Consider the following 86,515-nt stretch of genomic DNA (forward strand, 5'->3'; position numbering starts at 1 on the left):
TTCCTTGCCAACTATCTACAAATTGCCATCCTATATTATTATCTTTTTTAAGTTCATCTATTATCTCATTTCCTACATTTGCCTCTTTACCATTTACCACAGCGCCCTTGTCATTATTGACAACGGCAACTGGTAAATTTCCTGTATTAACATAAGGATCCCAACATGCTTTAATGTTAATCCATGCGTAAAGAGATGGTATTATACATAATCCAATGACTATTGCTAAAGCCGCTGGATTTTTTCTTATATTTCTTAAATCTCTTCTAAAGATTTTAAAAATTTTCTTCATATTTCACCTCTTAAAATACAGCTTATTCTGCTATTCCAGATTCCTCAAACATATCTTCAAACTTTCTAACTCTAGGATTTAAAGGTCCTTTTAATAAGTATCCTAGAAGTATAAATGCTAATCCCATTAAAGATAAAACAGCGAAATCTAGAATCACAGTACTTACTAAAGGCCCAGCAATAGCTTCTCTATACCCTGATATAGCATAGGTAAATGGGAATGCTGGTTGAACTATTCTAAAGAATAATGGGTCAACTTGTATAGGATATGATCCACCACTTCCTGCTAATTGTAAAACCATAAGTATAATAGCTAAGGCTTTACCTAAGTTTCCGAATACTGACATAAGAGTAAAGACTATTATAGTAAATATAGCTGATGCAAACATTGATATAAAAATCAATAATGCTGTATTAACACTTTGAACTCCTAAAAGGAATTTATCTCCAAAGGCTACTATAAATCCTTGTATTATACCTAAACTCACGAAAGTCATCATCTTTCCGAAATGTTTTTCTCTTAAATTAATCTTTTCACTACCTTCAAACTCAGCAGATTCTGTTTTTAATAGAGATATTAATATTAATGAACCAACCCATAGAGCTAGAACTGAATATATAGGAGCCATACCTGATCCGTAGTTTGCAACCTTATATATTGCATCAACTTTTATATTGAATGGGTTCGCAATAAAATCTCCCATAAATGCTGGGTTACTTTGAAGAATGCTTACTATTTTCCCTAATTCATCATCGCTAACATTTTGAAGCTTAGAACTTAACTCACTTATGACACCTGAGAATTCATCTAAACTATCTTTAAGCTTCTCTGATGTTGAATTTGCAAGCTGAGCGCCTTGATTGGCTGTACTTAGTAAATTATTTATTTGATCAACTAATCCATTAGCTTTATTTAATAAATCTGATGCTCCTTGAGTAGCCTTAACAAGTCCATCTGCCATTGTATTTAAAGCTGGTCTTGTATCATTATCAAATCTATTTATTGCATTTCCTACTTGGTCTTCTATTTGCTTAGTTAAGTCATTTATTGAATTAACTAATCCTTTATCTACACTTTGACCATTATTAACTTTATTTTGTAAGTCATTAAGTTTATTTTTTTCTTCATTTAATGAAGTTTGAACTCCTTTTAAAGAAGTTATCATACTAGATATCTTATCATTAGGATTTGTTTTATTAATGGCCTCTAAGAAATTAATTACAGCTGTAACACTATTATCAACCTTGTTAACTTCACTAATAGCTCTGTTTATTGTAGCACTAATTTTAGCAGAACCAGCATCACTTGCCATCGATGATAGCTCATCTAAACTATTTTGAACCTTATCTAAAGAAGTTTTTGATTCTGTTAAATTTAACCTGATATTATCAAAGGTATTATTTAAAGACTCTTTAGAGCTATTTATTAAATTCCCTGTATTCTCTGCCCCTTGTGATATATTATTTAAACCACTTGTTATTGAAGGCATTGTTTGTTGAACTTGTTGTAAATATGTGCTTAAATTTGCTGAGTTACTATTTATATTATTAAGCATATTTTTAATAGAGCTCATATTTTTATCTATAGCTATTATAGAATTTTTCAATTGAATTATATTTTCTTTATTTTTATCAATGTCGTATCCTACTCCATTTAATGAAGAGAATATAGTTTCATTAACAGTTGTTATAAAATTAGATGTTATCTCATTTACAAGAGTACTCTCTGCAACCTCAGTTATTTTTCCTGCAACAGGATTTGCTTTTGTATTAACCTTATATATTATTTCTGGTTTCTTTGGATTTTCAGACATAACACTAGTTAAATCTTCTGAAAAATCCTCAGGAATTTCTATCATTGCATAGTAAGTACCATCTATTAGTCCCATATCTGCCTGTTTAGCATTAACAATTTTCCATCCAATGTCATGGTTATTTTTAAGTTCATCAATGACATCATCTCCTACATTCATTTCTTTGCCATTGAATGAAGCTCCCTTATCATTATTTACTACAGCAATTGGGACTGTACTTGTATTTTCATAAGGATCCCAACATGCTGCTATATTTATCCATGCATAAAGTGATGGTATAAAGCATATTCCACCTATTATTAAAAGTGCTATTGGATTTTTTATTATTGCTTTAATATCTCTCTTAAACACTTTTAAAATATTACTCCACTTCATTTACACACCTCCATTTAATAAAACTAAAATAACTAAGTCCCCTTATATTCTATCTTAAATCATAAATTTAAAGAGATTCTTAAAAACTCTTAATTACTATAGTATCAAAAATTAGTTTACAAATAAACCTTTTTAAAGTGATTTTATAGATTTTTATTAGTTTATCGTTTTCAAATTAAAGTATTTTAATTAATTCAACAAATCATTGTATTATATATAAATACGTCTAATTGATTCTTTTCCTTAATATTATTTATTATTTTATTGAAATTATTATTTATATATAAATTTTTGCTTTAAATCACATAAAATATTTAATATTATTTATATTATAAATTTACAAATAGAAAATAAGTTTTGGGAGATGTTTATTATGAAAAAATTTGTTTGTAATGATTGTGGATATATTTATGATCCAGCTGTAGGTGATCCAGATAACGGAGTTGCTCCAGGAACAGCTTTCGAAAATCTTCCTAGCGATTGGGTTTGCCCACTTTGCGGTGCTGAAAAAAGTGAATTTTCTGAAGCTGAATAATCTTTAGAATATATACCTAATAAATATAAATTTATATTTACTAGGTATATATTTTTGCTCTATTGTTTTAAACTTATAAAAAATACTTAAAATTATAATATAACTAAAAAACAAAAAGGAACATAATATTATTATGTTCCTTTTAATTAATTATATTTTTTTAACAAACTCTGATTTTAAACTCATAGCTCCAAATCCATCTATTTTACAGTCTATATTGTGATCACCTTCAACTAGACGTATGTTCTTAACTTTTGTACCCTTCTTTAAAGCTGATGAAGCTCCTTTTACTTTAAGGTCTTTTATTATAGTTACAGTATCTCCATCTTGAAGTATATTTCCGTTTGAGTCTTTAACTACTAATACATCCTCATCTGCGTTTTCACTTCCTGGAGTCCACTCGTAAGCACACTCTGGGCAAACTAAAAGATTTCCATCTTCGTAAGTGTATTCAGAATTACATTTAGGGCAATTTGGTAATTTATCCATTCTACATATCCTCCGTTCATTAGTTTCAATTCCCTTAGTATAAACAAGCTTAATTCTTTTATACATATAGGGATTTACTTATAGGCTTATATAATATCATAGTCTAGCAATAATGACAAATTTTAAGCTTTTTTAAGATAAATTACTATAATCTTCTAAAATCTTAATTAATAATAAAATTTATTCTAATTTACTAAAATTCTAGGTAATTCTATCCTCAATATAAGATTTTTATCTTTTAAATTTATATTAAACTCTCCCCCCATTTGTTCTGTTAATTTTTTTGCTATGAATAATCCTAAACCATTATTTTTATTGCTTCTAGATTTATCAGCTGTAAAAAATCTGTTATGTAAAAGCTCTACGTCATCTTTATTTAAATCAAGAGCTTTATTTTTAAACTCTACAAATACCCACTTTTCATTGCAATATAAATTTATTGATACCTCATTTTCTGCATGCTTTAATACATTTTGAATTAAATTTACAAAAATTCTTTTTAAAGCCTTTTTATCTGCCAATGCCAATATATTTTCTTCAAGAATAGAAACCTTAGGTTCTATTTGTTTCAAATTAAAATCCTCATAAAAACTAAGTATAATATCAGTAAGTATGCTATTCACATTTACTTTTTCTATTTCTATTAGGTACTTTTTTTCTTCTATATTTGATAACTCAAAAAAGCTATCAAGTAATTCTTGAAGTACTATTGCTTTTTCATTTACTATATTCAAATAATTTTTTATTTCTTCTGTATCCATAGATCTATTATTAACATACTGAATATATCCTTTTATTGAGGTTAACGGAGTTCTTAAATCATGAGATATATTAGTTATCATTTCTTTTATATTTTTATTATTCTTTTCATAATAAATCCTATTTTCATCTTTCTCATCTAATATAGAGTTTATCTCATTGATTAACCCAATAATTTGTTTGTCCATAGATACGCTTGTTATTCTCTTATTTGTATTATTGTTCTTTATAATGTTCAAATTATCATTTATGTTTTTTATATCTTTCTTAAATGAGAATATTTTTATCATAGCTAGTACAAATGCACATAAAAGAATTCCTATAAATATGTTTCCCATTTCACTCATCCTAAACCTACTCTTATTTAAAATCTGTTTAATAAAAAAATTCTACTTAATATCCATCCTATTTATTTTAGTTAAGCCAATAAACATTGTTACTACTAATATTACTAATCCAATTGCTATAAAAATTAAATTATCACTAAATGTATTAGAACCTATATGTGCCACCTTATCTAAGTTACTTATTGGTTCATATTGCATTATGTTAGAAATTTTATCTCCTAAAGCTATAAATATAGTTTCTGCAACAAATTGATATAATAAATAAACTGTTATTACAACTGTCTTGTTTTGAGTTAATACTCCAATCATAAAGGCAGTTGAGATTATGCCTATATATATTGGCATTTGTATAACTATAACCTTTAATGTGTTTAATATTAAATTTAAATCTAAGTTTCCATCGTATCCATTTTTTATTGTAACCATTAAAAATGCCACAATTACATAAAACAAAACTATAAATATACATGTAATACTGCAAACTACTAATTTACTTAAATAAATTTTACTTCTAGAATATCCTGATATTATATTGTTTTTTACAGTTCCTGCTGAAAAATCTGTCATAAGCACAGATGAAATTATAGGTAAAAATAATAATATTAAAATATCTCCTGACTTTAATATCTCAACAGTAATATTAGATCCACTATTAAAATTAACTCTATTAGTACCTAAAATATTTTTTAATCCTATGACTATATAATCATGTGCAAATTTAGACATAATAAAAAATAGTAGAACTATGAGTAATAAAACAATATAAACATTTTTTTCTTTTTTTAACTTAAAAAACTCAGATCTAATTAAATTCATCATTATATATCACCTCTTTTTTCATCAGCAATCAGGCTTATAAAATAATCTTCTAAATTTAATCCTACCTCTTTAATAGAATTAACTCTTACTCCATTGCTGTTTAATTGAAATGATACTTCAGATGGATTGTCTAAATAGTCATATAATCTTATTTCACGATCATTAATTACAGTAAAATTATTTGTATTTAAATTTTCTTCTATTATTACAATAGCTTTTTCCACATTATCAACTACAATCGAAATACTCTTATTACATTCATCATTAAGTTCATCAATTGTTATTTCTTTTAATAAACATCCATTGTCAATAAACCTAAACTTAGTGGCAACTTGTGCTAATTCACTTAATATATGACTTGATAAAATAATCGTTATGTTTTGCTCCTCATTTAACTTTTTAATCATCTCTCTTAATTCTGCTATTCCCATAGGATCAAGTCCATTTAAAGGTTCATCTAAAATCAAGAAATCTGGATTATTCATAATAGCTAGAGCTATTCCAAGCCTTTGTTTCATTCCTAAAGAAAAATTTTTAAACTTCTTTTTTCCTGTATCATCTAAGTTTACCTTCTCTAGAACTTCATTGATTATGTTTTTATCCACTATTCCTTTTTGTATTCTATAAAATTCTAAATTCTCTTTAGCTGATAGATTAGGATAAAATACTGGATTTTCAATAACAGCTCCAATTCTACTCTTTGTTAGCATATCACTCTTTTCTATATTCTCTCCAAATATCATAACCTCTCCACTACTTGGAAATATTAAAGATGTTATTAATCTTAAGGTTGTAGTCTTTCCAGAACCATTTTTTCCTATGAACCCATATATATCTCCCTTTTTTATTGTCATATTAAGATTATTTACTGAACATACATTCCCAAAGTTCTTAGTAAGGTTATTGGTTTTTAAAACTAATTCTTCCATAATGTCCTCCTTGTCCATATCTTATATATTAATCTTAAAATTTACTTTTTAAGATTATTTAAAGAAAAACCTTAAGAAAGTATTAAGTTTAATCTTCCATCTTAAAACCAATTCCCCAGACAGTTCTTATATAATTTTCCTCACTATTTATTTTATTTAATTTACTCCTTAAATTACTGACATGAACATTTACAGTATTCTCATCTCCAAAAAAATTATCTTTCCAAATGCTTTCAAATATATTACTCTTAGAAAATACCTTCTTAGGATTAGTGAGAAGCAACTCTAATATATCAAATTCTTTAGTCGTTAATTGAACTTCCTCTTCCCCAACAAAAACTTTTCTACTTAAACTATTTAATTCTATATCTTTATAAAAAAATGTTCTTTTTTCATCTTCTTTATTATTGAGTGTTCTTCTTAAAACAACCTCTATTCTTGCTAAAACCTCTCTTTCATCAAAAGGCTTAGTTATATAATCATCAGCTCCCATTTTTAAAACACTTATTTTACTATCAATATCACTTTTCGCTGATATAACAATTATTGAACTTTTATATTTTTCTCTTATTTCTTCTATTAAATTTTCTCCTGAAACCCCAGGCAACATTAAATCTAATAAAATAACCTGATATTCTTCTTCTTTAAGGCAGAATTTAGCCTCAGTTCCTGAAAAAGCTTGAGTAACTTTATATTTTTCATCTCTTAATATATTTGCTAATAAGTCATTTATAGCATTGTCATCTTCAACTACTAAAATCTTCATCATTTTTTCTACTCCTAAGCTTAAGACCCTGATAAAACACTTCCATCAGAACCAACTACAAAAAGTTCTGAATTATTGATATCACCATTCTTTTTCACAATTACCTGATAGACTTTTGCACCATGTATATCTGTGTATTCTTGAAAGTTTTCATAAACATTATTAGGGTTATCTCCTATTTCTTTCTTTACAAATTCAACAGCTTGTTCAAAAGTAAAATTACCATTCAGATTATTCTCTTCCTCTGGTGTAACTTTCGAACTTGCTTTTTCGTATATTTCATTAGCTCTAGCTTCTTGATTAGGTGACATAGCATTTCCTCTAGTTAACTTACTCATAAATATTTTTGCCTCAAGATATTTACCTGAAGCATAAAGTTTTTGTCCTTCCTCTATCTGGTCATTTACCTGTTTTGCAAAATAAAATCTATCTTTCTCAAGTTCAACCTTTGCTAAAGCATCTCTATTAGTTATAGTTTCATATAATCTTATAGCCTCATCAAAATCTTCTCTATCGTAGGCATCACGAGCTTTATAAAAAATCTCATATCCCTCCATTATATCTTGTTCCTTAGGCTTTATATTTTCATCACCTTGCTTTTCCTTCTTGTTAGAGTTATCTTGGTCACTATTTTCTTGAGCTATTTCCACTTGTTCTTCTTTATTAGATTCCTCTTGTTTATCGTCCACTTTCTCTTCCATATTAACTACTTCTTTACTTTCTTCTTCTTTACTACTAGTAGCCTTTTCATTTTCACTAATACTCTCTTTCTTAGCTTCAGAATAATTATTATTCAAGGCTATAGCAGCCGTGGTTCCTCCAACAAGTATAGTCCCTACTATAGCCACAATAATTAACCTCTTTTTCATATCTTATCCCCCTAAAAATTAATTTAACATTACAAATTATTACTTTTAATTATACTATTGGAAATATTAAAAAACCATAAAAACACCTGATATTTAATTGATAAAAAATAGAGGATTACTAAAAAGTAATCCTCTATTTTTAAGCCTTAACAGCGACTATTAAATTTCTATTTATTGATTGGTCTACTCTATGTAAATAATTGTGGTAAGGTGCTTCATCAAGAACCTTAAAGCCATTTTTCTCTAAAACCACAGCTACATCATCATACTTCATAGTAAATTCGTTATATGATAAAACAAGACTTCCTTTAGTTTTTAATGCATTGTGCCATGCTGGAATTGCTTCTTTTAAAAGACCTAGTGGACTTCTCTCCATTAAAGAATCTCTATCATTTTTACTTCCATGTTGAACTCCATAAGGTAAATCAGATATTATAATATCACATGATTTTTTCTTAATAAGAAAATCTGCTTTTCTAGTATCTGAGTTAAATAATTGGAATGATTGTACCTCTCCTGAGTTAAAAGCATCCTTCTCTGAGGCTGCAGTTAAAGTAAATACATTAGCAATCTTTTTACCTTTAGCATCAGATTGTTTTGATTTCTGTGTTTTATGCTTATATTTTCCTTCTTTTAAGAATCTAACAATATATGTTTGAATTTCTTGAGTCCATTGCTCATTTATCTCAATTCCTTTAACATCAAACCCTCTTATAAAACCTTCATATAAGGTTGTCCCTTTACCACACATAGGGTCAAATAAAGTTATCTTTTTACTTCCAGTTTTACATGCACTTAAAGCAAGATTTACCATAAGCCTAGTAAATTGCTCATTAGTCTTTCCATTGTATTTTAATATTTGAACCATACTCTCTGGGAATGTATGAAAATCAGGTACACTAATAGGTCTTAATAGATTTCCTTCTACTATTTCAAATAAAGCATAGTAAATTGACGAAAAACCTAATGCTTTAAAATCCTCTTCCTTAAGCTCTCTATTTGTGCTGAAACATATTGAAGCTGGAAGCCCTAAATTTCCTTCCTCAATCTCACTAATCTCCATATCATAAGCTTCTGCAATTGCTTCTAATTCTGAGACTGCAATCTTAAGCGCTGTATCAAAATAGATACGATTATGTCCTGGATTTGCAAGTATCGCATATCTGCTCATATAAAAACATCCTCATTTCTTCTTATCTTGTACTTCTATTTTTTTATCCATAATATTATAACATCACATAGATTAAATATTAATATAAAAAAACAGAGTACTTTTTACCAAAAATACTCTGTTTTTTATATTTTATTTAAATGATTTGTTTAAGATAGATACAACATCTTCATCAGTTATTACAATTGGATCTACTTGAAATAATCCACCCATAGTTTCTCTTGCATTCCTAGCATACTTCTCCATATCTTCTTTTTTAATTTCCCAATCAGACATCTTTAAATTGTCAACTCCACAGCCTTTCATTAAGTCTTTTAAAGCTACAACAAAATCCATAGCTTTGTTAGCATCTTTTTTACCTAGAGCTTTAGCCATGTCTATCATTCTATCATCGTATTTTCCACTTTGAGCAATATGAGTATAATAAGCCTCACTTATCATTATTAATCCAGCTCCATGAGTAAGTTCAGGATGATATGCGCTTAATGCATGTTCAATTGAATGTTCTGATGTACACCCTGAAGTTGATTCAACAAGACCTGATAATGTGTTAGCTAAAGCAACATCCGATCTTGCCTCTTCGTCATTTCCATCTTCAACAGCTTTAGCTAATGACTTACCTATTAACTCAATAGCTTTAATAGCATACATATCACTTATAGCATAAGCAGTATTATTTAAATATCCCTCTGTGCTATGGAATAAAGCATCAAATCCTTGAAATGCTGTTAGCATTGGAGGCACTGTCATCATTAATTCTGGATCAACTATTGATAAAGTAGGAAATGTTTTTTCATAACCAAAGCCTATTTTTTCATTAGTATCTTCATTTGTTATTACAGTCCATGGATCAGCCTCTGTTCCAGTGCCTGCTGTAGTCGTAATAGCTACTATAGGAAGTGGATTGTTTTTAACTTCAAATCCTTTTCCTGTTCCTCCATCGATATAATCCCAATAATCACCTTCATTTGTAGCTATTACAGCTATGCTCTTAGCCGTATCAATACTGCTTCCGCCTCCTAGTCCTATAACAAAGTCACATTCATTATCTTTTGCTATTTTAGCACCCTCCATAACATGTGATTTTATTGGATTTGGAAGAATCTTATCAAATAAAATATATTCAATATTAGCTAATTCTAGTTGTTCTTCTAGCCTTCTCAAATATCCAAATTTCTTTGTTGATTTTCCTGAAGATATTATTATCAAAGCTTTCTTTCCTGGTAACTTCTCCTTATGAAGATTATTTAATTGTCCTTTTCCGAATAAAAGTCTTGTTGGCATGTAATAATTAAAATTCATATTCCCATCTCCTTTTAGAATACCTTTTATTTATATCTTTATCATAACTCTTAGAGTAAACTCCAAGTCAAGATATTATAATTCCTTCTAACATTTATATTCTAAAAATCAGAATTTAATATAAAAAAAGGAATGACTAATCATTCCTTTTTTTATGACAACAAATCCTATACTATTTTATTTCCTCTAAAAACTTATTCATAATTTCACTATTTTCACTTGTTAAAACCAATGTATCACTAGGTTTAATAATAGTAAATCCTTTTGGAATAACAACCTTATTCTCTCTTTTTATCATAACAATTAAAATTTCATCTGGAATTTCTGAATCCATTATAGCTTTATTTACAATCTTATTGTTCTCTCCAACTTTGACTTCAAATATATAGTCTTTTATCCTATTTTTAAGCTTCTTTTTATTCTCACTTTCATCATTTTCATGACATATTAGATCTAATTTCTTTGCAAACCAAGGTATTAATGTTCCCTGAATTGCTACTGAGAATAATGCAATAAAGAATATAATATGAAAAATATCATTTTCAATTGCTGAAGTCCTAGTTATTGCATATATAGCAAAAACTAATGAAGCTGCTCCTCTAAGACCAACCCAAGATATGAATACTTGCTCCTTTATAGGAACTTTAAACCAACTTAATATTGAGAATACAGCTATTGGTCTTCCTACCAATATCAAAAATATTGAAATAGCTATTCCCTCAAATGCAACGCTTGGAAGTTGTGATGGAAATGCTAAAAGTCCTAACATAAAAAATAGCATTATCTGCATTATCCATGATAACCCATCAAAAAACTGATTTAAACTCTTCTTGTGAGGTATTTTAGAGTTTCCCATTACTATACCAGCAATAAAGACACTTAAGTATCCATTTCCACCTAAAAATTCACTGATTGAATAAGCCAAAATAGCCACTGTTATAGTGAATATAGGATATAATCCCTCAATTTCAAACTCTACTTTTCTTAATATAAAAACTGCAAGCTTTGATAAAAGAAAACCAACTGCTACACCAAAAACCACTTGTTTAAATATCATACCAACAAGTCCGATACCTATTGATTCATTGCTTGTAATAAAAATTAACATAACACTTGTTAGCATATATGCAGTTGGATCGTTACTTCCACTTTCAAACTCTACTAATGTATCAATATTATTTTTTAGCTTTAAATTTCTTGAACGTAAAATGGACATAACTGAAGCTGCATCTGTAGAAGCAACAATACATCCTAATAATAATCCTTCAAATATGCTTGTTTTCAATACAAAATAACAAAATAGACCTGTAAGTCCTGCGGTTATTACAACACCTAAGGTAGACAACATAATTGCAGGCACAGATATAGTCTTTGCCTTTTTCCACTCAGTGCAAAAACCACCATAAAACATTATAAATACCAAGGCTATTGATGATAAAGAATAGGTAATATTATAGTTATCAAAATATATTCCACCAATACCATCAGATCCAAATAGCATCCCTATTATAATAAATACTAAAAGTACAGGCACCCCCCACTTATAAAAAATCTTACTAGATATTATGCATGTAAGTAGTACTAGTCCACTTAGTATCATTAAATTCACCATATTAAAGTACCCCCTTAAATTTATTTGCAAATACCTCTTTATTTTTTCCTCGACTTTTAAATTTGATTTCCCCAATTATACTTTTTATATTAAATTATAATTTTTAAGATTTTATGTGCTTAAAATTAAAAATATAAAAAAAATAAAAAAACTGCTGTTAACTTAGTTATCAGCAGTTAATAAATTATAATTTTTAATACTCTCAATTTTGTTATATAAATCTTTAAAATTACATAACTTTAGTAGGAATTACTGCATCTATAATTCCAATAACTAAAGCGGCTAATAACGCACCTATAATAGATACACTCATGCTTGGAACTAAGAATTGTGTTACGTATATTATTATTGCAGCAATTATAAATCCTTTTATTCCTTTACCAAAAGGTGATGCATCAACACCCATAAATAATTCTACTAAATAATCTAGTACTGATATTATAACAGCAGCTATTAAAAATGGCCAAAATCCCTTTATTGAAAAACCTGGAGTTACAAATGATGTTACTAATAAAACTATTGCAACTAATATGAATCTTCCTATCCATTTTAATATGCTACCTTCACCTTTTTTATTATTTTCGTTTCCCATAAGATTTCCTCCTTTGATAAAATTATGTTTTTTACAAAACACCTTTTAAATTATTATTTTAACTTAATCCATAAAACTATATCTAATTTCCAAGTATTGATTGAATAATTAGATATTAATTGTAAAATAAGTAATACATGTTTATATAATTACTTATTTTATTTACACTTATATGTTGACCACTATATGAAATAATATTCTCTATAATGTTTTTAAGATTAAAATTTTCTATAAAAACTTACTTTATAATATAAATATTAATACTACTGATATCTTTAAAATTTGTAATGATAAAATTAACTCTTACTTCTTCTTTCAATTTTATCCTATGTATAATCATGACGACTATAAGTCTACTAATCAATGAGCGTATCATTGTGGTCAAATCACCTTAACTCAAGCTAATACATATGATAATTAATAATCAATATTCTTTAAAAATTATAAAAGTGAGTTTAGATAAATATACAAACTCACTTCTAAAATAAAAAAGATATAAAAGTAGGTTTAACCTTCTACTTTTATATCCGTTTATTATATATTTTATTTTCTAGGTACTTAATCCTCCTGTATTAGACTCTTCTTTCACTTGAATTTCTCCAGACATTTTAAATGCTTGCTTAGCTAAAAATACTGCTATAATCTCATTTATAACTGCCGCCGCTGCAATAGTACCTTGTATCATCATGGCGTACTCTGGCTCAAATGGAAATAATGCATCAACTGCAATTCCTGTAAATATAAGAGATACTCCTGAGTGAGGTAAAAGAGATAAACCCAAATATTTACATACCTTATCATCAGCTTTTACCAACTTACCACTTGTGTAAGCACCTAATATCTTACCAATTCCACGAGATACTATATATATTACAGTAAGTAATCCTGCACCAAATATTAAATTATAATCTAGTGGTGCTCCTAAATTTACTACCATTACAACTAAACCTATGCCTATTATAGGATTAAAAAGTTCCATTATCTCATTTAATCTTTCTTTTTCAACTTTATTTACAATAATAGCGAAGAAAGATATACCAGAAAGTAATAAGTTTATTGATAGTATATTATCATTTACATATCTTCCAATAATAACTGTAATGCCTATAAGGAATGAGAGCTTTAATAAAATTTCTAACTTTGAATTTTTATTAGGTAAAACTTTATTTTCTGTTTCATCTGAGTCATCTACGTCTTTACATTTTTTATTTTGTAATATTTTAGCTCCTATAATACCTGTAAATGCTCCAATACCTAATGGCAATATTATCATCATTAATATAGAAATAATATTTACCGATTCTCCAGTCATACTTCCTGAAACTACACCTATAACTAAGAAGAATACAATTAGTGCTAACACATCATCTAATGCAGCAAGAGGTATTAAAGTCTTTGAAACCGGCCCCTTAGCATTATACTCCTTAACTATTGACAAAGATGGTGCTGGTGCTGTTGCTAAGGCAATTGCTCCAAATATTAAAGCTATAGAAATTGGAACATCTGCAAATATTAAAAATGCCACTGTAACAACTATAAATGCCGTCATACCTTCAAAAAGGCATATAGTCAATATTTGTTTTCCCGACTTCTTAAGCTCTTCTAATATTAACTCAGCACCTATTAGCATACCTACTAAAACTTCTCCAACATTACTTATAATATGAAACCAACTTGTATCCATTATGCTACTATTCATCCAATTTAGTGCATGTGGACCTATTATCATGCCAGTTAATAACCATCCAAGTATAGATGGTAAATTAAGCTTTGAAACTAATTTTCCGACCATTAATGCTATAATTGTAAATACTGCTAATAATATAATTCCTTTTATCATTTAGATAACCTCCCTTATATTCATCAATACCCTTAAATAATATTTATATTATTATTCTTACGTAGTAATACCTCTATTTTAAATTTTTCTTTATTTATAACATCAACAAAAGGTTAATAAGGTATTAATAAAGTGTTATCTTTGGATTTTATTATTTTTTATGGAATTTCATATACTCTTTTTTGTATATTTTATAAATATTTACAATAAAACAACTAAAAAATATAAAGAAATACCTTTTTAAGATATTTCTTTATATTCTTATTACACTTTTATTCTATAAATTTATTTTATCCTAATTAATAAAGATATAAGCTTCTAAATTAATATAACTTAATTCATTTAATTAATGTTTATAAAATTATATATAATTCATTTTTTTAAAGGCATATATTAAAAATTCCTCTGCTAAACTTTCACTTTTAATATTCTCTAGTGCATCTTTAAAAGTAAACCATTGTGCTTTATCAATTTCCTCATTAACTTGATTTAAATCTTCACTGTCTACTGTACAAATAAAATTGCACATTAGTGTATTAGTTCTTTCAAAATATCTACTCTTCATATATTGATAATCCTTAACATTAAGACCTGTTTCTTCTTTTATTTCTCTTACTAAAGTCTGTTCTGCATCTTCACCTTTATTGATATATCCTGCTACAAGTATATTATCTACTCGTCCATACTGTTGTATAAGCAATACTTTATTTTTATCAGGATTTAAAATAATCGCACTTATGGCTGAACTAAAGGTAGGAAAACGAAATACTTCACATTTACTGCAATATGGAATTTCTCCTTCATTATTACATGGCTTATTTATTAACTTAGTTCCACATTGAAAACAATAACTCATATTATTACTCCTTTTACATCTATATGGTCTATAAATTATAATACTATATTACCATTCAGTTATAAAGTAAATAGAAAAAAGAACCTCATTCATATAGATTCGGTTCTTCTTTATTATTTTGCTCTGGTATTAACTCATTTAAACATCTAATTGCATTTAATCATCTATAATGTCTTTAGTCGCTGGACTTCCTATTAATCGTCCCTTATAATCAAATCTTGATCCATGACATGGACAATCCCATGTTAATTCATCTGCATTCCAACTAAGTTGGCATCCTAAGTGAGCACATTTTGTTGATACAATAAATTCTTTTCCCTCTTTATTTTTATAAACACCGACCTTCTCTCCATTATACTCAACAATTCCAGCATGACCATTTTGGATATGTTCTATATCACTACTTGGAATATATATCTTTTGTGCAATAAAGTTCTTAGCTGTTGTAATTAAATCATTAGCAATATTATTTATTGATGATGATAGCTCAAACCTTTTTGGAGAAAATATTTCTGAAAAATCATTTTCTTTTTCTAATATCATATCTGATATTATCATGGCTGACACCATAGAACTTGTCATTCCCCATTTATTAAATCCTGTGGCAACGTATATATTAGGTGTTTCATCAGAATATTTCCCTATGTAAGGTATTCCATCCACAGTCATACAGTCTTGAGCTGACCAATGATACCTTTCTTTTGACTTTGGATACAATTCTTTTGCAACCCTTCTTAACTCATCATAGCTTCCACCCTCTTCATTTTCTCCTGTTCTTTGCTTTATACCGCCTAACAATAATAAATCTTTATACATTCTAAAGGAGTATCCGCTTTTATCAACATCTATATACATACCATCAATATCTTTTACATTTTCTAAAGCTATAACATATGATCTTTCTTGATGCATTTTCATAAAATAATACCCTGGTGCATTCATTATTGGATAATGTGTTGCTACCACTATATTATTTGCAGTTATATTTCCACCCTTTGTAACTACTAAATTTTCTTTAATTTCTAATGCTTTAGTATTTTCATAGATAATTAAATCCTTTGAAATATCATTTAAAAATTTAAGTGGATTAAATTGTGCCTGATTATTAAATTTAACGGCTCCATTAATTTCAAAAGGAAGATTAGAAGTTTCTACAAATTCAGCATTAATACCGACTTTATTAGCTGCTTCTACCTCTTCTTTAAGACTATCTATTTCATTTAAAGAATAGACATATGCTGCTTTCTCTTCAAAGTCACAATCTATTCCCCTTTCTTCAATAATTTCTTTATATTTTTTTATAGCAAGTTCATTTGCTTTCGCATATTGTCTAGCCTTTTCTTCTCCAAATTCTGATATTAATTTATTATAAATTAAGTCATGTTGAGATGTTATCTTTGCAGTAGTATTTTTAGTATTTCCACTTGCTATTTCAGCTGCATCAATTAAAACTACATCCTTACCATTTTGCTTTAACATGTATGCTGTTAATATCCCTGCTATTCCAGCACCGATAATTACAGTATCTATTTTTATATCTTTATTCAAACTATTTCTTTTTCTTAGTTTACAACTTTCACTCCATACTGATTTCACAAAATCACCTCATTTTAGTATTCTATTTTTAAAATTATATACATAAGATATATTTTGCAAACTTTCACAAATATATGTAAAATCTCATAGAATAATTACTGTTATAAATCTTTTAGGAGAATTAAATGAATCCATATCATGATAATGATATAAACATTGAAAATTTACCTAAAAACTTTCCACCTCAACATCAAATGCTTCAACCTGGAATTGAATCAATAATGGATCCCCTACCTATATTTGATAACCCTAATTATAAAGGTAGTGGTAAATTAAAGAATAAATCTGTATTAATCACTGGAGGAGATAGTGGAATTGGTAGAGCCATCTCAGTAGCTTTTGCAAAAGAAGGAGCAAATATTGTAATTTCCTACCTTTATGAACATGATGATGCTGAGACTACTAAAAAATATGTTGAAAAATATGGTGGTAAATGTTATCTAATACCTGGTGATATAATGCATAAAGAGTTTTGCAAAAAGCTAGTTCAATTTACCGTTGATACTCTTGGAGGTATAGATATTTTAATAAATAATGCAGGTGTTCAATTCCCACAAGATAGCATAGAATGTATTTCAGAATCTCAATTAGAGCTAACATTTAAAATAAATATTTTTCCTATGTTCTATCTTACACAAGAAGCTCTAAAACATATGAAAAGAGGAAGTAAAATAGTAAATACCACCTCTATTACAGCCTATCAAGGTAAAAAAAATCTTATAGATTATTCATCAACTAAAGGAGCAGTTGTAACATTCACAAGATCTCTATCTCAATCCTTAGTTAAAGACGGAATAAGAGTTAATGCAGTTGCACCTGGTCCCATTTGGACACCACTTATAGTTTCAAGCTTTTCAGCTGAAGAGGTAGCTAAATTTGGATCCGATGTACCTATGAAGCGTGCGGGACAACCTTTTGAACTTGCTCCTGCTTATGTCTACTTAGCATCTGATGATTCCTCCTACGTAACAGGACAAGTTATTCATGTAAATGGTGGTGCAATGGTTGAAAGCTAAATGAATTAAGTAAATAAAAATATGTGCTTATAAACTTAAGCACATATTTTTATTAATTAATTTCTAAATTGACTTATACTAATACAAAATAAGTATTAATATATGCTATCACTTTGTTTTTTTATTTTATACTTAGTAAAAACCTCATTTACTTGTGATACGGTTCTCCGTATCATATTTAAGTGATATTTTTTATAATAAGAAATTATCCTTTTAAATCTAATTACTATCATTATTTTCTATTTTACTTTTTTGTTGATAATACTCTTTAATCATTTTTTCCAATTCATTATCATCATCAAATATTGAACTTTTTACTTTTTCCTTATTTATAAAACTCTCCTTAAATACTTTTATAATCTCTATATCTTTATTCTTTTCAAAATTAAAAAGTGCATAATTTACATATCTATTATCTTTTACAGATTTATATGCTACTCCATTATATCCAATTTGCTCACATATCATTTGAATTATATTAGTAATTATATACTTTTTCTTTAAACAATTATCATCTACAGAATTATCATTTATGAAGCCATCAAAATCATCAAAAATCAAATCTACTGGAAGTAAATTCATAGGCTTTAATAACCTAAGTACTGCAAAATTATACTCTTCATCTTTATTAGCCTTTATCTCTTTTTTTAATATCTCAATATTATTAGAGCAATATAACACAGACTTACCATGGAAATTATATCTACCTTGATTAGGTTTACCACTTGGTGGATTCCACATTGATTCTTTTGTATATATTTGTCCAGTTTTATTTAATCTTGTTCTAAATAATCTTTTAGAAGAGTATAGTAAAATAATTTGTTTTTTTCTGTAAGTTTCTTCTAATTTTGAATATATAATTTTAAATACTTTATTATTAAAAATAAATATTGGATTTTTCATATATTCATCTCTAAATTTTTCAAGTTCATCTACAGTTATTGTTTCATCAACTAGTTTTAAGTATTTCTTTATTTCTGGATAATCTCCATAAAATTTTTCATCAAATAATTCAATATCTCTTCTAGTATATACCTCTGAATATTTATCAAATTTCTCATAATCCATTGTATCTTTACTATATGCACCTCCACCATTTCCACATTTCGGACATCTAATATTATCTATTATTAAATAATAATATTCTTCATCTATTAAACTATTATCACATATTAACTCTTGTAATTCTGTAGATACATTATATTTATCCCATAACTCCTCATATTCATTATCTTCTTTGAAATAAGTATATAAACTTGCTTGAAAATCTTTCATTCTATTCCCATGTCCACAATTTGAACATGACTTAATATTTTTTTCTATAGCTTTTGCAACTTCATAACACAAATCTTCTTTAATATCATCAACTTCCGAATATTCCTCATCTAAATAATAATCTCCATATAATATATCTTCATTACAACTATTACACTTTAAAATTTTATTTGACTCGTTTTTACTTAATCCATATTTATCAGGATTGAAACTAATTAATAAATTATCTATACTATTTATCAAATTAGAACAATTTAAACATCTCATAAACTATATCTCCTTTTATATTAATTAACATAATTTATACTAATTTCTTCTTTACTTTATATTATAACTTTTTTATTTTAAAGACTAAACACTTATAGTCTTATATTAAAATCCAATATTTTAAATCACTAAATTCAACTTCATTCTACCAAATCTAAAATGTTGCATAAGAAAAGAAGAAGCACCTTTCATAGGCACTTCTTCTTCATTACTTAAATAGTCTATTAAACCATCATTTATTTTTAGTTTTATTGAATCTATTTCTCTATCTTTTCCTATTGTTATTTCTGAAACTATCATATGTAGTAACATCTTTTGTTTTTCTCTACTTGTGCAATTACTCATTATTCTTCCAAAGCTTTGTAGAATTTCTTTTATTACATCATATGAAACTTCTGTTTGATTTTCGTCTGTTACTGTTATTAAAAGTTTTTGTCTTTCTTCTTCTAATGCACTTATATTCTTATCTAGCTCTGATTTCCTTTCAACTAATTCTTCCTTTGTTATTAAGTCATCTTCATATGCTTCTAGTATTTTTGTTTTTCTACTTTTTAGCTTACTTAGTTCTTTATCTATTTTCTCTAACTTTTTCTTGTTTGGTTCTACATTGCTTCTTCTAGTGTTATTTATGTTTTCTATTATTGATTTAACCATCTTTTCATTAGACAGTAGTTCTTCTATCTTTCCAAAGACATATTCATTAGCTTTATCGACTCTTATTGCATTAGAATTACAGACTGCTGTACCTTTATTCTTCCAGTTCCCACAAGCATAGTATGTTATTCTTTTCTTAGTTCCATCTTTTAGTTTATTGGTTGTTCTCATTATGACCATTCCTGCTCCACAAACTGGACATCTAAGTATTCCTGTTAAAGGATATTCACCATCGTATATTCTAGCTGGCTTACCTTTCTTTGATTCTAGTATTTTCTGAACCTTGTCCCACAATTCTTCACTTATTATTGCTTCATGAAGTCCATCAACCATTATTGGATTAGGGTTTATATTCTTTCTTCTCTTTTCTGACCAATCTTGTCTTACATTATATCTAATTTTTCCTATGTAAACTGGATTAGTTAGAATGTCTTTGATTGAACCAACTGAAAAGTTATTTCCCTTTTTAGTTTTATATCCTAGTTTATTTAGCTTATTAGTTATGGCTTTATATCCATTACCATTACTGTATTCATTGAAAATTAGTCTAACTGTTTCAGCTTCTTTTTCATTTATTACTAACTTAGTTTCTTTTCTCTTTTTATTTAGTGAACCTTCAACAGGAACTATATCGTAGCCTAGAACTCTATTTCCACACCACTTACCTTCTCTGGCTCGTGCTAACATTCCCATCTTAACATTCTGCGCTATTGTTCCTCTTTCAAACTCTCCTATTAATGCCATCATCTGAAATTGCATTTTTCCTGCTGGTGTATTGGTTTCAAATGGCTCTGAGTATGATTTAAATGTTACATTATTCTTTTCAAAGAGTTCTACCATTTTTAAAACATCAGCTAGCTTTCTACTTAGACGATTTATCTTCCAAACTAAAACCATATCAAACTTATCTTCTTCCGAATCTTTCAACATTTCTTTTAGTTCTGGTCTATGTTTTATATCTTTACCACTTATCCCTCTATCAGAATAAGTTTTATATACCTCTAAATCATGCTTATCACAGTATTCTCTTAGTAGCCTTTCTTGTTCATCTATACTATATCCTTCTTCTGCTTGTTCAACAGTTGAAACTCTAGCATATATAGCAACTTTTTTCTTATCCATATATATCACTCCTTTAATTAACTAATCCTAATCAAAAAAATAATATATATTTATTCTTTTTCTTCAATTCCTTCTCTATCAGTTACTATTTTCTGTCTTAACTCATCAAAAATCATATCTACAACTAAATCTATTACATCTTTTATATTAAAATTTTCATTCATCTTAATTACCTCTTTCTTTAGAAACTCAACTTTAATTTAAAAATCCCGTTTTCCCGTAGATTTTTAAACATCTCAAAATTTTTAGGCTCTATTTACTAATTTATACAATTAAAAAATTAAAATTTAAGAAAAAAATATTTATGTTTTAAAATTGACGGGGAAACGGGGTTTTCTCCCTTTTCCCCTTATGGATTTTAAGAACTCTTTGTTAATATAGCCGTACATTGATTTAAGCTAACAACTATGTAATCAACAGTTATCCCAAATTCATTTTTTCTACTTCTAGTGTATCTATCCGATTCACAGTTTAAAAATCCACTAGCTTTTAATTCTTTTAGAACAACATTTTTATCTTCAAATCCACCTTCTTTTATCATTCTTTCAAAAGAAATCTTGTCCATTTGGACTTCAATGTTATTGTTATTATTTTTATTTTTAATTAACTTACCAAAAATGTCATTTGATGAATTTGTATTACCTTCTGTTATGAATTTATTTTTGTATTTTTCAACATATTGCTTTATGTAGTCTATTGCACTTTCTTTAAAGTTTCTGTTCTTAATTGATTCTTTTTCAACTTCAATTAACATTTCCTTTATTTCTTCTATTTTTAATTGAACATTCATCATCTCTTCAAACAAGTAAGCTGTTTGTAGAATTATTGCATACTTCTCACATCTTCTATCAATCATATTATCTGAAATTTCCTTTTGCTCTAACTCATCTTTAAAACTATTTTTAACTTCTTTAAATTGATTTATTAATGCTTCTTTTTCCTTTTGCATTACAAACCCAGCAAATTCAAGCCCTATATGACCATAGCTTTCAAGTATAGCTTCTTTTATATTCTCTGCATTTTTAGCGTCCTTAGTCCAAGTAACATTTTCTAACTCTATTACTCTTATTTGAACACCAGCATTTTTATTAGATGATGAAATTAGTGACCTTTCACCATTAGACAAAATTGTCGTTAGCCAAGTTTCTTTTTCTTTAAGTTCAGAGTCTTTATTAAGACGATCTTTATCAGTTCCATTTGCTACACTATAGACAAAATTAGTAAAGTTATTTGTGTGTGACATTGAAATTTCATCTAATGCAAGTGGAACACCTTTTAATCCTGTAAGTTTCTTTAAAATTGCATTGTTTGTTGAGTTATATGTACTGTATAATCCATTTCTTTTTACATCAGGATATCCAAAGCATGAAATTGCTAGTTTTAATGCTGTAGACTTTCCTGTTGTAGAATTTCCTACTAAATGTATCAACAGTGAATCTAGCCCAAGTTCTTCTCCTATGTATCCTAATGTTACTGCTGACAATGATGAAGCTATGACAAATTCTAATTCACATTTCCCAAAGACTTCATTTTTAAGCATTTCTATGTACTTTTCTTTAGAACCTCTTGGTTTAACATCATATTCTCCAACATATTCTGATTTTATGCCTATTGCATTGTAAAGTTTGTAGATTTCATTTCCGTTGTAATTTGAAAATCCTAATTTAGAGTGAACATTCTTTTTAACTGCTTTGTATTCGCATTCTCTTAAATATTCTATTAAATCGTTAACATTACTACTTACAACATCCAAACCTTTATTTTGTAAATCTATTAACTTATTTTTATTTAAGTATATTTCCCTACCAACTGTTATATTAGAAATTCCATTTAAGGTAAGAAACTCTAAGTTTGCTTTAAAAGTTTTATCATCTATATTATTCAGAATTTCTGTTATTTTCATGTATCTACTTAATCTCTTCTTTTCTCCGTTATTTTCGATCCATAAGAATTTTTTATCAGTTGTTATATTTTTAGTCATTTTTAATTACCTCCAAGTTTTGATTTATTTTTAGTTTTGTTCCCCTAGATTTTCTAGGGGAACTCTATTACTTATCAAACTTCTTCTTGGTAATCATCTTCAATGACATTTTCTTCTTCAAAGTAACTTTCTTCTGGACATTCCATTATTTCAAGAATATTAAGGTATTCATTTCTAAAACCAACATTTATTCTAATTTTCAGACCAACAAAATCTTGTTCATTTATCGCAAAATCTATTTGATTTATGTTTTCATCATTAACATCATTGTACCTTAGCTTTAAAAGAGTATCTATCTTTTCATTATCTGATGTTTTTATGTTAAAACTTTTAATAGTACCTTCATGATTTACAACATATAATTTAAGCAATTCAAATCCATTTTTACTAATGTTTACCTCTGCTTTTATTATTTCAACATCGTTTAATCCTACTGTTATTCCTTGTTTTCTAAAAAAATTCATTTGAAATTCCTCCTTATTTCAAGGAGTGTGCACACCCTATTATTAAATATTTTTTCAACTAGCTTGTCTATTATATTAAAATATTTGAAGTTTACCTTCAACTTCCTAAAAACGCGGAATTTCGCGATTAACATTTTTTTCTCTTTACATTTTTTGTTAATTTAGGAGTACGCGGCAACACGCCGTCGGCGCGTCTTCCTCAGACTTTTTTGGCAATTTTTACATAAATATTGTAAAAAAAGATAATATATTCTAATATTTTTTCAATATCTTAGCAACTTATACATAATCTATCTTTTTTGTAAAATAGGAACAGCTCTTGTTTCCTCTTTAATTCTTTAAATTTCGAATTTTACAAAATTTAAATTGTAAAATATAATTTTTCAATTATTACATATTGTATTTTCAGCTATTTTTTATTAAAATTACTAAAAAAAATAGGAATCTAAAATAGAATTCCTATTTAGTAATTAACTTCTCTTTTAACATCATCTACTATTTCACCAGTTACAATTATTGTTTTGTATTTATCATCTATTGCATCTTTCATTGCTTTTCTTGTATTTACCCATATTCTTTCATTAATTTCAAATCTCTCCTTACTTTTCTTTATCACTTGCTTCTGAATTATCACTTATTTCTTTATTATCATTTTCTTCTTCACTTCCACTTAACTTACCAGTTATTAATCCTATTACTGCTAAAATTACTGCTCCTATTAAAATCCACTTTAAAATTTTAAATCCAAAGATTAAAACTCCACTAAATGACTTTAATAAGAACTCTGTTATTGTTGTTCCTATTATGAAACATACTACCCATTCAGTTACAACTGCTCCACATCCAAAGTATGCAACATCAAACATACTATGGTATAGTCTGTTTATTAAAACTGCTAAACCTGTTCCTACTACTAAAACTATTAATCCTAAAAGCATGTCCATTTTATTCTTCTCCTTTGCTAATTATTTTTTTCATTTACAATCTCATCTAGTTCTATTTCAACGCCTAACTCTTTAAACAATCTAAGCATTGTTTTTACAGATGGATTTGTCCTTCCTTTTTCTATATCACATAGATATGAACAAGAAATCTCAGCCTTTTCAGCTAATGTTTTTTGATTTATCTTTTTATTCTTTCTTATATTTTTAATACTTTCTCCTATTTCCATTTAATCCCTCCCTAAGACAATTTTACGTTATTTAAGTATAAAATGCAATATTTTTACGCTAAAAAAGAATATTTTAGCCTTATTTTACAAAAATTATGCTTTATTCTATAATGTATCTAAGTAAAAATACGTTATTTACGTATTGAAAGGAGTAAAATTATGAGTATAGGTGCTAAATTACAAGAAGCTAGAAAGAAAAAAGGATTTAGTTTAAAAACTCTTTCTTCTAAAATTGGAAAGTCAACATCTTTTTTAAGTGACATTGAACATGACAGAAGTAAACCATCTATTGAAACATTAAAAAGTCTTTGTGATGTTTTAAATCTTTCCTTAGATTCTTTATTTGATGAAACTCCTTCTAAAAATCAAACTTTAATTCTTGATTTATCTGAACTGCTTCCCTATCTTGAAGATTTTTCTACATGGAATGACTATGACAAACAAGAATTAATTTGTTATCTTAAAGCAAAAAATTTAGTTAGAAAGCAAAATTAAGAGGACGTTTTTACGCCCTCTTCTTACTTTTAATTATTTTTCAGTTTTAGTTTCTCCTTCATCTAAGATTGTTGCTATTACAGTTAAAACAGTTCCTATTATTTTTATTATTTTATTTAACTCCATTACTTTTCCCCCTTCAAGTAAGTATAGATGTATGAGTAACTATCTCTAACAGGAACTAATTTGATCACATACTTAGCAATTTCTAAATCTATGTAGACTAATGTTTCATTATCATATCCTCTACCATTACAGAACCTTACTACAGTATCAAAGTTATTTATTAAATCAAATTGAATGTAGTTTAATTCTTTCTGTAACTTCTTTAAATCTATTTCCTTTTTATCATTTAACTCAATTATTAAATCTCTAGGATTCCATTGATTAGCAAGTCCTCCATCATAGAAATCAAATCTCATTACCCCAAGTAGTTCCTTAGAACTATACTCAAAAGTCTTTTCTTTACTTAGTTCTTTCATTTTCTTACCTCCTAATATTCTTCTGCTAACATCATAGTTGAGTATTCTTCATCATCTATTACAAATACTTTTAAGGTTTCATTAACCTCTACATCATTTAAAACTAGAACATACTTTTCTTTGTAATTTGGTACTTCTTGACTATGTTCAATTACAATTCCTTCTTCACATTTTCTCACTTTGAAAACTTGCAAGTAGTCTAATTCCTTACCCTCTTCATTTAACTTATCAATCATACTCCAAAGTATAAGTTGTAATCTTAAATCTAACTTTTCATTAGCTCCTCTCGTTATATATCTGCTCTCTTTCTTAAACATATTAATCCTCCTAAAAATAAATAAAGCTACCTAATTACTTTTCTTGTAATTAGGTAGCTATTTTAATTCTTGCTTTAGCATATCTATGAAATCATCTGAAAATACTTTCTCTTTAATGGACTTCTTTATTAATTCCATTAACTCTAATTCAGTTACATCTAAACTTCTTGGAACATAGATATCATCACCTCTTACAGTATCTTTGTAAATAGCGAATCTTATTTCATATCTGTTCATAGATTTGACAAAAATCTTCTCTATGCAATATGTGTAATCCTCATCTTTTAGACTAGCTTGTTTTAGAAGATTACAATATCTAGTGCTTTTTATTATTTCCTCTTCAACCTTTTTAGCCACACTATCACCTCCTTAATCTAGTAGGAACTTAGAAAGTTCTTCATCAGCTATTACTATTACTGAAAAATCACTAGAAAGTAAAAATAGTGAAGAAGTATAATTAACTCCTCCACTACATATAATCTCATCTGTGTATTCTGGTAGTATATCTTTCAACATTCCACTTTTAAGCTCTTTAACATCTTCTATGTTTTCAACTACTAAAACATATCCTCCTAAATCTTTATCTACATTTCTGTTTTCTCCATAGTTTTCATTAAATATATCTATATTTTCAAAAATACTTTTGATTACTTCTACAGGATAATTATTTAACTCTACTAATTGTTTCTTTAAATAAATTTTCTTCATTAACTATTTCTCCTTTCTAAAGTAAAAAAGACCATTACCCATATCTAAAATATAGGTAATAGTCCTCTTAAATTAAACTTCTATAAAATTCTTCTGTTGGATTTTCATTCTCTACTAAAAGCATTAACTTTTCATATGTATTATTGTAAAATCCATTATCTTTAGCATATTTAATTGCTTCTTCATATGTTAACTCAAAAATATTGTCTACTATGTTATAGTAAAAATCATCATTTAACACACCAAAGAAATATTTAACTGCCTCTTCATAAGTCATTCTTGGTTCTTCTTCTAAATCACATTCTTCATCTATATAGTATCCATTTTTATCATTCCATTGAAGAAATTTTGTTATTTTAATTTTCTGACTATTCATAGTAAAATTTACCTCCTGTATATCCTTTCATTATAATAATATATATTTATATATTATTTAAAATACATAAGTTATCCAGTATAATTGCTTTAACGTGAGGTTTTATACTATCATTATTTTTAATTTCTTCTTTACAAAAAAAATTATCCTTTGAATTGAATTTTTTCACCTTTTGAACCTGTTGCATATGTCCATGATAATCCAGTACCAAATCCTCCCTTTGCAGGATTTCCTTTTTTATCTGTACTTATATGTCTTATATATTCATCTATATTATAAACGCCTGATTCTTTTACTTCTAAACTTTTCTTATCTAATTGAAATTTAATTATATATCTTGGAACTCTAATATCATTCTTATCCTTTACTGGACTCATTGTTAATATCCATCTTAATAGCTTTTCTTTATTATGGTCTTTCTCCAATTCTCTTTTTAAAACTTCCTTTTCCTCTACTGAGAAATTTTTTGCACTTGCATCCTTTTGATGTTTTTTCATTAGTCTTTCAACTTCTGTATTTTTTATCCCTGTTTCTTTTAATATTGTATCAACATCATATTCAGCCATAGCAACCTTAGCTACAGTAGTTTGTTTTATACTAATTGGCGTATTGATTATTTGTCCATCTTTTTTATAAATTGTTAATAATACATCTGTTTTTGGATTCCCACCGTTATCTCTTTTAGGAATTTTATCTGTTGCTTCAATTTTTAATATTTCATTAATATTTATCCCTTCTTTTTCAATAATACTTTTAAATATACTCTCGTCTAATTTTGAATTGCTAAGATTTTCAAAGTTACTTATGTAACTTCTGTCACTAAACACACTTACTACAAAACTCTCATAAGCATCTCCTAGCTTATCTCCTATTTCTCCATATGATAAATTTTCTATATTATACTTTGCATATGCTTGCTTTATTTTATTGCACATAAAAATACCCCCTAATATAGTATATATATATATTATATACCATATTAGAGAGTTATTTCTATAAATTTACTTAGTTATTATAACTTCACTTAACGAATTACCATCTATTTTATCTAATGCCATTTTTAACTTTTCAGCTAATGCTTTAACTAATAACACCGGAATTGCATCACCACATTGTTCATATTTGTCTTGAAGTGGATCTGAATGAAATTTAACATAATCTCCTTCAAAAACATACCAATCTGGGAATGATTGTAACCTAGCTGTTTCTCTTGGTGTTAATGCTCTATTACTAATTGGATGAACCATCTCATCTAAACAATGACTTGTTACTGTAAATGAAGGTTCATTTTCTTTTAATCGCCTATTTCTAGCCGCATATAATTTCTTAGGAAAATACATTTCAACAATTTCTTTTCTTCCTTCATCAATTAATCTTTCTGCAGCTTTTTTCATTCCTTCACCTTGATTTATATAGCTTAATCTTTGCACCATTTTTTCTCTATGGTTTACAGCCTTATGATTAGCTATCTCAGTTACATATTGGTTATGATTTATATGACTTGGAATATATCCCTCTTTACCAGAAATGAACTTTATATATTTATAAAATCCTTCATTTATTTCATTATTATTAAATTCCTCTTCATACGAATAATTAATATCTTGAATATCTTCTCCTTCTCCACTATTTAATGATGGTAAATATTTCAATGCTTCTCCTACAGTTATATATGGATATTGTCTACCTTCTCCATGAGTTTTTTCTGGATAATTAAATTTATTTTCCCCATATTTATCATTCATAGCTATTAGAAAAACTCTTTCTCTATTCTGTGGCACTCCATAGTCTGCCGCTAAGCACTTAATTACATTTCTATCTGTACTTGCTAACTTATATCCATGATTATTAAATTCATCAACAATAATATCAAATACATTAATATCATTACTTTTTTTAGTTAACAATCCTGGTACATTCTCAAAGAAGATATACTTACTTTCAGTTGCTTGAGCTATTCTTAACATATTTTCAAACAAGTTGTCTCTTTCATCTCCATCAGCTCTTTTCCCAGCCATTGAAAATGACTCACATGGTGGTCCACCAGCAACTACATCAACACTAGTTACTTTAAATTTCTTATATAAAATTTCCTTTATTATTTCATTATCTACTAATCTAATATCTCCATGTATTAATGCAGTATTATCACTCTCTATATTTAATATAGCTTCCAAACTTCCTTTATTATCAATCAAATCTTGTAATTTATATATTTCTGCATCATGGTTTCTAGCATAAGTTAATACTGTATTATCACTCATTTCAACCGCTATTAATGGTTTAAATCCAGCATTTTTAAATCCTGTACATAATCCCCCTGGCCCTGCAAATAAATCTATATATGTATACATTCTTTTCTCTCCTTGTAACCAATTTAACTTGATGTTTCTTATTCTAAACTAATTTAATAGAGATACCAATATTAATTGATATCTCTAAAAGTTTTATTTATGTATTTGTATTATAGCATATAATTTTTATTTTTATTTATCCAATTTTAGTAAAAACCTCATTTATTTATGGTACGGTTCATTCTTCATTATTCTAAAAGCCCTATAGATTTGTTCTAAAAGCATAACTCTAAATAATTGATGTGGAAAAGTCATTTTAGAAAAACATAGTTTATAGTCTGCTCTTTTTATTACTTCCTGTGATAATCCAAGACTTCCACCTATTACGAAAGTAATATTTGAGTTTCCCATAACACCACAATTCTCTATGTATTTTGAAAACTTCTCTGAAGTTATTTCATTTCCTTTTAAGTCCATTGCAATAACATGCATATTATCTTTTATCTTTGAAAGTATTAACTTTCCCTCTTTTTCTTTTATTTGTAGTTCTTCTTTTTCAGATGCATTATCTGGTGTTTTTTCATCTGGAAGTTCTATTATTTCTAATTTGCAATATCTACTTAATCTCTTTGAATACTCATCAATAGCTTGCTTTAAGTATTTTTCTTTTAACTTCCCTACTGAAATCACTGTTATATTCATCTTTTTCTCCTCCTAGGCATTACTACAAATAATATTACCATAAAACTTTGAACTATTCTAAAAATAAAAGGCCATGTAAATTTAATATTTTACATAACCTTAGTCTTATTTCTATATAATAAATAAATTCAATTTAAATAAAAAAGAGAGTAAAAACTCCCTCTAAAAAATCTAATCCTATAGCATATGCATTGCGGCTCCAGTAAAGAAAGGTATTAACCAAATCACCCAAACTATTATACTAAATTTGTGGAACTTAGCCATCATATTTCTATCTTTCTTAATAAGAACTATAGTTGCCCAGATAGCATGTACTAACATTAATATTAAAGCTGCTGCTCCAGTAATTGTGTGGAAACTTAAATTTATTCCACCAGCTATTTTTTCCATTGCGCCAGTTCCTGTAGTATCACATATTAAACCTAAATAGAAAAATGCTAAATGCCATGGTTTTAAAGTTTTTTGTATCTTCTCAGACCAAACCCCTATACTATAAAATAATAGTGCTAAATTCATAAATACGATTGCTATAATTAATTCTTTTGACATTACTTTTATCTCCTTTTCTGAACTATGTTCATATTATAATACTATTATATTATACTTACAATTCATAAATATTAATTTCTTAATAAAAAGGCCTTATTTATTTTTAAAATTTAATAATTGCAAAGCAATACATTTAATAATAATTATCTGTAAATTATTATTATTTATTAAATTTAGATTTATAATAAAAAAAGTAAGAACACTTTAAAATGTTCTCACTTTTTCTGAAATTAAACTATATATTAAACTAGAGTTGATTTTTAGCTAGATATGAAAGTCTATCTAGCTAAGAATTAACATTTATCTAAAATAATGCCTAAAATTAATATCCTAATTCCTCGTTTAAGAATATTACATGTATTCTATCTGTATTACTTTGACTTCTTATTAAAGTGTATTCTCTACATAATCTTTCTGGACTCTTACAATCCATACAAAATCCTACCTTAGCACAAGGTGTTTTCTTATCTAATCTCTTAGCATTAGCAGGTGCCGAAATCATTCTATTTCTTTTTATTGCTTCATCTAAATCTCCCACAATTTTATTGTATCCCGCTACAATTATAACTTTATCTGGTCCATAAAGCATTGCCGCTACTCTATTTCCATTACCGTCAACGTTATATATCTCTCCATTCTCAGTGATTGCATTTGCACTTGTAAAAAAAACATCAGCTGAGAAAGTTTCTCTGAGTATTTTCTTAGTATCTTCTGGTTTTAATCCTTCTTTGTATCTGTCTAAAAACTCATATCTTCCACTTCTAAGATGCTCTATAACTCCAGCTTCAAATAATGACATAGATCCTCCACAAGCTACTACATCTCCCTCTTTAGTTAATTCATCAATCTTATTTATAAGTTCTTCTTTTGAATTAACTAAGTATCCGTTCATTCTATTTACTTCTAAAGCTTTTATAGTCTTATTAATTCTGCTTTCTCTTAACCATAATACATTCTTATCCATAACATAACCACCTTTGAATAAATACTATCTAAATTATATCACAATAGAATATGTTAAAAATATATGAAAAAATAGGTAGACTAAAGTCTACCTATTTCAAAAAGTGAATTATTTTCCACAACATTTTTTATATTTCTTTCCGCTTCCACATGGGCAAGGATCGTTTCTTCCAACTTTAACTTCTTCATTTCTTACAGTTTTTGAATCTCTGTATTTTAATTGAATTTCTCTTCTCTTTTCTCCTGAGAATATAGCATCCCATTGAGGTAAGTTAAATAAGTAATCTGCTTTTGCATCTAACATATTGTAGAATAAGCTTTCGAAGTCTATATCAAATGCTAACTCTGTATCGCCTTCAACTTTTTCTAAATCATATGGATTTTTTAAACTATCGTTTATTCCATCTATGAATCCCATTACGAATTCTTCTGTTGTATCATATTCTTTTGCTAAGTCAGCAATTGTAGCTTTCTTAACTTCTGTATGATTAGCTAATAAATCTTTATATATTCTAGTTTCTACGTCACTATATTCTTTCCAGAATGCAGCTTCTCCCTTAACCTTAACATATTCTACAACCATATCTGTCCATTGCTTATATAAACTCATACTTCCTTCTCCTTTTTAATCAACTCTATATGAAAATTATAATAATTTATTCAATATTTTTCAATATTTTACTAATTAATATATATACAAATATATATATTTAATATATCTGAAATTATTTGTTTACACTTTTTTACAAAATAACCTATTTATTTATCTTTAAACTAGGTATATCTTCTTTTGAAAAAGGCTTACTAACATCAAAATTACCACCTATTGAATTTATCATCTGGTTATCAACAAGTATATTAATCTTGTTAATACTTGGTATTTGAGTTATTGTTGCTGTTATTCCTTCTAAAGCCGCCTGTTCTTTAGATAAGCTCATACTAACAACAGCTTCCTTACTTAGATTTATAATCGCTATATCATCTTTTATATCAAAAGATAATAACTTTGTATCTTTAGGTAATATAGGTGATAAGCTTCCCTTCTGAGATGGCCCCTGTATAAGTGCTTGAATTAGATATTGTCCAATAATTTCATCACCATCTACAAGAATCTCCTGTTGTTCTATTTTAGGATGTGCTTCATCCTTAGTACCATCGAAATATAAAGATAAATCAATATCACCTATTAAATCATTAGCTATTGTTTTTACCCTCTCATTATTGTTAGCTGCTAATTTGTCTACTTTTATCTTGTCACATCCAACTAACAAAAAAGATGATAGGATTAATAAAATCATCCCTTTTTTCATATAAATTCCCCTTACTTAAAAACTTATATAACTACTTGGCTTATGTCTATCTGCTAACTTAAGCTCTAAATCTTTCCCTATATTAATTTTATGTGCGTTTAACACATTAATAACAGCTTGTTCAGCTAATTCCGGCACATTATTAGTATTGCTTAGATGACCTAATATTATTTTTCTATATTTATCAGTTTTCATGATATCAACGATAGCTTTTCCACAATCTTCGTTAGATAAATGTCCAACTTCACTAAGTACCCTTCTTTTTAAGTCATAAGGATATGGCCCAAACTTAACCATTTGAACATCATGGTTTGATTCTAATAAAATCACTTCAGATTCTCTAATATTTCTTAGTATTTCCTCTGTAAATGTTCCTATATCAGTTGCAATACTTGCACTTTTGCCTTTGTGTTTTATGGTATACCCTGTAGAAGCCACAGAATCATGCGGAGTATTAAATGACGTTATGTCTAAATCATTTAAACTCATTGTACTTCTCTTAGGCATAATTTTTATATTCTCTTCTTTTATTTTTCCTAGGGATTTCTCCATGGCTTTCCAAGTAAGCTCATTTGCATATATAGGTATATCAAATTTTCTTGATAATATACCTGCACCCTTTATATGGTCACTATGTTCATGAGTTATAAAAATACCATCAATCTCATTAGGATTTTGCCCTACTTCTTGTAAGCCTTCTATTATTTTCTTGCCTGATAACCCAGCATCTACTAGTATTTTTGTTTTTTCTGATCCTACTAATATGCTATTACCACTACTTCCGCTATATAGTGAGCAAAAAATCATATATTTCCCCCATTTTTTGTTCTTATTTTCTGATTATATCAGCACCAAGCATTCTAAACTTTTCTTCTATATGAGGATATCCCCTGTCTATATGCTCAATACTTGTTATCTCTGTAACTCCATCAGAAATTAATCCGGCAATAACCATTGCAGCCCCTGCTCTTAAGTCAGTAGCTTTAACAATAGCTCCTGTAAGTTTATCTATTCCATCTATAATAGCTGATCTTCCTTCAACTTTTATAGTAGCTCCCATTTTTTTAAGTTCGTCTACATGCTTATGTCTATTTTCCCATATAGTTTCAACTATTATACTTCTCCCCTTAGCTGTGGCTAATAGTGTACACATTGGTTGTTGTACATCTGTTGGGAATCCTGGATATGGAGCTGTTTTAATATTTACTCCTTTTAATTCTCCATCAACATAAACTCTAACACTATCGTCTCCCTCTTCTACTTTAGCTCCCATTTCTAAAAGCTTAGCTGAAATTGATTCTAAGTGCTTTGGTATAACATTTTGTATTGTTACATCTCCTCTAGTAGCTGCCGCTGCTATCATAAATGTACCAGCCTCTATTTGGTCAGGAACAACGCTATAGTTGCATCCTTTTAATTCTTTAACACCTTTAATTCTTATAACATCTGTTCCAGCACCTTTAACATTAGCACCCATAGCATTTAAGAAGTTTGCTACGTCAACTACGTGTGGTTCTCTCGCTGAGTTTTCTAATATAGTAGTACCTTCTGCTAATGTTGCTGCTATCATAAGATTGATTGTAGCTCCAACACTTACAACATCAAAGAATATATTTGTTCCTACTAATTTTTCAGCCATTATATTTACAGCACCATGCTCGATTGAAACCTTAGCTCCTAATGCTTCAAATCCTTTTATATGTTGATCAATAGGTCTAACTCCTATTGGACATCCACCTGGAAGTTCAACTTTAGCCTCTTTGAAACGTGCTAAAAGTGCACCTATAAAATAATAAGAAGCTCTCATTTTTCTTACATCATTTCCACAAGCATTAACTGTTTTTATATCTTCTGCATTTATTTTTAATGTATTGCTATCTAATTTTTCAACACTACATCCTAATCCTTTAATTATTCTTTCTAAGCAATGTACATCAGCTATGTCTGGTACATTATCAATAACACATTCACCTTTACTAGCTAGTATAGCCGCCGGTAATATAGCTACGGCCGCATTTTTAGCGCCGTTTATATCTATGGCTCCCTTTAAAGCTTTACCACCATTTATAATTAATCTATTCATACAATTCACCCTTGCTAATTTTTTATATGTATACAATTACCATTTTCTTCTTTTTTTATTCTTGTTTAATTAATTTTTTAATTTCATCTAACCACATTTAAACTGGCTAAACAGTGAAATTTAAAGTATTACTCATAATTTTCATTATATCATAATAAGCCAATATTTAAAGATTTTTTTTATTCATTACTTTTAAAATTTAACCAATCCGTATTATCTAAAAATACTTTTTATTCTGAAATTTCTCTCTTATTATTTTTTTTAAAAATTCTATATGTTATAATTTATAACAAAGTTTGTATTTATTTGGAACAAACTAATATTCAAGAGAGGTTTTGTTATGAAATATTATTTAGTAGCATTGTTTGATCAGGAATCTTGTAAATCCCTTGAATCACTTCAAAGAGGCTTATTAAGAAAATACAAGTTACCAAGAAATCATATAGGTTTACACATTCCCCTTGAAACAATTGATAACCCTAATCTAGACAAACTAGATGAAGTGGTTCTTAAATTAATTAAACCTTATAAAAAATTTAAGATAGAGTTAACTGGTAGTGTTGAATTTAATGAAAGTACCAATAAAGCTCTAAACTTACAAATTGAAAACAAAGGTTATATAAAAAAAATGCATAGACTATTTAATGACATGTTAAAGTTACATGGTTTTAATGTTAGAGAACGTATAGATTCACCCCTATATATTCCTATAAATAATACTAACTACAAAGAACATCATAAAAAGAATAATGCACAACCTACTGTTTTTAACTTAAGAGAATCTTCCAAGAAGAACATATTAAAAATTTCTAAAATAGAACTTTGGAGATTTCAAAATAACAAAAGAGAAATCCCTGTAAAATCATACGATCTAAGAAATTACTAAATAATCTATATTATGTATATTTTTATAAGCATTTTTATAGTATATATATAATTACCTTAGGTTAAAATAATTGCAAATTAAACATTTCGTAACTTTTTAGATTTGTATTCGTTTTCTAATCTTTTCAATTGTGAAAAGATTCTGTAAAATTAACTGGTAAGCATTTTTTTGCTTAAGAAGATAGGGGGATATACTCATGGAGTTAAATAATTTTTTTATTCAACAAGATAAGTTTAACAAGGAACTTGTTATCGATAATAATTTAAGTACCTATAAGGTTACTACTAGAATGTACTTAGCTCTTCAAGTTAAGATAAGCGAATTAGCAGATGAAACAAAATGTTTTATTTATTGGAATGATAGTAATAGATCTAGAGTTTCAAAACAATTAATTTTAGAAAAATACGTCGATTGTTTAAAACAAATCCTTACTATAGGCTTAAATAAAAATTATACTTGCTTAAAGACATTAATAGTTAAACCAAATGATTATTGTTTAAGCGATCAATTTTTAACTTTACTTATAGATGTAAATGACTTAATAATATCTCCATCTATTGATCACTATAAAACATTATTTGAAGATTTTATAAGCTTAGGAATAAGCTTAGGCTTTTCAATAAATCAAATAGAAGAAAATTTTTTCAAAAATGATTGTTGTAAGATAGCTCTCTAAAATTTAGAGAGTTATTTTTTTTTATTTTGGAATACTAAGCTTGAGGTGATTATTATGCTTGGTATTATTTTAGCAATTATTTCAGGTGCAGCTATGAGTATCCAAGGAGTTTTTAATACAAGAGTTTCAGAAAAAATAGGAGTTTGGGAAACAAACACCATAGTTCAGGGATCTGCTTTTGTTCTAGCTTTATTAATTATGCTTATGTTAAGAAGTGGAAACTTCTCTGAACTTCGCGCTGTAAACAAAGTATATCTTTTAGGAGGGGCAATTGGTGTTGTTATAACCTATACTGTTATGGCTGCTGTAGGAAGTTTAGGACCAACCTTTGGTATATCTATAATTTTAATATCTCAACTCCTAACAGCAGGGATAATTGATGCTTTCGCTCTTTTTGATACTGAAAAAATCAAATTTGCTGCACATAACTATCTTGGAATTATAATAATGATAATAGGAATTATCATATTTAAATGGAAAAGTTAATACATTGTCAAAATCATACTCCCATTCATATATTATAAAATAATAAATAATATGGGAGTATTTATTATGTTTTCAATAAAAAATAAATTGGATAGCAATCTAAAAATTTATATAAATCGCTCTTATTATACTAAGTATCGAGTTTTAATCAAATGTAAGAAATTTATGAAAGATATGGCAAAGAAAATGCCTCAACTAAAAGGTACTATTGTAAGAGAAATTGAATCACTAAATTTGATTTGCGCTATTCTTACACCAAAAGCCATTAATAGATTAATTGAATATCCTGAAATAGAATTTATTTCTTTTGATGACCATGCTATTCTTTGTGGTCTTAGTATTGGAACAGCAAATAGACTTCCCTCTAATAAGTCTTTTAATTTTACTGGCAAAAATATATCTATAGGATTAGTTGATAGTGGCGTTTATCCTCATCAAGATTTATTGAATCCTAAAAATAAAATAGATATGTTTTTAGATTTACTAAATAACTATTCCTATCCTTATGATGATAATGGGCATGGAACAGCTCTAAGTGGAATTATATGTGGTAGCGGTTATTCCTCTAAGTTCGTTTTTAAAGGTATTGCAGAAAACACTAAAATAGCTTGCATTAAAGCTTTTGATGCTACTGGTAAAGGATATGTATCAGATATACTATTTGCTATTCAGACCCTTATATATCAAGAAGAAAATCCTATAAGAATTTTATGCTTACCATTTGAACTTACTAGCCATAATATTAGAATCTCAGATTATTTTAATGAGATTTTTAAATTAGCTGTTAGCAAAAATATTATTCCTATTGTTCCTTCTGGAAGCATAGAAGGAGATAACACTATTCAGGGCTTAGCATTATCTCCTTGGTGTATAACAGTTGGCGGTATAGATTCTACAAAGACACCAACAACAACTTTTAAATTTTCTTCATCTGGAAATTCTAACTTGAAAAAACCAGATTTTTGTTCTGCTTGCGCTAATATAATGTGCTTAAACTCAGATAAGCAATATATCTCTGAGAGAAATGGCATAAAGCTATACCCTCATAAATTGGATAGTAGCTACACTGTTTTTCAAGGAACTTCTTTAGCCTGTGCCTACATATCTGGAGTATGTGCATTACTTTTAGAGTCTAAGCCAGAACTAAACTATAAAGATTTATGTTCACTATTAAAAATAGCTTCTAACAATAAATATGAACTTCCTTCAGATTCTGTTGGAGAAGGAGTCATTGATTTATCCTTCTTACTAGAAAATGTATAGGACTAATTTATATAATCTACGGGATTAATAGGATTCCCTTTATATCTCAATTCTAAATGTAGGTGAGGCCCAGTACTTCTTCCAGTACTACCGACTTTTGCAATAGTCTCACCTTTTTTCACTTCTTTTCCCGATTCGGTTAATATCTCACTAGCATGTGCATATAAAGTTTCTGTGTTATCATCATGTTTTATTATAACCATATTTCCATATATATCATCATAGCCTACAAAGCTTACTACACCATCGCAAGCTGCTTCTATAGGTGTTCCACTTGGTACAGCAATATCTACGCCTCTATGCCCCCCTCTGCTCTTTTCTCCAAATACAGATGTTACAACTCCACCTCTCGTTGGATGTGATAAGAAGGTCATGTTGGAGTTAATAGGATTCTTTACTCCCTTATAAATCTTAGTACTCTCTGCCTCTTTTAAAATTGATTCAGATATTACTTCACTATTTTCTTCTTTTCCATTTATAAAGGTCATTTTCTTTTTAACCTTTTTTTCTCCCGCTTTTCCATTTTCAACAGTATTATCACCTAAGTACTTATTATCTACTTTTATAATCTCCACGGCTGGATCTATTGGTACAGTCTCTTCTACTTCAGCTTTAACAGTTATTTCTACTAAAGGCTCATCTAGAATCTTATTACTTAACAGAATTTTAGATGAAATTTCATCAACTGAACTGATATCTTGAGATAAAACACTATTTTTTTTCAAATCTACTTTTGTATCAAATTCTACCTCTTTAACTAAAACTCCACTTTCAGAAGCTTTTTTAACATATTTTTCTTTGATTTCATTTAAAACATCCTCTACAGTATCTTGACTATCTATATAACCTACCACATTGTTATTTAAAGATAGCTCATAAGCCTCAACATAAATATTAGCCATACGGCTTACACCCTCAACAACATATTCAAATCCTCCTTTTTCTGCATACAAGGAATTTGCAAATACCTCAGTTTTAACTGTAGAAAATAAAATAATTAAGGTAAAAAGAAAAACTCTACTAAAGTTTCTCCCCTCGCCCTCCGAAATACTCATATTCAAAATTCTCCTTTTAATAAAAATTTTAGTTTAAAATTAAACACGTAAATTAATGTGCCCATTAAAATAAAACTTATTCATTCAAATAAAATATTTTTTATATTTTATAAGAGATTACTTTATTGTTATAGAAAAGACACTTTGATATAATTAAACATAGTCTAAAATTTTAATTTATTATAAATCTTTAATTATTAGACTATTTATACAAAACTAGAAAGGTGGTTATTTTTTGAGTACTTTTATGTTAAAAAACTCAGCCACTAAATTTACTCCTGTTAGTAATGTATTCATAGAAGAATATATGCCTAAAGCTCGTGGGGAATTTATTAAGGTTTATTTGTTAATGATAAAATATAGCTTTACGGGGGAACCTGGAGTTAACTCTTCAATTTTAGCAACAAATTTGAACCTTTTAGAATCAGATATAATGAATGCTCTTAATTATTGGCATGAAGAAGGTGTCATAAAATTAGTTCCTATAGATAAAATGAATAACTTTAAAATAGAGTTTGTAGACTTATCGGAAGGCAATCATTCATCAAATCAAAATTCTGTTGATTTATTGTCAGCACTTGATGAAAATAATACTAAAGATATGCTGAAAGATATAGAAAAACTTATATGTAGACCTTTATCAACAAAGGAAATGACTACCTATCTTTCTTGGCAAACAGAGCTTAATTTTTCCTCTGAGCTTATACTAATATTAATAGAGTATTGTGTATCTAAAGGAAAAAAAGATGTTAGATACATAGAAACAGTGGCTCTTGGTTGGCATAACGCCGGAATAAAATCAATAGAGGAAGCTCAAGCTTACATAACTAAAACAGAAGATAAATGGGTTAAAATAAGAAAAATACTTAAGTATTTAGGAATACAAAATACTGAGATAATGAAGCCTCAAGAAACTATGATGGAAAAATGGCTTCTAACTTATAACTTCTCTGTTGAGTTAATACTTAAAGCTTGTGACATATGCTTTGAAAGACTAAATAGAGCTGACTTTAAATATATAGACGGTATTTTAGCTAAATGGTTTAAAGACGGTATAAAAACTCTTGATGATGTTGCTAAGAAGGATGTTAAGAAGTCATCAAACATCAAAAAACCATTTAATACAAACAATACAGCTCAAATTCAAAAGAAACCAGCTAGAGAAGCAAACTTTACCCAAAGAGATTATGACTATGATTCCTTAGAAAAACAATTGTTAGGATGGGATACTGAATGATTAAAGGTTATAAAAGTCAATTAATGGATATGTACGAAAAAATTCGTCAAAAAGAAAAATCAAATCTAGCTAATAGACAAAAAGAAATAAAAGAAAAAATACCTCAAGTATTTGAATATGAAAGAGAAATAAGTAAGCTTTCTCTAAAACTTTCAATGCTTGCTTTAAGAAAGCATGAAAAAGAAAGTTTTGAAAAACTAAGAAAAGAAATCGAAAATCTTAGAGATGAAAAAGATCAACTGCTTGCTATGAATGGATATTCAAAAGATTATTTAGATATGCATTATAAATGTGAAAAGTGTAAAGATACAGGATATATAGGCGCTGAAAAATGTGTTTGTTACAAAAGAAAACTTGTAGAGATATACTATGAGAATTCTCATATGGCTGATGCCTTAAAATTAAATAACTTTTCAAAATTTGATATAAATGTTTTTTCTTCTATGAGCAAAGGAAATGAAAAGTATTCTCCAAGAGAAAATATGCAAATCATTATAGACAAAATGATTAATGGATATATTCCAAAATTTAATAGCCATAATGAAAATATACTTTTCTATGGAAGTCCTGGTACCGGAAAAACATTTATGACTTATTGTATAGCTAAAGAGTTATTAGATAATGGATTTCTTGTAGTTTATAGAACTTCTGATGAGCTTATTAGAAATCTTAGAGAAATAAGGTTTAATAATGATCGTGAATTAGAAGGATTGCTTATAAATTGTGATTTACTTGTTATTGATGATTTAGGAGCCGAACAAATAACTGATTTCTCAACTACTGAGTTATTTACTCTTCTAAACAAAAAAATATTATTAAATAAAAAAATGATTATATCAACTAATTTAAATTTACCTGAACTCAAACAGGCTTATGCAGAAAGAATAACTTCAAGATTACTTGGAAACTTTATTCTGTTTAAAACCTATGGAGATGACATAAGAATAAAGAAAAATCTTCAAAAAAGAAAGAATATATCTTATCTTACTTAAAAGATAAGATATATTCTTTTGGCATAAATAAATTAAATATCGAAATATTCTTTTGAAGAATAAAAAAGAACTTCAGTTAAACTGAAGTTCTGTGGAGCTGATGATCGGACTTGAACCGATAACCTGCTGATTACAAGTCAGCTGCTCTGCCAATTGAGCCACACCAGCGCATGGCGACTCAGAAGGGGCTCGAACCCTCGACCTCCGGCGTGACAGGCCGGCACTCTAACCAACTGAGCTACTGAGCCATTTAAAGTTTATGGTGGTCGCAACAGGGATCGAACCTGTGACCCCCTGCTTGTAAGGCAGGTGCTCTCCCAGCTGAGCTATGCGACCTTATATGGTGACCCCTAGGGGAATCGAACCCCTGTTACCACCGTGAAAGGGTGGTGTCTTAACCGCTTGACCAAGGGGCCAAAACTGGCGACTCAGAAGGGGCTCGAACCCTCGACCTCCGGCGTGACAGGCCGGCACTCTAACCAACTGAGCTACTGAGCCATTAAAAACTTTAATGGTGGTCGCAACAGGGATCGAACCTGTGACCCCCTGCTTGTAAGGCAGGTGCTCTCCCAGCTGAGCTATGCGACCGTAATATGGTGACCCCTAGGGGAATCGAACCCCTGTTACCACCGTGAAAGGGTGGTGTCTTAACCGCTTGACCAAGGGGCCAAAAATGTGGCGACTCAGAAGGGGCTCGAACCCTCGACCTCCGGCGTGACAGGCCGGCACTCTAACCAACTGAGCTACTGAGCCATTAAAAGTTTTTATGGTGGTCGCAACAGGGATCGAACCTGTGACCCCCTGCTTGTAAGGCAGGTGCTCTCCCAGCTGAGCTATGCGACCGTGATGGTGACCCCTAGGGGAATCGAACCCCTGTTACCACCGTGAAAGGGTGGTGTCTTAACCGCTTGACCAAGGGGCCACATTAACTCTTAAAACCACATCATTTTTGACCAGTTTTAGCTTTAAACTAAATTTGTTTATTTTGTTTTTGTCTTTCGCACTTGGCGACCTGACAAGGAATATAATACCCAAAAAATAATCTTATGTCAACACTTTTTTCAGTCATTTTAGTCTATTTATAGCTATTTAATAAAATTATATTTATTATTCGCTTTTTTACTCAAAATTACTCTCATTTTCTATTTTTTCAACTATTTTTTTATAAATTTCTAATTGTCTTTCTCTCCAAGCTCTCTGCTCTTTTAATTTTTCCATGTTAAAATGACAGATTTCAAGGAATTCTGGCTCTTCTAGGACCTTAATATTGAACTTATAGCTGTCCTCTCTGAAGTTTCTTCCACTAGCTTCGATTTTTATTGGATATTGTCCATTTAAGTATATCAATATATCTTTATCCCAGAATCCTCTTTTATTAGCGCCTTTAGAAAAATCATTTAAAACTTCTAAAGATTTTACCTCTTCAATTGATTCCTCAAGTGAATCAATTATTCCTTTATAAAATAAAGCCGAAATTCCTCTATTTATTTTTATTTTTAATAGATTAAGATTTTTTTTAATAATATCATCAATTTCTCCTTCTGAAATAAGTTCTCCATCTTTCATTTTGAAAGTTTTTATTCCTGACTTATCAGAATAATCTACAACTACTTGATCATAATTCATCCTTCTAATCTTTAATTCTGTATTGTGTCCCTCCATAGTACTATTTGTAATTTTAAATTTCATAATACTCACCTCATTATTTAGTATTGCTCCTAAAAAAAATAATATGACTTATGATTTTTATCATTCTTTAAGTATTTAATAATAAGTAAATATGATACAATACAAACTTAGAAATGTTATCATTAAATAAACAAGACTTTTAGAAAATTATTTTTAGGTTAGTATAAAAATTAAGATATAACGATACGAGAAGGGAGAAATTAAACTTATGATATACCATGACGTAGTTGTTCTAGGCGGTGGAGCTTCTGGTTTAACAGCTGCAATTACAGCAAAAGATTTTGGTTTAGATGTTGCTATAGTCGAAGGAACAGACAGAATAGGAAAAAAGATTCTTACTACAGGTAACGGTAGATGCAATATAACTAATTCATTAATAGGATTTCCATTTTCAAATTTTCACAGTAGTAATGATGGATTTTTTATTAAAACATTAAGCAAGTTCTCTGTTGAGGATACAAAGGCTTTCTTTCTTAATCTAGGATTACCAATAATAGAACTTGAAAAAGGTAAAAGTTATCCTCAATCTTTACAAGCTTCTTCTGTTGTGGATATATTAAAAATATCTTTAGAAGAACGTGAAATTCCTCTTTATAATTCATATAAGATAAAATCTATCCACAAATCAAAAGGAAAATTTGTTTTATCCACAGGAAATGAAGATTCTCCTGTGATTAAGTGCAAAAAGTTAATTATGGCTTGTGGAGGAAAATCTGCCCCTAAAACTGGTTCTGATGGTTCAGGTTATACTTTAGCTAAAAATTTAGGACACTCAATTGTTGAACCTAATCCAGCTATTGTTCAATTAAAACTCTCTCATAATAAATTAAAAGCTTTATCTGGAATAAAGTTTAATGGCTATGCTGAAGTTTTATGTGATAGAGAAAGTATTAGAAAAGACTTTGGAGAGATTTTATTCACAGACTATGGAATATCAGGTCCTCCAATACTACAAATTTCTAGAGAAGCATCTTTAGGATGTTTTAAAGGTAAAGATGTTAAGATTGTAGTTGATATGATGCCTGAAAAGTCATTAACTGAATTAGAAGATTTCTTAGAAGGACACTTTGCTGTTTTTTCTTGTAGAGAAGTTATAAACTCGCTTATAGGTATTGTTAATAAAAAAATGATACCTATACTTTTAAAAGAAGCAGGTATCGATAATTTACATAAACCATGTTATGAACTTACTTGGAAAGAGAAAAAATCATTGATAAATCTTATGAAATCTTGGGAATTTAAATGTACTGGAACAAATGGCTTCCAAGCAGCTCAAGTAACTACTGGTGGAGTAAACACAAAAGAAGTTGATCCAGAAACCCTTCAATCAAAAATCGTAGATAATCTTTATTTCTGTGGGGAATTATTAGATGTTGATGGTGATTGTGGTGGATTCAATTTACAATGGGCTTGGAGTTCAGGATTCACTGTTGCTCTTTCCTGCACACTTTAATAAGTAGACTATTGAAATAATCATATATATTAAAATAAAAAATTATAAATATTAAATTAGATTAATAGTTATTAAAAAAGGTGTTTAATTAGAAAATAAAACTTTCTAATTAAACACCTTTTCTATCTATGAAAATTTCATAACATAACTTCTAAATTTAAATTACCCCTTAACTATTAATTAAAACTCTTTTTTCCAAATAGTTTCTATTAGAGCTGATACTTCTCCTAATCTATGATTAATTATCTTGTAAAGGCACTTATATCCCTCTTCAATCTCGTCCCACTGGCAGACAATACTTACATCATCACCAAGTCTAACTTCTTTCTCATACTTTATTTTAGCTGATATAAGACTATATTCATCTAAAATACACTCTGGAGTAGCTTCCATAGTCCACTCTAAGTATTTAGTGTTATTAACATGCTTATTGAAATCTATATCGCTTCTTCTCACTGAAAGGTTTGCTTCTAAATCTTCTCTTATTAATTTTTCGACTTTAGTTGATTTTAATTCCACCTCTCCAGTATCAGCCATATTTATTAACTCACAATATTCCTTAGGAATCCTAACTGCTCTACGCTTTTCTAAATCTATTAATAAGAATATAATTTTTCCTTCTGCAATAAGTTCATTTTTATCATCATAAACTTTATAAACTCTACTAGCATAGAACTTTTTTATTCCTTCTAAATAAGTTTCTACATTAATAGAACTTTTATATGGTATTGGCTTCTTTATATCAATTGAATAACTATAAATAATCCAACTTAATCCTTGATCTTTTAAGTATTTAATACCCTCATAAGCTAACTCTTCTTCATGAACCGCTGATACATCACCAAAAATTTTCATAAGTGGTACCATTCTTACATTTTTGTTGATATCTGAGTCATAATATAATACGTCATATTTTTTTGCAAATTTATTTTCGCTCATAATTTCATTCTCCTAAATATTTTTTAATACCAATAAGTTTCTGCTAAAGTAATGTTTTTTCCTTCTTCATTCTGTACTTTATGAAGAACTTTTATTTCATTTTCTCCTCTAATTATTTTTGATTTTATATTTACATTATGACCATATGTAATTTCTTTTTCAAATTTTATTTTTATTCTTTTCATTTTATATTTTAAAACAATATCCACTGGAACGGTCTCTAAAACCCATTCTATGTACTTAATATTACTAACATGCTTATTTAAATCTATATCTAAATATCTTATATGAAACTCTAAAGAAATATCTTCTTCTTCGAATTTCTCAAAATCTAGCTTTTTTCTTAATAATTTTGAAGACTCTTTACTTACCCCATGAGCCTCATATTCTGCATCACTTATCCTTGCAGGTCTTCTAGTACTCTTATTTATTAAAAAAGCTAATACATTAGCTCTAGACACTAAATTTCCTTCCATATCATAAGCCTCGAATATTCTATTAGCATAAAATTTTCTTATAGATTCAACATAAGTTCTAACTTTAACTTTTTCCCTATATCTCGGATATCTATTCACGATTATGTCATAATCAAAAAATACCCATGTAGTATCATTATCATTGTTTGTACAATTCATTGAATTTTCTTCTTCTTGACTCAAGCAACAATCAGAAAAGAAATTCATCATTGAAGTTATTCTACAGTCTTTTCTTCCATCAGTTTCTCCATAAGTAATTTCATATATTTTTTCATACGTCTTCCCCATTTATATCACTCCTCATTTGGAAGTATATCAAATCAAAAAATACCTTTCAAACAACAAAAACACCACTAAATTAGCTAATTTAGTGGTGTTCTTTTACAAATATATCAATACAAACAAAGTATTATGGATTCTTATTTAAAGTATCTGTTTAATAATCCAGCGAAAGCTTTTCCGTGTCTAGCTTCGTCTTTACACATTTCGTGAACTGTATCGTGGATTGCATCTAAGTTTAATTGTTTAGCTAAAGTAGCTAAGTCTTTCTTACCTTGACAAGCTCCATGCTCTGCATTTACTCTTGCTTGTAAGTTAGCTTTTGTATCAGCTTCTACAACTTCTCCTAACATTTCTGCGAATTTAGCAGCATGCTCTGCTTCTTCGAAAGCTATTCTTTGATATGCTTCAGCAACTTCTGGGAATCCTTCTCTATCAGCTTGTCTAGCCATAGCTAAGTACATTCCTACTTCTGTACACTCTCCCATGAAGTTAGCTTGTAATCCTTCAATTATTCTTTCATCTACACCTTTAGCAACTCCGATTCTGTGCTCGTCAGCGAATGCTAAGTCTTCTCCTTGCTCTATGAACTTGTCAGCTCCAACTCCACATACTGGGCATTTTTCTGGTGCTTTTTCTCCTTCGTAAACATATCCACATACTGTACAAACAAATTTTTTCATAATATTATTCCTCCTACAAAACAAACATTTATTTAATTTCAATTTATAATCATAATTTAAAAGTCTTTATTATTAAGTCGTTTCTTGTTGATGTTTTTTTCTTCATCAACCTTATGTCATTATTATATAATAATAATTATTATTTAGCAATAGTTATTTCTAATTTTTTTGAAATTTTTTTATAAAAACTATGTTTTAAACTAATTTTTATTTTTAGATAAAATATAAGATCCTCCTTGTAGGTAATCCTTTTCAAAATTTGTTAAACTGAAAAGCTAATTAAAAATCAATATTAATCTAAAATAGAGTTTTATAAAAAATAAGAAGCATTTTAAAAAAATGCTTCTTATTTTTAAGCAGAGTTTAAAATTAGTCTTCTATGTTATTTATAGCATTTACTAAATCATCTAAGTTTATTCCGTGAACCATAGCAGCTTCTTCTAATGTTTCAGATTGAGCTGATGGACATCCAACACATCCCATTCCGAAGCTCATTAATACCTCTATAGCTGTTGGCATTTTTCTTACTATTTCTCCGATTGTCATATCTTTAGTTATCATAATTAACTACACCTCTCTTAACTAATCTTAAATTAAAAGTTATATTTTTAATTATACTCTCTCTAAATTTCAAATACAAGTATTTTACTCTGAATTATCTCTTTAAATTTAAAACTCTTATTATATATAATTTTCTATATTTAATTTTTCTATTATATCCTTTATTACTACTCTATCAGGTGGATTTATATTTTCTAAGTCAGGAACTTCATCTTTATAGAAAAATACAGCATCTGCACTTTCCTCTTCATCTAAAATAATTTCTCCATCATAGTCATTTGTAATAAATATAGAAGAAGCATTATAAATTTCATCTCCATTAGGATATTCATTGTAACAATTCTCACCAGAATAAACATTAAATAAGTTTAAACTCTTAACTTTAAGGCCTACTTCTTCATATGCCTCTCTAACAGCAGCCTCTTGAAAGCTTTCTCCTAACTCTAAACTTCCACCTGGAAGCCCCCATTTATTATTATCAGTTCTTTTTTGTAATAATATTCTTCCTAACTTATCTATTATTACAACACCTGCTGAACACATTATAAGCGGTCTATGTGGATTAGGAAGTTCTTTTCTTAAATCCATTATATATCCCATACAACTCTCCTCTCAACCTATATATTTTTATTCTAAATTAATTTAAAAATATTATACCCTAAAATCAAAAATAGCTTAAGATTAAATAATCTTAAGCTATTTTCTAATTAGTTATTTGTTAGTATTTATTAAAGTTCTTCTCTTACTCTTATAGTTTGGTTTCTCTTTGGTCCAACACCAACTATAGAAACTTTAGTTCCTGTGAATTCTTCTATTCTTCTTAAGTAAGTTTTAGCGTTCTCTGGTAACTCATCATAGCTTCTTGCTTCAGCAACTTCTTCGCCCCATCCTTCGAACTCTTCATATATTGGCTTACATCTAGCTAAATCTTCTAAACTAGCTGGGAAGTAATCTATAACTTTTCCATCTAATTCATATCCAACACACATTTGTATTTTATCTAATCCAGCTAATGTATCTATTTTAGTTACTACTAATGAAGTTAATCCACAAACTCTTGTAGTAGTTTTTAAGATAACAAGGTCTAACCAACCACATCTTCTTGATCTTCCTGTAGTTACTCCATATTCATGACCTTTTTCTCTTATCCATTCACCAGTTTCATTTTCAAGCTCTGTTGGGAATGGCCCTTTACCAACTCTTGTAGTATAAGCTTTAGCTATACCAACAGCATTAGTTATCATGTTTGGACCTACACCAGCTCCACTTGGAACTCCACATGAAGTTGTGTTTGATGATGTAACATATGGGTAAGTTCCATAATCTATATCAAGAAGCATTCCTTGAGCTCCTTCAAATAATACATTCTTATCAGCTTGGATAGCATTGTATATTTCAACTGAAGTATCTTTAACATATGGTCTTAATCTTTCAGCAAATGCCATATATTCATTGTATATTTCATCAAAGTTTAATTCTTCTCCACCTAATAATTTGATGTATCCATTTTTCATTTCGATGTTTATTCTTAATTTTTCAGCAAAAGAATCTTTGTGCATAAGGTCACAAACTCTTATTCCTGATCTTTCATATTTATCTGTATAACAAGGACCTATTCCTTTACAAGTAGTTCCTATATCATTTTTTCCTCTAGCTTTTTCTTTTAACTTATCTAAAGTTATGTGGTATGGCATTATAAGGTGTGCTCTATCACTAACTATTAATTTCTCTGGAGTTACTTTTACTCCTAAGCCTTCTAAATAATCTATTTCTGTAAATAGTGCTTTAGGATCTACTACAACACCATTTCCTATTACGTTTAATTTCTCGTCATGTAATATTCCTGAAGGTATTAAGTGTAACTTATATTGTTTATCTTCAACTTCAACTGTATGTCCAGCGTTATTTCCTCCTTGGAATCTAACAACTACTTCTGCTTCTTCTGCTAAATAGTCTGTCATTTTTCCTTTTCCTTCGTCTCCCCATTGAGCTCCTAATACAACAAATGCTGACATTTTTATTTCCTCCTTATAAAAAGAACATTAACATTCTTTCTTTATAAACCATAACGGTTAATCAACTTTTTCCGAGTAGACAATGTTCGTATTTATAGGTATTTTTGCTATAAATTTCATTGTCCTATACCATATTAACAGAGTAAAACCCTTAGGTCAAGGCAATAAAAACGAATGTTTTAACATATTTTCAGCCCTAAAGTTCATTTTGTTTAATTTGATTAAACATTATTTAATTAAATAATATTTCTTCGCCAAATTTCTTATTAATATGATTCATTTTTCCTAATACTTATTCTTAGCAATAAACTGATTTTTTAACAAATATTTTTTTATATTTCTAAAAATTGATTAAATTATTAATAAAATTTTTGCTATTAAATTTAGGTTAAAACTTTCAATTAAATATAAAAAAAATGTTATACTATAGTTAATAAAACACTTACATATTAGAGACTAAAATATCTTATTTTATTACATATAACAAAGGAGAATAAAAATGAATACATATGGTGTTTTCGATATTCTTGGACCAATTATGATTGGCCCATCTAGTTCTCATACAGCAGGTGCTGCGAGACTTGGAAAAGTAGCTAGAGCAATTTGCGGTAAACCAATGAAAAAGGTTACTTTCCTTCTACACGGTTCTTTTGGAAAAACTTATAAAGGCCATGGTACAGATAAAGCTTTAGTAGCTGGTATTCTTGGAATGGAACCTTCTGATACAAGACTTAGAAATTCTTTAGAAATAGCAAAAGAAAAAGATATTGAAATAGAATTTAAAGAAGTTGATTTAGGTGATGTACACCCTAATACGGTTAAATTTATAATTGAAGATATTGATGGTGTTTTTCATGAAATAGTAGGTTCATCAATAGGTGGTGGAAGTATTAAAATCACTGAAGTAAATGGTAGTGTTGTTGAATTTACTGGTGAATATCCAACATTAATAATTTCACATAAAGATATTCCTGGAGCTGTATCTAAGGTAACAACAATAGTTTATGAGCACAATATTAATATTGCCTTCATGAAGGTATTTAGAACAGAGAGAGGAAAGGCTGCAAGAATGGTCTTTGAAATGGATAACCCTCTTACTAAGGAAATAATTGATGAGATTAAAAAAGTTGAAGCAGTTGAAAATATAGTTGTTATAAATCCAGTAAAGGAGGAAATATAAATGCTTGCAAGAAATGGTGCTGAATTATTAGAAATATGTAAAGAGAATAATTTCTCCTTAGCTGAATATGCAATTCAACATGAAATGGAAAGTAAAAACTGTACTAGAGAAGATGTAATTAAAGGTATGGAAAAAGTTCTTCATGTTATGAAAGAGGCGGCTAATGAAGGTCAAGAAAAAAAAGTTTATTCTGTTAGTGGATTAATCGGTGGAGATGCTTACAAACTAAGAAAATACTTAAATAAAGGAAATACTCTAACTGGAGATGTAATGGTTGGAGCTATGGCTAGAGCTTTATCTTGCTCCGAAGTAAATGCTTCTATGGGAAGAATAGTAGCCTGTCCAACAGCCGGTTCTTGTGGAATATTACCTGCTGTAATCCTAACTGTTGGTGAAAGATTAGAATTGAGTGATGAGGAGCTTATTCAAGGATTATTAGCTTCTTCTGCTGTAGGAATGATTATTGCTCAAAATGCTACTTTAGCCGGTGCTGAAGGTGGATGCCAAGCTGAATGTGGGTCTGCAGCCGCTATGGGTGCTGCTGCCACTGTAGAAATGATGGGTGGTACTCCAGAAATGGCCCTAGATGCTGGTGCCATCGTCCTTAAAAATATCCTTGGACTTGTTTGTGATCCAGTAGCTGGCTTAGTAGAAGTACCATGTGCCAAGAGAAACTTTGCTGGTGCTGTTAGTGCTTTAACTACCGCAGACCTAGTTATGGCAGGAGTTCATAGTAAAATACCTTTTGATGATACAGTTGAAGCTATGTATAGAGTAGGAAAATCACTTCCTGCTGCCTTAAGAGAAACAGCTTTAGGCGGCTTAGCTATCACTAAAACTGGTCTTGAATTAAAAGAAAAAGTTTTTGGTAAAGATAAATAAATTATTATTTATGAGCATATATTTTTATATGCTCATTTTATTTTAAATTAATATTCTAAAAAATAATTTAAATACAGTTCTATTTAAAATAAAGCATATTTTAAAATTTTATTTCAAAAGCTATAAGTAAATTATTGACATTTCTTACAATAATATTGTAAGATTAACTTGTAGTAACATCATTACTTATGATGATTTTTATTTAAATCAACTGGTAATGACAACATGATAAATGAGGTGAGAATTATGAATAAAGTTTTTGGTTTTACACAGGAAGAATTAAAAAGCTTAAAAGCTATCTATACAGCTAATGAAATATATCAACAACCTGAATTATGGAAAGAAACCTTAAGTATAGTTGAAAATAATAAAGAAGACATTGTTAATTTCTTAGATAAAAATCTAAACAAAGAAAATGTAAGAATAATCTTAACTGGAGCTGGAACTTCAGCTTATGTTGGAGATACTATTTACCTTTACTTAGCTAAGAAATTAGGTAAAAGGGTTGAAGCTATAGCTACTACTGACTTTGTTGCAAATCCTGATGAATATATAGATGAAAACGTAGCTACTATCTTAGTTTCTTATGCACGTTCTGGAAATAGTCCAGAGAGTGTTGGAACTTATGATTTATTTGAAAAGAAGGTTCCAAACCTAGCACATATAGTTGTTACTTGTAATAAAGATGGCCAACTAGCTAAGAAATCTCAAGAAAAAGAAGGAAACTTAGTTTTATTAATGCCAGAAAAATCAAATGACAAGAGTTTTGCTATGACAAGTTCATTCACTTGTATGACATTAGCTACTCTACTTTTATTTGATATAGCTAACCTAGAAGAAAACAAAAAGATTGTTGAAGAATTAGTTATTAAAGGACAAGCTTCTCTTGATAATCAATGGGAAGATGCAAAAACAATTTCAGATTTAGGTGCTGAAAGAATTGTTTACGTTGGTTCTGGCGCTTTAAAGGGTCTTTGTCATGAAATGGCTCTTAAAAACTTAGAATTAACTTCTGGTAAACAGGTTACTGTTTGCGAATCAATCTTAGGATTCAGACATGGTCCTAAATCAATAATAAATGAAAATACCTTAGTTATATTCTTATGCTCTACAAATGATCATACAGCCCTTTATGATTATGACTTAATAAAAGAAGTTTATAGTGATGAAGGAACTCAAAAGGTTGCTGTTTTAAGTTATTTAGATAAAGAAAATCTTAAAGAAATTTCTCATAACTATATAACAGCTAATGGATCAAAATTAGATGATACATTTGTAGCATTTAACTATATAATCTTTGGACAAATGATTTCTTTATTCAACTCTTTAAGACTTGGAATTTCTCCTGATAATCCAAGACCAGATGGAACCGTTAATAGAGTTGTTCAAGGTGTTATAATTCACGAATATGAGAGTGAGCTTAATTCAAAAGAAGTTCTTACTAACTCTTAATTAAAACTTATTTAAATAAAAAAGCAATTGGTGTAAAGTGGTTAACAATTAAAATAAATTAATTTATGAGAGGTGTTTTTTATGAATAAAATTAAATCTACTAAGGATATGCTTATAAGAGCTCAAAAAGGAGGATATGCTATTCCTGCTTTTAACATACACAATCTAGAGACTTTTCAAGTAGTTGTTGAAACTGCTGCTGAACTTAATTCTCCTATTATAATTGCAGGTACTCCTGGAACAATAGATTACGCTGGACCAGATTATATTGTAGCTATGGCTGAAGTTGCATCACAAAAATACAATATTCCAATAGCAATCCATCTTGATCATTTTGAGGATACTGAACTTATAAATAGTCATATACTAACTGGATTTAAATCTTGTATGATAGATGCTTCTCATCGCTCTTTTGAGGACAATGTAAATATAGTAAAGAAAGTTGTAGAATTTGCTCATAGATATGATGCTACTGTTGAAGCAGAACTTGGTAAACTTGTTGGAGTTGAGGATGACTTAGTGGTTGATGAAAATGAAGGAGCTTACACAGACCCTGATGCAGCCTTAGAATTTGTTGAGAGAACAGGTATAGACTCTCTTGCTATAGCAATTGGAACTGCTCATGGATTATATAAAGGAACTCCTAAATTAGATTTTGATAGATTAGTAAAAATAAGAGAAAAAGTATCTGTACCATTAGTTTTACATGGTGCATCAGATGTTCCAGATGAATTAGTTAAAAGAGCTATAGAACTTGGAATATGTAAGGTTAATGTTGCTACAGACTTAAAAATTCCATTCTCAGATGCAGTAAAAAAATATTTTAACGAAAATCCAAAAGCTAACGATCCAAGAAAATATATGACTCCTGGTAAAGATGCTATGAAAGAAATAGTTAAACACAAGATTCTTCTTTGTGGTAGCAACGGCAAAGCTTAATTCTTTAATTTAAGGAGGTTTTTAAAGTGTTACACCCAATGAAAGATATAATAATAAAGCAAAAGAGCGGAATACCAGCTGGTATCTACTCTGTTTGTTCTTCTAATAATTATGTTATTGAAGCAGCTATGGAAAGTGCTTTAGAAAATAATGAATGCTTGCTTATAGAAGCAACGGCTAACCAAGTTAACCAATTTGGTGGTTATACTGGTATGAAGCCAATAGATTTCAAAGAGTTTGTTTTTGAAATTGCTGATAAAGTTGGTTTTCCTAAAGATAAAATAATACTAGGTGGAGACCATTTAGGCCCACTAGTTTGGAAATCACTTGATGAAGATACTGCTATGAACTATTCAAAATTCTTAATAAGAGAATATGTTTTAGCAGGATTTACAAAAATACACATAGATACAAGCATGCACATTGGGAACGACTTAAAATCCGGAAAATTTGGTGATGAAGTTATAGCTGAAAGAGCAGCTATACTTTGTGAGGTTGCAGAGGATGCCTTCAATCTTTTAAATAAATCTGATAAAGATGCCATGCATCCTGTTTATGTAATAGGTAGTGAAGTTCCTATACCAGGTGGTGGACAAGATGAAGAGGAAGAAGAACTTCAAGCGACTAAACCAAGCAACCTCGAAACTACAATAAAAACTTTTAAAGATGCATTTACTGATCATGGTCTTGAAAAAGTATTTAATGAAGATGTAATTGCAGTGGTTGTTCAACCTGGAGTTGAATTTAATGGAGATACAATTTGGGAATATAACAGAGAAAAGGCATCTGCATTATCTGAAACTTTAAAGAAATATCCAACACTTATTTTTGAAGCTCACTCAACAGATTATCAAACACCATATGCTCTAAAAGAATTAGTTGAAGATGGATTCGCAATATTAAAGGTTGGACCTGCTCTAACCTTTGCTTTAAGAGAAGGATTATTTGCTCTTAGCTGTATAGAAGATGATTTATTCTCAAGAGATGAAAATATAGAGCTTTCTAACTTTAAAACAATCTTAGATTATACAATGGTTAAAGAGCCAGATAACTGGAAAAATCACTATAAAGGCAGTGGAAATAAAATCAAATTTGAAAGAAAGTATAGCTTCTCTGATAGATGTAGATACTATCTTCCAAATTCAGATGTTGATTATTCATTACACAAAATGCTATCTAACCTTAATTCAACTGAAATTCCACTAGCTCTTATAAGTCAATATATGCCTACTCAATATAAGAAAATACGATTAAACCAATTAAAAAATGACGCTGAATCTTTATTAAAAGATAAAGTTAAAGAATGTATTGATGATTATACTTTCGCAACACAATACTCACTTGAAGAAGATTTAGTTAATGTTTAAAGTTTAAAATAAAAGACACCGTCTTAAGACGGTGTCTTCTCTATTTTATTATCCTATTTATCTAATCTTCCTCTAAAACTACAGTATATTCAAATTTATCTCCTCTTGAAACACTTACTGTATATTCTATAACTCTATTATTTTCGAAGGTTATCCTTTCAATTCTCATTGCCGCTGTACCGTCTTCTACATTTAATATCTTAGAATCACTCTTTGATATTAGTATTGGTTTAAAGCTTTCCTTTGCCTTAGTTAGGCTAACATTATAAACCTCTCTAAATATATCATACATAGGCTTCTCTTTAAGCATTTCTTCTTTTAATTCTATGAACCTATACTCAGGTAAGTAAGTAAACTCTAACATCATTGGAGTGTCATCAGCTATTCTTAATCTTAGTATCTTATATACTTGTGAACTCTCCTCAATTCCTAACTTTTCAGCAATCTTATTATCAGCTCTTATTAAATCGAAAGATAATATTTCAGAAGATGGATTCTTTCCAAGCTTTCTCATTTCTTCTGTAAAACTATAAAATTTTAATAATTGTTGCTTATAAACCTTAGGAGATACAAAAGTTCCTTTTCCATGAACTTTAAAAACATACTCTTTTCTTTCTAACTCTCCAATAGCTTGTCTTGCTGTTGTTCTACTAACATTATATTGATCACATAATTCTCTTTCAGATGGCAACTTATCATTTTCCTTAAGTTCTCCTCTATTTATAAGATCAATTAGCTCAGTCTCTAATTGATGATATAGAGCTATGCCTCTGCTTCTCTTAAACATTCTTCCACCCCTAATTTCTAATAATCTATTATAGTGTTATCATATTTATTCCCTTTTTTCAATATTTTTCTTTATAAAACATAAACTCACAGCATATAAGATACTGTGAGTTATTTTAAAAATCATTATTTTCAATTTTATAAAACTCTAGAGATACAATATCTTTCAACCGTTATAGTAACATTCTTTGCTTTATCTATTACAATCTCTACAGTTTCTTTATTGACCTTTGAAACCTTTCCATGTATTCCGCTATTTAAAACAACATTTGATCCTACTTTTAAATTGACTTGTTGCTCTATCATCTTGACCTTATCTTTATTAACCCCTCTAAAGCTCACAATATACCAAACTAAAAATATTGCTATTAATACTAATAAAATAATCATAAAAGTTTTCATTGGTCTCCTCACTTTCTTATACGTTTAATAATTCTCTTACGCTACAAACGCTGTCTTTTCCATCACTTTTTATTTTTTCAACTAACTCTTTTATATTTTCAACACAATCTCTTTCCATTGTTGCTGTAACAACCATAGGTAGATTAACACCTGTAATTACTTCTACTGTCTCTGACTTATATAAGTTTAAAGCTGATTGATTCATTGGAGTTGCTCCTAATAAATCTACAAGAATTATTACTCCATCACCATCATTTAATTCATTAATTCTTTCTCCTATTTCCTCTCCAAAACTTTCAGCATCTTGTCCTCTTTTTAAAGATACTATTTCAAACTTTTCTTGAGTTCCACATATCATATCTATTGCATCAAAAATTCCTTTTGCCATTTCTCCATGAGTTGCTACTAATACACCTATCATTATTTTCTCCTCCTAAAAACCTTTATTTATTAATAGAGTTTCCATCTAAATTAGATGGAAACTCTTAAATTTAAAACAAATGCTATTATTTAACTATTATGCAACTATTCCTAAAGCACCTAAAGCAGTAAATACTACGAACATGCATATAACTATTTTAACTGGGCTCCATTTCTTATTTCTTAATAAGTGGAATACTCCAACAACAGCTAAAACTGAAAGTAGTTTAGGGAATAAGCTATCTAGAGTTGTTTGAAGAATAAACTCATATCCTCCAAAGTTAGCTTGAATTGGAGTTGTAATGTTGATTATTGAACCAACCATACCACCAACAACTACTAATCCTAAGATTCCAGCTCCAAAAGTAACTTTTTCCATAATACCTGCTGAGCTTGTAGCTAAATCAGCACCTTTTTGATAACCTAATCTTATAAGATTCCATTTAACAAATAAGTTCCAGCTTATGAATATAACTTGTGTTATTATAAGAGCTATTAAAGCACCAGTAAAATCTTTAGTTAAAGCCATAGACGCTGGTATAGATATTAGTAATGGTCCTAAGATTGCAAACATCATACTATCACCGATACCTGCTAAAGGTCCCATCATACCAGTCTTAATACCTCTGATAAGATCTGCATCGGCCTTTTGTTCCTCTAAGGCAGCAACTATACCTAAGATAACTGTTGCACCATAGTTAGGACAAGTATTAAAGAACTCCATGTGTCTAGTTAGAGCATTTTTCATGCCTTCTGGATCATCTTTATAAACTTTCTTTAATATTGGTGATATAGAAATAGCAAATCCTAAAGCTTGCATTCTTTCATATGACCAAGAAATTTGTATTAATAAATGGTTTAAAAAGACTTGCCATAAATCTTTTTTTGTTATTTTAGATTCCATTAGAATTCGCCTCCTATCTGATCAAAATCTGCATCATTATTTGCTTTAGTATCATTATTTCTGTAATATAATCCAACGTAAATAACAGCAGTTATAAGACCTACTAAACCAACAGCGATCATTGGTAAGTTTAAGAAACATACTAAAATGAATCCCATGATAGCAAAGTACCATTGCTTAGTTATTGGTAAGTAGTTTAATAATATTGCAACTCCTAATGCTGGCATTGCATGTCCTGCAGCAGCAAATCCATTAGTTAACCATACTGGAACCTTCTCTATGAATGCCGTTGCAACTTCTGAACCAAAGTATGCCCCTACGAAAACAGGTATAGCTCTTGATAATCCCCATGGAACTGATCCAAATAAATGCCATCTCCACATACCTTTTAAGTTTCCTTTAGCAGCATGTCCATCTGCTTTATGAGCACAAATTCCAGTAGATAATCTTGCTAATACATCTAGGTATGATCCTAATAAAGCTATTGGAACTCCTAATGCGATACCACTTTCATAACTTCCTGTTAAATGTCCAAAAGTAACACCTAGGATAGCTCCAGTAGTATAATCTGGAACAACAGCTCCACCGTATGAGTGAACTCCTAGAGACATCATCTCTAAAGTAGCACCAACGAATAAACCAGTATTTATATCTCCTAAGATAAGACCTGCCCCAAAACCAGCGATTAATGGTCTATGCCATAAACCTAAGTAAGGACCTAACATCTCATTGATACTTAGGAAAGCCCACACAGAGAGTAGTAATATCTGTATAATTCCTATTTCTTGCATAAACATATCCCCCTAATTATTAAATTGTATAATTCCCTTAAAATTATTAACTGTTAAAAACTTCTACTAATGGTTTAATGTCCTGTTTTGAATCTGTTGGAATCATTTGGAAGTAGCAATTAACCTTTTTAGCTAATAAGCTTTTTAATGCTTCAAATTCAGGTTCTGTAACAAATAACTTTTCACTTAACTTTCTTGAATTTGGTTTGTAAGTCATATTACCTACATTTAAATCCATATGTTTTAATCCACCTTCATAAAGTCTATTAGCATCTACTACATCCTTAACAAGTAAGAAAACTTTCTCATTTGGAGCTAGTCCTCTATTTAAGTATGCAATAACCTTATCAACTGGTTGCATTGATATTCTTACCTGCTTTGGAGCAGCTAATTTTAATATAGCCTGTTGATTAGGATCCTTTGCTACCATATCATTAGCAACTATGATATGATTGGGATTTGTCATTTTAGACCAAGCTAAAGCAACTTGTCCATGAATTAATCTTCCGTCAACCCTAAAATGTACAATTGGCATTTTCAGTCCCCCTTTACTCTTGTTTTTACTATTATATGTCACTAGAAAACTAGTAATACATCTTTGTAAGAATTTCATGTTGTAATTACCATTTTTTTCTTATATTTCCATTTTAAAACTTTTGCCATTTTTATGCAATAGTTTTCATTATAATTTTATTTTAATTTTCTGTTATTTTATTGATAATTTTTACAATATTAGTAATAAAATTAAAACAACTGTAGCATTATATAAATTAATATAAAATAAAAAAACTCCTAGATATTCTAGGAGTTTTTTGTAGGAGTTTTATTATGTTTGTTTGTTATGTTTGTTATGTTTGTTTTGTTTGTGTTTATCCAGTTCATGAATAATAACCAATTTCTAATTGATAATGATTATCATAATTAAAGTATATATACTTTTTTATTTTTTGTCAATAAAAATATTACATTTTCTTAGATTTTTTTGCACACTTCTTCATAGCATTCATTACAGCACTTCTAAAGCCATTCTCTTCTAACTCTAAAACAGCCTCTATAGTTGTACCGCCTGGTGAACAAACATTATCTTTTAACTTAGCTGGATGCTCTCCTGTTTCTAAAACCATTTTAGCTGATCCTAATACTGATTGAGCTGCTAACTTATAAGCTTTTTCTCTACTTATTCCTTCTCTAACAGCAGCATCTGCCATAGCCTCTATAAACATGTAAACATACGCTGGTGATGATCCACAAAGAGCTATAAATCCATGAAAATCTTTTTCGCTTAATACTTCAGCTCTTCCAAAAGCATTAAATATACTCATAACCTCTGCTAGCTCTTCTTCACTTACTAATTCATTAGGACAAAGAGCACTCATTGCTTCACCTACTAAAGCAGGTGTATTTGGCATAGTCTTAACTATTTTAGTTTCTTTATTGAACCACTTTTCAACATCACTTAAATTGATACCAGCAGCAATAGTAACAATAACCTTATTTAAATTTATATAGTCTCTTATTTCTTTTATTACCCTTTCATACATATATGGTTTAACAGCAAGAAATATTATATCGCTATTATTGCAAACTTCTTTATTATCAAGAGTTGTATTTATTCCTAAACTTTCACTTATTCTTTTCGCGCTTTCTTCTCTTGAACATGAGGCTATAATATCAGCCTTAGCAACAATACCTGATTTTAATATTCCACCAACCATGGCACTTCCCATATTCCCACAGCCTATGAATCCAATTTTCTTATTCATATCATCTTCTCCTCTTAAAATATAATATTGTAATTATTATATACCTTTTATATTAGGCTACCAACTGTAAAATTCCATATAAATTATTTTCTAAAATTAAAAAGGACACATCAAAAAATATTGATATGTCCTAATTTTATTAAACATCTTTATGAATGCCTTCATAATCTGCAAATTTACTGTATTGACCAAGCCATGCAAGTTTAACAGTCCCAACTGGGCCGTTTCTCTGCTTAGCTATTATACATTCACCTACATTTTTATCTTCAGTCTCCTTGTTATAGTACTCATCTCTATATAAGAACATAACAAGATCGGCATCCTGCTCTATTGATCCTGATTCTCTAAGGTCAGACAGCATAGGTCTGTGATCTGCTCTTTGCTCTGGAGCACGAGAAAGCTGTGATAATGCTATAACTGGACATTCCATCTCCTTTGCTATAGCTTTTATATTTCTTGAGATTTCTGATACCTCTTGTTGTCTACTTTCTCCACTACCACTCATAAGTTGAAGGTAGTCAATAAGTATAAGATCTATTCCATATTCCATTTTAAGCCTTCTGCATTTAGATCTCATTTCCATTACTGAAACCCCTGCAGTATCATCTATGTAAATTTTAGCTGATGCTAATGGTCCTGATGCTCTAGCTATGTTGTCCCAATCTTCAGGACTTAATTTACCAGTTCTAAGACTTAACATATCAACATTTGCTTCTGAACATAATAATTTATATGCAAGCTGTTCCTTTGACATCTCCAGAGAAAATATAACTACGCTTTTTCCCTCTCTTAATGCAGCATGTTCTGCTATATTAAGAGCAAATGTAGTCTTACCCATAGATGGTCTAGCAGCAATAAGCACCATATCTCCTTTTTGGAATCCAGATGTCATCTCGTCCAAATCTTTAAATCCAGAACCAACACCTGTAAGCTCACCTTCATTATTGAATATAGCTTCTATTTGTTCAAAGCCTCTTTCAAGAACAACACTTAATGGTTCAAAATCATTTGACGATCTCTTTTCTGATAAATCAAATATCTTCTTTTCAGCTGAATCTATAACCTTCTCAACATCATCTTGATTGTTATAGCAATTCTCTATAATTTCAGTAGAAGACTTTATAAGTCTTCTTAGCATTGCTTTTTCATCAACTATTTTTATATATGATTTTATATTAACCGTACTAAGTACAGATGCACTTATTTCCGTTACGTAACTTATACCACCGGCTTTTTCAAGTTTATCTGTAGATTTTAAATACTCTAATAATGTTAGCTGGTCTACAGCCTGATCTCTTTGATACATTTCTATGATGCTTTGAAATATTATCTTATGAGCATCTCTATAAAATGAATCCTTGTTTAAAACTTCAGCTGCTTGTGCGATAGTAGTCCTATCTATTATCATTGCACCTAAAACAGATTGCTCTGCCTCTATACTTTGTGGCAAACTCTTCATTACTGGTGTTTCCATTAATCCTAGTTTTCCTCCTTTCCTTCAAAATAAAATTTCTAATATTATTAAAAATTTTTAGATAATTTAATACTTCTAAAAAAATCTTCTTAATTTAATTTCTTATATAAATTTTTATAATCACCAAATTCATACTATACCATAAAGTATTCTATAAATCCAATTTAATATAATGCTTTTTTCTTAATTCTAACCTATTTAAAACAATATAAATCATGCATTATCTTAATTTAAAAAAATTAAAATAATATATATAATAAATTAAATTTTTTGAAAAAACTATAAAATTATTTTCCTTATTATGCTTTTAATAATTACATTTAAAAAGCCTAGAGTAACTCTCTAGGCTTCTTTATTAATTAAATGCTATATCCATAAGCTCTTCAATAGAACTTATAGCTCTAACTTCTATATCTTCTAACCCTTTAGGGATTTCATTTTCATTATCTTTAGGAACAGTTACTAACTTTATTCCTTTTCTTCTAGCTCCGTATATCTTTTCAAATATACCTCCAACCGGTTTAATTTTTCCTCTTAAAGAGATTTCTCCAGTTATAGCTAAATCTTGTCTTATTGGCTTTTCTAATAAAGCACTCATTACACATATTGTTATAGCCGCTCCTGCAGAAGGACCATCAATTTTTCCTCCTCCAATTACGTTAACATGTATATCATAATCATGTATGTCTTTATCTGTAAACTTTCTTATTACAGATGCAGCATTAAATACTGAATCCTTAGCCATTGAACCTGCAGTATCATTGAATCTTATTCTTCCAGCACCTTTTTTCTTAGCTTTGAAAGCAGTAGCTTCAATCTCTATTGTTGATCCTAAGAATCCTAAAACACCAAGACCGTAAACATGACCAATTTCTCCACTATCTAGATTTTCTAATCTTTCATAAGGAGTAAATCTTCCTATGCTAACAACCTCATTTAAATCTTTTAATGTTATTGTTAAATTCTCTGGAACTTCTCCTTCTAATCCATATATAGCGTGGCCATAAGCATCAGCTAATATATTAACAGCTCTTCTACCCTCTATAGTATAAGATGCTATTTTCTTTTCTAAGCCATCTTCAAGTTTAACATTAAGCTTTTCAGCTGCATTTAAAACTATCTTTTCAATATCCTTTGATGATAATGGTTCAAAGTAAACTTCTGTACATCTTGAACGTAAAGCAGGATTAATTTCTCCTGGTTCTCTTGTTGTTGCTCCAATTAGAACAAAGTCTGCTGGTGCTCCTTTATCAAAAAGATATTTTATATACTTAGGTGTGTTTTCATCGTCTGGATCATAGTAAGATGATGAGAATTCAACTCTCTTATCTTCTAAAACTTTTAAAAGTTTATTTTGAAGTATTTCATCTAATTCTCCAATTTCATCAATGAATAATATACCACCATGAGCCTCAGTAACTAAACCTGGTTTTGGCTCTGGTACTCCTATTTCAGCTAAATCTCTTTTACTACCTTGATAGATAGGATCATGAACTGAACCTAGAAGTGGGTTTGTAATCTCTCTTGGATCCCATCTTAAAGTTGTACCATTGACCTCTATAAAGTTTGATTTATCATCAAATGGAGTTGACTTTAATTTCTTCGCTGTCTCTAAAGCAATTCTCGCAGCTGTTGTTTTACCAACCCCTGGAGGTCCATAAAGAATTATATGTTGAGGATATGGTGAAGCAAGTTTTGAAAGAAGTGATTTAACAGCTCTTTCTTGCCCTACAACTTCCTCAAATGAATCAGGTCTTAGTAAAGACATTATATTCTTATTTGGAACTCTTTCATCTAACTCTTCAAGTTCCTCAAGTTTCTTCTCTGTCTTACCATTTTCAGGACCTTTTTTCTTTTTCATTATGTTTACTCTAAGCTCATCAACATACTTTTCTTGCTTTTCCATTAAGAATTGTTCAACTTCTTTTTCTATTTTGTTTTGAACATATCTTCTAGCAATAGCATCTGATATCATAGCACAAACATCTTCTAAAGCTTCATTTATATTTTCTTCAGTTGGAATTTCACTTAATCCCTTTCCTTCAGAAACAATTTTACTTAATCCATAAAGTTTTTCATAAGGATTAGTTGAATTTATATACTCTTGTATTTTAAATCTTATAACTCTCGCTCTAAATGCACCTTCATCTAATATGTTATTTATTATATCTTTTAGTGCTTCAACTTGAGATTCTACTCCTAGTTCGCTATTCATAACATCTTGTAGAACCTCTAATTCTTTAATTGATTTCAAAATAGAATCCTCCTCTTATTGAACAGGAACAACCATAACCTTCATTTTTGTTGAAACTTCTGGATATAGTTTAACTTCTATGTTGTAAGTTCCTGCAATTTTTATTGTATCCATAACTATTTTCTTCTTATCAACTTCTACATTAAATTGTTTTTTGATAAGTCCAGCTACATCTTTGCTTGTTATAGCTCCAAATAATTTTCCATTATCTCCAGACTTACCTTCGATTTTTATTACTTTATCTTTTAAATCAGCAGCTAAAGCCTGAGCAGCTTCTAATTCAGCTAATTTTTGTCTTCTTTCATTTTCTTTTTTATTATTTAATATGTGAAGATTGTTATCTGTAGCTTCTTGAGCTAATTTTTTTGGAAATAAAAAGTTTCTTGCATATCCATCTGATGCATTTATAACATCACCTTTTTTACCTAATTTTTTAACATCTTGAAGTAATATTACTTTCATTTTATTCACCTTCCCTTGAGTTTTTTACAATAGCTTCTTTAATTTTTTCTATAGCCTCTTCAACGGTAGTATTCTTAAGTTTAGCACCAGCCATAGTCATATGACCACCTCCGCCTAACTCTTCAAGCACTACCTGAACATTAATATCACCTAAAGATCTTGCACTTATGGCAACATCTTCTCCTAATTTTATTAAAACAAATGAAGCTTGTATTCCAGTAATATTTAAAAGCTCATCTGCAGCCTGAGCAGCTACAACAGTATCTGTAATATTATCTGGACAAGTTGCTATTGCTATTTTATTTTCTACCTTTGCAGATTTTATTATTTCTGCTTTTGCTAGATAATTTTCTAAATTGTTACTAAATATCTTTTTAATCTCTACTGTGTCAGCACCTAATCTTCTTAAGAATGAAGCTGCTTCAAAAGTTCTTACTCCTGTTTTAAAAGAGAAATTCTTAGTATCTATATATATTCCAGCTAAAAGACCTTCTGCTTCAATTCTATTTAATTTAGGTTTTTCTAGCATATATTGAACCATTTCAGTAACAAGTTCTGATGTAGATGAAGCATATACCTCAATATAATTTAATAATGCACCTTTAATATCCTCTGGACTTCTTCTATGATGGTCTATTACAACTACTCTCTCAATAAGTTCTGTGAGCTCTCTGTCCAATACATAGTTTGCACTATTAACATCTAATATTATTAGTAAAGTATTGTCATCTATATTCTTTTTTGCTTCTTCAGTAGATATAAATAGTTTACTATATTCTTCTTTTTCTTTAACCTTTTCTAAGAAAAATTCTATAGCATTAGTATCTTTTTCTAATACTATATTAACATTTTTTCCTAACTTCTTCACTACTGATGCTAAACCAAATGAAGCACCAAAACAATCCATATCAGGATTCTTATGTCCCATTATATAAACAGTACTACTTTCATAAACAAGTTCTTTTAATACATGAGCTACAACTCTAGCCTTAACTCTTGTTCTCTTTTCAAGCTCTTTAGCATTTCCACCAAAAAACTCAATCTTTTTACCTGATTTAATAACTGCTTGATCTCCACCTCTTCCTAAGGCTAGTTCTTTAGCTTTTGTAGCATCATCTTGGTTTTGCGCTGGAGTTTCTCCACCTCTACCAACACCAATACTTAATGTGACTTCTATTTCATTTCCTAAGTTAATTTCTCTTATAGTATCTAGTATATCAAACTTTTTAGAAATTTCCTTACCAATAATAGAATCATCTACAGATAAAATATATTTACTGCTGTCATATTTTTTTATCATAGCATTTAATGAATTTCCATAGTTATTTATGGTTCTTTCTATCTCTGCTATAAGTAGTGGTTTTTTATCATCATCTATTGTTTTTAAGACCTCGCTAAAGTTATCAACTTCTAAAAGCATTATACTTTCTTTAGTAGCCTTCCTTAGATAAGTAACATCATTAAAGAAAACTAAAAAGAATTTATCTCCTGATTCATCTAATTTTAAACTTTCACTGTAGACTTCGTAAATATTACTCTTTATTTTGATATTTTGAGAATTTTCTTTTCCTGTTCTAATTACCTTATCTAAAGCAATTCCTTTTATAACAGATACTAAATTCGACTCTAATAAATCATCATTATTTATAAGTTTGCTAAACTTGTGATTATACCATATTATTTCCCCAGTAGAATTTAATATGGTTAAAGGAAAAATCAAATTAAAAATATTATCTTTAACTTTTCCATCCACATCTCTATATAGTTTATCTATCTTTTCCTCTTCATCTTTTTCTTCTCTTAGGAAATTAGAAATTTTATAAATTAAATAAACTATGTATATAAAAGATATTAACAAAGCTACAATTTTTAAATTTAAATTCCAGAATACTAAGCACATTAAAACTACAAACGCAAAGTACGCTAAAAATTTATTATAATCTTCCAATATTGATTTCATTTTAACAGCCCCTTACTAAATATAATCATTAGTTATTGCAATTTCTTTTTTAGTTTCTCCTTAATGTAACTTCCTAAACTATTTGGATCTACACCTCTTATGTCGACTAAAACATCAATTATTCCTAATAAAGCGAATAATGTTGGCATTGAAGTAACTAATAATATACTCATAAAAACTATTAAAACATTATTAAATTTTAATTTATATTTTAATAAATTTGAAATTACAGCTAATCCTTGAACAAGAAGCATCATAAATAATAAATTAAGAGTAACTAAGTATATTCCTTTATTACTTATTACACCTTTACTTACTAAGTATATAATTATCATATTTATTAAAACAACAACTGCAATAAGCAGTGGATTAAAGAACCATTTTGAAAATGGTGGTAGACTATTTAACTTAAATCCTAAACTATTGATAATTGCCTTACCAACAACGTAACTTAAAAATGCTCTTAATATTATAAGTGTTACTACAGCTATAGGAAGCATAGTAATTATAAAATTAGCATCTACAGATTTCATAAATTCTATCATTTGTGCATTAGCTGGTGTAGTACCTACCATCTGTTCACTCATCTTAGCAGCTTCATTAAATACCTTTGCTAATTCATTTACGAACTGATTAAAAGTAACTCCTGTAAAAACAGAAAACATTAATCCTATTTCTACTATTACACCAACTGTATTAGCAAAAATTAAATAAACAAAGGATTTTACTCCAGAAAACTTCTTCTTAACACAGTTTCCTAAAACTAACCCTATAATTCCATTTGTTATTATCGATTGAACTCCATATATTGGCCCCATAAAAAATCCAATTAAAACTCCACTAATAATAACAGAACAAATAGAGGTTTTAAGATTATACTTTAAATATAGTAAAGCTATAGGAATTGGAACTGCAAAGGCTATTATTTGACCTATGCCTGGCAAACTAGTAAGCATCATTAACACAAATGTTATTGCTGACATAATTCCAGCTTCCACTATAGATTTACTCCTAAACTTTTGTTCCATATGTTCCTCCAAATAGATTATCTTCTTTCTTTTAAGTGGTTAAATAATTTAGTTAAATTACCTCCTTGTTTCTCTAGATTATCTTCTTCAACTATACCAATTTTTAAACTTTTTTTCATTGTCTCATCTACTTCTATTGCAGAATGACCTAATTTATCTGCCAAAATGTATAGTAAAATCATTAGAGATGCTATGCAATTTACTATAGCATCCTTTGCTACATTACTTCCCTTTGTTAAAAGAGTAAATAACTCTCCTAATATACAGATAATTTGAGCTTTTATCTCTTCAATAACCTTTATATCTCCCATAATATTAAAATTATCTTTCTTCATAGTCCCCTCCCAATTATACCCTTTATTATATACCTTTATTTTATTTATTTTTATAGTCTTATGCAATAAAATGAGACTTGATTCAAAGGAGCCTTTGGCGAACTGTGAATCTTAGTCGAATTTATCTAGGAATTTATCAATTCTTAGTGATAGAAGCTAGAACTTTAGAATTGGTTAATTATCAGATAAAATGAATCTTAGTCGAATTTACCCTAGGAGCATAGCAATTCTTAGCGACAGCTTTAGGCTGGAACTTTAGAATTGATAGCTATTAGGCAAAGTGAGACTTGATTCAGAGATTATTTTAGCTAACTCTGAGTTTTAGCAGAATTTATATTAAAGTGTACACTTCAATACGGAAACTTGTACACTTTAATATACTTACCACATTAAACAAAAAAAATTTTAATTTATATAATAAAAAAAGTTTAATAAGGTGTTTCAATCAATCTATATAATACAAGTTTAATTATATAATAAAAAAACCCCTGAAAATATCAGGGGTTTTGTAACCATTACTCAGTTGTGAATGGTAATAATGCGATATTTCTTGATCTCTTGATAGCATCTGTTAATTGTCTTTGATGCTTAGCACAAGTTCCAGAAATTCTTCTTGGTAATATTTTACCTCTTTCTGTGATGTATTTCTTTAATTTAGATACATCTTTGTAATCTATTGATTCAGCTTTATCAACGCAGAATATGCAAACTTTTTTTCTTGCTCTTCTGAATTTTCCGCCTCTTTTTACGTTGTTATTCATCACTATTTCCCTCCTTACCTAAAATCTGAATTAGAATGGAATATCTCCATCATCAATTGGTGTCATGTCATCATTACTATTGAATGATGAATCACTAAATGAATTGTCTGGCATACCGAAAGAACCACCGAAATCATTTCCTTGGTTAAAACCTGAGTTTCCTCTTGCTCCACCATTTCCTGAGTCGATGAAATCAAAACCTTCAACAACTACGTCAGTAGTATATCTTCTAGTTCCGTCTTGAGCTTCATAGCTACCAGTTCTGATATTTCCTGAGATAGCCAATTGTCTACCTTTAGTTATATACTGAGCTATGGTCTCACCAGTTTTTCCAAAAGCGATGCAACTAATAAAATCAGCCTCATCTTTTTTGAATTGTCTATTTACAGCTAGTGTAAATCTTGCAACTGCCGTACCACTACCTGCAGCAAATCTAAGCTCTGGATCTTTAGTAAGTCTACCAATTAAAACTACTTTATTCATTTACGATCACCTCTTATTGCTCTTCTTTAACGATGATGTTTCTGATTATTCCGTCAGTTATTCCGAATATTCTGTCTAACTCTTTTGGTAATTCTGGGTTAGCAGTGAAGTTTATTAAAGTATAGTAACCTTCGTTAACTTTAGCGATTTCGTAAGCTAATTTTCTCTTACCCCAGAAATCAACGTTGTCAACTGTACCATTTCCGTTTTCTATAACACCCTTGAATTTTTCGATTAAAGCTTTAACTGCTTCCTCGTCTAATGATGGGTGAGCTACGAATATAGTTTCATATTTTCTCATCATTTACACCTCCTCCCTCTGGACTATGGCTATGCTCTAGCATAGCAGGGATTACAATTAAATATTCTAACATTAAAAGAGGGTTATTGCAACCCTCTTTATTAATGTAAACATAACTTTTTGAAAATTATTTTTTTAATTTTTTATTCAGTAATTTCTTCCTCTGGGGCATTAGATTTTATAACCTTTTTAACCCCTTTTTGGAATTTAGACCTAGGAAGCATTACGATTCTTGCACACCCTAAACATTTTATCTTGACATCTGCACCAATTCTTATAACTTCCCATTCATCACTGCCACATGGATGAACTTTTCTCATTTTAACTATATCACCTAGATAAAATTTGTTAATCATAATAAATTACTCCCCCTTTAAATTAATCCTTTATTATTTCAGTCTTTGGATATGGTATTTCTATACCTTGTTTATCCAATTCCATTTTAATACGCTTTCTTAACTCTATTTCAGCTCCCCATTGTTCCATTGGTTTAGTTTTACCATATATTCTAATATTTACACTAGAATTATTTAAAGCTGTAACTCCATAAACCTTTAAAGGCTCTGTTATGTTCATATTTTCTTTGTTGTATGTATTACAAACATCATTTATTACTTTTATAGCATTATCTATGTCTTCCTCATAAGCTATTCCAATATCTACTTGTACTCTCATACTACCCTTACAATCGTTAGTTACTATTCTAATCATTCCATTAGGTATAATATGAAGAGAACCATCAAAATCTCTAAGTTCTGTTGTTCTAAGCCCTATAGTTTCAACAACCCCACTTACACCTTCAATAGTTACATAGTCGCCCACATTATACTGATCATCGAAAAGTATAAAAACTCCATTTATTACATCTTTGACAAAACTTTGTGCTCCTAAACCTACTGCAACACCTCCAACAGATGCAAAGGCCCAAGATATATTTCCGAATATACTTGATAGCATTGTTGTTATGCCTATAAAATATACAGAATATCTTACTATACTTTTTAATAAAGTTCCTATAGTATTTGCTTTTCTAGCATCTATAGAAAATTTAAAATTTGTATCAATTTGCTTTTTAACAGCTTTATTTATTATTCTATCTCCTATTTTAATAGTAACTCCCATTAATATAACTATAACAACTATAGTTATAAATTTCTTTAATAAGAAATCAATTGTTGATAAAGGTATTTTCATTGCTCCAAACTTAATGTAATCAAATTCAAAATTAATTCCTAAAACGCTATCTAATAACATTAAACCCCTCCCTTATAACTTCACTATAATATACTTTTTATTTAATTCTATTTTGAACTATTGTTGATTTTTAGCTAAATCTGAAGTGCTAACTAAAAATTAATATCCACTTAAAAATATGGGCTTTATTTATATATTTCAAAGCCTTTGCTTGTTATGGAATATATATTTTTAAATTTAATCTCTAAACCTTCTATCATCTCTAATTGATCTTTATTAAAAGCTGAACTTATTCCACAGCTTTTTGTTATGTATGTTGGCGTAGGCATTATTATAAATGATATACCATTTTCTTTAAGTATTCTTTCACCTTCCATAGCCTCATGTGTATTATTAAAAACCATTATAAAATCTTTCATACTAAAAAAACTTCCTTTCTTAAAATCTATAACGTTATTAGTATATATTATAAGTATATATCATAAAAGTTAACACTTTTAAAATAATGATGAAAGGTTTCTCATTTTGAACTATAATATAATTATGTAAATTTATAAAAACAACTATAAAAGGAGTTTGAGTATGTCTTTTTTCTATTTAAAGGCTATTTTATCTGGAGTTATAACAGGCCTTTTAGTTTCAATACCCCTTGGCCCAGCTGCAATAGAAGCTGCAACACAATCTCTAGATAAAGGTTTTAAAAAAGGCTTTGAAGTTTCCTTAGGTGCAATAGCAGCCGACTATTTGTATATAATATTAATAAACTTCGGAGTAGCTCAATTATTAAATTTAAATAGGTATGTAGAATGTGCTTTTTGGATTATTTCAGGATTAGTTCTTATAATAGTAAATTTAGTCTTTAAAGCTTCTCAAAAAAGTTTAGATGAGAAATGTGTTAAAACTATAGAAAGTCATAAAACTGGTAGCGGCTTTATAAATGGTTTTTTAATAACCTTTGTAAACCCTATGACTTTATCAGTTTGGATGGCAGTAAGTGCAGGAATAATGAGTATATGGAAAATTTCAGGTAGACATTTCTTCTCAGTAGCTATAAGTGCAATGTTCATTACTACTTTAGGGTGGTTTATATTATTAAATTTTATGGCTGCCAAAGGTGGAGGTTTAGTAAAGAAAGAGCTTACGGGTAAAGCTCATACTGGAGTAAAGTATTTTATGGTTTTACTTGGATTAGGTTTTACCATATACGGAATATTTAAAATTTTCATGTGAGGTTTTTATTTATGAATAGAATATATTTTGATAATGCAGCCACTACTTTTCCTAAACCAGACTCTGTAATAAAGGCAATGGTTGATTATATGAATTTTGAAGGAGGAAGTGCAAATAGAGGTTCATCATCTACAGCATTACAAAGTAGTAGAGCTGTTTATGAATGCAGATATGAATTAGCCAAATTTTTTAATTTTCCCAAAAGTGAAAATGTTATTTTTACAAATAACATTACAACATCATTAAATATGTTACTTTTAGGAATAATTAAATCTGGCTGGCATATAATTACTACATCTATGGAACATAATTCTGTACTAAGACCACTAGTAAAAATTAGTGAAGAAGTCCCTAATGTAGAACTAGATATTGTTCAATGCAATGAAGAAGGTCTTTTATCAATTGAAAAAATCAAAGAAAAAATAAAGGATAATACAAAACTTATAATTTTATCTCACGCTTCTAATTTAGTAGGAACAATACAACCAATTGAAGAAATAGGTGAAATCTGTAAGAAGAAGAATATTTTCTTTATTTTAGATTCAGCTCAAACAGCAGGGGTTATTCCTATTGATATGACCAAACTAAACTTAAATGCATTAACTTTTACAGGACATAAATCTCTTTTAGGTCCTCAAGGAATTGGTGGTTTTATTATAGATGATAACTTAAATTCTATTTGTAAAAATATTTTTTCTGGAGGAACAGGAAGTAATTCTTCTCTAGTAGAACACCCTCAAGAATTACCTGATAAATTCGAGTATGGAACTTTAAATACTCCTGGAATAATAGGTCTTTTAGAAGGTGTTAGGTTCATAGAAAAAGAAGGCATTGAAAACATAAAATTAAAAGAAGAAATGTTATGTCAAAAAGCTATGGATTTATTATCTGAAATTCCTGAAGTTAAACTTTATGGTCCTATAGATGCAAAAAAGAAAACTTCAACAATATCTTTTAATATAGAAGGTATGGATCCTGAATTCACAGGATTCTTATTAGATAGTGAGTTTAATATAACATGTAGGACAGGAATTCATTGTACTCCTCTTGCTCATAAAACAGTTGGTTCATATCCAACTGGAAGTATAAGAATAAGCTTAGGGTACTTCAATACATTGGAAGAAGTCTATAGATTTGTTGAGGTTATAAAAGAATTAATTTCAAGGAGGTAGACTTCCGACCTATGAAAAATTTAATAATCAAAAGTGAAAAAATAAGTGTGTTTTTTATTTTGTACACACTTATATTTTTTACATTTTTTAACACTTTAAAGTATACATTACCCTTTCTACTAGCATTTATTTTTTCTTTACTATTAAAAACTCCAACTCAATTTTTAATGAAGAAATTTAAGCTTAACGTTGGAGTATCCTCTTTTATAAGTACATTTATTTTTTTCTTTATAATAATAGTGATCTTAACTTTATTTATTACATCTTTAGCATATGAATCATCATCACTAACAAATTATATTCAAGAAATAATATCTACTAACTCAAAAGAATTTCATAGTTACTTTATTTCTATTCAAAATTGGCTTGAAAATAATTTTATTGATAATACTATTCTAAACTTAATAAAAAATTCCTTAATATCTTCTATTAAGGAATTAACAGTATTTATTTTATCTTTTGGCACAGAATTGATTCAAAGAATTTTTCTATTGATAAGCTATTTACCATATACTTTTATGCTTCTTATTTTTACTGTGCTATCAACATATTTTTTATCTAAAGAATTAAATACTTCTAACTTTAACAAAATATTATCCAACTACTTAAATTCTAATTATAGTAAGAGGATTTTAACTATTTTATATGAAATAAAAAAGATGTTTTTAACTTATTGTTTTTCATATTTATTTTTAATTCTTATTTCCTTTATATTAACCTTTTTAGGATTTTCTTTTTTAAAAATTAAGTATGCACTATTACTTAGTGTACTTGCAGCTTTATTAGATTTAATTCCTATACTAGGTATGCCATTAATTTATCTTCCACTTATTTTTATTTCATATAGCTCAGGCAATATTTTTTCAGCTATTTTTTTACTAATATTATATTTATTTATTTTTTTCTTACGCCAATTTTTAGAGCCCAAACTTATGTCATCTACATTAGGAATACATCCTTTATTAACTTTAATATGTATATTTGTAGGACTAGAACTTAACGGCTTTTTAGGAATTGTATTCTTTATTTTCTTCATAATATTTTTCAATATATTTAAAAAAGTTAAGATATTATAAGTATAGACTTTTTAATTTTGGTAATAATTTCAAATAAGGAGGTTGTTATCATGTGTACAAGTTTTTATATAGATTCGTTAGATCCTAAAGCTTCATTTAAAATAAGAGATTATCTTTGTAATGAACTTAATCCAATAATAAAAGAGAATAGACCTATTGTCTTTATCTGTGTCGGATCTGATCGTTCAACAGGAGATGCCCTTGGTCCTTTAATTGGTGAAAAAATTAAATTTTTATCAAAAAATAATATTTTTGTTTATGGAACATTAGAAGAAACTGTTCATGCTAAAAATTTAAAAGAAACCATAAAATTAATAAAATTAAAACATAAAAAACCTTTTATCATAGCTATTGATGCATGTTTAGGGTCAGTTGATAATGTTGGTCATGTACTCATTGAAAAAAGACCCCTTAAGCCAGGAATAGCATTAAATAAAAATTTGCCACCTGTAGGGGATTTAAGTATTCTTGGCATAGTTAATATATCTGGTTCTTTAGAGTTTATGGTATTACAAAATACTAGATTATACACTGTTATGCTTTTAGCTAATGCTATATCTAGTGGAATTCATCATTGCATATTAAAATCAGTAGGATTTAAAAAGGATTTAATAGATTCCACCCTAGAAAATATATTGTAGATGGAATTATTCTAAATTTTTATTCTATTGAAATTAATATATATTTTTAGATATTTTAAATACTTATTAGTAAAATATAATTTTTAAAATGCAAAATGTTTCACGTGAAACATTTTGTTTAATCCATAAAAAATAGGCTATATTAAAGCCAACTAATAAATCTAAAAGTTGTTTTAATATAACCTATTTTTATTTAATGAATATATGACTCTAATTTATTTATTCATTGCAGCATTTAGAACATGTAATTCTTCTTCTGATAAATCATATCTAGATATTCCTTTATCTATTGGCTTAGCATATGTTGTATTATAGTCTCTTCCATATATTCCTGTTAAGATAACTCCATTATTTTCTCCATCTAGTAAGGCAATTGAGAAACTTAAATCACTTCCAACATCTTCGAAAGCTTTATATCTTATAACAGATACTTTTTGAGTACATTTTTCAAGTTGAGATTTTAATATTTTATTTGTTTCTACAGTTTCTTCTGAATCTTTTTTAACTTCTTCCACTTTGTCTAAATAAGAGTTAATAAGTTCCTCTAAATTCTTATTATTAACTCCCCTCATAATTTTTCTAAATTTCTTTTCTACTTTATTTAAACTTCTGAAAGCTACTATTAATAGTATGAATTGGATTAAAACTAATACTATTAATCCTATTGTTATATAAGTTGAATACTGTGTTAGTATATTTAATACATTCTCCATGTAATTTATCATCCCTTCATGTTCTTAAAATGTTTCACGTGAAACATTTTTAAATATTTATAATGTCTAGTATTCTTTGTAGATCTTCTTCTGAATAGTATTCTATTTCTATCTTACCTTTATTCTTATTAGAGTTTAAATTAACCTTAGTTCCAAAATGATCTTGGAGTCTATCTCTAACATCTTTATAGTATGGATTAAGTGGTTTTCTTCTTTCTGATGTTTTTTCTTCAACAACATCATTTAAGATTTTCTTAACTAACTTTTCTGTTTCTCTAACAGAAAGGGAGTTATCAATAATTTTTTGAGCTACTTCATATTGAGCATCATTTTCTAATGGTAGAATAGCTCTTCCATGACCTTCTGATATAACTCCTTCTATTACATAATCCTTAACTCTATCATCTAATTTTAACAATCTCATTGTGTTAGTTATTGTAGTTCTTGATTTACCTATAGTTTTAGAAAGTTCTTCTTGAGTTAAAGCAAACTCTTTTAATAATCTTTCATATGCTAATCCTTCTTCTATAGGATTTAAATCTTCTCTTTGGATATTTTCTATTAAAGATATTTGTAGAAGTTTCTCATCTGAAATATTCATTATTAAAGCAGGTACTTCTATTAATTCCGCTATTTTAGCAGCTCTATATCTTCTTTCCCCTGCAATTATTGAATATCCTTTAGATTCTTTTTTTAAGATTAAAGGTTGAATTATACCATGTTCTTTTATAGATTCAGCTAATTCTTTTAATTTATTATTATCAAAGAATTTTCTAGGCTGTTTCTTATTAGCCTTTATTTCTTTAATCTCAATATTTATTATTCCACTTTTCTCTTCTTTTTCTTCCTTAATATTATTATCTTCTGGTATTAAGGCCCCTAATCCTTTTCCTAACCCAAATTTTTTAGCCATCTATATATTCACTCCCTGTCTTTTTAGGAATTCCTCAGTTAATTTTTCATAAGACTTAGCTCCCCTACATTTTTCATCATATAAACATATTGGTAATCCAAAACTTGGAGCTTCAGCTAACCTAACATTTCTAGGAATAGTTGTTTCATATAATCTATCTTTGAAGTATTCTTTTACTTCTTTATAAACCTCTGTACTTAAGTTAGTTCTTGAATCATACATAGTCATTACTACACCTTCAATATCAAGATCTTTATTTAGAGATTTCTTAACTAAATTTATTGTATTTATTAATTGTCCTACCCCTTCTAAAGCATAATATTCAGCTTGTATTGGTATTAAAACACTATGAGACGCAACTAAAGCATTAATAGTTAGAACCCCTAAAGATGGAGGACAGTCAATAAATATGTAATCAAATTTATCTTTAATATTATTTATTTGATTTACAAGTATATGTTCTCTATCTTCCCTACCTATTATTTCTACTTCGGCACCTGCTAATTCCATTGTTGCTGGAACAACATAAAGATTTTCAACTAATTCACTTTTCATCATTATTGACTCTATATCTTCATCTGCAGTTAATAAATCATATATAGACTTGTCCAATTTTCTTTTATCTATACCTAATCCACTTGTTGTATTTCCTTGTGGATCTATATCTATTGCTAGAACTTTAAATCCTTGCATTGCTAGGTAAGAACATATATTTATATTTGTTGTTGTTTTTCCAACTCCACCTTTTTGATTAAAAACACAAATAGTTTTCATTAAACTTATCCAAGAATATCTTATTCTTGAACATCCACCTCCCTTCTAACACATCTATTTTATTATATATTTTTACATTACATAATAAAAGATACTTATTGGTTATTTCTGATTAAAAAATTAAAAAATTAAAAAATAGGAATGTTTCACGTGAAACATTCCTATTTTTTATCCTTTGGTATATTAATTGTTATTTGAACATATTCCCCACAATCTTTTGATTTATATTCTGCTGGAATTTTAAACTTATCAAAAACTTGTTTTATAGAATTAACATATATTTTTGTTGGAAAAACACCTAATATTTTTTTCTTTCCTTTTGAGTTTAATTCTTCTCCTGCAAGTTTTAAAAGTTCCTTATTAATAAGTTCTTCTGTACCTTTAACATTTAATCCTTTTTTTACAACAGCTTTTATAACTTTTAATTGAAGTTTTTCTTCTGGTAAAGTTAACAAAGCTCTTGCATGCCTTTCAGTTAAATTATTTTGTAAGCATATTTCTCTTACTTTATTACTTAATTTTAATAATCTTAATTTATTAGCTATAGTAGATTGTTTTTTTCCCATTCTATTAGCTAATTGCTCTTGAGTAAAATTATGATCTAGTATTAAGTTATAGTAAGCTTCTGCTTCCTCTATAAAATTTAAATCCTCTCTTTGAAGATTTTCAAGTAAGGCAATTTCAGCAGATTCTTTCTCTGTTATATCTACTACAGTACATGGAACTGTATCTAATTGAGCTAACTTAGCAGCTCTTAATCTTCTTTCTCCAGCAACTAATTCATATATATCTCCAATTTTTCTAACTGTTAAAGGTTGAATAATTCCATGATTAATTATTGAATTAGCTAATTCAGCTAATGCCTCTTCATCAAAATATTTTCTTGGTTGATAGATATTAGGCACTATATCTTCAACATTTATATGTATTATCTCTCTCCCCATTTCTTACTCCTATCCCATTTATGTATATTTAAACAATAAAAATTTAAATTAAGCTATTTTTAGTTAAATTCTCATTTAAGAAAAGATCTAAGTTAAACTTCAACTCATTTATTAAAATTTTAAAGTTTACAGAGACCTTTACTTTTTTTATTTTTCTATTGTTTTATTTGGTATTGATTTTTTTAGATAGAGCTGTAAGACCATCTTAATAAGAACTAGTATATGATATTATTTTAGTAAGCTCCTTGGCTTCACTCAAATGTGTAAGTTCAAATTTCAAAATTAAAATTTTCATTTTTACTTAAAATTAAGCTAAGTCTACAGCTCCATCAAAAATCAACATTTACTTTAAAACATAGTCTTTTATTTTAATGGTTTTTTAGTTACGTTACCTGCTTTTCTAGGGAAAGTTTTTGGTGTGCTTTTTATTTTATTTACTATTACTAAGTTATGGTTTAAATCTGTTCCCTCGATTTCAACTTCAGTTATTCCTTCAAGCTTACCGCCTAAAGTTCCAATAGCATTTTTTGAATCATTTAACTCCTCTGTTATATTTGGTCCTTTTAAAGCTATAAAGTTTCCATTTACCTTTACATATGGCATACAAAATTCACTTAGTACACACATATTAGCAACAGCTCTTGATGTGGCAATATCAAAATTTTCTCTTAGCTCTTTTTTTCTAGCACCATCTTCAGCTCTAGAATGTATAGTCTCAACATTTTTTAAACCTAATTTATTCACAACTTCATTTAAGAAGTTTATTCTCTTATTTAATGAGTCTAGTAGGGTAACATTTACATCATCCCTCATAATAGCTATAGGTAATCCTGGGAATCCAGCACCTGTTCCAACATCTATTACTGTTTTAGCTTTTTTAAATTCATCTGCTTTGAAAGCTTTTATACAATCTATAAAATGTTTCTTTACTATTTCTTCATCCTCTGTTATTGCTGTTAGATTTATTTTTTCATTCCATTCTTTTAATAAATCTTTATAAAGCATAAATTTTTGATACTTGTCTTCATTAAATTCCATTCCAACACTATCACAAGCTTTTTTCATTAAATCAAAATATTGCATTCTTAATCCTCCAAAACCTTAAGAGTATAAATAATTTATTTTAATAATATTTTCTACTAAAAAACTAAAGTTATCCACATGTGGATAACTTTTTAAAAGTAGTATTACAGCACCGTTTATAAGTTTTACATAAGACTTATCCACAGGTGCTGTTGAAAACTTCTTAATAACTTTTAATTTTCATTATTTTTCCCAGTTTTTCTGTAATGCTCTAAGAATATTAACAGAACTGATATATCAGCCGGGGATACCCCTGATATTCTTGAAGCTTGACCTATATTTAAAGGTCTAATTTTATTTAACTTTTGAATAGCTTCAATTCTTAAACTATTAACATCATTGTAGTCTAAATCTTCTGGAAGAACTTTTTTCTCAAATTTCTTAAATTGAGCTACTTGTTCTAATTGAGTTTGTATATATCCTTCGTATCTAGCCATTACGTTTATCTGATCTCCAATATCCTTTGGTAAATCAGGTCTTTCAGGATCTAAACATGCTAATGAGAAGTAGTCTAACTCTGGTCTTTTTATAAGTTCATACATTCTTATTGGTTTTTTAAGTTCTGTTGAACCTAACTCAACTATTTTCTCATTATTTTCTGTTTTATTAGTTATTTGAAGTTCTTTAAGTCTTTCAAGCTCACTTTCTAAGTTTTGCTTTCTTTCTTGGAATTTATTCCATCTCTCTTCTGTAACTAATCCTACATTATGTCCAATTTCAGTTAATCTGAAATCAGCATTATCCTGTCTTAATATTAGTCTATATTCAGCTCTTGATGTCATCATTCTATAAGGCTCATTAGTACCTTTAGTGATTAAATCATCAATTAAAACTCCTATATATCCATCTGATCTTGTAAGTATCATAGGGTCTTTTCCTTGAACTTTTAAAGCTGCATTTATACCTGCAACTATCCCCTGTGAACCAGCTTCCTCATATCCTGAACTACCATTAATTTGTCCAGCACTAAAGAATCCATCTATATTTTTGAATTCTAATGAAGCTTTTAATTGTGTTGGATCAATACAATCATATTCAATTGCATATGCAGTTCTCATAACCTCAGCATTTTCAAGCCCTGGAACTGTCTTTATCATTTGAAGTTGAACATCCTCTGGAAGAGATGATGACATTCCTCCAACATACATTTCTTCAGTATCGTCACCTTCTGGTTCTATGAAGATTTGATGTCTTTCTTTATCTTGGAACCTCATTACTTTATCCTCTATAGATGGACAATATCTTGGTCCAACACCTTTTATACTTCCATTATACATAGGAGATCTATGTATATTATCTTGAATTACTTTATGTGTTTCAGCATTAGTATATGTTAACCAACATGAAACTTGATCTCTATCTATATTTTCACTTATAAATGAGAAAGGAACTATTTCCTCATCCCCTGGTTGTTCTATCATCTTAGAGAAATCAACACTTCTCTTATTTATTCTAGCTGGAGTACCAGTTTTAAATCTTCTAAGTTCTATTCCTAAATCTATTAGGGATTTTGAAAGTTCATTAGCATTGCTAAGTCCATTTGGTCCTTGGCTATAGCTTACATCCCCAATTATTATTCTACTTTGTAAGTATGTTCCACTTGTCATTATAACAGCTTTACACTCAAAAAATGCACCATTTTTAGTTAAAACACCTTTAACTTTTCCATCTTCAACTTCTACAGCAACTACTTCTAATTGTCTTAAGTGAAGATTTTCTTGGTTTTCTAAAACCTTTTTCATTCTTTCTTGATATTTCTTTTTATCAGCTTGTGCCCTTAGAGAGTGTACTGCAGGTCCCTTTGATGTATTTAGCATTTTAGATTGGATAAATGTATGGTCTATATTTACTCCCATTTCTCCACCTAAAGCATCAATTTCTCTAACTAGATGACCCTTAGCAGTACCGCCTATATTAGGGTTACATGGCATCATAGCAACAGAGTCTAATGTTAATGTACAAACTAAAGTTTTACATCCCATTCTAGCTGCTGCTAATCCAGCTTCGCAACCTGCATGACCAGCGCCTATAACAACTATATCATAACTTCCTGCATTATATCTCATATTTCATCATTCTCCTATTTTCCACAACAAAATTCTGCAAATATTTTGTTTATTAAGTCTTCTTCTAATTCTGCTCCAGTTATTTCTCCTAAAGCTCTTAAAGCAGATGTTACATAAATTGATACTAAATCTAAAAACTCATTGTTATTAAGACCGTTTAATGCTCCTTCTAAGTTCTCAGAAGTTCTGTATAATGCTTCCTTATGTCTTGTATTAGTTACCATTAAACTTTCAGCATCAATTGATCCATTAAAGAATAAATCTTTTATTTTACTCTTTAAATCATTTATTCCGAAACCAGTTTTTGCAGATAATTCTATCTTATTTTCTAAGTTATCCACAAGTTCTGAGGATAACTTTCTATCTAAGTCAACTTTATTTAAAAGTACTATGTATTTTCTGTCTTTAATGTATTCAATGATTTCTTTATCTTCAGCATCTAATTCTCTACTTGTATCTAGCATTAAGATAACTAAATCAGCCTCATTGATTTTTTCCTTAGACTTTTCCACACCTATTTTTTCTACAACATCCTCAGTCTCTCTGATTCCAGCTGTATCAACTAATCTAACTGGTATTCCATCTAAGTTTATGTATTCTTCTATTACATCCCTTGTTGTTCCTGCTATGTCAGTTACAATTGCTCTTTTTTCGTTTAATAGGGCATTTAGAAGTGATGATTTACCTACGTTAGGTTTTCCTACTATAACCATACTTAAACCATCTCTAATAAGCTTACCTTCATCAGCAGTGTTTATTAAGTCATTTACTTTATCTTTAAGACTTATAACATCATCTTTTACCTTAACAGGTATAGTTTCATCTGGTTCTTCATCGTCCTCTGTAAAATCAACAGCATATTCAATTAGAGCTAATATATCTAAAGCTTCTTTTCTAAGATTGTTTATTTCCATAGAAAGTCTTCCTTGGCTTTGAGTCATAGCTGATTTCATTGAAAGTTCTGTTTTAGCAGTTATTATATCCATAACAGCTTCTGCTTGACTTAAATCTATTCTACCATTTAAGAAAGCTCTTTTTGTAAACTCACCTGGTTCAGCAAGTCTAGCTCCTGCCTTTATTACGTTTTGTAAAACTTTATTAGTAGCCACAACACCGCCATGACAGTTTATTTCTACTGTATCTTCGGCTGTGAAGCTTCTAGGACCTTTCATAAAACTAACTATAACTTCATCTATAATTTCGTTATTTTCATCTATCATGTGACCATATCTCATTGTATATGGTTTTATATCTAATAAATCTTTTCCGTTTTTTCCTCTGAATATTTTATTTACAATCTCAAGAGCTTTATTTCCTGATACTCTAATTATAGCTATTCCACCTTCTCCTAATGCTGTAGCTATAGCAGCAATAGTATCGAATTCTTTCATAAGCTCCTCCTTTATAATTACATTCTCAAATTTGAACTAATATTGATTTTACCCAACAAAATAGAATAAGTCAAAATTTTAAATCATATTATTTGTGGCAAAAAATTATCTTTTTACTAAATCATTTAATAGATTACTTACTTAAAAATACTATCCAATAAATCCAATGCTATACTTAATAAAAAAATAAGATGAAAATAATATATTTCCACCTCATTTTTTAAAATTATCAATATTTTAACCCATTGATATAGCTATGTTTTTAATATTACTCACAAGTTATCCACAAGTTATCCATAGGTTATTGTGGATAAAAAAAAGAAAGCTTTAAGCTTTCTTTTTTATTTCTTTAATTCTACTACAACTCTTCTGTAAGGTTCTTCACCTTCACTAAAAGTTTTAACAAAATCATTATTCTGTAACTCTGAATGAATAACTCTTCTTTCATAAGGATTCATAGGTTCAAGCTTTAAGTTTTTTCCTGACTTTCTAACCTTATAAGCTATTTTATTAGCTAATCGCTTAAGAGTTTCTTCTCTTTTTTGTCTATAATTTTCAGTGTCTAAAACCACTCTTTTATATTTATCTTCTTTAGACTTATTAACAACCAAACTAGTTAAATATTGAAGTGAATCTAAGGTTTCCCCCCTATATCCTATAATGCTTCCCATCTTAGGGCCTGTAATATTTATCTTAACAGTATCATTACTTTCTTCAATATTAATTTCAGCTTTTACATTCATCTTTTCAAGAACTTCACTTAAAAACTTCTTAGTTTCTAAGATTCTATCTCTTTTCATTGTAACTGAAATCTTAGCAGGCTTAGTACCGATTAGATTAAAGAAACCTTTACTTCCTCCATCTATAACAGTAACCTCTACTTTATCTTCTGTAGTGCCCAACTGTCTTAATGCACTCTTTAAGGCCTCTTCAACAGTCTTACCAGTAATCTCAATTGTCTTCATACCCTTGTTTCACCACCTTAGAAAAATAAAATAAAATCTAATTACTTGCCATCTTTAGCTTCAGCGTTTAATTTTTCTCTTTTTTTCTTAGGTATAACAACTATAAAATATGTTTGGGCTATTTGAATTAAGTTACCTATTACCCAATATAATACTAGCATTGAAGGGAAATTGATTGACATTACCCCCATCATACCAGCCATTACAATGTTCATAGTAGTCATATTCATTCCACCTGTTGGAGCAGCTCCACCTGGGGTTTGAGTTGACTTTATCATTAATAATGATGATAAGTAAGTTGTAGCTGCTGATAATATTGGTAATATAAATGTTTTATCTGGTGCCCATAGATCCTTAAGCCATAAGAATGATATACCTTTTAACTCTGTTAATCCATAGAATACATAGTATAATGCGAATAATATTGGCATTTGTATTAATAGAGGTAAACAACCACTCATTGGATTTACGTTATTATCTTTGTAAAGCTTCATCATTTCTTGTTGAGCTTTTTCTGGATTATTCTTATATTTCTTTTGTAATTTAGATATTTCTGGTTGTATTTCTTGCATCTTTTGTTGTGATTTAGTTTGCTTTATATTTAATGGTAATACTATTAATCTTACTAATAAAGTTAATAAGAAAATTGCCATTACATATCCCGCACCTTCACTGAATATTCCTAATGAAGCAACAAAGCTGTGAATAGCTTGGAATATAATAGTGAATAAATCAGTTATCGGCTTTAAAATTGTCTGCAATATGTTACCCTCCTATATTTAAACCGTCTATATTTATTTGACAGGATCATATCCACCTTTACAAAGTGGATTACACCTTAATATTCTTCCTATACTCATAAATCCCCCTCTAATAGCACCATACTTTTGTATTGCTTCTAGTGCATATTGAGAACATGTTGGATAAAATCTACAACAAGGTCTCTTTAAAGGTGAAATATATTTTCTATAGAATTTAATCATTACTATGAACAATTTTTTCATTATCACGTAGACCCGCCTTCTTTATTAAATTATTCATGGCTTTTCCTACTTGCTTAAAATCTTTACCGTTTATAGCAACTCTAGCAATAAATACAAAGTCATAGCCTTCTTTAAGCTCACTAGAATTAAGTCTGTAATTTTCAAGTACAAGTCTTTTAACTCTACTTCTAATTACACTTTTTCCAACCTTTTTGCTAACTGAAACTCCTACCTTATTGAAACGTTCTCCATCCTTCGTAACATTTTTTCTGTTAGGAAAAACATAAAGAACTAGTAGATCATTAGCATAAGATTTTCCTCTTCTATAAACTGTTCTAAACTCATTGTTCTTTCTTAAACTTAGTAACATTTAAATTTGCTCTCCTTTTTTCTGCTTTTTGGTGCAGAAAAAGGCCACAAAATGCGGCCCTTATGCTGTTAATCTTTTTCTACCTTTTTGTCTTCTTCTCTTTAAAACATTTCTTCCAGATTTAGTTTTCATTCTCTTTCTGAAACCATGCTCTTTGCTTCTTTGTCTCTTTTTAGGTTGATATGTCATGAACATTTAAATACACCCCCTTCAACCAATATTTTATTCTAGTAAAAAGCTAAAAGCTTTTTTACTTATTTGCTAATTTAGGTTTTACTGTTTAATTATATCTTTCAAGTTGCCCTCTGTCAAGAAAATAACTCACTTAAAGATTTGTTATGTCTACCTTATTTTGCTTGTAAAATATATAAATAGAAAGTCATTACTTCCTTACTTTTAGTTTACTATAAAAACTCTTCTTTAATATACTAAGAAATAGCGTGCTAAAATCTTCTACTATTTTACCCTTAATATACTAATTTAATTACTTGCATCTTCCTCTTTTTAGATAAAGAAATTTATTCTTTATTATTTCCTTCTATAATATTATAGTTAGATAAATAAATTTATTTTTTAATTTAATACCAACTTTATAACTATAGTTATAAAGTTATCCACAAAATAAATAACAATTGTTATTAACTTTTATATTTATATAATTCTCTCCCTCTTTTTCTTATTTAAAACCATAATATCTTACTTTTCAATTCTGTTAAAAGTTTAAATTTCAACAGAGCTTGTACATATGTATTTGCCTAATTCTAAATTCTTATAAGTTTTTCACAAAATAAGTTATCAACAGCTGTTATTTTTGTGGATAACTTATTGAATCCCTCTATTACTTTATGTTATCATATTAATGCATTGTGAATAACTTTATTTCATTTTACAACTTATCCACACTTGTGAATAACCCTGTTGATAACTTGTATATTCTTTATATTCTATTATATTTATATTCTTTATAATTCTGTTATTTCAACAGTTTATTATGTTCTTAATTTTCAACAAGACTTCTTTATACTTCTTGTTGATATATTTTTTTTAATAGAAATTATCCACAATATCAACAGCCTGTTAATAAATTTATTCACACCATGTAAAGCAATAATCTAATATGTTAATTATATGTGCATAACTAAAATTTAAAATCATTTATGATTGGAGGATAGAAG

At 28.7% G+C, this 86,515-nt stretch carries 94 protein-coding genes and 10 tRNA genes (1 of these 104 only partly in view); 19 read left to right on the plus strand and 85 right to left on the minus strand.

Going from position 1 to position 86,515, the window contains the following annotated elements; translation table 11 throughout:
* Positions 1-292, minus strand: partial view of a YhgE/Pip domain-containing protein gene (locus AC2A4K_RS16805; RefSeq protein ID WP_322504847.1) — the start only. Its footprint begins 1,865 nt before the window's first position; 292 of the gene's 2,157 nt are visible here — the first part of the coding sequence; the start codon lies at positions 290-292; the stop codon falls past the left edge of the window.
* 22 nt (positions 293-314) lie between these two features.
* Positions 315-2,480: a YhgE/Pip domain-containing protein gene (locus AC2A4K_RS16810; RefSeq protein WP_322504848.1), complete on the minus strand. Its 2,166-nt coding sequence runs from the start codon at positions 2,478-2,480 to the stop codon at positions 315-317.
* 373 nt (positions 2,481-2,853) lie between these two features.
* On the opposite strand from AC2A4K_RS16810, the gene rd reads away from it, so the two are divergent.
* Positions 2,854-3,015, plus strand: a complete 162-nt coding sequence (gene rd / locus AC2A4K_RS16815; RefSeq protein WP_322504849.1) for a rubredoxin — start codon at positions 2,854-2,856, stop codon at positions 3,013-3,015.
* Between the two features lie 150 nt (positions 3,016-3,165).
* Here the strand turns inward: rd and AC2A4K_RS16820 are convergent, their stop codons facing one another.
* From AC2A4K_RS16820 to AC2A4K_RS16880, 13 genes are all read right to left on the minus strand, one after another.
* Entirely contained in the window at positions 3,166-3,504 is a 339-nt protein-coding gene (locus AC2A4K_RS16820) for a zinc ribbon domain-containing protein YjdM (protein ID WP_003469869.1), read from the minus strand.
* Positions 3,505-3,689: 185 nt separating this feature from the next.
* Positions 3,690-4,601 carry a sensor histidine kinase gene (locus tag AC2A4K_RS16825; protein WP_322504850.1) on the minus strand — a complete coding sequence of 304 codons (912 nt, stop codon included), beginning with the start codon at positions 4,599-4,601 and terminating at the stop codon, positions 3,690-3,692.
* Between the two features lie 51 nt (positions 4,602-4,652).
* Positions 4,653-5,429 carry a DUF2705 family protein gene (locus AC2A4K_RS16830; protein WP_322504851.1) on the minus strand — a complete coding sequence of 259 codons (777 nt, stop codon included), beginning with the start codon at positions 5,427-5,429 and terminating at the stop codon, positions 4,653-4,655.
* The gene (locus AC2A4K_RS16835; RefSeq protein WP_322504852.1) at positions 5,429-6,358 is read right to left on the minus strand and encodes an ABC transporter ATP-binding protein; all 930 of its coding nucleotides are present in this window, start codon (positions 6,356-6,358) and stop codon (positions 5,429-5,431) included. The genes AC2A4K_RS16830 and AC2A4K_RS16835 overlap by 1 nt, the downstream gene beginning before the upstream one ends.
* Before the next feature lie 88 nt (positions 6,359-6,446).
* Positions 6,447-7,127 carry a response regulator transcription factor gene (locus tag AC2A4K_RS16840; RefSeq protein WP_322504853.1) on the minus strand — a complete coding sequence of 227 codons (681 nt, stop codon included), beginning with the start codon at positions 7,125-7,127 and terminating at the stop codon, positions 6,447-6,449.
* A gap of 17 nt (positions 7,128-7,144) precedes the next feature.
* Positions 7,145-7,993, minus strand: coding sequence for a hypothetical protein (locus AC2A4K_RS16845; protein WP_322504854.1), 849 nt, complete (start codon positions 7,991-7,993; stop codon positions 7,145-7,147).
* A gap of 139 nt (positions 7,994-8,132) precedes the next feature.
* Positions 8,133-9,164: a TRM11 family SAM-dependent methyltransferase gene (locus AC2A4K_RS16850; RefSeq protein ID WP_322504855.1), complete on the minus strand. Its 1,032-nt coding sequence runs from the start codon at positions 9,162-9,164 to the stop codon at positions 8,133-8,135.
* 132 nt (positions 9,165-9,296) lie between these two features.
* A complete protein-coding gene (locus tag AC2A4K_RS16855) occupies positions 9,297-10,466 on the minus strand; it encodes an iron-containing alcohol dehydrogenase (protein WP_322504856.1) in 1,170 nt (389 codons plus the stop codon).
* 172 nt (positions 10,467-10,638) lie between these two features.
* A complete protein-coding gene (locus tag AC2A4K_RS16860) occupies positions 10,639-12,078 on the minus strand; it encodes a potassium/proton antiporter (RefSeq protein WP_322504857.1) in 1,440 nt (479 codons plus the stop codon).
* A 229-nt stretch (positions 12,079-12,307) separates the two neighbouring features.
* Entirely contained in the window at positions 12,308-12,670 is a 363-nt protein-coding gene (locus AC2A4K_RS16865) for a phage holin family protein (RefSeq protein ID WP_322504858.1), read from the minus strand.
* 550 nt (positions 12,671-13,220) lie between these two features.
* Entirely contained in the window at positions 13,221-14,510 is a 1,290-nt protein-coding gene (locus AC2A4K_RS16870; protein WP_322504859.1) for a cation:proton antiporter, read from the minus strand.
* A 361-nt stretch (positions 14,511-14,871) separates the two neighbouring features.
* A complete protein-coding gene (locus AC2A4K_RS16875; RefSeq protein WP_322504860.1) occupies positions 14,872-15,366 on the minus strand; it encodes an NAD(+) diphosphatase in 495 nt (164 codons plus the stop codon).
* Between the two features lie 156 nt (positions 15,367-15,522).
* Entirely contained in the window at positions 15,523-16,962 is a 1,440-nt protein-coding gene (locus AC2A4K_RS16880) for an FAD-dependent oxidoreductase (RefSeq protein WP_322504861.1), read from the minus strand.
* A gap of 125 nt (positions 16,963-17,087) precedes the next feature.
* On the opposite strand from AC2A4K_RS16880, the gene AC2A4K_RS16885 reads away from it, so the two are divergent.
* Complete coding sequence (locus AC2A4K_RS16885; protein ID WP_322504862.1) at positions 17,088-17,978, plus strand: SDR family oxidoreductase; 891 nt, start codon at positions 17,088-17,090, stop codon at positions 17,976-17,978.
* Positions 17,979-18,197: 219 nt separating this feature from the next.
* On the opposite strand, the gene AC2A4K_RS16890 is transcribed toward AC2A4K_RS16885, so the two are convergent.
* The 7 genes from AC2A4K_RS16890 to AC2A4K_RS16920 form a co-directional block, all read right to left on the minus strand.
* Positions 18,198-19,520, minus strand: coding sequence for an RES domain-containing protein (locus tag AC2A4K_RS16890; protein ID WP_322504863.1), 1,323 nt, complete (start codon positions 19,518-19,520; stop codon positions 18,198-18,200).
* Positions 19,521-19,640: 120 nt separating this feature from the next.
* Positions 19,641-21,296, minus strand: coding sequence for a recombinase family protein (locus AC2A4K_RS16895; RefSeq protein ID WP_322504864.1), 1,656 nt, complete (start codon positions 21,294-21,296; stop codon positions 19,641-19,643).
* A 358-nt stretch (positions 21,297-21,654) separates the two neighbouring features.
* Positions 21,655-23,277, minus strand: coding sequence for a DUF927 domain-containing protein (locus AC2A4K_RS16900; RefSeq protein WP_322504865.1), 1,623 nt, complete (start codon positions 23,275-23,277; stop codon positions 21,655-21,657).
* 74 nt (positions 23,278-23,351) lie between these two features.
* Entirely contained in the window at positions 23,352-23,741 is a 390-nt protein-coding gene (locus AC2A4K_RS16905) for a hypothetical protein (protein WP_322504866.1), read from the minus strand.
* 463 nt (positions 23,742-24,204) lie between these two features.
* Complete coding sequence (locus tag AC2A4K_RS16910; RefSeq protein WP_322504867.1) at positions 24,205-24,357, minus strand: hypothetical protein; 153 nt, start codon at positions 24,355-24,357, stop codon at positions 24,205-24,207.
* A complete protein-coding gene (locus AC2A4K_RS16915) occupies positions 24,341-24,685 on the minus strand; it encodes a hypothetical protein (protein ID WP_322504868.1) in 345 nt (114 codons plus the stop codon). The genes AC2A4K_RS16910 and AC2A4K_RS16915 overlap by 17 nt, the downstream gene beginning before the upstream one ends.
* Positions 24,686-24,702: 17 nt before the next feature.
* The gene (locus tag AC2A4K_RS16920) at positions 24,703-24,912 is read right to left on the minus strand and encodes a helix-turn-helix domain-containing protein (RefSeq protein WP_322504869.1); all 210 of its coding nucleotides are present in this window, start codon (positions 24,910-24,912) and stop codon (positions 24,703-24,705) included.
* Between the two features lie 159 nt (positions 24,913-25,071).
* On the opposite strand from AC2A4K_RS16920, the gene AC2A4K_RS16925 reads away from it, so the two are divergent.
* Entirely contained in the window at positions 25,072-25,407 is a 336-nt protein-coding gene (locus tag AC2A4K_RS16925; protein ID WP_322504870.1) for a helix-turn-helix domain-containing protein, read from the plus strand.
* Between the two features lie 125 nt (positions 25,408-25,532).
* Here AC2A4K_RS16925 and AC2A4K_RS16930 read toward each other — a convergent pair whose 3' ends face one another.
* From AC2A4K_RS16930 to murA, 14 genes are all read right to left on the minus strand, one after another.
* A complete protein-coding gene (locus AC2A4K_RS16930) occupies positions 25,533-25,889 on the minus strand; it encodes a hypothetical protein (protein ID WP_322504871.1) in 357 nt (118 codons plus the stop codon).
* Between the two features lie 11 nt (positions 25,890-25,900).
* The gene (locus AC2A4K_RS16935; protein ID WP_322504872.1) at positions 25,901-26,206 is read right to left on the minus strand and encodes a DUF960 family protein; all 306 of its coding nucleotides are present in this window, start codon (positions 26,204-26,206) and stop codon (positions 25,901-25,903) included.
* Positions 26,207-26,263: 57 nt separating this feature from the next.
* Positions 26,264-26,563 carry a hypothetical protein gene (locus AC2A4K_RS16940; protein ID WP_322504873.1) on the minus strand — a complete coding sequence of 100 codons (300 nt, stop codon included), beginning with the start codon at positions 26,561-26,563 and terminating at the stop codon, positions 26,264-26,266.
* Between the two features lie 12 nt (positions 26,564-26,575).
* Positions 26,576-26,914, minus strand: a complete 339-nt coding sequence (locus AC2A4K_RS16945; RefSeq protein WP_322504874.1) for a hypothetical protein — start codon at positions 26,912-26,914, stop codon at positions 26,576-26,578.
* A 67-nt stretch (positions 26,915-26,981) separates the two neighbouring features.
* A complete protein-coding gene (locus AC2A4K_RS16950) occupies positions 26,982-27,290 on the minus strand; it encodes a hypothetical protein (protein ID WP_322504875.1) in 309 nt (102 codons plus the stop codon).
* 143 nt (positions 27,291-27,433) lie between these two features.
* Complete coding sequence (locus AC2A4K_RS16955) at positions 27,434-28,225, minus strand: MspI family type II restriction endonuclease (RefSeq protein WP_322504876.1); 792 nt, start codon at positions 28,223-28,225, stop codon at positions 27,434-27,436.
* Positions 28,226-28,291: 66 nt separating this feature from the next.
* Entirely contained in the window at positions 28,292-29,644 is a 1,353-nt protein-coding gene (locus AC2A4K_RS16960) for a DNA cytosine methyltransferase (protein ID WP_322504877.1), read from the minus strand.
* Positions 29,645-29,806: 162 nt separating this feature from the next.
* A complete protein-coding gene (gene rlmH, locus AC2A4K_RS16965) occupies positions 29,807-30,286 on the minus strand; it encodes a 23S rRNA (pseudouridine(1915)-N(3))-methyltransferase RlmH (RefSeq protein WP_198612663.1) in 480 nt (159 codons plus the stop codon).
* Positions 30,287-30,463: 177 nt separating this feature from the next.
* Positions 30,464-30,835: an HsmA family protein gene (locus AC2A4K_RS16970; protein WP_322504878.1), complete on the minus strand. Its 372-nt coding sequence runs from the start codon at positions 30,833-30,835 to the stop codon at positions 30,464-30,466.
* A 322-nt stretch (positions 30,836-31,157) separates the two neighbouring features.
* Positions 31,158-31,799: a lactate utilization protein gene (locus AC2A4K_RS16975; protein ID WP_322504879.1), complete on the minus strand. Its 642-nt coding sequence runs from the start codon at positions 31,797-31,799 to the stop codon at positions 31,158-31,160.
* Positions 31,800-31,907: 108 nt separating this feature from the next.
* On the minus strand, positions 31,908-32,408 hold the full coding sequence (locus AC2A4K_RS16980) for an SEC-C metal-binding domain-containing protein (protein WP_322504880.1): 501 nt from the start codon (positions 32,406-32,408) through the stop codon (positions 31,908-31,910).
* A 145-nt stretch (positions 32,409-32,553) separates the two neighbouring features.
* On the minus strand, positions 32,554-33,108 hold the full coding sequence (locus tag AC2A4K_RS16985) for a GerMN domain-containing protein (protein WP_322504881.1): 555 nt from the start codon (positions 33,106-33,108) through the stop codon (positions 32,554-32,556).
* A gap of 15 nt (positions 33,109-33,123) precedes the next feature.
* On the minus strand, positions 33,124-33,915 hold the full coding sequence (locus AC2A4K_RS16990) for an MBL fold metallo-hydrolase (RefSeq protein ID WP_322504882.1): 792 nt from the start codon (positions 33,913-33,915) through the stop codon (positions 33,124-33,126).
* Between the two features lie 22 nt (positions 33,916-33,937).
* Positions 33,938-35,191: a UDP-N-acetylglucosamine 1-carboxyvinyltransferase gene (murA, locus tag AC2A4K_RS16995; protein ID WP_322504883.1), complete on the minus strand. Its 1,254-nt coding sequence runs from the start codon at positions 35,189-35,191 to the stop codon at positions 33,938-33,940.
* 340 nt (positions 35,192-35,531) lie between these two features.
* Between murA and AC2A4K_RS17000 the strand changes: the two genes are divergently transcribed.
* From AC2A4K_RS17000 to AC2A4K_RS17015, 4 genes are all read left to right on the plus strand, one after another.
* On the plus strand, positions 35,532-36,077 hold the full coding sequence (locus AC2A4K_RS17000; protein ID WP_322504884.1) for a hypothetical protein: 546 nt from the start codon (positions 35,532-35,534) through the stop codon (positions 36,075-36,077).
* 196 nt (positions 36,078-36,273) lie between these two features.
* Entirely contained in the window at positions 36,274-36,753 is a 480-nt protein-coding gene (locus AC2A4K_RS17005) for a dUTP diphosphatase (protein WP_322504885.1), read from the plus strand.
* Positions 36,754-36,807: 54 nt separating this feature from the next.
* Positions 36,808-37,239, plus strand: a complete 432-nt coding sequence (locus AC2A4K_RS17010) for a DMT family transporter (protein WP_322504886.1) — start codon at positions 36,808-36,810, stop codon at positions 37,237-37,239.
* 66 nt (positions 37,240-37,305) lie between these two features.
* A complete protein-coding gene (locus AC2A4K_RS17015) occupies positions 37,306-38,502 on the plus strand; it encodes a S8 family serine peptidase (RefSeq protein ID WP_322504887.1) in 1,197 nt (398 codons plus the stop codon).
* 2 nt (positions 38,503-38,504) lie between these two features.
* On the opposite strand, the gene AC2A4K_RS17020 is transcribed toward AC2A4K_RS17015, so the two are convergent.
* The gene (locus AC2A4K_RS17020) at positions 38,505-39,557 is read right to left on the minus strand and encodes a peptidoglycan DD-metalloendopeptidase family protein (protein ID WP_322504888.1); all 1,053 of its coding nucleotides are present in this window, start codon (positions 39,555-39,557) and stop codon (positions 38,505-38,507) included.
* Positions 39,558-39,792: 235 nt separating this feature from the next.
* Here AC2A4K_RS17020 and AC2A4K_RS17025 point away from each other — a divergent pair, with 235 nt between their 5' ends.
* Together AC2A4K_RS17025 and AC2A4K_RS17030 are read left to right on the plus strand one after the other, a co-directional pair.
* Positions 39,793-40,794 carry a DnaD domain protein gene (locus tag AC2A4K_RS17025; protein ID WP_322504889.1) on the plus strand — a complete coding sequence of 334 codons (1,002 nt, stop codon included), beginning with the start codon at positions 39,793-39,795 and terminating at the stop codon, positions 40,792-40,794.
* Positions 40,791-41,786, plus strand: coding sequence for an ATP-binding protein (locus AC2A4K_RS17030; protein WP_322504890.1), 996 nt, complete (start codon positions 40,791-40,793; stop codon positions 41,784-41,786). The genes AC2A4K_RS17025 and AC2A4K_RS17030 overlap by 4 nt, the downstream gene beginning before the upstream one ends.
* A gap of 92 nt (positions 41,787-41,878) precedes the next feature.
* Here the strand turns inward: AC2A4K_RS17030 and AC2A4K_RS17035 are convergent.
* From AC2A4K_RS17035 to AC2A4K_RS17085, 11 genes are all read right to left on the minus strand, one after another.
* Positions 41,879-41,954, minus strand: a tRNA-Thr gene (locus AC2A4K_RS17035).
* 3 nt (positions 41,955-41,957) lie between these two features.
* Positions 41,958-42,034, minus strand: a tRNA-Asp gene (locus AC2A4K_RS17040).
* A 12-nt stretch (positions 42,035-42,046) separates the two neighbouring features.
* Positions 42,047-42,122 (minus strand) — tRNA-Val (locus AC2A4K_RS17045).
* 5 nt (positions 42,123-42,127) lie between these two features.
* Positions 42,128-42,202: transfer RNA gene (locus AC2A4K_RS17050), tRNA-Glu, on the minus strand.
* 5 nt (positions 42,203-42,207) lie between these two features.
* Positions 42,208-42,284: transfer RNA gene (locus tag AC2A4K_RS17055), tRNA-Asp, on the minus strand.
* Between the two features lie 14 nt (positions 42,285-42,298).
* Positions 42,299-42,374, minus strand: a tRNA-Val gene (locus tag AC2A4K_RS17060).
* Positions 42,375-42,380: 6 nt separating this feature from the next.
* Positions 42,381-42,455: transfer RNA gene (locus AC2A4K_RS17065), tRNA-Glu, on the minus strand.
* A 7-nt stretch (positions 42,456-42,462) separates the two neighbouring features.
* Positions 42,463-42,539, minus strand: a tRNA-Asp gene (locus AC2A4K_RS17070).
* Positions 42,540-42,553: 14 nt separating this feature from the next.
* A tRNA-Val gene (locus AC2A4K_RS17075) sits at positions 42,554-42,629 on the minus strand.
* Between the two features lie 4 nt (positions 42,630-42,633).
* A tRNA-Glu gene (locus AC2A4K_RS17080) sits at positions 42,634-42,708 on the minus strand.
* A 197-nt stretch (positions 42,709-42,905) separates the two neighbouring features.
* The gene (locus AC2A4K_RS17085; RefSeq protein ID WP_322504891.1) at positions 42,906-43,475 is read right to left on the minus strand and encodes a hypothetical protein; all 570 of its coding nucleotides are present in this window, start codon (positions 43,473-43,475) and stop codon (positions 42,906-42,908) included.
* A 208-nt stretch (positions 43,476-43,683) separates the two neighbouring features.
* On the opposite strand from AC2A4K_RS17085, the gene AC2A4K_RS17090 reads away from it, so the two are divergent.
* Positions 43,684-44,928, plus strand: coding sequence for a BaiN/RdsA family NAD(P)/FAD-dependent oxidoreductase (locus AC2A4K_RS17090; protein ID WP_322504892.1), 1,245 nt, complete (start codon positions 43,684-43,686; stop codon positions 44,926-44,928).
* A 180-nt stretch (positions 44,929-45,108) separates the two neighbouring features.
* On the opposite strand, the gene AC2A4K_RS17095 is transcribed toward AC2A4K_RS17090, so the two are convergent.
* From AC2A4K_RS17095 to AC2A4K_RS17120, 6 genes are all read right to left on the minus strand, one after another.
* Positions 45,109-45,867, minus strand: coding sequence for an acyl-ACP thioesterase domain-containing protein (locus AC2A4K_RS17095; protein WP_322504893.1), 759 nt, complete (start codon positions 45,865-45,867; stop codon positions 45,109-45,111).
* 23 nt (positions 45,868-45,890) lie between these two features.
* Positions 45,891-46,631, minus strand: coding sequence for an acyl-[acyl-carrier-protein] thioesterase (locus tag AC2A4K_RS17100; RefSeq protein ID WP_322504894.1), 741 nt, complete (start codon positions 46,629-46,631; stop codon positions 45,891-45,893).
* 131 nt (positions 46,632-46,762) lie between these two features.
* Complete coding sequence (locus tag AC2A4K_RS17105; RefSeq protein WP_322504895.1) at positions 46,763-47,305, minus strand: NADH peroxidase; 543 nt, start codon at positions 47,303-47,305, stop codon at positions 46,763-46,765.
* Between the two features lie 369 nt (positions 47,306-47,674).
* Entirely contained in the window at positions 47,675-47,866 is a 192-nt protein-coding gene (locus AC2A4K_RS17110; RefSeq protein ID WP_322504896.1) for a DUF1858 domain-containing protein, read from the minus strand.
* A gap of 120 nt (positions 47,867-47,986) precedes the next feature.
* Complete coding sequence (locus tag AC2A4K_RS17115; RefSeq protein ID WP_322504897.1) at positions 47,987-48,466, minus strand: NUDIX hydrolase; 480 nt, start codon at positions 48,464-48,466, stop codon at positions 47,987-47,989.
* 128 nt (positions 48,467-48,594) lie between these two features.
* A complete protein-coding gene (locus AC2A4K_RS17120) occupies positions 48,595-49,881 on the minus strand; it encodes an adenylosuccinate synthase (protein ID WP_322504898.1) in 1,287 nt (428 codons plus the stop codon).
* A 499-nt stretch (positions 49,882-50,380) separates the two neighbouring features.
* Between AC2A4K_RS17120 and sdaAB the strand changes: the two genes are divergently transcribed.
* From sdaAB to AC2A4K_RS17145, 5 genes are all read left to right on the plus strand, one after another.
* Positions 50,381-51,061: an L-serine ammonia-lyase, iron-sulfur-dependent subunit beta gene (gene sdaAB, locus AC2A4K_RS17125; RefSeq protein WP_322504899.1), complete on the plus strand. Its 681-nt coding sequence runs from the start codon at positions 50,381-50,383 to the stop codon at positions 51,059-51,061.
* The gene (gene sdaAA, locus AC2A4K_RS17130; RefSeq protein WP_322504900.1) at positions 51,062-51,943 is read left to right on the plus strand and encodes an L-serine ammonia-lyase, iron-sulfur-dependent, subunit alpha; all 882 of its coding nucleotides are present in this window, start codon (positions 51,062-51,064) and stop codon (positions 51,941-51,943) included. It begins immediately after the preceding gene.
* A 246-nt stretch (positions 51,944-52,189) separates the two neighbouring features.
* Positions 52,190-53,395, plus strand: coding sequence for an SIS domain-containing protein (locus AC2A4K_RS17135; RefSeq protein WP_322504901.1), 1,206 nt, complete (start codon positions 52,190-52,192; stop codon positions 53,393-53,395).
* 81 nt (positions 53,396-53,476) lie between these two features.
* A complete protein-coding gene (locus tag AC2A4K_RS17140; protein ID WP_322504902.1) occupies positions 53,477-54,334 on the plus strand; it encodes a tagatose bisphosphate family class II aldolase in 858 nt (285 codons plus the stop codon).
* 38 nt (positions 54,335-54,372) lie between these two features.
* Positions 54,373-55,701 (plus strand): class II D-tagatose-bisphosphate aldolase, non-catalytic subunit, encoded by a 1,329-nt coding sequence (locus tag AC2A4K_RS17145; protein WP_416173363.1) that lies wholly within the window; start codon positions 54,373-54,375, stop codon positions 55,699-55,701.
* 61 nt (positions 55,702-55,762) lie between these two features.
* On the opposite strand, the gene AC2A4K_RS17150 is transcribed toward AC2A4K_RS17145, so the two are convergent.
* From AC2A4K_RS17150 to AC2A4K_RS17240, 19 genes are all read right to left on the minus strand, one after another.
* A complete protein-coding gene (locus AC2A4K_RS17150; protein ID WP_322504904.1) occupies positions 55,763-56,488 on the minus strand; it encodes a GntR family transcriptional regulator in 726 nt (241 codons plus the stop codon).
* A gap of 137 nt (positions 56,489-56,625) precedes the next feature.
* Positions 56,626-56,889 (minus strand): preprotein translocase subunit YajC, encoded by a 264-nt coding sequence (gene yajC / locus AC2A4K_RS17155; protein WP_322504905.1) that lies wholly within the window; start codon positions 56,887-56,889, stop codon positions 56,626-56,628.
* Positions 56,890-56,905: 16 nt separating this feature from the next.
* Complete coding sequence (locus AC2A4K_RS17160; RefSeq protein ID WP_322504906.1) at positions 56,906-57,310, minus strand: PTS sugar transporter subunit IIA; 405 nt, start codon at positions 57,308-57,310, stop codon at positions 56,906-56,908.
* 96 nt (positions 57,311-57,406) lie between these two features.
* Positions 57,407-58,213, minus strand: coding sequence for a PTS system mannose/fructose/sorbose family transporter subunit IID (locus AC2A4K_RS17165; RefSeq protein ID WP_322504907.1), 807 nt, complete (start codon positions 58,211-58,213; stop codon positions 57,407-57,409).
* On the minus strand, positions 58,213-59,004 hold the full coding sequence (locus AC2A4K_RS17170) for a PTS mannose/fructose/sorbose/N-acetylgalactosamine transporter subunit IIC (protein ID WP_322504908.1): 792 nt from the start codon (positions 59,002-59,004) through the stop codon (positions 58,213-58,215). The genes AC2A4K_RS17165 and AC2A4K_RS17170 overlap by 1 nt, the downstream gene beginning before the upstream one ends.
* A 46-nt stretch (positions 59,005-59,050) precedes the next feature.
* The gene (locus AC2A4K_RS17175) at positions 59,051-59,539 is read right to left on the minus strand and encodes a PTS sugar transporter subunit IIB (protein ID WP_322504909.1); all 489 of its coding nucleotides are present in this window, start codon (positions 59,537-59,539) and stop codon (positions 59,051-59,053) included.
* Positions 59,540-59,966: 427 nt separating this feature from the next.
* On the minus strand, positions 59,967-60,767 hold the full coding sequence (proC, locus tag AC2A4K_RS17180) for a pyrroline-5-carboxylate reductase (RefSeq protein ID WP_322504910.1): 801 nt from the start codon (positions 60,765-60,767) through the stop codon (positions 59,967-59,969).
* Positions 60,768-60,906: 139 nt separating this feature from the next.
* Positions 60,907-62,241 (minus strand): replicative DNA helicase, encoded by a 1,335-nt coding sequence (locus AC2A4K_RS17185; RefSeq protein ID WP_322504911.1) that lies wholly within the window; start codon positions 62,239-62,241, stop codon positions 60,907-60,909.
* Positions 62,242-62,596: 355 nt separating this feature from the next.
* The gene (gene lonC, locus AC2A4K_RS17190; protein WP_322504912.1) at positions 62,597-64,495 is read right to left on the minus strand and encodes a Lon family ATP-dependent protease; all 1,899 of its coding nucleotides are present in this window, start codon (positions 64,493-64,495) and stop codon (positions 62,597-62,599) included.
* A 15-nt stretch (positions 64,496-64,510) separates the two neighbouring features.
* Positions 64,511-64,957, minus strand: coding sequence for a 50S ribosomal protein L9 (gene rplI / locus AC2A4K_RS17195; protein ID WP_322504913.1), 447 nt, complete (start codon positions 64,955-64,957; stop codon positions 64,511-64,513).
* Position 64,958: 1 nt separating this feature from the next.
* Entirely contained in the window at positions 64,959-66,917 is a 1,959-nt protein-coding gene (locus AC2A4K_RS17200; RefSeq protein ID WP_322504914.1) for a DHH family phosphoesterase, read from the minus strand.
* Between the two features lie 32 nt (positions 66,918-66,949).
* The gene (locus AC2A4K_RS17205; RefSeq protein WP_322504915.1) at positions 66,950-67,945 is read right to left on the minus strand and encodes a YybS family protein; all 996 of its coding nucleotides are present in this window, start codon (positions 67,943-67,945) and stop codon (positions 66,950-66,952) included.
* Between the two features lie 17 nt (positions 67,946-67,962).
* Entirely contained in the window at positions 67,963-68,280 is a 318-nt protein-coding gene (locus tag AC2A4K_RS17210; protein WP_322504916.1) for a MazG-like family protein, read from the minus strand.
* A 515-nt stretch (positions 68,281-68,795) separates the two neighbouring features.
* On the minus strand, positions 68,796-69,041 hold the full coding sequence (gene rpsR / locus AC2A4K_RS17215; protein WP_322504917.1) for a 30S ribosomal protein S18: 246 nt from the start codon (positions 69,039-69,041) through the stop codon (positions 68,796-68,798).
* 30 nt (positions 69,042-69,071) lie between these two features.
* Positions 69,072-69,524: a single-stranded DNA-binding protein gene (locus AC2A4K_RS17220; RefSeq protein WP_322504918.1), complete on the minus strand. Its 453-nt coding sequence runs from the start codon at positions 69,522-69,524 to the stop codon at positions 69,072-69,074.
* 13 nt (positions 69,525-69,537) lie between these two features.
* Positions 69,538-69,825 carry a 30S ribosomal protein S6 gene (rpsF, locus tag AC2A4K_RS17225; protein ID WP_322504943.1) on the minus strand — a complete coding sequence of 96 codons (288 nt, stop codon included), beginning with the start codon at positions 69,823-69,825 and terminating at the stop codon, positions 69,538-69,540.
* Positions 69,826-69,968: 143 nt separating this feature from the next.
* A complete protein-coding gene (locus tag AC2A4K_RS17230; RefSeq protein WP_322504919.1) occupies positions 69,969-70,181 on the minus strand; it encodes a DUF951 domain-containing protein in 213 nt (70 codons plus the stop codon).
* 22 nt (positions 70,182-70,203) lie between these two features.
* The gene (locus tag AC2A4K_RS17235) at positions 70,204-71,079 is read right to left on the minus strand and encodes a mechanosensitive ion channel family protein (RefSeq protein ID WP_322504920.1); all 876 of its coding nucleotides are present in this window, start codon (positions 71,077-71,079) and stop codon (positions 70,204-70,206) included.
* 125 nt (positions 71,080-71,204) lie between these two features.
* On the minus strand, positions 71,205-71,438 hold the full coding sequence (locus AC2A4K_RS17240; RefSeq protein WP_322504921.1) for a putative Se/S carrier protein: 234 nt from the start codon (positions 71,436-71,438) through the stop codon (positions 71,205-71,207).
* 163 nt (positions 71,439-71,601) lie between these two features.
* Here AC2A4K_RS17240 and AC2A4K_RS17245 point away from each other — a divergent pair, with 163 nt between their 5' ends.
* Genes AC2A4K_RS17245 through yyaC form a run of 4 tightly spaced genes read left to right on the plus strand, consistent with a single transcriptional unit; the run spans position 71,602 to position 75,138 of the window.
* The gene (locus AC2A4K_RS17245; protein ID WP_322504922.1) at positions 71,602-72,249 is read left to right on the plus strand and encodes a LysE family translocator; all 648 of its coding nucleotides are present in this window, start codon (positions 71,602-71,604) and stop codon (positions 72,247-72,249) included.
* An 11-nt stretch (positions 72,250-72,260) separates the two neighbouring features.
* A complete protein-coding gene (locus tag AC2A4K_RS17250; protein ID WP_322504923.1) occupies positions 72,261-73,421 on the plus strand; it encodes a cysteine desulfurase family protein in 1,161 nt (386 codons plus the stop codon).
* 11 nt (positions 73,422-73,432) lie between these two features.
* A complete protein-coding gene (gene ytvI / locus AC2A4K_RS17255; protein ID WP_322504924.1) occupies positions 73,433-74,497 on the plus strand; it encodes a sporulation integral membrane protein YtvI in 1,065 nt (354 codons plus the stop codon).
* A 50-nt stretch (positions 74,498-74,547) separates the two neighbouring features.
* Positions 74,548-75,138 carry a spore protease YyaC gene (yyaC, locus tag AC2A4K_RS17260; RefSeq protein ID WP_322504925.1) on the plus strand — a complete coding sequence of 197 codons (591 nt, stop codon included), beginning with the start codon at positions 74,548-74,550 and terminating at the stop codon, positions 75,136-75,138.
* A 215-nt stretch (positions 75,139-75,353) separates the two neighbouring features.
* Here the strand turns inward: yyaC and AC2A4K_RS17265 are convergent, their stop codons facing one another.
* The 12 genes from AC2A4K_RS17265 to rpmH all read right to left on the minus strand — a co-directional run bounded on the left by AC2A4K_RS17265 (position 75,354) and on the right by rpmH (position 85,535).
* A complete protein-coding gene (locus AC2A4K_RS17265; RefSeq protein ID WP_322504926.1) occupies positions 75,354-75,851 on the minus strand; it encodes a DUF4446 family protein in 498 nt (165 codons plus the stop codon).
* A 49-nt stretch (positions 75,852-75,900) separates the two neighbouring features.
* The gene (locus tag AC2A4K_RS17270; protein WP_322504927.1) at positions 75,901-76,764 is read right to left on the minus strand and encodes a ParB/RepB/Spo0J family partition protein; all 864 of its coding nucleotides are present in this window, start codon (positions 76,762-76,764) and stop codon (positions 75,901-75,903) included.
* Entirely contained in the window at positions 76,765-77,538 is a 774-nt protein-coding gene (locus AC2A4K_RS17275) for a ParA family protein (RefSeq protein ID WP_322504928.1), read from the minus strand.
* Between the two features lie 161 nt (positions 77,539-77,699).
* Positions 77,700-78,482, minus strand: a complete 783-nt coding sequence (noc, locus tag AC2A4K_RS17280; RefSeq protein ID WP_322504929.1) for a nucleoid occlusion protein — start codon at positions 78,480-78,482, stop codon at positions 77,700-77,702.
* 363 nt (positions 78,483-78,845) lie between these two features.
* The gene (gene rsmG / locus AC2A4K_RS17285; protein ID WP_322504930.1) at positions 78,846-79,565 is read right to left on the minus strand and encodes a 16S rRNA (guanine(527)-N(7))-methyltransferase RsmG; all 720 of its coding nucleotides are present in this window, start codon (positions 79,563-79,565) and stop codon (positions 78,846-78,848) included.
* A gap of 173 nt (positions 79,566-79,738) precedes the next feature.
* A complete protein-coding gene (gene mnmG / locus AC2A4K_RS17290) occupies positions 79,739-81,631 on the minus strand; it encodes a tRNA uridine-5-carboxymethylaminomethyl(34) synthesis enzyme MnmG (protein ID WP_322504931.1) in 1,893 nt (630 codons plus the stop codon).
* 14 nt (positions 81,632-81,645) lie between these two features.
* Complete coding sequence (mnmE, locus tag AC2A4K_RS17295) at positions 81,646-83,022, minus strand: tRNA uridine-5-carboxymethylaminomethyl(34) synthesis GTPase MnmE (protein ID WP_322504932.1); 1,377 nt, start codon at positions 83,020-83,022, stop codon at positions 81,646-81,648.
* A 341-nt stretch (positions 83,023-83,363) separates the two neighbouring features.
* The gene (gene jag / locus AC2A4K_RS17300) at positions 83,364-83,987 is read right to left on the minus strand and encodes an RNA-binding cell elongation regulator Jag/EloR (protein WP_322504933.1); all 624 of its coding nucleotides are present in this window, start codon (positions 83,985-83,987) and stop codon (positions 83,364-83,366) included.
* A 41-nt stretch (positions 83,988-84,028) separates the two neighbouring features.
* The gene (locus AC2A4K_RS17305) at positions 84,029-84,748 is read right to left on the minus strand and encodes a membrane protein insertase YidC (protein WP_322504934.1); all 720 of its coding nucleotides are present in this window, start codon (positions 84,746-84,748) and stop codon (positions 84,029-84,031) included.
* A gap of 33 nt (positions 84,749-84,781) precedes the next feature.
* On the minus strand, positions 84,782-84,991 hold the full coding sequence (gene yidD, locus AC2A4K_RS17310) for a membrane protein insertion efficiency factor YidD (protein ID WP_322504935.1): 210 nt from the start codon (positions 84,989-84,991) through the stop codon (positions 84,782-84,784).
* The gene (rnpA, locus tag AC2A4K_RS17315) at positions 84,963-85,340 is read right to left on the minus strand and encodes a ribonuclease P protein component (RefSeq protein WP_322504936.1); all 378 of its coding nucleotides are present in this window, start codon (positions 85,338-85,340) and stop codon (positions 84,963-84,965) included. The genes yidD and rnpA overlap by 29 nt, the downstream gene beginning before the upstream one ends.
* Positions 85,341-85,400: 60 nt before the next feature.
* Positions 85,401-85,535: a 50S ribosomal protein L34 gene (gene rpmH, locus AC2A4K_RS17320; RefSeq protein WP_003451019.1), complete on the minus strand. Its 135-nt coding sequence runs from the start codon at positions 85,533-85,535 to the stop codon at positions 85,401-85,403.
* Positions 85,536-86,515: the final 980 nt, after the last annotated feature.

The sequence above is a fragment of the Clostridium sp. LIBA-8841 genome, assembly GCF_057782475.1.

Excerpts from the sequence above, each read along its gene's own strand:
- AC2A4K_RS16950 (WP_322504875.1), bottom strand. The coding sequence starts at position 27,290 with ATGAATAGTCAGAAAATTAAAATAACAAAATTTCTTCAATGGAATGAT.
- AC2A4K_RS17170 (WP_322504908.1), bottom strand. The coding sequence starts at position 59,004 with ATGCAAGAAATAGGAATTATACAGATATTACTACTCTCTGTGTGGGCT.
- AC2A4K_RS17120 (WP_322504898.1), bottom strand. The coding sequence starts at position 49,881 with ATGTCAGCATTTGTTGTATTAGGAGCTCAATGGGGAGACGAAGGAAAA.
- yidD (WP_322504935.1), bottom strand. The coding sequence starts at position 84,991 with ATGAAAAAATTGTTCATAGTAATGATTAAATTCTATAGAAAATATATT.
- AC2A4K_RS17150 (WP_322504904.1), bottom strand. The coding sequence starts at position 56,488 with ATGTTTAAGAGAAGCAGAGGCATAGCTCTATATCATCAATTAGAGACT.
- AC2A4K_RS16915 (WP_322504868.1), bottom strand. The coding sequence starts at position 24,685 with ATGGACATGCTTTTAGGATTAATAGTTTTAGTAGTAGGAACAGGTTTA.
- AC2A4K_RS16810 (WP_322504848.1), bottom strand. The coding sequence starts at position 2,480 with ATGAAGTGGAGTAATATTTTAAAAGTGTTTAAGAGAGATATTAAAGCA.
- AC2A4K_RS16835 (WP_322504852.1), bottom strand. The coding sequence starts at position 6,358 with ATGGAAGAATTAGTTTTAAAAACCAATAACCTTACTAAGAACTTTGGG.
- AC2A4K_RS17160 (WP_322504906.1), bottom strand. The coding sequence starts at position 57,310 with ATGATAGGTGTATTAGTAGCAACTCATGGAGAAATGGCAAAAGGAATT.
- AC2A4K_RS17110 (WP_322504896.1), bottom strand. The coding sequence starts at position 47,866 with ATGATAACTAAAGATATGACAATCGGAGAAATAGTAAGAAAAATGCCA.
- proC (WP_322504910.1), bottom strand. The coding sequence starts at position 60,767 with ATGAATAAGAAAATTGGATTCATAGGCTGTGGGAATATGGGAAGTGCC.
- AC2A4K_RS16830 (WP_322504851.1), bottom strand. The coding sequence starts at position 5,429 with ATGATGAATTTAATTAGATCTGAGTTTTTTAAGTTAAAAAAAGAAAAA.
- yyaC (WP_322504925.1), top strand. The coding sequence starts at position 74,548 with ATGTGTACAAGTTTTTATATAGATTCGTTAGATCCTAAAGCTTCATTT.
- AC2A4K_RS17175 (WP_322504909.1), bottom strand. The coding sequence starts at position 59,539 with ATGCCAATTGTACATTTTAGGGTTGACGGAAGATTAATTCATGGACAA.
- murA (WP_322504883.1), bottom strand. The coding sequence starts at position 35,191 with ATGAATAGATTAATTATAAATGGTGGTAAAGCTTTAAAGGGAGCCATA.
- AC2A4K_RS17015 (WP_322504887.1), top strand. The coding sequence starts at position 37,306 with ATGTTTTCAATAAAAAATAAATTGGATAGCAATCTAAAAATTTATATA.
- AC2A4K_RS17085 (WP_322504891.1), bottom strand. The coding sequence starts at position 43,475 with ATGAAATTTAAAATTACAAATAGTACTATGGAGGGACACAATACAGAA.
- AC2A4K_RS16955 (WP_322504876.1), bottom strand. The coding sequence starts at position 28,225 with ATGTGCAATAAAATAAAGCAAGCATATGCAAAGTATAATATAGAAAAT.
- AC2A4K_RS16900 (WP_322504865.1), bottom strand. The coding sequence starts at position 23,277 with ATGACTAAAAATATAACAACTGATAAAAAATTCTTATGGATCGAAAAT.
- AC2A4K_RS17245 (WP_322504922.1), top strand. The coding sequence starts at position 71,602 with ATGTCTTTTTTCTATTTAAAGGCTATTTTATCTGGAGTTATAACAGGC.
- rpmH (WP_003451019.1), bottom strand. The coding sequence starts at position 85,535 with ATGTTCATGACATATCAACCTAAAAAGAGACAAAGAAGCAAAGAGCAT.
- AC2A4K_RS16865 (WP_322504858.1), bottom strand. The coding sequence starts at position 12,670 with ATGGGAAACGAAAATAATAAAAAAGGTGAAGGTAGCATATTAAAATGG.
- AC2A4K_RS17240 (WP_322504921.1), bottom strand. The coding sequence starts at position 71,438 with ATGAAAGATTTTATAATGGTTTTTAATAATACACATGAGGCTATGGAA.
- AC2A4K_RS16825 (WP_322504850.1), bottom strand. The coding sequence starts at position 4,601 with ATGGGAAACATATTTATAGGAATTCTTTTATGTGCATTTGTACTAGCT.
- AC2A4K_RS16985 (WP_322504881.1), bottom strand. The coding sequence starts at position 33,108 with ATGAAAAAAGGGATGATTTTATTAATCCTATCATCTTTTTTGTTAGTT.
- AC2A4K_RS17205 (WP_322504915.1), bottom strand. The coding sequence starts at position 67,945 with ATGGAACAAAAGTTTAGGAGTAAATCTATAGTGGAAGCTGGAATTATG.
- AC2A4K_RS16895 (WP_322504864.1), bottom strand. The coding sequence starts at position 21,296 with ATGGATAAGAAAAAAGTTGCTATATATGCTAGAGTTTCAACTGTTGAA.
- AC2A4K_RS17020 (WP_322504888.1), bottom strand. The coding sequence starts at position 39,557 with ATGAGTATTTCGGAGGGCGAGGGGAGAAACTTTAGTAGAGTTTTTCTT.
- AC2A4K_RS16980 (WP_322504880.1), bottom strand. The coding sequence starts at position 32,408 with ATGAGTTTATATAAGCAATGGACAGATATGGTTGTAGAATATGTTAAG.
- AC2A4K_RS16920 (WP_322504869.1), bottom strand. The coding sequence starts at position 24,912 with ATGGAAATAGGAGAAAGTATTAAAAATATAAGAAAGAATAAAAAGATA.
- AC2A4K_RS17220 (WP_322504918.1), bottom strand. The coding sequence starts at position 69,524 with ATGAATAAAGTAGTTTTAATTGGTAGACTTACTAAAGATCCAGAGCTT.
- AC2A4K_RS16930 (WP_322504871.1), bottom strand. The coding sequence starts at position 25,889 with ATGAAAGAACTAAGTAAAGAAAAGACTTTTGAGTATAGTTCTAAGGAA.
- AC2A4K_RS16935 (WP_322504872.1), bottom strand. The coding sequence starts at position 26,206 with ATGTTTAAGAAAGAGAGCAGATATATAACGAGAGGAGCTAATGAAAAG.
- AC2A4K_RS16855 (WP_322504856.1), bottom strand. The coding sequence starts at position 10,466 with ATGAATTTTAATTATTACATGCCAACAAGACTTTTATTCGGAAAAGGA.
- sdaAA (WP_322504900.1), top strand. The coding sequence starts at position 51,062 with ATGCTTGCAAGAAATGGTGCTGAATTATTAGAAATATGTAAAGAGAAT.
- AC2A4K_RS16990 (WP_322504882.1), bottom strand. The coding sequence starts at position 33,915 with ATGATTTTTTGCTCACTATATAGCGGAAGTAGTGGTAATAGCATATTA.
- ytvI (WP_322504924.1), top strand. The coding sequence starts at position 73,433 with ATGAAAAATTTAATAATCAAAAGTGAAAAAATAAGTGTGTTTTTTATT.
- AC2A4K_RS16890 (WP_322504863.1), bottom strand. The coding sequence starts at position 19,520 with ATGAGATGTTTAAATTGTTCTAATTTGATAAATAGTATAGATAATTTA.
- jag (WP_322504933.1), bottom strand. The coding sequence starts at position 83,987 with ATGAAGACAATTGAGATTACTGGTAAGACTGTTGAAGAGGCCTTAAAG.
- AC2A4K_RS16945 (WP_322504874.1), bottom strand. The coding sequence starts at position 26,914 with ATGAAGAAAATTTATTTAAAGAAACAATTAGTAGAGTTAAATAATTAT.
- AC2A4K_RS16975 (WP_322504879.1), bottom strand. The coding sequence starts at position 31,799 with ATGGATAAGAATGTATTATGGTTAAGAGAAAGCAGAATTAATAAGACT.
- rpsF (WP_322504943.1), bottom strand. The coding sequence starts at position 69,825 with ATGAGAAAATATGAAACTATATTCGTAGCTCACCCATCATTAGACGAG.
- AC2A4K_RS16925 (WP_322504870.1), top strand. The coding sequence starts at position 25,072 with ATGAGTATAGGTGCTAAATTACAAGAAGCTAGAAAGAAAAAAGGATTT.
- rd (WP_322504849.1), top strand. The coding sequence starts at position 2,854 with ATGAAAAAATTTGTTTGTAATGATTGTGGATATATTTATGATCCAGCT.
- AC2A4K_RS17165 (WP_322504907.1), bottom strand. The coding sequence starts at position 58,213 with ATGGAATCTAAAATAACAAAAAAAGATTTATGGCAAGTCTTTTTAAAC.
- rpsR (WP_322504917.1), bottom strand. The coding sequence starts at position 69,041 with ATGAATAACAACGTAAAAAGAGGCGGAAAATTCAGAAGAGCAAGAAAA.
- rlmH (WP_198612663.1), bottom strand. The coding sequence starts at position 30,286 with ATGAATATAACAGTGATTTCAGTAGGGAAGTTAAAAGAAAAATACTTA.
- mnmG (WP_322504931.1), bottom strand. The coding sequence starts at position 81,631 with ATGAGATATAATGCAGGAAGTTATGATATAGTTGTTATAGGCGCTGGT.
- AC2A4K_RS17140 (WP_322504902.1), top strand. The coding sequence starts at position 53,477 with ATGAATAAAATTAAATCTACTAAGGATATGCTTATAAGAGCTCAAAAA.
- rplI (WP_322504913.1), bottom strand. The coding sequence starts at position 64,957 with ATGAAAGTAATATTACTTCAAGATGTTAAAAAATTAGGTAAAAAAGGT.
- AC2A4K_RS17105 (WP_322504895.1), bottom strand. The coding sequence starts at position 47,305 with ATGAAAAAATTTGTTTGTACAGTATGTGGATATGTTTACGAAGGAGAA.
- AC2A4K_RS16970 (WP_322504878.1), bottom strand. The coding sequence starts at position 30,835 with ATGTCAAAAGAATTAATTATAGCAATCGTATTTATGAATTTAGCACTA.
- AC2A4K_RS17270 (WP_322504927.1), bottom strand. The coding sequence starts at position 76,764 with ATGGCTAAAAAATTTGGGTTAGGAAAAGGATTAGGGGCCTTAATACCA.
- AC2A4K_RS17235 (WP_322504920.1), bottom strand. The coding sequence starts at position 71,079 with ATGTTATTAGATAGCGTTTTAGGAATTAATTTTGAATTTGATTACATT.
- AC2A4K_RS16875 (WP_322504860.1), bottom strand. The coding sequence starts at position 15,366 with ATGAGTTATTGTTTTCAATGTGGAACTAAGTTAATAAATAAGCCATGT.
- AC2A4K_RS17185 (WP_322504911.1), bottom strand. The coding sequence starts at position 62,241 with ATGGAAACACCAGTAATGAAGAGTTTGCCACAAAGTATAGAGGCAGAG.
- AC2A4K_RS16820 (WP_003469869.1), bottom strand. The coding sequence starts at position 3,504 with ATGGATAAATTACCAAATTGCCCTAAATGTAATTCTGAATACACTTAC.
- AC2A4K_RS17145 (WP_416173363.1), top strand. The coding sequence starts at position 54,373 with ATGAAAGATATAATAATAAAGCAAAAGAGCGGAATACCAGCTGGTATC.
- sdaAB (WP_322504899.1), top strand. The coding sequence starts at position 50,381 with ATGAATACATATGGTGTTTTCGATATTCTTGGACCAATTATGATTGGC.
- AC2A4K_RS17090 (WP_322504892.1), top strand. The coding sequence starts at position 43,684 with ATGATATACCATGACGTAGTTGTTCTAGGCGGTGGAGCTTCTGGTTTA.
- rnpA (WP_322504936.1), bottom strand. The coding sequence starts at position 85,340 with ATGTTACTAAGTTTAAGAAAGAACAATGAGTTTAGAACAGTTTATAGA.
- AC2A4K_RS17010 (WP_322504886.1), top strand. The coding sequence starts at position 36,808 with ATGCTTGGTATTATTTTAGCAATTATTTCAGGTGCAGCTATGAGTATC.
- AC2A4K_RS17135 (WP_322504901.1), top strand. The coding sequence starts at position 52,190 with ATGAATAAAGTTTTTGGTTTTACACAGGAAGAATTAAAAAGCTTAAAA.
- AC2A4K_RS17030 (WP_322504890.1), top strand. The coding sequence starts at position 40,791 with ATGATTAAAGGTTATAAAAGTCAATTAATGGATATGTACGAAAAAATT.
- AC2A4K_RS16870 (WP_322504859.1), bottom strand. The coding sequence starts at position 14,510 with ATGATAAAAGGAATTATATTATTAGCAGTATTTACAATTATAGCATTA.
- AC2A4K_RS17200 (WP_322504914.1), bottom strand. The coding sequence starts at position 66,917 with ATGAAATCAATATTGGAAGATTATAATAAATTTTTAGCGTACTTTGCG.
- AC2A4K_RS16860 (WP_322504857.1), bottom strand. The coding sequence starts at position 12,078 with ATGGTGAATTTAATGATACTAAGTGGACTAGTACTACTTACATGCATA.
- rsmG (WP_322504930.1), bottom strand. The coding sequence starts at position 79,565 with ATGCAATATTTTGATTTAATGAAAAAAGCTTGTGATAGTGTTGGAATG.
- AC2A4K_RS16905 (WP_322504866.1), bottom strand. The coding sequence starts at position 23,741 with ATGAATTTTTTTAGAAAACAAGGAATAACAGTAGGATTAAACGATGTT.
- AC2A4K_RS17230 (WP_322504919.1), bottom strand. The coding sequence starts at position 70,181 with ATGATTAACAAATTTTATCTAGGTGATATAGTTAAAATGAGAAAAGTT.
- AC2A4K_RS16960 (WP_322504877.1), bottom strand. The coding sequence starts at position 29,644 with ATGTATACATATATAGATTTATTTGCAGGGCCAGGGGGATTATGTACA.
- AC2A4K_RS17000 (WP_322504884.1), top strand. The coding sequence starts at position 35,532 with ATGAAATATTATTTAGTAGCATTGTTTGATCAGGAATCTTGTAAATCC.
- AC2A4K_RS17100 (WP_322504894.1), bottom strand. The coding sequence starts at position 46,631 with ATGGGGAAGACGTATGAAAAAATATATGAAATTACTTATGGAGAAACT.
- AC2A4K_RS16885 (WP_322504862.1), top strand. The coding sequence starts at position 17,088 with ATGAATCCATATCATGATAATGATATAAACATTGAAAATTTACCTAAA.
- mnmE (WP_322504932.1), bottom strand. The coding sequence starts at position 83,022 with ATGAAAGAATTCGATACTATTGCTGCTATAGCTACAGCATTAGGAGAA.
- AC2A4K_RS17210 (WP_322504916.1), bottom strand. The coding sequence starts at position 68,280 with ATGAAGAAAGATAATTTTAATATTATGGGAGATATAAAGGTTATTGAA.
- AC2A4K_RS17250 (WP_322504923.1), top strand. The coding sequence starts at position 72,261 with ATGAATAGAATATATTTTGATAATGCAGCCACTACTTTTCCTAAACCA.
- AC2A4K_RS17115 (WP_322504897.1), bottom strand. The coding sequence starts at position 48,466 with ATGGGATATATAATGGATTTAAGAAAAGAACTTCCTAATCCACATAGA.
- AC2A4K_RS16840 (WP_322504853.1), bottom strand. The coding sequence starts at position 7,127 with ATGATGAAGATTTTAGTAGTTGAAGATGACAATGCTATAAATGACTTA.
- AC2A4K_RS17095 (WP_322504893.1), bottom strand. The coding sequence starts at position 45,867 with ATGAGCGAAAATAAATTTGCAAAAAAATATGACGTATTATATTATGAC.
- AC2A4K_RS17005 (WP_322504885.1), top strand. The coding sequence starts at position 36,274 with ATGGAGTTAAATAATTTTTTTATTCAACAAGATAAGTTTAACAAGGAA.
- noc (WP_322504929.1), bottom strand. The coding sequence starts at position 78,482 with ATGGGGAGAGAGATAATACATATAAATGTTGAAGATATAGTGCCTAAT.
- AC2A4K_RS17265 (WP_322504926.1), bottom strand. The coding sequence starts at position 75,851 with ATGGAGAATGTATTAAATATACTAACACAGTATTCAACTTATATAACA.
- yajC (WP_322504905.1), bottom strand. The coding sequence starts at position 56,889 with ATGAAAACTTTTATGATTATTTTATTAGTATTAATAGCAATATTTTTA.
- AC2A4K_RS16845 (WP_322504854.1), bottom strand. The coding sequence starts at position 7,993 with ATGAAAAAGAGGTTAATTATTGTGGCTATAGTAGGGACTATACTTGTT.
- AC2A4K_RS16850 (WP_322504855.1), bottom strand. The coding sequence starts at position 9,164 with ATGAGCAGATATGCGATACTTGCAAATCCAGGACATAATCGTATCTAT.
- AC2A4K_RS17275 (WP_322504928.1), bottom strand. The coding sequence starts at position 77,538 with ATGAAAACTATTTGTGTTTTTAATCAAAAAGGTGGAGTTGGAAAAACA.